The 90,271-nt window shown below is 34.6% G+C and carries 81 protein-coding genes, 2 tRNA genes, 2 pseudogenes and 1 other annotated feature; of the genes and pseudogenes, 72 read left to right on the top strand and 13 right to left on the bottom strand.

From position 1 onward, the window contains the following. The coding region (locus tag BUB32_RS09225) for a carbohydrate-binding module family 20 domain-containing protein (protein WP_327192060.1) at positions 1–441 on the top strand (441 nt) is incomplete at its 5' end. A 256-nt stretch (positions 442–697) separates the two neighbouring features. On the opposite strand, the gene BUB32_RS09220 is transcribed toward BUB32_RS09225, so the two are convergent. Further along, entirely contained in the window at positions 698–1,051 is a 354-nt protein-coding gene (locus BUB32_RS09220; protein ID WP_072969127.1) for a metal-sulfur cluster assembly factor, read from the bottom strand. 454 nt (positions 1,052–1,505) lie between these two features. Between BUB32_RS09220 and BUB32_RS09215 the strand changes: the two genes are divergently transcribed. From BUB32_RS09215 to BUB32_RS09205, 3 genes are all read left to right on the top strand, one after another. After that, positions 1,506–2,162, top strand: coding sequence for an N-acetylmuramoyl-L-alanine amidase family protein (locus BUB32_RS09215; RefSeq protein WP_072969126.1), 657 nt, complete (start codon positions 1,506–1,508; stop codon positions 2,160–2,162). Beyond that, positions 2,163–2,501, top strand: coding sequence for a phage holin (locus BUB32_RS09210; RefSeq protein WP_042834668.1), 339 nt, complete (start codon positions 2,163–2,165; stop codon positions 2,499–2,501). It abuts the gene before it with no gap. Positions 2,502–2,750: 249 nt separating this feature from the next. After that, entirely contained in the window at positions 2,751–4,652 is a 1,902-nt protein-coding gene (locus BUB32_RS09205; RefSeq protein ID WP_084727007.1) for a DUF4914 family protein, read from the top strand. 103 nt (positions 4,653–4,755) lie between these two features. Here BUB32_RS09205 and BUB32_RS09200 read toward each other — a convergent pair whose 3' ends face one another. From BUB32_RS09200 to tdh, 3 genes are all read right to left on the bottom strand, one after another. Continuing rightward, a complete protein-coding gene (locus BUB32_RS09200; RefSeq protein WP_072969129.1) occupies positions 4,756–6,033 on the bottom strand; it encodes a solute carrier family 23 protein in 1,278 nt (425 codons plus the stop codon). A 223-nt stretch (positions 6,034–6,256) separates the two neighbouring features. Next, positions 6,257–7,492, bottom strand: a complete 1,236-nt coding sequence (locus BUB32_RS09195; protein WP_072969125.1) for an aminotransferase class I/II-fold pyridoxal phosphate-dependent enzyme — start codon at positions 7,490–7,492, stop codon at positions 6,257–6,259. 19 nt (positions 7,493–7,511) lie between these two features. Next, positions 7,512–8,555, bottom strand: a complete 1,044-nt coding sequence (gene tdh, locus BUB32_RS09190; protein WP_072969124.1) for an L-threonine 3-dehydrogenase — start codon at positions 8,553–8,555, stop codon at positions 7,512–7,514. Between the two features lie 260 nt (positions 8,556–8,815). On the opposite strand from tdh, the gene nifJ reads away from it, so the two are divergent. Continuing rightward, positions 8,816–12,328 (top strand): pyruvate:ferredoxin (flavodoxin) oxidoreductase, encoded by a 3,513-nt coding sequence (nifJ, locus tag BUB32_RS09185; RefSeq protein ID WP_072969123.1) that lies wholly within the window; start codon positions 8,816–8,818, stop codon positions 12,326–12,328. Between the two features lie 26 nt (positions 12,329–12,354). On the opposite strand, the gene BUB32_RS09180 is transcribed toward nifJ, so the two are convergent. Then, entirely contained in the window at positions 12,355–12,516 is a 162-nt protein-coding gene (locus tag BUB32_RS09180; protein ID WP_065214144.1) for a CDIF630_02480 family spore surface protein, read from the bottom strand. A gap of 156 nt (positions 12,517–12,672) precedes the next feature. Between BUB32_RS09180 and BUB32_RS09175 the strand changes: the two genes are divergently transcribed. From BUB32_RS09175 to BUB32_RS09075, 21 genes are all read left to right on the top strand, one after another. Further along, the gene (locus BUB32_RS09175; protein ID WP_072969122.1) at positions 12,673–13,074 is read left to right on the top strand and encodes a DUF1284 domain-containing protein; all 402 of its coding nucleotides are present in this window, start codon (positions 12,673–12,675) and stop codon (positions 13,072–13,074) included. Positions 13,075–13,144: 70 nt separating this feature from the next. Continuing rightward, positions 13,145–13,318, top strand: a complete 174-nt coding sequence (locus BUB32_RS13425) for an AbrB/MazE/SpoVT family DNA-binding domain-containing protein (protein WP_234949261.1) — start codon at positions 13,145–13,147, stop codon at positions 13,316–13,318. Between the two features lie 176 nt (positions 13,319–13,494). Then, positions 13,495–14,436 (top strand): DMT family transporter, encoded by a 942-nt coding sequence (locus BUB32_RS09165; RefSeq protein ID WP_072969121.1) that lies wholly within the window; start codon positions 13,495–13,497, stop codon positions 14,434–14,436. A gap of 220 nt (positions 14,437–14,656) precedes the next feature. Beyond that, positions 14,657–15,184 (top strand): class I SAM-dependent methyltransferase, encoded by a 528-nt coding sequence (locus BUB32_RS09160; protein WP_072969120.1) that lies wholly within the window; start codon positions 14,657–14,659, stop codon positions 15,182–15,184. A gap of 68 nt (positions 15,185–15,252) precedes the next feature. After that, positions 15,253–15,327 (top strand) — tRNA-Glu (locus tag BUB32_RS09155). 147 nt (positions 15,328–15,474) lie between these two features. Beyond that, positions 15,475–17,820, top strand: coding sequence for a stage II sporulation protein E (gene spoIIE, locus BUB32_RS09150; RefSeq protein ID WP_072969119.1), 2,346 nt, complete (start codon positions 15,475–15,477; stop codon positions 17,818–17,820). A 160-nt stretch (positions 17,821–17,980) separates the two neighbouring features. After that, positions 17,981–19,357 carry a tRNA lysidine(34) synthetase TilS gene (tilS, locus tag BUB32_RS09145; RefSeq protein ID WP_072969118.1) on the top strand — a complete coding sequence of 459 codons (1,377 nt, stop codon included), beginning with the start codon at positions 17,981–17,983 and terminating at the stop codon, positions 19,355–19,357. Positions 19,358–19,381: 24 nt separating this feature from the next. Further along, positions 19,382–19,927 (top strand): hypoxanthine phosphoribosyltransferase, encoded by a 546-nt coding sequence (hpt, locus tag BUB32_RS09140; protein ID WP_003867797.1) that lies wholly within the window; start codon positions 19,382–19,384, stop codon positions 19,925–19,927. A 71-nt stretch (positions 19,928–19,998) separates the two neighbouring features. Continuing rightward, on the top strand, positions 19,999–21,834 hold the full coding sequence (gene ftsH, locus BUB32_RS09135; protein ID WP_072969117.1) for an ATP-dependent zinc metalloprotease FtsH: 1,836 nt from the start codon (positions 19,999–20,001) through the stop codon (positions 21,832–21,834). Positions 21,835–22,006: 172 nt separating this feature from the next. Next, on the top strand, positions 22,007–23,389 hold the full coding sequence (locus tag BUB32_RS09130) for a PAS domain-containing sensor histidine kinase (protein WP_072969116.1): 1,383 nt from the start codon (positions 22,007–22,009) through the stop codon (positions 23,387–23,389). Between the two features lie 25 nt (positions 23,390–23,414). Then, positions 23,415–25,082, top strand: a complete 1,668-nt coding sequence (locus BUB32_RS09125) for a formate--tetrahydrofolate ligase (RefSeq protein WP_072969115.1) — start codon at positions 23,415–23,417, stop codon at positions 25,080–25,082. Positions 25,083–25,102: 20 nt separating this feature from the next. Next, positions 25,103–25,468 carry a hypothetical protein gene (locus tag BUB32_RS09120; protein WP_072969114.1) on the top strand — a complete coding sequence of 122 codons (366 nt, stop codon included), beginning with the start codon at positions 25,103–25,105 and terminating at the stop codon, positions 25,466–25,468. 122 nt (positions 25,469–25,590) lie between these two features. Continuing rightward, positions 25,591–27,270, top strand: a complete 1,680-nt coding sequence (locus tag BUB32_RS09115; RefSeq protein ID WP_072969113.1) for an acyl-CoA mutase large subunit family protein — start codon at positions 25,591–25,593, stop codon at positions 27,268–27,270. 12 nt (positions 27,271–27,282) lie between these two features. Further along, positions 27,283–27,684, top strand: coding sequence for a coenzyme B12-dependent isobutyryl CoA mutase small subunit (locus BUB32_RS09110; RefSeq protein ID WP_042834695.1), 402 nt, complete (start codon positions 27,283–27,285; stop codon positions 27,682–27,684). Between the two features lies 1 nt (position 27,685). Further along, on the top strand, positions 27,686–28,621 hold the full coding sequence (gene meaB, locus BUB32_RS09105) for a methylmalonyl Co-A mutase-associated GTPase MeaB (protein ID WP_072969112.1): 936 nt from the start codon (positions 27,686–27,688) through the stop codon (positions 28,619–28,621). Positions 28,622–28,642: 21 nt separating this feature from the next. Next, positions 28,643–29,044: a methylmalonyl-CoA epimerase gene (gene mce, locus BUB32_RS09100; RefSeq protein ID WP_072969111.1), complete on the top strand. Its 402-nt coding sequence runs from the start codon at positions 28,643–28,645 to the stop codon at positions 29,042–29,044. A 99-nt stretch (positions 29,045–29,143) separates the two neighbouring features. Further along, positions 29,144–30,694 (top strand): acyl-CoA carboxylase subunit beta, encoded by a 1,551-nt coding sequence (locus BUB32_RS09095; RefSeq protein ID WP_072969110.1) that lies wholly within the window; start codon positions 29,144–29,146, stop codon positions 30,692–30,694. 12 nt (positions 30,695–30,706) lie between these two features. Next, a complete protein-coding gene (locus BUB32_RS09090; RefSeq protein ID WP_072969109.1) occupies positions 30,707–30,964 on the top strand; it encodes an OadG family transporter subunit in 258 nt (85 codons plus the stop codon). A 17-nt stretch (positions 30,965–30,981) separates the two neighbouring features. Next, positions 30,982–31,380, top strand: coding sequence for a biotin/lipoyl-containing protein (locus BUB32_RS09085; protein WP_072969108.1), 399 nt, complete (start codon positions 30,982–30,984; stop codon positions 31,378–31,380). Positions 31,381–31,520: 140 nt separating this feature from the next. Beyond that, positions 31,521–32,057 carry an ECF transporter S component gene (locus BUB32_RS09080; RefSeq protein WP_072969107.1) on the top strand — a complete coding sequence of 179 codons (537 nt, stop codon included), beginning with the start codon at positions 31,521–31,523 and terminating at the stop codon, positions 32,055–32,057. A 47-nt stretch (positions 32,058–32,104) separates the two neighbouring features. After that, positions 32,105–32,872 carry a type III pantothenate kinase gene (locus tag BUB32_RS09075; RefSeq protein ID WP_072969106.1) on the top strand — a complete coding sequence of 256 codons (768 nt, stop codon included), beginning with the start codon at positions 32,105–32,107 and terminating at the stop codon, positions 32,870–32,872. 6 nt (positions 32,873–32,878) lie between these two features. Here the strand turns inward: BUB32_RS09075 and BUB32_RS09070 are convergent, their stop codons facing one another. Further along, complete coding sequence (locus tag BUB32_RS09070) at positions 32,879–33,988, bottom strand: GerAB/ArcD/ProY family transporter (RefSeq protein ID WP_072969105.1); 1,110 nt, start codon at positions 33,986–33,988, stop codon at positions 32,879–32,881. Between the two features lie 95 nt (positions 33,989–34,083). Here BUB32_RS09070 and BUB32_RS09065 point away from each other — a divergent pair, with 95 nt between their 5' ends. The 12 genes from BUB32_RS09065 (at position 34,084) to sfsA (ending at position 45,209) form a co-directional block, all read left to right on the top strand. Next, entirely contained in the window at positions 34,084–35,619 is a 1,536-nt protein-coding gene (locus tag BUB32_RS09065; RefSeq protein WP_072969104.1) for a spore germination protein, read from the top strand. A gap of 1 nt (position 35,620) precedes the next feature. Beyond that, positions 35,621–36,805, top strand: a complete 1,185-nt coding sequence (locus tag BUB32_RS09060) for a Ger(x)C family spore germination protein (RefSeq protein WP_072969103.1) — start codon at positions 35,621–35,623, stop codon at positions 36,803–36,805. 637 nt (positions 36,806–37,442) lie between these two features. Continuing rightward, complete coding sequence (locus tag BUB32_RS09045) at positions 37,443–37,967, top strand: hypothetical protein (protein ID WP_042834707.1); 525 nt, start codon at positions 37,443–37,445, stop codon at positions 37,965–37,967. Between the two features lie 4 nt (positions 37,968–37,971). Next, positions 37,972–38,880, top strand: a complete 909-nt coding sequence (locus BUB32_RS09040; RefSeq protein ID WP_072969100.1) for a quinate 5-dehydrogenase — start codon at positions 37,972–37,974, stop codon at positions 38,878–38,880. A 13-nt stretch (positions 38,881–38,893) separates the two neighbouring features. Further along, on the top strand, positions 38,894–39,982 hold the full coding sequence (locus BUB32_RS09035; RefSeq protein ID WP_072969099.1) for an NAD(P)H-binding protein: 1,089 nt from the start codon (positions 38,894–38,896) through the stop codon (positions 39,980–39,982). Between the two features lie 164 nt (positions 39,983–40,146). Further along, positions 40,147–40,620: a transcription elongation factor GreA gene (gene greA / locus BUB32_RS09030; RefSeq protein WP_072969098.1), complete on the top strand. Its 474-nt coding sequence runs from the start codon at positions 40,147–40,149 to the stop codon at positions 40,618–40,620. A gap of 19 nt (positions 40,621–40,639) precedes the next feature. Continuing rightward, a complete protein-coding gene (lysS, locus tag BUB32_RS09025) occupies positions 40,640–42,139 on the top strand; it encodes a lysine--tRNA ligase (RefSeq protein ID WP_072969097.1) in 1,500 nt (499 codons plus the stop codon). 107 nt (positions 42,140–42,246) lie between these two features. After that, positions 42,247–42,813 (top strand): GTP cyclohydrolase I FolE, encoded by a 567-nt coding sequence (folE, locus tag BUB32_RS09020; protein WP_072969096.1) that lies wholly within the window; start codon positions 42,247–42,249, stop codon positions 42,811–42,813. Between the two features lie 11 nt (positions 42,814–42,824). After that, positions 42,825–43,637: a dihydropteroate synthase gene (gene folP, locus BUB32_RS09015; RefSeq protein ID WP_072969095.1), complete on the top strand. Its 813-nt coding sequence runs from the start codon at positions 42,825–42,827 to the stop codon at positions 43,635–43,637. After that, complete coding sequence (gene folK, locus BUB32_RS09010) at positions 43,634–44,134, top strand: 2-amino-4-hydroxy-6-hydroxymethyldihydropteridine diphosphokinase (protein WP_072969094.1); 501 nt, start codon at positions 43,634–43,636, stop codon at positions 44,132–44,134. The genes folP and folK overlap by 4 nt, the downstream gene beginning before the upstream one ends. A 3-nt stretch (positions 44,135–44,137) precedes the next feature. Further along, positions 44,138–44,506 carry a 6-carboxytetrahydropterin synthase QueD gene (gene queD / locus BUB32_RS09005; protein WP_072969093.1) on the top strand — a complete coding sequence of 123 codons (369 nt, stop codon included), beginning with the start codon at positions 44,138–44,140 and terminating at the stop codon, positions 44,504–44,506. 10 nt (positions 44,507–44,516) lie between these two features. Further along, complete coding sequence (gene sfsA, locus BUB32_RS09000) at positions 44,517–45,209, top strand: DNA/RNA nuclease SfsA (protein WP_003867821.1); 693 nt, start codon at positions 44,517–44,519, stop codon at positions 45,207–45,209. 17 nt (positions 45,210–45,226) lie between these two features. Here the strand turns inward: sfsA and BUB32_RS08995 are convergent, their stop codons facing one another. Then, a complete protein-coding gene (locus tag BUB32_RS08995) occupies positions 45,227–46,084 on the bottom strand; it encodes an N-acetylmuramoyl-L-alanine amidase (protein ID WP_072969092.1) in 858 nt (285 codons plus the stop codon). A 180-nt stretch (positions 46,085–46,264) separates the two neighbouring features. Here BUB32_RS08995 and BUB32_RS08990 point away from each other — a divergent pair, with 180 nt between their 5' ends. Then, positions 46,265–46,924, top strand: a complete 660-nt coding sequence (locus tag BUB32_RS08990; protein WP_072969128.1) for a coenzyme F420-0:L-glutamate ligase — start codon at positions 46,265–46,267, stop codon at positions 46,922–46,924. Between the two features lie 54 nt (positions 46,925–46,978). On the opposite strand, the gene hepT is transcribed toward BUB32_RS08990, so the two are convergent. The 4 genes and pseudogenes from hepT to BUB32_RS08970 form a co-directional block, all read right to left on the bottom strand. Further along, positions 46,979–47,158, bottom strand: coding sequence for a type VII toxin-antitoxin system HepT family RNase toxin (gene hepT / locus BUB32_RS13280; protein WP_327192061.1), 180 nt, complete (start codon positions 47,156–47,158; stop codon positions 46,979–46,981). Positions 47,159–47,237: 79 nt separating this feature from the next. Continuing rightward, positions 47,238–47,654, bottom strand: a pseudogene (mntA, locus tag BUB32_RS12980) (type VII toxin-antitoxin system MntA family adenylyltransferase antitoxin). A gap of 165 nt (positions 47,655–47,819) precedes the next feature. After that, positions 47,820–48,752, bottom strand: coding sequence for a helix-turn-helix domain-containing protein (locus BUB32_RS08975; RefSeq protein ID WP_072969091.1), 933 nt, complete (start codon positions 48,750–48,752; stop codon positions 47,820–47,822). Between the two features lie 458 nt (positions 48,753–49,210). After that, positions 49,211–49,679: pseudogene (locus BUB32_RS08970) on the bottom strand (transposase); the annotation flags it as partial. A gap of 447 nt (positions 49,680–50,126) precedes the next feature. On the opposite strand from BUB32_RS08970, the gene BUB32_RS08965 reads away from it, so the two are divergent. The 3 genes from BUB32_RS08965 (at position 50,127) to BUB32_RS08950 (ending at position 56,038) form a co-directional block, all read left to right on the top strand. Further along, a complete protein-coding gene (locus tag BUB32_RS08965) occupies positions 50,127–51,479 on the top strand; it encodes a radical SAM/SPASM domain-containing protein (RefSeq protein WP_072969090.1) in 1,353 nt (450 codons plus the stop codon). After that, positions 51,480–53,207 carry an ABC transporter ATP-binding protein gene (locus BUB32_RS08960; RefSeq protein ID WP_072969089.1) on the top strand — a complete coding sequence of 576 codons (1,728 nt, stop codon included), beginning with the start codon at positions 51,480–51,482 and terminating at the stop codon, positions 53,205–53,207. It abuts the gene before it with no gap. An 833-nt stretch (positions 53,208–54,040) separates the two neighbouring features. After that, positions 54,041–56,038: a S9 family peptidase gene (locus BUB32_RS08950; RefSeq protein ID WP_072969087.1), complete on the top strand. Its 1,998-nt coding sequence runs from the start codon at positions 54,041–54,043 to the stop codon at positions 56,036–56,038. A 32-nt stretch (positions 56,039–56,070) separates the two neighbouring features. Here BUB32_RS08950 and BUB32_RS08945 read toward each other — a convergent pair whose 3' ends face one another. Beyond that, positions 56,071–56,709 carry a DUF1614 domain-containing protein gene (locus BUB32_RS08945; protein ID WP_029687901.1) on the bottom strand — a complete coding sequence of 213 codons (639 nt, stop codon included), beginning with the start codon at positions 56,707–56,709 and terminating at the stop codon, positions 56,071–56,073. Between the two features lie 147 nt (positions 56,710–56,856). Between BUB32_RS08945 and BUB32_RS08940 the strand changes: the two genes are divergently transcribed. The 16 genes from BUB32_RS08940 to radA all read left to right on the top strand — a co-directional run bounded on the left by BUB32_RS08940 (position 56,857) and on the right by radA (position 76,834). Beyond that, entirely contained in the window at positions 56,857–57,084 is a 228-nt protein-coding gene (locus BUB32_RS08940) for a DUF896 domain-containing protein (protein WP_072969086.1), read from the top strand. Positions 57,085–57,104: 20 nt separating this feature from the next. Beyond that, the gene (locus BUB32_RS08935) at positions 57,105–58,532 is read left to right on the top strand and encodes an aspartate aminotransferase family protein (RefSeq protein WP_072969085.1); all 1,428 of its coding nucleotides are present in this window, start codon (positions 57,105–57,107) and stop codon (positions 58,530–58,532) included. 14 nt (positions 58,533–58,546) lie between these two features. Further along, positions 58,547–59,044, top strand: coding sequence for a thioredoxin family protein (locus BUB32_RS08930; protein WP_072969084.1), 498 nt, complete (start codon positions 58,547–58,549; stop codon positions 59,042–59,044). A 183-nt stretch (positions 59,045–59,227) separates the two neighbouring features. Continuing rightward, positions 59,228–61,408 (top strand): adenosylcobalamin-dependent ribonucleoside-diphosphate reductase, encoded by a 2,181-nt coding sequence (locus BUB32_RS08925; protein WP_072969083.1) that lies wholly within the window; start codon positions 59,228–59,230, stop codon positions 61,406–61,408. Between the two features lie 244 nt (positions 61,409–61,652). After that, complete coding sequence (locus BUB32_RS08920; RefSeq protein ID WP_072969082.1) at positions 61,653–63,317, top strand: sensor domain-containing diguanylate cyclase; 1,665 nt, start codon at positions 61,653–61,655, stop codon at positions 63,315–63,317. Between the two features lie 148 nt (positions 63,318–63,465). Next, on the top strand, positions 63,466–65,187 hold the full coding sequence (ptsP, locus tag BUB32_RS08915; protein ID WP_072969081.1) for a phosphoenolpyruvate--protein phosphotransferase: 1,722 nt from the start codon (positions 63,466–63,468) through the stop codon (positions 65,185–65,187). A 118-nt stretch (positions 65,188–65,305) separates the two neighbouring features. Further along, entirely contained in the window at positions 65,306–67,345 is a 2,040-nt protein-coding gene (gene fusA / locus BUB32_RS08910; protein ID WP_072969080.1) for an elongation factor G, read from the top strand. Positions 67,346–67,451: 106 nt separating this feature from the next. After that, positions 67,452–68,663: an NAD(P)-dependent malic enzyme gene (locus BUB32_RS08905; RefSeq protein WP_072969079.1), complete on the top strand. Its 1,212-nt coding sequence runs from the start codon at positions 67,452–67,454 to the stop codon at positions 68,661–68,663. A 24-nt stretch (positions 68,664–68,687) separates the two neighbouring features. Continuing rightward, the gene (locus tag BUB32_RS08900; RefSeq protein WP_072969078.1) at positions 68,688–68,879 is read left to right on the top strand and encodes a hypothetical protein; all 192 of its coding nucleotides are present in this window, start codon (positions 68,688–68,690) and stop codon (positions 68,877–68,879) included. Positions 68,880–69,045: 166 nt separating this feature from the next. Then, on the top strand, positions 69,046–69,510 hold the full coding sequence (locus BUB32_RS08890) for a CtsR family transcriptional regulator (protein ID WP_042834731.1): 465 nt from the start codon (positions 69,046–69,048) through the stop codon (positions 69,508–69,510). Between the two features lie 13 nt (positions 69,511–69,523). Further along, positions 69,524–70,039 (top strand): UvrB/UvrC motif-containing protein, encoded by a 516-nt coding sequence (locus BUB32_RS08885; protein ID WP_072969076.1) that lies wholly within the window; start codon positions 69,524–69,526, stop codon positions 70,037–70,039. Between the two features lie 10 nt (positions 70,040–70,049). Next, positions 70,050–71,069, top strand: coding sequence for a protein arginine kinase (locus tag BUB32_RS08880; protein WP_072969075.1), 1,020 nt, complete (start codon positions 70,050–70,052; stop codon positions 71,067–71,069). 12 nt (positions 71,070–71,081) lie between these two features. Continuing rightward, on the top strand, positions 71,082–73,532 hold the full coding sequence (locus tag BUB32_RS08875) for an ATP-dependent Clp protease ATP-binding subunit (protein ID WP_072969074.1): 2,451 nt from the start codon (positions 71,082–71,084) through the stop codon (positions 73,530–73,532). 72 nt (positions 73,533–73,604) lie between these two features. After that, positions 73,605–74,069: a metal-dependent transcriptional regulator gene (locus BUB32_RS08870; RefSeq protein WP_072969073.1), complete on the top strand. Its 465-nt coding sequence runs from the start codon at positions 73,605–73,607 to the stop codon at positions 74,067–74,069. A gap of 95 nt (positions 74,070–74,164) precedes the next feature. Beyond that, positions 74,165–75,430, top strand: a complete 1,266-nt coding sequence (locus BUB32_RS08865) for an Nramp family divalent metal transporter (protein WP_072969072.1) — start codon at positions 74,165–74,167, stop codon at positions 75,428–75,430. Positions 75,431–75,475: 45 nt separating this feature from the next. Continuing rightward, positions 75,476–76,834, top strand: coding sequence for a DNA repair protein RadA (gene radA, locus BUB32_RS08860; protein ID WP_072969071.1), 1,359 nt, complete (start codon positions 75,476–75,478; stop codon positions 76,832–76,834). Positions 76,835–77,153: 319 nt separating this feature from the next. Here the strand turns inward: radA and BUB32_RS08855 are convergent, their stop codons facing one another. After that, a complete protein-coding gene (locus BUB32_RS08855) occupies positions 77,154–77,549 on the bottom strand; it encodes a nucleoside triphosphate pyrophosphohydrolase family protein (protein ID WP_029687920.1) in 396 nt (131 codons plus the stop codon). A gap of 283 nt (positions 77,550–77,832) precedes the next feature. Between BUB32_RS08855 and BUB32_RS08850 the strand changes: the two genes are divergently transcribed. From BUB32_RS08850 to BUB32_RS08785, 14 genes are all read left to right on the top strand, one after another. Beyond that, positions 77,833–78,936: a PIN/TRAM domain-containing protein gene (locus BUB32_RS08850; protein WP_072969070.1), complete on the top strand. Its 1,104-nt coding sequence runs from the start codon at positions 77,833–77,835 to the stop codon at positions 78,934–78,936. Positions 78,937–79,016: 80 nt separating this feature from the next. Beyond that, the gene (ispD, locus tag BUB32_RS08845) at positions 79,017–79,700 is read left to right on the top strand and encodes a 2-C-methyl-D-erythritol 4-phosphate cytidylyltransferase (protein WP_029687922.1); all 684 of its coding nucleotides are present in this window, start codon (positions 79,017–79,019) and stop codon (positions 79,698–79,700) included. Positions 79,701–79,766: 66 nt separating this feature from the next. After that, on the top strand, positions 79,767–81,011 hold the full coding sequence (locus BUB32_RS08840) for a lipase family alpha/beta hydrolase (protein ID WP_072969069.1): 1,245 nt from the start codon (positions 79,767–79,769) through the stop codon (positions 81,009–81,011). Further along, positions 81,004–81,501 carry a 2-C-methyl-D-erythritol 2,4-cyclodiphosphate synthase gene (ispF, locus tag BUB32_RS08835; RefSeq protein WP_200773872.1) on the top strand — a complete coding sequence of 166 codons (498 nt, stop codon included), beginning with the start codon at positions 81,004–81,006 and terminating at the stop codon, positions 81,499–81,501. The genes BUB32_RS08840 and ispF overlap by 8 nt, the downstream gene beginning before the upstream one ends. A 44-nt stretch (positions 81,502–81,545) precedes the next feature. Then, positions 81,546–83,258 carry a proline--tRNA ligase gene (locus tag BUB32_RS08830; protein ID WP_072969067.1) on the top strand — a complete coding sequence of 571 codons (1,713 nt, stop codon included), beginning with the start codon at positions 81,546–81,548 and terminating at the stop codon, positions 83,256–83,258. Between the two features lie 168 nt (positions 83,259–83,426). Next, positions 83,427–84,884: a glutamate--tRNA ligase gene (gene gltX / locus BUB32_RS08825; protein WP_072969066.1), complete on the top strand. Its 1,458-nt coding sequence runs from the start codon at positions 83,427–83,429 to the stop codon at positions 84,882–84,884. Beyond that, positions 84,882–85,097 (top strand) — a binding site (T-box leader). Its footprint overlaps the gene before it by 3 nt. Before the next feature lie 34 nt (positions 85,098–85,131). Continuing rightward, the gene (gene cysE / locus BUB32_RS08820; RefSeq protein WP_072969065.1) at positions 85,132–85,797 is read left to right on the top strand and encodes a serine O-acetyltransferase; all 666 of its coding nucleotides are present in this window, start codon (positions 85,132–85,134) and stop codon (positions 85,795–85,797) included. Then, the gene (gene cysS, locus BUB32_RS08815; protein WP_072969064.1) at positions 85,784–87,184 is read left to right on the top strand and encodes a cysteine--tRNA ligase; all 1,401 of its coding nucleotides are present in this window, start codon (positions 85,784–85,786) and stop codon (positions 87,182–87,184) included. Before cysE ends, cysS begins: the two co-directional genes overlap by 14 nt. Beyond that, positions 87,169–87,597, top strand: coding sequence for a Mini-ribonuclease 3 (locus tag BUB32_RS08810; RefSeq protein WP_072969063.1), 429 nt, complete (start codon positions 87,169–87,171; stop codon positions 87,595–87,597). Before cysS ends, BUB32_RS08810 begins: the two co-directional genes overlap by 16 nt. Positions 87,598–87,606: 9 nt before the next feature. After that, positions 87,607–88,350 carry a 23S rRNA (guanosine(2251)-2'-O)-methyltransferase RlmB gene (gene rlmB, locus BUB32_RS08805; protein ID WP_072969062.1) on the top strand — a complete coding sequence of 248 codons (744 nt, stop codon included), beginning with the start codon at positions 87,607–87,609 and terminating at the stop codon, positions 88,348–88,350. Further along, positions 88,350–88,856 carry an NYN domain-containing protein gene (locus BUB32_RS08800; RefSeq protein WP_084727005.1) on the top strand — a complete coding sequence of 169 codons (507 nt, stop codon included), beginning with the start codon at positions 88,350–88,352 and terminating at the stop codon, positions 88,854–88,856. The genes rlmB and BUB32_RS08800 overlap by 1 nt, the downstream gene beginning before the upstream one ends. A gap of 81 nt (positions 88,857–88,937) precedes the next feature. Continuing rightward, positions 88,938–89,582 (top strand): RNA polymerase sporulation sigma factor SigH, encoded by a 645-nt coding sequence (gene sigH / locus BUB32_RS08795; protein WP_072969060.1) that lies wholly within the window; start codon positions 88,938–88,940, stop codon positions 89,580–89,582. 61 nt (positions 89,583–89,643) lie between these two features. After that, positions 89,644–89,719: transfer RNA gene (locus tag BUB32_RS08790), tRNA-Thr, on the top strand. Between the two features lie 141 nt (positions 89,720–89,860). Then, positions 89,861–90,271: GTP-binding protein (locus BUB32_RS08785; RefSeq protein ID WP_143152804.1), on the top strand; the 411-nt coding region annotated here is incomplete at its 3' end.

The raw sequence follows: 90,271 nt of genomic DNA, 5'->3' as shown, positions 1-90,271 counted from the left end.
ATTGTGTCATGGGAAGATACTGAAGTAAAAGTAAAAGTTCCTGCTTTAACTCCTGGAAAATATAACATTACATTAAAAACAGCATCAGGAGTTACAAGCAATAGCTATAATAATATTAATGTTTTAACGGGTAATCAGGTATGTGTTAGATTTGTAGTAAATAATGCTACAACTGTGTGGGGAGAAAATGTATATCTTACGGGCAATGTAGCTGAACTTGGCAACTGGGATACATCGAAGGCAATAGGACCAATGTTTAACCAGGTTGTGTATCAATACCCTACGTGGTATTACGATGTGAGTGTGCCTGCTGGTACTACTATACAATTTAAGTTTATAAAGAAAAATGGCAGTACTGTAACCTGGGAAGGTGGATACAACCACGTATATACTACACCCACTTCTGGTACAGCTACTGTAATTGTAAACTGGCAACCGTGAATGGGGAATATATTTAATTTCCTCCCGATGGGAAAAGAATCTCCTCGCTAGATGATATTACCTTTGAATTCTCATTTTTTTCTACAAATTGTCCTTTTTCATATATTATAAAAGGGCAGCGCACATGCACTGCCCTTTTGCTATTACAATTCCAAGAGCACTTCCGGTTGAGAAATTTGTCACAAGTCGCACCGATTGCAAAATATTCTATTTTCGAAAGTTTGTCAACAGTCTAAGACGGTTTTAAACCGCCTTTTTATAATCCGAGTTCCATTCTTGCAAATGAAGATAGACGATCACGATCCCATGGAGGTGAATATACAATTTTTACTTCTACCTCACTATAATCTCCAATTGAAAGTACTTCGTTTTTTACCTCATTTGACAACACATCAGCAAGTGGGCAACCTAATGCTGTTAGTGTCATTATAATGTATAATTTATTATCTTCTTTGTGAATTTCATAAACAAGCCCAAGGTTTATAATATCTATACCGATTTCTGGATCGACAACAGACATGAGAGTATCTATTATACGATTTTGTTCTTCTTTGTCTTCAATGCCAACAAATTTAATTGGTGCAAAGTCAAGAAATTCTCCACTTTCCATAATGTATTGTGCCTCCTTTATATCCAATTATATTGTATTAATTTTTTCATTTTTATTTGGTTTTAAAATTAGAAACTATACGTAGTTTTTCCAAAATTATTTGCGTAAAAAAGGCATATAGAATGAAACGTTCCATCCTCTGGCACTTCACGCGAGACACCTACTCTGCCAAGAATTATCTTATATTATATCATATTTTACTGTTTTTTTATATAGACGAAATTTTTGTGAAAGGGGTCATTTTTATGAGAGAAAAATAAAAAATCTATTTGTAAAAGAGATTAAAAGTAGTATAAAGTTAAATATCCAGGTCCAGCTGAAAAGTGGTACATTGAAAAGGTTATTTTTGATTTAGAGGGAGATAGAAGATAATTTTCATAAACTTGTTATTTTTTTCTGCATATTATATGATAAAAGAAAGGTTGGAAAAATTATTTTGATGGTGGTGATTAATATGCTAATAGCTGTTGACCCTGGCCATGGAGGAAAGGATCCTGGTGCTGTGGTGGGTGATTATAAAGAAAAAGATATAAATCTAAATATAGCTTTAAAACTAAGGGATATTTTACTGAAGGAAAATATAAGTGTAATAATGACAAGAGATAAAGATGAGACAGTAGACTTACAGCAAAGGTGTGATATTGCCAATAAGAGCAAAGCAGATTATTTTATTTCTATTCATTGTAATAGTTTTACAGATCCTTCCGCAAATGGTACGGAAACTTACGCGTATCCCAGAAGTTTAGCAGGACGAAATTTAGCCCAATATGTACAAAATGAAATAGTAGAAATGTTAAAAACGACAAATAGAGGAGTAAAATATGAAAGTTTTTATGTACTGAAGCATACTGTAATGCCTGCGATACTAGTTGAAACAGCTTTTATGTCAAATCCACAAAATTTAGATTTGCTTTTACAAAAGCCGGATGCTTTTGCACAAGGGATTGCAAATGGCACAATTAAATTCTTAAAAAGCGTAAATTATAAGCAAACAGATGATATTGAAAAATTACAGATGAAAGGAATTATAGATAAACATTATGACCCTAAAAGTTATGTCAGTTGGGGAGAATTTGCTTCTGTAATATTAAAAATATTGGGAGGGAGATAAATGAGGGATTTGGTCATGACAATTTTGACAGCTGGTGTTCAACTCGTTATAATGGTTGCGCTTGGGTATTTGATTGATTATTTAAATACCAAAATTGGTATGGAAAAAATGAAAAGATATTACGAAATTGCAAAAACTTTTGTGCAAGCAATAGAACAGCAAATAGGGCCAGGTAAAGGACCTGATAAAAAAGCAGAAGTTTTTAATTTATTAAAAAAAGTGGTTGGCAATAAGTTGACAGATGAAGAGATAGATAAATTAATAGAAGCGGCAGTTTTTGAAATGAATTATATATTGAAATTGAAAGGTCTAGAAAAGCAAGCTGAAGTGAATAAGTAAAAGCGCTCTATTAGGAGTGCTTTTGTTTTTATCACCTATTACTAATCAAAATTGCAAGAATACGATTCAAAAATTTCATCAATGTAAAAGATTACAGAAGATATGTGCGCAAAAGAACGATATTATGACAAAAAGTTCGGAATGTAGATACATCCTAAAAATTATTTTGCAAATTTTATTATTCAAATTGCAAACTTGAAAAATTTTTTGTATAATATTCTTATACTTATTATTGTGAGGTGGTATAAGTTGGACTTTTCACTCATTATTAATAAGGAAACAATGGAAATTATAAATAAAATGAGACTACCAGAAGAAGTAGAAGATATATTAAAAGTGTGTCCTAAAATAACAATTCCAGAAAGTAGACAACATCTTCTTGAAATTTCTGTTGGAGGAAATAATGACTTTTTTGAAATTTTTTATGATGTTCCAGAAAAAGGAAAAGTATTAGAAGCTACTGTGGCAAGGTGTAAAAATGGGTTAGCAGTTAATTATCCTGAGCCTTATATGAGAAGGAGAGAGCCAGATTGTCTTGTAGTTGCTGATAATGGGGAGACAGATAAACCTAGGTTTGTGGATAGGTATGGATATGATTTTGACGAATTAAGGCAGAAAACTTTTGAATGGCTGAAAAAGCAAAATTTAATTGTTATGCCTTTTATGTCGGGTGGAGAAGAGTATGGATACCCTTCTCTTTTAATAGCGCCTGATAATGCAGGTTTTTTTGCCACTGCTCTTGCAGACATACAGGGTTTTATCCCAAAAGGTGAAATACCAGAAGGTTTTTTGCCAAGAGCCATTGTTTATTTGGCTCCACCTTTTAGGCATACTCATTTTAACGGAAAACAGGTAGTTGTCCATAACCGCTTAGAAAATTTACATGAGCTTTTTTCGTATAATTTATATCTTGGTCCCAGTGCTAAGAAAGGAATATATGGTGTGCTTCTGACAATCGGTGAAAAAGAAGAATGGATTACTGCTCATGCTTCTGCAGTGAGAATAATTACTCCTTATGACAATATATTGACTATTATGCACGAAGGTGCCAGTGGTGGCGGAAAGAGCGAAATGCTGGAGCAAATTCACAGGGAGCCTGATGGGCGCATAAAAGTAGGGCGCAATTTAGTGACAGGTGACGAAATATACGTAGACCTAAAAGAAGCTTGTGAGCTACAACCTGTAACTGATGATATGGCTTTGTGCCATCCCGCTTTGCAGCAAGGGAAAAAGTTAGTTATAAAAGATGCAGAAAAAGGCTGGTTTATAAGAGTAGACCACATAAATGAATATGGAATAGATCCTCATCTTGAAAAGTTGTGTATATATCCGAAAGAACCTTTAATCTTTTTAAACATAGAAGGAGTACCTAAGTCCACGTGTCTTATATGGGAACATATTATGGATGCACCTGGTAAACCTTGTCCCAATCCTCGTGTAGTAATGCCGAGAAGATTTATGCCAAATGTAGTTGATGAAGCTGTAGAAGTAGACGTGAGAAGTTTTGGCGTAAGGACTCCACCTTCTTCAAAAGAAAAGCCTTCCTACGGTATAATAGGAATTCTACATTTGTTGCCTCCTGCTCTTGCTTGGCTGTGGAGATTAGTTGCACCGAGAGGTCACGCTAATCCAAGTATAGTAGGAACAAGTGGACTCGAAAGCGAAGGTGTAGGTTCTTATTGGCCTTTTGCAACGGGTAAAAGAGTAATTCACGCTAATCTTTTATTGCAGCAGATTATAAATACACCGGGTACTCGATACATTCTCGTTCCAAACCAATATATAGGGGTGTGGAAAGTAGGGTTTATGCCCGAATGGATAGCTCGTGAATATCTTGCGAGAAGAGGAAGTGTAAGATTTAGACCAGATCAAGTTACACCAGCGAGAAGCAGTCTCCTCGGTTATGCTTTAAATACATTAAAAATAAACGGAAGTTTTATTCCTCGCGAATTGCTGCAAGTTAACAAGCAGCCCGAAGTAGGAGATGATGGATATGACAAAGGAGCTGAGATGTTAAATGAATTCTTCAAAAGAGAATTAAAGCAATTCTTAGTTCCTGAACTTGACCCTCTTGGTAAAAAGATTATTGAAACATGTTTGGAGGATGGAACTTTAGAGGATTATATAAAACTTTTGGGAGATTATAGATAATTGAAAGAGCCTGTACAAAATTGTATGGGCTCTTTTTTGTATTTCTTGTAAGAACTATGGCAAAATAAAGAAGCATGAAAAAAGAGGGGATTTCCCCTCTTTTTCATGCTTCGTGAACGGCTTCTTTTGAGGTTGAAGTTTTTTCTGCCTTTTTTACTTTTGCAAAGGTGATTTTGGGCAAGACAAGGTTTAGAAGTATTCCTGCTAAGGTTGCAGGACCTATGCCTTCGAACACAAAGTTGCCCAAGGGTATTTTTATGCCGCCTACTCCTAAGGTTAATATTACAGAAGCTATTATTAAGTTTCTGCTGTCTGAAAAATCCACTTTGTTTTCTACCAGAGTTCGAAGACCTGCTGCTGCAATCATTCCAAAGAGGATTATAGTAACTCCACCCATTACTGCCTGGGGTATTACTTCTATCAAAGCGCCTATTTTTTGTATAAAGCTTAAAAGTATTGCGATGATTGCTGCTCCTTGAATTACTCTTGAGCTGTATACTCTTGTTATTGCGAGGACTCCAATGTTTTCGCCGTAAGTTGTGCTCGGTGGTCCGCCAAAGAGTGCTGCGATTGAAGTTGCAAGGCCATTTCCTAACATTACCCTGTGAAATCCAGGATTTTTTATGAGGTCTCTTTCAACTATATTTCCTATTACTAGAACATGTCCCAGGTCTTCGATTATAGCGACCAGTGCTAGAGGTGCAACCAGTGCTACAGCACCCCATGCGACCTCAGGAGCATGTCCTGTTAAGAAGGAGAATTTGGGAATGGCAATCCATGAAGCTTTTGCAACAGGTCCGAAGTCTACAAGGCCTCTTGTTATGGCAAATATATATCCACCTATTGTTCCTAAAAGGATTGGAATCACTTTTATAAAGCCTTTTCCAAACATGCTGAAGATGATTATTAATGCCGCTGTAAACAGAGCTGTAGCTAAATCTTTTTGCGCTTGAGCTATTGCTACAGGAGCAAGGGAAAGGCCTATTATCATAACTACAGGGCCTACTACAACAGGGGGAAGCAATTTCTCTAACCAATCGATGCCTGTCAAGCTTATGATTATGAATACCACTATATATACAAGGCCTGCTGCTATCATACCAGTAAAAGCACCTCTTACACCAAATTGCTTAGTTGCAGCTATTATAGGTGCTATAAAGGCGAAGGAAGAACCTAGATACGCAGGTACTTTTCCTTTTGTCATCAAGTGAAATATTAAAGTTCCAAGCCCTGATGTGAAGAGTGTAACAGCTGGGTCAAGACCTGTTAAAAGAGGTACTAAAATTGTTGCACCAAACATGGCAAATACGTGCTGAAAAGATAGTGGAATTGCTTGTTTTATAGGGGGAGTTTCTTCGATTCCGTATATTTTGTTTGACATAAAAAAACCTCCTTTGAGTTTTTTGTTTACAAAAAAACCCTCTAAAGGAGGATGCAAATATAGATATTTTATTTTCCTCCTTTTTAGCCTCGCTGGGCTAAATTAAAGGGTTTTTTCACTTTGTCCTTTCAATTATAGCATACAAAATATTATTTGTCTACAACAAAAAGCCCCTTTAAGAGAGACCTTTTAAAAAGTAAAGAGACAATAAAATTTAACTATTTTAGCTCCACCTTTCTTTTCTATAACGTTCTAATACATTCAGTACATAATTTATATCAAAAGTTGTATGGTCGGCGTTAATTTGGAACCGGATACTTTCACTACCTCTAGGTACCACTGGATAGTTTATGGCTGTTGCAAGAATGCCGTTATCTATGAGGTAATTTACTAAATCTATTGTTTTTGTTGCATCTCTAACCAAAAGTGGTACTATTGGATGCTCGCTTACTACAGTTTCATATCCTAATTTTACAATTCCTTCTCTAAAAAGTTTTGCTAATTCTTTGAGGTGTGAAAGTCTTTTTTGACCTTCTTTGCTATCAAGTATTTCAAGTACTTTTAAAACACAAGCAGCTTCTGATGGTGTTACTGGATTTGAGTAAATATAAGTTATAGTTTTTTCTCGCAAGTAAGTTGTTATAACCTCGTTTGATACTACATAACCTCCATTTACACCATATGCCTTTCCCATAGTACCGATGAGAAGGTCAGCTTTTCCACCTGTTATTTCTTCTGTGCCTCTTCCAGTTGGGCCAAAAGCGCCAACACCGTGAGAATCGTCAACTATAGTTATTATGTTTTCTTCAAAATCTTTGTCATATCTGTCTGCAATCTCCTGAATTTTCTTTAAATCTGCGTAATCTCCTCTCATACTGAATACACCGTCAGTGACTACAATGGCGCGTTTAGCTTTACCAATAAAACTCTTTATTCCATTTTCTAAATCTTTATAGTCTAGGTGTTTATATATATATCTTTCCTTGGGTTTAGAAAGTCTTATAGCATTGATAATACAGTTGTGGTTAAGTTCATCACTTATTATTACTGTTTCAGGAGTTACCAAAGAGGAGATGATTCCTACCACAGTCATGTATGCAGAGCTAAAAATCATTGCATCTTCTCTGCCATGAAATTGAGCAAGCTTTTTCTCAAGGTTTCTATGTGTTATATAGGTTCCGCTTATAAACCTCACTGCTCCAGGTCCAATGCCAAACTTTCTTGCAGTCTCCTCTTCTACTTTTATTACTTCCTCATTAAATTGCATTCCGAGGTAAGAGTTAGAGTTCATCCTTATAAATTCTTTGTCTCCAAAGCCTTTTAAAAAGAAACGTGGACCTTTTTCACCCTCTGGTTTTTTTACATCGACTATGATAAGTTCTTTTCCTTTAGCACGACCTTCAGTCTTTAACTCATCGAGTTCTTTTTGTAAAATTTCATTTAATCTTGTAAGTGGCATCTTTTTTACCTCCTTTTGTTTATGGATATAATACAACTTTGCCACATTGGCCTTTTATCATTAGTTCCATGCCCTTTTCATATTCAGAAAGAGGGAAGGTATGAGTAATTATTGGTTTTAATGCTTCTTTAAGGCCAGAGCGCAATAAACCCTTTACTTTGTACCAGGTATCGTACATTCGCCTTCCTGTAATGCCGTTTATTGTTATGCCTTTAAAAACGACGTCATTCGTTATGTCTATAGGAACTTCATTGTCAGGAAGACCCAAAATAGACATCCTTCCGCCTTTTGCGATATATTTAAGTCCTTGTTTTATTGCAGTGGGGCTTCCAGAGAAATCCAATACTACATCTGCACCGTAGCCTTCTGTTTCACTTTTTATTATACTGACGACGTCTTCTTCAAGTGGGTTTATAACTCGTGTTACACCTAATTTATGAGCAAGTTCCATTCTGTATTCTACCGGTTCTATTGCAAATATAGCTGAAGCACCTGTTGTCTTAAGAAGTGGTATTGCCATCATCCCTATAGGGCCGCAACCTACTACAGCGACAGTTTTTCCTACTACCTCTCCAGAAAACACTGTGTGAACGGCGTTTCCAAGGGGTTCTTGTATGGAGAGAAGTTCTAAAGGTATGTCTTTATCATTTATCCATACATTGCTTTCAGGGACTTTAATGTATTCTGCAAAAGCACCGTCTGTGTCAACACCGAGTATTAGCGTATTTTCGCAAATATGGGCATTTCCTGTTCTGCAAGCTTTACATTTTCCGCATACTATGTGAGTCTCCGCACTTACTAAATCTCCAACCTTTACTGAGGTTACATTTTCTCCTATTTCTACAACTTCTCCTACAAATTCATGTCCCATTATCTTAGGTGGTTTTATCCGGCTTTTTGCCCATTCATTCCAAACGTAAATGTGAACGTCTGTGCCGCAAATAGATGTGGCTTTGACTTTTATTAGTACCTCATCAGGTCCTATTTTTGGTATTTCTCTTTTTATTATATCTGCACCTTCTTTGGGATGTTGTTTAACAACAGCGGTCATATATCCTTCCATAATGGACATCTCCTTTACTTGTACACTCATCTTACTACATAATATATTCTATATATTTGTACAAATTCCTTCTTGCATTACAAAAAAATTTTAATGGACTATATTTTTTATAAAGGCAAAAAGGAACCTGTTCTATCATTAAAACTCTGAAGACAAATATTTAAAATTATCTTCTATGTCTAGATGCATGATTATTCTTTTTTAATGAAATAATATATCTGGATAGAAAAACCATGTTAAGAGTTAAGGAGGATTATTTTATGCGAAAAATGGCCACAATGGACGGAAATACAGCAGCTGCTTATGCCTCTTATGCTTTTACTGAGGTTGCAGCAATTTACCCTGTTACGCCTTCTTCTCCAATGGCTGAAAATGTTGATGAATGGGCTGCCCACGGAAAAAAGAACATATTTGGACAACCTGTGAAGGTTGTTGAAATGCAGTCAGAAGCAGGTGCTGCAGGTGCTGCCCATGGTTCTTTAACTGCAGGCGCTTTGACAACCACATATACCGCATCACAGGGGCTTCTTTTAATGATACCAAATATGTATAAAATTGCAGGAGAGCTTTTACCAGGGGTGTTTCATGTAAGTGCCCGCGCAATTTCTGCCCATGCACTTTCTATATTTGGCGACCATCAGGATGTAATGGCAGTAAGACAAACAGGTTTTGCACTTCTTTGTTCTGCCAATGTACAGGAAGCCATGGATATGGCATTTATAGCTCATCTTTCTGCTATAAAATCTAGGGTACCATTTTTGCATTTTTTTGATGGCTTTAGGACTTCTCACGAGATGCAAAAAATAGAAGTGGTGGAATATGAGGAAATTGCGAAACTTTTAGATTTAAGAGCAGTTAAAGAGTTTAGGGAAAGAGCGTTAAATCCTGAACATCCTGTTGTAAGAGGTACTGCACAAAATCCCGATATTTATTTTCAAGGAAGAGAAGCTACTAATAAATTTTATGAAAAGGTTCCTGACATAGTAGAAGATTACATGAAGAGTTACAAAGAGCTGACTGGAAGAGAATATCACCTTTTTGACTATTACGGTTCAAAGGACGCAGAGTATATAATTGTAGCTATGGGTTCTGTTTGTGACACGATAGAAGAGACGATTGATTATCTAACAAAAAAAGGAGAAAAAGTGGGTTTAATTAAAGTACATCTCTACAGGCCATTTTCTGAAAAACACTTTTTTGAGGTTTTACCTGATACAGTTAAAAAGATTGCCGTATTAGACAGGACAAAAGAGCCGGGTTCAATAGGAGAGCCTTTGTACCTTGATGTGGCTAAGTTATTTTATAACAAAGACAAAAAGCCCGTTATAGTAGGAGGTAGATATGGTCTGGGCTCAAAAGATACAACTCCTTCTCAGATTATTGCAGTCTATGACAATTTAAAAAAGGACTCCCCCAAAGACCGTTTTACCATAGGAATTTTAGACGATGTGACTTACACATCATTAGAAGAAAGTGAATTTGTAGAGACTACACCTTTTGGCACTGTAAGCTGCAAGTTTTGGGGATTAGGCTCTGATGGAACGGTTGGGGCAAATAAATCGGCTATTAAAATAATTGGGGACAACACAGACTTGTATGTGCAGGCATATTTTCAGTATGACAGCAAAAAATCAGGAGGCACCACTATTTCCCATTTAAGGTTCGGTAAAAAGCCGATTAAATCTTCTTATTTGGTAAATCATGCTGATTACATTGCTTGTCATAATAAGTCTTTTATTTACAATTATGATGTTTTAAAAGGACTTAAACATGGTGGGACTTTTGTATTAAATTGTCCTTGGAGTAAAGAGGAGCTGGAGGAGAAGTTACCTGCTTCAATGAAAAGATATATAGCTAAAAACAATATCAATTTTTATACAATAGATGCCATATCAATTGCCCAAGAAGTAGGTTTGGGTGGCAGAATAAACATGATAATGCAGACAGTGTTTTTTAAACTTATAAATATAATACCTTTTGAAGAAGCAGTTGAGTATTTAAAAGATTCTATACAGAAGGCCTATGGCAAAAAGGGTCAGGATATAGTGGATATGAACTTAAAGGCTGTTGACAGAAGCGCAGAAGCTCTTGTAAAAGTAGAAGTGCCTGAGGAGTGGAAAAACGCAAAAGAAGGGCAAAAAATTGTAAAGCCAGAGCCTGATTTTGTTAAAAATATACAAAGACCTATGGAAAGAAATGAAGGAGACCTCCTTCCTGTAAGTGCTTTTGTCGGCATGGAAGATGGCACATTTCCTACTGGCACAACTGCCTATGAAAAGAGAGGAATTGCAGTATTGATACCCGAATGGCAGATAGACAATTGCATACAGTGTAACCAGTGCTCTTATGTTTGCCCTCATGCAGTAATACGGCCATTTTTATTAACGGAGGAAGAAATGAAAAAAGCGCCTCCAACTTTTAAACTGAAAAAAGCAATAGGAAGAGGATTAGAAGGGCTTTGGTATAGAATACAGGTAAGTCCTTTAGACTGTACAGGATGCGGCAATTGTGCAGATGTTTGTCCAGCACCTACAAAAGCTCTTATAATGAAACCCGCTGAAGAACAAATAGAAAAAGAAGCGAGAAATTGGGAGTATGCTGTAACTCTTGATGTCAAAGATAATTTAGTAGATAAGACAACTTTAAAAGGCAGTCAATTTGCAAAGCCTCTGTTTGAATTCAGTGGCGCATGCCCCGGCTGTGGTGAGACTCCTTACATAAAGCTTTTAACACAGCTTTTTGGAGATAGGATGATGATAGCAAATGCCACAGGCTGCTCATCTATTTATGGGGCAAGTGCACCCTCTATTCCTTATACTACTAATAAAGAAGGAAAAGGGCCTGCTTGGGCTAACTCACTTTTTGAAGACAATGCCGAATTTGGTTACGGCATGTTTTTAGCAAATAAGCAGATAAGGGAAAGGCTTAGAGATTTGATGAAAGAAGCTATAAATATCCCTATTGACGATGAATTAAAGGCTGCATTCCAAGAGTGGATTGATGGGATGGAGGATGGAGATAAATCTAAAATTGCTTCTAAAAAGATTTTGGATATTATAAATAGAGGCGGGTATACAGAGAATGAGATAATAAAAGAGATACTTGACAAAAAAGATTTTCTTGTAAAAAAATCTCAGTGGATAATAGGGGGAGATGGATGGGCGTATGACATTGGCTTTGGAGGGCTTGACCATGTTATAGCATCAGGAGAAGATGTAAATATACTGGTGCTTGACACAGAGGTGTATTCTAATACGGGAGGGCAATCCTCAAAATCTACGCCATTAGGGGCAGTTGCAAAATTTGCGGCAGCAGGTAAGAGGACAAGCAAGAAAGATTTAGGCTTGATGGCTATGAGCTATGGATACGTGTATGTGGCGCAAGTTGCAATGGGAGCAAATATGAACCAGACGATAAAGGCTTTTGTGGAGGCAGAAAAATACAAAGGGCCTTCACTTATAATAGCATACGCTCCTTGTATAAACCATGGCATAAAGTCAGGCATGGGAACAAGTATAATGGAGGAGAAAAAAGCAGTGGAGTCTGGTTACTGGCACCTTTATAGATTTAATCCAGAGCTTAAAAAAGAAGGCAAAAATCCATTTGTACTTGATTCTAAAGAGCCGACAAAATCTTTCAGAGAATTTATTGAGGGGGAGATACGATATTCCTCACTTAAAAATGTATTTCCTCACATTGCGGAAAAACTTTATCAGAAGGCAGAAGATACTGCAAAAGAGAGATATGAAAGATATAGAAGGCTGGCAGAATAACGATTCCGGGCGTATGCCCGGAATCGTTATTTTTTGTTTTCTTCTACCCATTCTTTTGCATTTATTACCTCATTTTCACTTGGGATAGGCACATTTGATTGTTCTTTTACATTTTGTATATTTGCCCAGGAAGCAGTTTTGTGATTTTCTATTGGCACTTTGTGAGGTTTTTTTGGTTTTTTAATCATACAATCACTCCTTTAAATGTATTATTTTCTATAATTGAAGAAATTATGACTATTATTGTGATAAACTGAGGGATGTAAATTTCTTTTTTTTCTTAGGTTACAGTTCAAATTAGCAGTATAATTATTGTTGTAATAATGGGATGAGGAGAGATTGAAATGGAGATAAGAGGACATCACTTTTTGTGTGTGTTGGGCTTTAGAGGACTTGGTTATGATGAAAAATTTGTTAAAAATATGGATGAAATTATTAGAAAATTGAATAATGAACATGAAATGTTGATAAAAGCTGTGGATAGTGTGGATAACATTTGCAGCGTGTGTCCAAACAATGTAAATGGAGAATGTACACAGGAAGAGTATCCAGGAAGTGTAAAAGGAAAAGATAGGGCAGTTTTAGAAGTTTTAGATATAAGGCCAGGGGAGATATTGAGCTATAGGGAAGTCACAAATAGAATTAAAGAGAAAATGACTGAAGAAAAAATGGAAAAGATATGCAGTAACTGTGAATGGTTTAGCCTTGGGTATTGTTTAGAAGGGATTAGAAAGTTAAAAGGTTGATAGTTTATGGAATTTGAGATACAATGAAAGTAAGGAAAATCTTATTTTCAATGCATAAAGGAGGGATAATATGGAATTAGCAAAAGTGACAACAAGAGGTCAAATTACAATTCCTAAAGAAATACGCAAGAAATTGAACCTTAAAGAGGGGGATAAAGTAGTTTTTATTGAAGAAAACGGGAAAATTGTTATAGAAAACTCGGCAATGTTTGCTCTTCGCCAGATACAAAATGAATTTAAATGAGAAGCAGAAAAAGCTGGTTTGAAAAATGAACAAGAGGTAGTGGACTTGGTTAAAGAGATCAGAAAAGAAATGTGGGGAAAACGCCATGCGAATAATGGTTGATACAAATGTTTTAATTTCTGTGGGAAGTGTTATATAATTATATTCGGTGCTTTAAAAAAGGCTGGGGTGTTAAATTGGAGAGGATAAAGGCCTATTATCCTTATTTAGCGGGAATAGGAATGGCATCAATTTTTGGATTTTCTTTTATGTTTACCTCTATGGGGCTTGATGTAGCTTCTCCTATGGAACTTATAGCCTATCGTTTTTTACTTGCAGCATTTATGATTACTCTTTTGTGGATATTTGGAATTATTAAACTTAATTATAGAGGTAAAAATCTATGGCCATTGTTTTTATTGTCTCTATCAGAGCCTGTTGTGTATTTTATATTTGAAACATATGGTGTAAAATATACATCCTCTTCTCTTTCTGGTTTGATGATAGCTTTGATTCCTGTTGCTGTTACCGCTTTGGCGGCGGTATTTTTAAAGGAAAGGCCTTCTTTGTATCAGCTTTTCTTTATTCTTTTGTCTGTTACAGGAGTTGCTTTTATAATTTTTATGACAGGTGTTGAAAGCCGTAATACGTCAATTATAGGTTTTGTATATCTTTTAGGAGCAGTCTTATCTGCAGCTTTTTACAGTATTTTAGCAAGAAAGTCTTCTTTAGAATTTACACCTATTGAGATAACCTTTGTCATGATGTGGTTTGCCGCAATTTCTTTCAATTTTTTAAATTTAATTGATAGATTAGCAAAGGGCCATCCTATTTCTGACTATTTCAGGGATTTAACTGATTACAGAGTACTTATTCCTGTGCTATATCTAGGTGTTTTATCTTCTGTTGTAGCGTATTTTTTAAACAATTACGCTCTTTCAAAATTGCCTGCATCTCAAGCTTCAGTTTTTGCGAATTTGACCACAGTAATTTCGGTAATAGCGGGGATCACCATACGACGTGAAGCTTTTTATTGGTATCATATAATAGGAGCTATTATGATATTGATAGGAGTATGGGGGACAAATTATTTTGGAAAAGTGTCTCAACCGATTATTTCTTCAGAAGAAACACACTGAAATTCTGTATTTACATTACATAGAGAATGTGATATACTTTTAACGTAACCCTATACCATACGGGGGCATATATTAGTTCAAAAAGGATGCGGTATAAAAATACCGCATTTATTATAGAGGAGTGATTTTATTAGTACTTTAATTAGTATAGCATGTTTTTGCGTTTTATTAAAGTACAAAAAGAGAGATAATAAATAAAAAAAGTTTTTGAGGTGAAACTATGGAGAGAGATGTAAAAGAAGCTGTGGAAATGTTAGGCAGAGGAAGTGGAAAAGCTCTTGATATTGGTACAGGACGGGGACGAATGGCAGCCGCTTTGGCTGAATACGGATATCAAGTCGTGTCTATTGATGAGAGTAAAGATGCTTTAAAAAGAGCAGAAGACCTTTTGAAAGAAAGTGTAACTTTGGAAAATATTTTGCTACTTCAGGGAGATGCTCACAATCTTCCATTTTTAGATGAAACCTTTGAGGTTGTGGCTACATACAATGCCATGCATCACATGAGGGACTATAAAAAGGTACTGGATGAGATGGTGAGGGTCTGTAAAAAAGGCGGTAGTATTCTTATATCCGAATTAAACGAATATGGGAGAAAAGTTGTTGCTGAAAGGCATAAGAAAAGAGGAAGCCATCATGAAGCAAATATAAGCATTGAAGATATTGCAAAGTATTTAGAAGTCGAATATGCTTTAATAGGAGAAATAAAACAGGGAGAGAGTACAGATATTTTTATATCTAAAAAATGACAATTATTAAGGAAAAATTTATTGTTGACAAGACATGAAAATATGATAAAATAAGTAATGTCTTTTGTGGCCCCGTGGTCAAGAGGTTAAGACACCGCCCTTTCACGGCGGCAACACGGGTTCGAATCCCGTCGGGGTCACCATTTAAGTTAAGAAATAAAATGTCGCACAAGGGTGCGACATTATTTTTTATGTCGAAAGAAAAATTACATATATAGCAAAAATTAACAAATAAAACCATCACCATGATGTTATAATTTAGAAAAAAAACAAGAGGTGGTGGTTTTTTTATGCAAAATATAAATATTTTACCTTATAAAAGAGTTATAAAAACTTCCTTGACAGAAAATACTCAAAAAAATCTTTCTAAAAACATTCAACAGATTATATTATTGTCAGTTATAAGCTTTTTTATAGGGCGAGCTGTTATTTTCAATAGTCTTTTGCCTTTCGGCATTGCTTTTTTTGCAACACTTTTAATGTATAAAAAGCGATATCTTTTAACAGGAATAGGAGTATGGTTGGGAATATTAACTTTACCCAATGTCAATAGTTTTAAATACCTTTTAGCGCTTGTTTTGATCTTTTTATTAGAAGGGCTTCTAAAAATTAAACCTCAAAATATTATTAAAACCTCTTTCATTACTTTTATTTCTCTTTTTAGCGCAGATCTTATATTCAGCTATATTTATGGCTTTTTGCTTTTTGACATTATGATGAGCCTATATGAGTCTGTCACTGCAATGTTAATGGTTTTTATTTTTAACCACGCTGTTTCATTTATTTTGAATATAAACAGAAAAATTGTTTCCAATGAAGAGTTGATATCTTTGAGTATATTTATAGGGCTATTTATTCTAGGAATGAATCATTTGAATGTGTGGAAATTTACTCTCAATGGGATATTAGGGATATTTATAATACTTTTAGCCTCTTATATAGGTGGGGCTGGAGTAGGAGCAAGTATCGGCACAACTATGGGGCTTCTTGGAAGCTTATCTTTTTTCCAAATGCCAGTCTCCATAGGGCTTTTTGGATTTGCAGGCTTGTTGGCCGGCAGTTTGAAAAAATTGCATAGAATTGGAGTTATTATAGGCTTTTTAACTGCCATTTTTATTATTACATTTTATGTAACTTCAACTGTGGATATGCTTGTAAATCCTTATGATATTGTGTTAGCTTCTTTAATGTTTGTAGCACTTCCTAAGAAGTACATAGTAAAGGCGGAGGAAATAGTAAAGGGTAATAAAAATTTAAACAACAGAAATTACAATGAAAAATTAAAAGAAGTAGTGACAGGCAAACTTAAAGAGTATTCTCAAGTATTTGAAGAGCTCTCTAAAAGTTTTAAACAAGTAAATGAAAAGGTATTAGACCACAAAGATATTTCTTATTTGTTTGAGGAAATTGCTAATAAGACCTGTACTCAATGTGTCATGTATAAAACTTGTTGGGACAAGGAGTTTTACAATACTTATAAAAGCATGTTTGAGTTGATAGAACATCTTGAAAAAAATAGTAGTATTGAGGACAATAAACTGTATAGAAAATGTATAAGATTTTCTGAACTTATGAGTACAACTAAATATTACTTAGGCATTTACAAAATAAGCATGCAGTGGAGAGAAAGGCTAAAAGATGCTAAAGGACTTATTGCTACTCAGTTAAAAGGAGTTGCTGATGCAATATCTAATATGGCTAGTGATATTGGCATGAATGTCACTTTTAAAGATGAATTAGAACAAATAATGATGGTAGAATTGGACAAAAAAGGCATACCTGTGGAGGATGTGCTAATTTATGACACAGGAGACGAAAATTTTAACGTAAAAATATATAAAAAGGCATGTTTTGCTAAGGAATGCGACAAAAAGATTGTCCCTATTGTATCTGAAATTATGGGGGAAAGATATGAGAGAAAAAGTAGGTTATGCTCTATAGACCACAATGGAAGATGTGTACTTACTCTTACAAAAGCAGAAAGCTTGCAAGTCTTAACGGGTATAAGCAGAGTTAGCAAGTCAAAAGCCAAGATTTCTGGAGATACTTATTCTTTTATGGACTTAGAAGATGGAAAATATATGGCAGCTTTAAGCGATGGAATGGGGATTGGATATAAAGCGGCTGCAGAGAGCACTACTACCATTTCTTTGCTGGAGAAATTTATAGAGGCAGGCTTTGATAAACATTTAGTTATTCAAACATTAAACTCTATTTTGGCTTTGAGGTCTGCAGAAGAAATGTTTTCTACTGTGGATATAATGTTTCTGGACAAGTTCACTGGAGAAGCAGAATTTATAAAAATTGGCTCTTGTGCTACCTTTATAAAAAGAGGGAATGAGGTTGAGATTATAGAATCCAGTTCTCTGCCCATTGGCATTTTGGAAGATATAGAGGCAGATATACATGAAAGAAAATTAAAAGATGGAGATTTTGTGATTTTAGTCACTGATGGAGTGTTGGAGTGTTTTGAGAAGGATAAAGAAATAGAATTTTCAAGGTTAATCAGTGAAATCAACACGAGAAATCCTCAGGATATGGCAGATGCGTTAATGAAAAAATGTTTGGAATTGTGTAATAATACGCCAAAGGACGATATGACAATTTTGGTTTTAAAGGTATGGAAGAAAATATAAAAGTTAATAAATTGGAATAACCCTTCCACAATGTGGAGACAATATATCGAGGCGATAAAGGAATACTTTTGTGGAGGGGTTTTTTGGGTTTGATTTAAAAAGGAGGATATTATATAATCATTATATAACATGAGTATATATCGCTATAAGGGGTTAAGAAATGATTGATAAGGTTATTTCAACAATTAAAAGGTATAAAATGATTGAGGCAAATGATAAAATTGTAATGGGGGTTTCCGGTGGACCTGATTCTTTGTGTATGCTGGATATTTTATACAATTTAAAAGATTTATTTAATCTTAAGTTGTATGTAGTACATGTTAATCATATGATAAGAGGAGAAGAAGCTAAAAGGGATGCGCAATTTGTTGAAGATATGTGCCGCAAACTGAAACTCCCATTTTTTTTATTTGAAAAGGATGTAAAAAAAATAGCCAAAGAAATGGGATATTCGGAAGAAGAGACTGGTCGATATGTGAGGTATCAGGCTTTTGAGGAAGTATTAAAAGAAGTTAAAGGTAATAAAATAGCTGTAGCCCATAATAAGAACGACGTAGTGGAAACGGTTTTTTTAAATTTAATAAGAGGTTCTGGAATGGCTGGCCTCATTGGAATAAAACCGGTAAATGGAAATATAATAAGGCCTCTCATTGAAATAGAAAGGGAAGAAATAGAGAATTACATCAAGGAAAAAGATTTAAAGCCGGTAATAGATTTTACAAATTATGAAGATTTATATAAGAGAAATAAAGTAAGACTTAAATTAATTCCCTATATAAATGAAACTTTTGAAGTAGATATAATAGAGAATATCTACAGGATGGCAAAAATTATTTTAGAGGAGAATGACTATTTAGAAAAAGAGTGTGAAAAGATTTTTAATGAGGTTTGCTATTTTAATCAAGAGGAAATTTTTGCTGATATAAAAAAACTGAGGGCACAGCATCCAGCTATTCAGCGGCGCTTAGTTAGGCTTATGTACCAAAAATTAAAAGGAGATATTTATGGATTAGAATACATCCATATAGAGGATGTTTTAAGCCTTTTAGACAAACCAACTTCCTCAAAAGTTGATTTACCCTTTGAAATTGAAGCTTTAAAAAGCTATAATAATCTTATAATGAGAAAAATAAAAGAAAAAGAGGCCAAGACTTTTTGGGCAAAATTAAATATTCCTGGAATTACTAAGATATGTGGTATTGGGCAATTTAAAACTACCGTTTTAGGGATTGAAGAAATAAAAAAACTTAATATGGGAAAATACACGAAATTTTTTGACTATGATAAAATACAGAAAGATGTGGTAGTTAGAAATAGGCAAGCAGGGGATATTTTTTCTCCTCTTAACCTGGGGGGGAGTAAAAAATTAAAAGAATTTTTTATTGACGAGAAAATACCCCGCGAAATAAGAGATAGCATTCCTTTATTAGCCATAGACAATGAAATTGTGTGGGTTGTAGGTTATAGAATGAGTGATAAATTTAAAGTAGATGAAAATACAAAAAATGTCCTTGTGATAGAGTATACCAAAGGATAAAATAAAAAAGAGGAGGTTAAATTTATGTCGAGTCCAACACAAGATATACAGGAGATTTTGATTACGGAAGAGCAATTAAAAGAAAAAGTGAAAGAGTTAGGACAAATAATTACAAAAGACTACCAAGGTAAAGACCTTGTCCTCCTTGGGGTTTTAAAAGGAGCAATAATGTTTATGGCAGACTTATCTCGAGCAATAGATTTACCTTTATCAATAGATTTTATGGCAGTCTCCAGTTATGGTTCTTCTACTCAGTCTTCTGGAATAGTAAAAATAATTAAAGACCATGACATAAACATTGAAGGGAAAGATGTGCTCATAGTTGAGGATATTATAGATAGCGGTTTAACACTTTCTTATTTAAGAAAGACTTTATTAGAAAGAAAACCTAGAAGTTTAAAAATTTGCACTATTTTAGATAAACCTGAAAGAAGAGAAGCAGACGTTAAAGTAGATTATTGTGGATTTAAAATTCCTGACAAATTTGTAGTTGGTTATGGATTAGATTTTGATGAAAAATACAGAAATCTCCCATTTATAGGAGTTTTAAAGCCAGAGCTGTACAAATGATTTGGTTTTTTAAAGGAGATATGATATTATAGATTAAAGGTAGTTGGACTTGTTTGAAGGAGGGGCCTTATTTGAACAATAATAACAAGATAATTAGAAGCATGGTGCTCTATTTATTAATATTTATAGCTATTTACGCAATGGTACAATTGTATTCTCAAAGCGCCGAACCAATAACCGATATTGATTACGGACAGCTAATAAAATACATTGATGCCAATCAAGTAAAAAGCATTACCCTTGTAGGTAATGATGTTAAAGGTGTATTAAAAAATGGTACCGAGTTTAAGAGCCGTGTACCAGATGTAACTAACTTTATGAGTTTTGTAAATCCTTACATTTTACAAGGTAAACTGGATTTTAAAAGTGAGCCGCAAGTAGGCCCGCCATGGTGGGTACAAATGCTTCCTTCTCTCTTTTTAATCGTAATTTTCATCATATTTTGGTATATTTTTATGCAACAGGCACAAGGTGGGGGAGGAAGCAAAGTGATGTCTTTTGGCAAAAGCAGGGCCAGAATGATTACAGACAAAGATAAAAGAGTAACTTTTAATGACGTGGCGGGAGCAGATGAAGAAAAAGAAGAACTGCAAGAAATTGTTGAATTTTTAAAATATCCCAAAAAGTTTCTTGAGCTTGGAGCCAGAATACCTAAAGGGGTTCTTTTAGTGGGGCCTCCAGGTACAGGAAAAACTCTCCTTGCAAAAGCTGTAGCAGGAGAAGCGGGAGTACCATTTTTTAGCATAAGTGGATCCGATTTTGTGGAGATGTTTGTCGGTGTAGGTGCTGCGAGAGTTAGAGATTTATTTGATCAAGCTAAAAAGAATGCACCTTGTATTGTTTTTATTGATGAAATAGACGCGGTAGGAAGGCAAAGAGGTGCGGGTTTAGGTGGGGGGCATGATGAAAGAGAGCAAACACTTAATCAGCTGTTAGTTGAAATGGATGGTTTCAGTGTCAATGAAGGTATAATTGTGATTGCTGCAACAAACAGGCCAGATATATTAGACCCTGCACTACTTCGACCAGGAAGATTTGATAGGCACGTTACTGTTGGTATTCCTGATATAAAAGGAAGAGAAGAAATTTTGAAGATACATTCAAGAAATAAGCCATTGTCTCCAGATGTATCATTGCAAGTACTGGCACGAAGAACTCCTGGGTTTACCGGGGCCGACCTTGAAAATCTTATGAATGAAGCGGCACTTTTAGCGGCAAGGAGAGGGCTTAAGCAGATAACTATGGCAGAATTGGAAGAGGCTATAACGAGAGTAATAGCAGGACCTGAAAAGAGAAGTAGGATTATGTCTGAGAAAGACAAGAAATTGGTGGCATATCACGAAGCGGGGCATGCTGTTGTAGCAAAGCTTTTGCCAAACACTCCTCCTGTCCATGAGGTAACGATAATTCCGAGAGGCAGAGCGGGAGGCTATACTATGCTTCTTCCCGAAGAAGATAAATATTACATGTCAAAATCTGAAATGATGGATGAGATAGTTCATCTTTTAGGCGGACGTGTGGCAGAGAGTTTAGTGCTAAATGATATAAGTACAGGTGCACAAAATGATATTGAGAGAGCTACAAATATTGCAAGAAAGATGGTTACAGAGTATGGCATGAGTGAAAGGTTAGGACCCATGACCTTTGGTACTAAAAGTGAAGAAGTGTTTTTAGGGCGGGATTTAGGAAGAACAAGAAATTACAGTGAAGAAGTAGCTGCAGAAATTGATAGAGAGATAAAGAGAATAATTGAAGAAGCGTATAAAAAAGCAGAATCATTGTTAAAGGGAAATATTGATAAACTTCACAGAGTAGCAAAAGCTCTTATTGAAAAAGAAAAGCTTAATGGAGAAGAGTTTGAAAAAGTCTTTAACGGAGAGGATATAGAAGGGGTGCAGTTTGCATAAAATACCAAATAATGTATAAGTCTTTGGACTTATACATTATTTTTTTAAAAATTTTTAGTTAACAATAAAAAAATTATTGATAAGAAGGAGGATTTTTCTACTTTAATGTCTAATTATATTAGTGGGACTAAGGTTTTTGAACAAAAGATAAGGGAGATAAAGGGGGACAGTCATGAAAGTGAACAAAGCTTTTGCTACAGATAAAAATTCCTTGCAATGGATATGCAACCTTTTAGATAATGCACACGATTTTTTTGTCTTAAAAAATTTAAATGGTAAGGTAGTTCATGTAAATAAAAGACTTCTTGAAACATTAGGCTATACCGCTGATGAGATAGATGATTATGATTATTTTTTTTACCATATAATAAAGTACAAAGAAGTAGGACCATACGAAGATGGTCTTATCATAGAGCTTACGGCAAAATACAATATAAAAATGTCTTTTAGTATAAGATTTAGTCCTATAGTTAACAGTGGTGGTGATAAAGTAGCTTTTTTGGGGTTTGTGAAATTGCGAAGCTATTGTAAAGGAAAAGCTGAAGATTATTTTAACTTCTTTAAATATCCAACTGACGTAATGGATATGACAGAGGAAGGTGTTGTGATAGTTGATAATAGGTTTAACGTGGTCTATGTGAATAACAGGGCATGTGAATTATTTGGCCTTAAATATACAAAATTCATAAATGCAAAGTTTATGGACATTATAAAAAAATACAAACCGGATGCTTCAGAAAATAATTTAATTAATGGAGAAAAAATTGTAATCCCATCGAAAGGGAGTTTTGACGAAAGAGTGCTTTTGCTTAAGTATGGGAAATTAAACAGTAGGCATTGGAAAACTATTATTGTGAAAAATATAACTGAAGACTTAAAATATCAAAAATTAATTGAGCAAACAGAAAAATACACAATTGCTGGTGAATTTGCTGCTACAACTATTCATGAAATAAAAAATTCTTTAACTTCTATAAAAGGCTTTATACAACTTCTACAAGCTAAACATAAAGAAAGTTCTACTTACTATGAGACTATTTTAGACGAAGTGGACAGAGTATTAGCTTTAATAAAAAATTACCTTGGTATAGTTAGAAGCAATGAAGAAGGAGAAACTGAAATAGACATAAATGGCGTTATAAATCAATATTTACTTCTTTTTGAAGCAGAAATTGTTCGCAAAAAAATTAAAATAGAAAAAAGGTTTGGTGATGTTCCTCCTATAAAAATGGACAAAAACCATCTTAAGCAGCTTATTTTAAATATAGTTCAAAATTCTCTTCATGCCATTGGGGAAAATGGTAAAATAATATTAGATACAAGATATTACCCTCTTAAAAAGAGAGTAGTAATAAGAATTGTTGATAATGGAGGTGGTATAGAGAAGAAATATTTAAAAAAAGTTATTGAGCCATTGTTTACAACTAAAAGAGAAGGAACAGGGCTGGGACTTGCAATTTGCAAAAGTATTGTAGAATTGTACAATGGTGATATTAAAATTTTTAGTAAAAAAGGTAAAGGTACACTTGTAAAAATAATTTTGGGTGAGAGATAAAAATAAAAGCTGGAGGGGAAAATTTATGAAATCTGATATTGAAATAGCTCAAGAAGCGAAAATGCTACATATAAGGGAGGTTGCAAAAAAGTTAGACATTGAGGAAGACTACTTAGAATACTACGGCAAGTATAAAGCAAAAATTTCTCTTACATTATGGGATAAAATTAAAGACAGGAAAGACGGAAAACTCATCTTAGTTACAGCTATAACTCCCACCCCTGCTGGAGAGGGAAAGACCACGACGACTGTAGGATTGGGGCAAGCTCTTGCAAAATTAGGGAAAAAAGCTATGATTGCCTTGAGGGAGCCTTCATTAGGTCCTTCCTTTGGAATAAAAGGAGGAGCAGCTGGAGGTGGTTATTCTCAAGTTGTACCTATGGAGGACATAAATTTACACTTTACAGGAGATTTACATGCGATTACTGCTGCTCATAATCTACTAGCTGCTATGATTGACAATCACATCCATCATGGAAATGAACTTAATATTGACATAAGGACTATTACTTGGAAAAGAGCCATGGACATGAATGATAGGGCTTTAAGAGAAGTAATAGTAGGACTTGGAGGAAAAGCAAATGGATATCCCAGACAAGATGGTTTTATAATAACTGTGGCATCGGAAATAATGGCAATTTTGTGTTTATCACGAGACCTGATGGATTTAAAAAGAAGAATTGGCGACATAGTTGTAGCATATGATAAAGATGGCAATCCTGTAACTGCAAGGGATTTAAAAGCCGATGGAGCTATGACAGTCTTATTAAAAGATGCTATAAAACCTAATTTAGTGCAGACGATTGAAAACGTTCCAGCATTTGTTCATGGAGGGCCTTTTGCAAATATTGCTCATGGATGCAATAGCTTAATTGCCACTAAATATGGTTTAAAATTGGCGGATTATCTTGTAACAGAGGCAGGCTTTGGTGCAGATTTAGGGGCTGAAAAATTCTTTGACATAAAGTCAAGGTTTGGAGGACTAACACCAAATGCAGCCGTCATAGTAGCGACTGTAAGAGCTTTAAAGATGCATGGGGGAGTTAAAAAGGAAGATTTGCAAAAAGAAGATGTGGACGCGGTAAGAAAGGGAATTGAAAATCTTGAAAAGCAAGTTGAAAATATAAAAAAATTTGGAGTGCCAGTTGTGGTAGCCCTTAACAGGTTTGTCTTTGATACAGAAAGAGAAATTGATGAAGTGAGAATTGCCTGCGAAAAAATAGGAGTAGATATGGCGGTAGCGGAAGTGTGGGAAAAAGGAGGAGAGGGCGGAATAGAGTTAGCTGAAAAAGTTGTGAAAGCTTGTGAGATACCTTCCAACTTCCACGTTTTGTATGATGAAACACTTCCAATTAAAGATAAATTGCACATAATTGCAACAGAAATATATGGAGCTGATGGAGTAGAGTATACTGCTTCTGCTCTTAAAGATATAGCAACCCTTGAAAGACTAGGCTTTGACAAGATGCCAATAGTTGTGGCAAAAACTCAATATTCTCTTTCAGATGACCCAAAACTTTTAGGACGTCCGAGAGGATTTAAAATAACAGTAAGAGAACTGAGAATTTCAAGAGGTGCAGGTTTTATTGTGGCTTTGACAGGTGATATAATGACAATGCCAGGCCTTCCAAAGCATCCGGCAGCAGAAAACATAGACATTGATGAAAACGGAAGAATAACAGGACTGTTTTAAGGGAGTGTAGAGGAAAGTAGATGAAAAAAGAAATATTAGATATACAAAATTTGTCACAGGCGAAAAAGGAACTTAGCCAAATAAAGGTTGAAGAAATTTCTGTAGATATTATGTCGCCAAAAGCTGTTTTTAGGGTTATCAAGCTGTTTGATGTGCATCCAGCAGCTGCTAACATAATAAAACAGGAGATGTTAGCTATAGGAGGAGAAGCAGCTGTGGCGAGAGGTTGCGTAAATATGAGTGTTGAAAAATCTGACGTTATTGTAATGGGAACATTAAGACAATATCAAAGGCTTTTGGCAAAACTTAAGATGCAAAAGGGCTATTTTGGGCTTAATGAGGTTGTAGAAGAATTAAAAAGTGTTATTGAGGAAATGTCTAGATAGGCGGCAAAGAGGTTTTCTCTTTGGCCGCTTTTTTTATGGGAAAAAATTTCAAATGAAAAGGTAAACATTTGTTAAAAATTTGTGTTATAATGTAAAAGGGGAAAATCAAAGGAGGGTGTTTTATGATTGACAAAAAAAAATTAGAGGAAATAAAAAACAAAAAGGAAGAATGGGAAGTTAATCAAAGACAAAAGGTGGTATCTAAATTTCCAGAGAGGAAAAAAGAATTTAAAACCTCGTCTGGGATAGAGATTAAGGAGATTTACACACCTTACGACATAAGTGATATAGATTATCTCGAAAAGATTGGTTTTCCAGGAGAATATCCTTATACAAGAGGCGTACAGCCTACTATGTATAGAGGCAAATTTTGGACTATGAGGCAATATGCAGGATTTGGAACTGCAGAAGAGTCGAATAAAAGGTTTAAATATCTTTTGTCGCAAGGCCAAACAGGTTTGAGCGTAGCTTTTGATTTACCTACACAGATAGGCTATGATTCTGACCATCCAATGGCAGAAGGAGAAGTAGGAAAAGTAGGAGTAGCCATAGATTCACTTTATGACATGGAAATTCTCTTTGATGGCATTCCTCTTGACAAAGTCAGTACTTCTATGACTATTAATGCACCTGCTGCAATACTTCTTGCGATGTACATTGCAGTTGCAGAAAAGCAAGGGGTATCTCCAGATAAGTTGAATGGGACTATTCAAAACGATATTTTAAAAGAATATGTAGCTCGTGGAACTTATATTTTTCCGACAGGTCCTTCTATGAGGCTTATTACTAATATTTTTGAATATTGTTCCAAGTATGTTCCTAAGTGGAATACTATAAGTATAAGCGGTTATCACATAAGAGAAGCAGGAGCCACGGCAGTGCAAGAAATAGCATTTACTTTGGCTAATGGCATAGCTTACGTGGAGGCGGCTATAAAGGCAGGTCTTGATGTAGATGAGTTTGCTCCAAGATTGTCATTTTTCTTTAATGCCCATAACGATCTTTTCGAAGAAGTTGCTAAATTTAGGGCGGCAAGAAGAATGTGGGCAAAGATAATGAAAGAAAGATTTAACGCGAAAGATCCAAGGTCAATGATGATGAGATTTCACACTCAAACTGCGGGTTCTGCTCTTACTGCTCAACAACCTGACAACAATATTATTAGGGTTACTATTCAAGCTTTAGCAGCAGTTTTAGGGGGTACTCAGTCACTACATACAAACAGTAGAGACGAAGCTCTTGCTCTTCCCACAGAAGATTCTGTGAGAATTGCCTTAAGGACGCAGCAAATTATTGCTTATGAAAGCGGTGTTTGTGAGACTCCAGATCCATTGGCCGGAAGTTACTATGTTGAAAAATTGACAGATGAAATTGAAAAGAGGGCTTTTGAATATATAAAGAAAATTGACGAATTAGGAGGAGCGGCAAGAGCTATTGATTTGGGATATATACAAAAAGAAATACAAGAAAGTGCATATAGATATCAAAAAGAAATAGAATCTGGTGAAAGAGTAATAGTAGGGCTTAACAAATTCCAAATTGAAGAGGAGCCGCCAAAAGGGCTTTTAAAAGTAAACCCTGCTGTAGAAGAATTGCAAAAACAAAAAATCGCTAAAGTAAAAGAAATGAGAAACAATACCAGTGTGAAAAAGACTTTAGAGGCCTTGAAAAAAGCTGCAGAAGGAGACGACAACTTGATGCCATGGATATTAGATGCAGTAAGGGAATATGCGACATTAGGTGAAATTACAGATGTGTTGCGTTCTATTTTTGGGGAATATCAGCAACAGATTATATTGTAAAGGAGGATAAATATGGAAAGACCTATAAGAGTATTAGTGGCAAAGCCGGGATTAGACGGTCACGACAGGGGAGCAAAAGTAATTGCAAGAGCTTTAAGAGATGCGGGAATGGAAGTGATATACACGGGACTTAGGCAAACACCTGAACAAATTGTAGAAGCTGCCATTCAAGAAGATGTAGATGTTGTGGCTTTAAGCATTTTGTCTGGTGCCCATAACACTTTATTTCCCAAAATAACAAAGCTTTTAAAAGAAAGAGGAGCGGATGACATATTAGTAATAGGTGGCGGAGTTATACCAGAGGAAGACATACCTTTCTTGAAAGAGCATGGAATAGCGGAAATTTTTACACCCGGCACTCCCACTTCTGCTGTTATTGAGTATATAAAAGAACATGTCAATAGGGCGGTATAAAATGCGTGATATTGAAGAGCTTTTGCTAAAAGGGGATAAAAGGGCTATTGCCAGAGCCATAACTTATGCGGAAAACTATGAGGATAAAGCCAAAGAGATAATAAAAAGACTTTATACTAAGTCTGGTAATGCTTATATTATAGGCATTACCGGACCGCCGGGTGTTGGTAAGAGCACATTGACAGACAAATTAATTAAAAATTTAGTTGATGTAGGTAAAAAAGTAGGAGTAATAGCAGTAGACCCCACTAGCCCTTTTACAGGGGGTTCACTTTTAGGAGACAGAATAAGAATGCAGGATTTATCTCAGCATCCTAATGTTTACATAAGGAGCATGGGGACGCGAGGACATCTTGGAGGGCTTTCTAAAGGGACTTACATGGCGGCGAGAATTTTAGATATAGCTGGCATGGATTACATTTTTATAGAGACAGTTGGAGTAGGTCAATCGGAGATTGACATAATCAAAATTGCTGACACTGTGGTGATGGTTTTGGCTCCTGGACTTGGCGATGATGTACAAGCTATAAAAGCGGGGATCATGGAAATAGCAGACATTTTTGTGGTGAACAAATGCGACAGAGAAGGAGCAGACAAAACAGTAGTTGAGCTTAACATGATGTTGGACTTGGATGAAAAGAAAGAATGGAGACCACCGGTAGTAAAAGTGATTGCACAGGAGAACAAAGGAATTTCTGACCTTATTGATCATATTACTCAACATAAAAGCTATTTAGAAGAAAGTGGGGCTTTTCAAAAGAAAAGAATTGAGAGGTTGAAAATGGAGATAATTGAAACTGTAAAGAATAGGATAATGAAGAATGTTTTTGATAAGATTCAAGATAGGGAATTCATATCTAAATTGCAAGAAGTGATAGACAAAAGGATAGACCCGTACACTTTCGCAGATGATTTATACAAGGAAATTTTTAATTAAGTGTTGTAAGGAGGTTTTAAGATGATTAAAAAGATTGACCATATAGGGATTGCTGTTAAAAGTATTGAGGAGGCATTAAAATTTTATGAAGATGTATTAGGTCTTGAAATAACAGGGGTAGAAGTAGTAGAAGAGCAAAAGGTAAAGACAGCTTTTATTCCAGTAGGAGATAGTGAGATAGAGCTTTTGGAGTCTACTTCCGATGATGGCCCTATAGCAAAGTTTATAGAAAAAAGGGGAGAGGGTATACAGCACATTGCCCTTCAAGTAGATGATATTGAAAAGACTTTGGAAGAATTAAAACAAAAGGGAATTAGACTTATAGATGAGGTACCGAGATATGGAGCTGGAGGTGCTAAAATAGCCTTTGTGCACCCTAAAAGCGCAAATGGAGCTCTTTTAGAGCTTTGCCAGAGGGATTAAATTTATTGTGCAGTTGGAAAGTATGTGGTATATTATTTAGTAGGTACTAATAATAACTGCTACTACTAAGTTGCAGTGGGGCTATAAGGAGGAATTTTTATGAGTGTCCATGATATGATAGAAGAGCTAAAAAGAAGAAAAGAAAAAGTTTTGGAAGGTGGAGGGGCTAAAAGAATAGCTGCTCAGCACGAAAAGGGAAAATTAACTGCAAGAGAGAGAATACATAAGCTTCTTGACAAGGACAGTTTTGTAGAAATAGACCCTTTTGTAGAGCATCGGTGTTATGACTTTGGGATGGAAAAGCAAAAATATCCCGGAGAAGGGGTTGTAACAGGCTACGGAACAGTAGATGGAAGATTAGTATATGTATATGCACAGGACTTTACTGTGCTAGGAGGGTCATTAGGAGAGTACCATGCGAAAAAGATAACCAAAGTTATGGATATGGCAATGAAAATGGGGGCACCTATAATAGGTCTTAACGATTCGGGGGGTGCTCGCATACAGGAAGGGGTGGATGCTCTTTCTGGTTATGGAAATATATTTTACAAAAATACTTTAGCCTCCGGTGTAATACCACAAATATCGGTAATAATGGGACCGAGTGCTGGTGGAGCCGTATATTCGCCGGCATTAACAGATTTTATTTTTATGGTAGATAAAACCAGCCAAATGTTTATAACAGGTCCACAAGTTATAAAAGCTGTAACTGGAGAAGAAGTTACTCCTGAAGAATTAGGAGGCTCAATAACTCACAATAGGCTAAGCGGTGTTGCTCATTTCAGGGGTCCAAATGATGAAGAAGTTCTAAAAATGGTGAGGAATTTGTTAAGTTATTTACCTTCTAACAACTTAGAAGATCCTCCACAATACGAGACAGGGGATAATCCCAATAGAGTTTCTCAAAGACTTATGGAGATAATTCCAGATAATCCCAATAAGCCTTATGACATGAAAGAATTAATAAGAGAAATAGTCGACAATGGAGAATTTTTAGAGTCGCAGGAGATGTACGCAGAAAATATCATCACAGTTTTTGCAAGACTTAATGGAAAGACAATAGGAATTGTTGCAAATCAGCCAAGAGTATTAGCAGGAGTACTTGACATAAATGCTTCTGACAAAGCGGCTAGGTTTATCCGCTTTTGTGATGCTTTTAATATTCCTATACTTAGTATAGTGGATGTGCCTGGATTTTTGCCAGGGACAAATCAAGAATATGGTGGGATAATAAGGCATGGGGCGAAAATGCTTTACGCTTATTCAGAGGCAACTGTTCCTAAGGTTACTTTGATTGTGAGGAAGGCTTACGGTGGGGCTTATCTCGCTATGTGCAGCAAAGACTTAGGAGCTGACATAGTGTTTGCATGGCCTACGGCTGAGATTGCGGTCATGGGACCAGAAGGAGCAGCAAACATTGTATTTAAAAATGAAATCAATGAGGCAGAAAATCCTGCAGAAGTGAGGCAGCAAAAGATAAATGAATACAGAGATAATTTTGCAAATCCATACAGAGCTGCAGCTCGTGGCTATGTAGATGATGTAATTCTTCCTTCTGAGACAAGGCCAAGACTCATATCAGCTTTTGATATGTTATCTAGCAAAAGAGAGAGTCGGCCTCCTAAGAAACATGGCAATATACCTCTGTAAGGTGGTGTTTTTATGGAAAGTTTTTTGGATTTTTTGAAAAAAACCTTTAATAGTAAAGAGGAAGAAAAAGTAAAGAATGAAGAAAAAAAAGACAAAAGTGGAGAAAACGAAGAAGAAACTGAGCTTGTTGCTGCGATTACAGCCGCGATAGCTTTATATTTACAAGCCGATGTTAGTGGTTTTTACGTAAAATCTATAGTGAGACTTCCAGAGACTGTTCCCGTTTGGGCTAAAGTAGGGCGGCAGGAGCAAATGAGAACAAGATTGTAACTGAAGGAGGAATTTCTGTGAAAAAGTTTAAAGTAACAGTAAATGGGAAGGTATATGAGGTTGAAGTAGAAGAGATAAAAGATAAGGATGAGACTTCTAACATAACACAAAGGGCAACTATTTCACAAACTAAAACGATTGAAACTCAGGCAACTTTCCAGTCAGTTTCAAAAGCTGAAGCTTCTTCTCCGGCGGCTAAAGGTTCTAAAGTAATTTCTGCGCCTATGCCAGGCACAATTCTTGATGTAAAAGTTAAAGAAGGTGACAGGATAAAGCGGGGAGATGTCGTAGTAATTTTAGAGGCTATGAAGATGGAAAATGAAATAATGGCGCCTGAAGAAGGAGTTATAGCAAGTATACATGTTTCTAAAGGCTCTTCTGTAAACACGGGAGATGTGCTTGTGACTATGAATTAAAAAATTATTGATGAGTGAGGCTTTTTTTGGTAAAATAAAATTGCGGGTATCGTCTTCGAACCTGACAACTAATAAAAATTTAATATTGTTGGGCGTTCGGAACGGTATCCTGAAAAGGAACCGGAACGGGGGTGAGTAAGTTGCAAATTAAAGCAGTTAGAGAAAAGGAAAAAGGCAAGTTAACGAAGATTTCTTTAAGGCAGATCACTGTAGCAGGGATGTTGGCTGCAATATCTATTGTTTTATCTACCACTATTTTGGGATACATTCCATTAGGGATTGCTAATGCTACTACAATGCATATACCAGCAATTATAGGTGGAGTATTAGAAGGACCTATTGTAGGAGCTTTTATAGGTTTGATTTTTGGCCTTACCAGCTTCATAAGGCAAAACACTCCTCTTTTTGCTGACCCTATAATTGCCATATTACCTAGGATTTTTATAGGAGTTGTGGCATATTATTCTTATAAGTTGACTAAAAATCTTGGCATTGCAGCAGCTGCAGGCACGTTGACAAATACCATTGGAGTTTTGGGTTTAGCAGTGCTTCTAAAATATCTGCCACTTAAGGTTGCATTATTTGTAGCTTTAAAAAATGGCATATTTGAGATTATTGTAGCTGTGATATTGACAACAATGATAGTAAAGTCTTTGAAAAAAGTGTATGATAAATAAAAATAAAAGCAGGCATTTGCCTGCTTAATTTTAAGAAGGTGATGATTTTGCTTTTAGTTTTTGACGTAGGGAATACCAACATTGTAATGGGAATTTATAAAGGGAAAAAGCTTCTACATTCTTTTAGAATATCTACCGATAAAAGCAAAACCTCTGATGAATATGGGATGTTGATCAATCAGTTGTTTGAATACAATGGTTTAAAGCTTAAAGATGTAGATGCAGTGATAATTTCTTCCGTTGTACCTCCTATTATGCACACACTTGAATCAATGACTACAAAATATTGCAATGCCAAGCCTTTGATTGTGGGCCCAGGGATAAAGACGGGCATAAATATAAAGTACGATAATCCCAAAGAAGTAGGTGCAGATAGGATTGTAAATGCTGTTGCTGCATATGAAATTTACGGAGGACCAGTCATAGTAATAGATTTTGGCACAGCTACTACTTTTTGTGCGATTTCTAAAAATTGTGAGTATTTAGGTGGAATAATTGCCCCTGGACTGGCAATATCTGCCGATGCGCTTTTTCAAAGAACTGCCAAACTTCCCAAAATTGAACTTACAAAACCGCCTACTGTTATTTGCAAAAATACAGTGTCCAGCATGCAGTCAGGTATTATATATGGACATGTTGGCATGGTGGATTATATAGTAAGCAGAATGAAAGAAGAGTTTGCCCCAAACGCTTATGTGGTAGCAACAGGTGGTTTTGCAAAGATGATTGCAGAAGAGTCAAAAACTATAGACACAGTGAATGATATGCTTACCCTAGAAGGTTTAAGAATAATCTATGAGAGGAATGCAGACTAATTCCTCTCATTTTATTTTTCTAATTTTTGCGATTATATAAAGAAGTATAGGGAAAAACACTTCAAACCAAAAGACCTCAAAGGGAAAACATCTTTGAAAATAAGTGTACAATCCATCTAAACTTTCAGACACATTTTCGGAAAGTGGGATTAACAAAGTAGCAAGTGGCAGCAAAATAAAGCGGTAATCTGGGGATTTTATCGTTTCAGCCAATCCTTTTGCGAAGAGATAAGTAAATATTACAATTTTAAGATAAATTCCCATTAACCACATTGCCATTACTAATGAATCAAATCGCTGTATGTAATCGCTAATTTTTATATTTCTAACCATTTCTAAAGCTGTAAATTGAAAGTTTGATGCGGTTTTTGCTCCAAAAATCCCTATTGCTAAAACTCCCAACATCATACTAAGGGCTAATATTCCAAGGCTTATTATCCCTCCTTTTAAAGCTTTTTCTTTTTTAGAGATATGAGGGAATATAAGAAGTATTATTACCGTTTCAAGTATATATGAGGTGATAAGGATTGAACCTATTATGGGAGGTTTTATCCCGTTTTCAAGTATGGGAAGAAAATTTGTCATATCAACTTTTGGAAGGTCCAAAGTGATCACAAATGCTAAGAGGAGCATTCCAAAAGGGAATAAAAGTTCATTTAATTTAACGATTGCTAAAAAGCCTTTTGATACAGTATACATTACTGATATTATCAAAACTACATAAAAAACCATTGGGGGAGTATGAGGCATAAAAGCATTGATCATAATTTCTATTAATTCTCTCATTACTAAAGAGATACCATGTAAAATAAACAATAAATAAAGGGAAGCTATTATTTTGCCTATAAATTTTCCTGTTATTTTATCTACATAGGAAAATAGCATCTCTTCTTTAAAGAGCATTGCCAGCTTATAATAAAAAACAAATACAATACTAGAGGTTACAAAAGATATTAAGACGGAAATCCAAGAGTCTTGCTTTGCGGCTAATGCTACAAAAGAAGGCAAAAAAACGTCTGCTGTTGATATCACAGTTGTGACCAATAAAAATATCATTTGTTTTGTAGAAATTTTCTTTTCTGAAGTCTTTTCATATTGCCTTATTCCTTTAAGCATATCTGACTCCTAAACATATTTTTTTTATTATTTCTCTAAAACCAACATAATATTCTAAAAAAAACTTGAAATAATAATATCTGGAGGTGTTTAAAATGCCCCATAAGTTGCCTGATGCACAGTATGTAAAAGAAAATTACCAATATATTACTCTCAGCAAAGAATTAGAAGAAAATATATATGTATTTCAAGTGCTTTTAAAAGGGAATAATGACATAGTTTTTAGACAAATTAGAATAGGAGATAAAAAAGTTAAAGCTTTTTTAATTTATATAGATGGTATGGCAGACAAATCGTTAATTACTCGAAATATTTTAGAGCCAATAATGATTGAGACAAGAAAGTTGAATAAATTCATATACAACAATCAACAATTTTTTGATTATATAAAAGAATATTTTATAACAACTTCAGAAGTAAATACAAAAGATAAATTTGGAGACGTAGTAGATGACTTACTTTGTGGAGAAACAATACTTTTAATTGATGGAGTGGAAAAAGCATTAATTATTTCCACAAAGGGATGGGAAGGAAGAAATGTAACTGAATCTACTACAGAATCCTATGTAAGAGGTCCTAAAGAAGCTTTTGTAGAAACTTTAAGAATAAATACTTCTATGCTTAGGAGGAGAATAAAACACCCTGATTTTGTAATTGAAAATATGAAAATAGGTAAATATTCTAAAACTGATGTGTCTATTGCTTATATAAAGAGTATTGCAGATGAGAAAATAGTTCAAGAAGTAAAGAAAAGGTTGAAAAAAGTCCAAATTGATGGGGTTATTGATAGCGGTTATTTAGAAGAATTTATAGAAGATAATCCTTTTTCTCCTTTTCCACAAATAGCTCATTCTGAAAAGCCAGACAAGGTGACTGCAGAAATTTTAGAAGGAAAAGTGGCAATATTAGTTGATGGTTCGCCATTTGCACTAATGGTTCCTGCAGTATTTGTACAATTCTTTCAAGCTGCTGAAGATTATTATGAGAGATATTTCTTGTCATCAGCTCTCAGAATTTTAAGAATTGCTGCGATGTTTATTGCTCTTTTATTTCCATCTATATACATTGCAGAAACTACTTTTCATCAGGAAATGATACCTACGCAACTGGCTATTTCTATTGCTGCTCAAAGAGAAGGAGTGCCTTTTCCAGCACTTTTGGAGGCATTATTCATGGAAATAACCTTTGAAATTTTAAGGGAGGCGGGTATAAGACTTCCTATGCAAGTAGGACAAGCAGTAAGTATAGTAGGTGGTTTGGTAGTTGGGCAAGCAGCTGTTCAAGCAGGACTCGTGTCTCCTGCAATGGTGATTGTAGTTGCAATGACAGGGATAGCTTCCTTTTCAATTCCTGCTTATAACGTTGCGATAACTTTTAGACTCTTGAGATTTATTATAATGATTGCAGCAGGGACTTTAGGCTTTTTTGGGATAATAATGGTGGTGATGATGATACTTGCCCATATGGCGTCATTGGAATCTTTTGGAGTACCATACCTTTCACCTTTGATTCCAAGTAGGACACAAGAATTAAGTGATGCATTAATAAGAATACCTTGGTGGGCAAAGATAGTGAGGCCGCGCACTGTACAAGGAAAAAATATTGTGAGACAGGAGGATACAAGAGGATAAGATGAAGAGATTTGTAATATTAATTTTTATAATTTCTCTTTTATTTACAGGATGCTGGGATAAAAGAGAAATAAATCAATTGGCCTTTGTACAAGGTTTAGGTATAGAAAGAGGAAAAGATGATATGATACACCTCATTGTACAAATTTTAAAACCGGGTCTTCTTGCAGCAGGTGGCAGTGGTGCTGGAGGTACGGGAGGAGGAAGTGCAGCCGGCAAACCCTATGCTGTTTTTCAGGCCAGTGGTGTAGATTTTGCGAAAGCTTTTGCTAATTTAAATGATGAGTTGCCAAGGAGTCTTTTTATGCAATATAACGAAATAATATTTTTAGATGAAAAATTTGCACGCTCAGGGATATATCAAACTTTGGACTTTATGACGAGAAATCCTGAGTTTAGGAGGACTGCCTATATATTAGTTGTAACAGGGGGAAGCATACAAGAACTTTTTAATCTTCCCAGCTCTAATGAACTGGAAAGATATCCTTATAAAGAAGTTATGGGACTCATATCAAATCGGGCAAATACAGCTTCTTCTTATGTTTCTGATTTAAATGAATTTGTTGAGACATTGGAAATTCCTAAAAAAGCGCCTATTACAGGAAGACTCGTGATTGTAAAAAAAGATGGGAAAGCCACAGGAATTAGACTCTCTGGCTCTGCAGTGTTTGACAATGACAAATTAATTGGTTTTTTAGAAGAACAAGATACCAAAGCAGTTGCTACACTTATGAATAAATTAAAAAGAAGTACCTTGACTTTGGATAAAGGTCTAAAAGGAGAAAAAGTCCATATCTCTCTTGTAGTTACTAAAGCACGCACACAAATTTTTCCTAAAATAAAAGATGGTGATATTTCTTTCGACATAAAAGTAAATGTAGAAGCTTATTTAAATGAGCAAGAAACAAAATATGATTTAACTGAGCCAGAAAACCTAGAGAAATTGCAAACCATAATAAGCCAAAAAATAAAAACTGCCATAGAACATGCCCTTTTTATACTTCAAAAGAAGTACAAAGTTGATGTAGTAGGGTTTGTAGACATTTTGCACAAAAGAAATCCTGCATTATGGAAAGAAGTTGAAAAAGATTGGGATAAAATTTACCCTGATGTGAAATTTAACGTAACAGTAAAATCAGTTATAAAAAGGTCAGGACTATCTTCTAAGCCTATACATCCGAGGTGATTTTATGTTCAAAATACTTGTTCTAACATTGATTTTTGTGATTATATCATTGATTGAAGTACCAGGTCTTGTAAAACAAAAAAAGATTAGAGAAGTCATTGTGTTTTTTGTCTTTTTAATTGTCAGCTACATATTAAACTTGCTCTACCTTTTAAATATACAAATTACCCCTACTAATAAAATAATCCAATCTCTATTAAAACCAATTGAAAAATTTTGGGGACAATAATCCAGAAAAGTATTTTATGTGGATTCAGTTTGTTGATAAAGTAAAAAAATCTTCAAAGAAGATATTTTGCATCGTTGCTCCGATGTTCCAAAGCGACAAAACTAAAACTCGACCTTCAGGTTCCGGCAGGGTACCGGGCACAATCGGCATCCATGCCTTAAGGTGCCCGCCTCCGCCATCCGTGGCTTCGGCCCTGCCTTCACCTTTGGTCTTGCTAAGTTTTGTTGCCGCTTTGTCACAAGTCACACCGATTGCAAAATATCTTCTTTTCGAAAGTTGGTCTACAGTTTGAATCCAGAAAAGTATTTTATCTGGATTATTTTTCTTTTTGGTATTGAAATTTTTTTAAAAAAGTATTAAAATTGTAATTAATGTGAGCACAAAATGTGCACACTGGAGGTTGTGCAAATGAAATTTATTAAAATTGGTGATAAGACTATAAATTTAGAGAAATTACACGGCATAATAGATAAAATAATTGAAATGAGACAAAATGGGTTTTCACAGCAAGAGGTTGCCTCCCGCTTCAAAGTTGACAGAAGTTTTGTTTCTAGACTAGAAAGTTTAGGTGAGGTCAGAAAAGGCGGAAATATTGCTGTAGTAGGTTTTCCTATAAAGAATAAGGAAGAGTTGGAGATGCTTTTTAGAGAGTGGGGAGTTAATTTTACACTTCTTTTGTCTGAAAAAGAGAGATTGAACTTGGCTGAAAATATGAGTGGTGTGGAGCTTTTTAACATGGTAATGGATTTAATTGCTAAAATTCAATCTCACGACGTGATAATTTTTTTAGGTTCAGACAAAAGGAGCCAATTGGTAGAGGCTATATTTGACAGAGATATCATAACTATAAATATTGGACATTCTCCTTTGACAGAAGATGTATATGTTGATCCCCAAATTGTGAAAGAAATATTAAATTCTTTGAAAGGGTGAAAATATGAAAAAGGTTGTAAGCATAAGTATAGGTTCTTCTACAAGGAATAAAACGGCAGAAGTAGAGATTTTAGGAGAAAAATTCGTTATAGAAAGAATAGGGACTGATGGAGATTTAAAAAAAGCTATTGAACTCATTAAAGAACTAGACGGGAAAGTTGATGCTTTTGGAATGGGAGGGATAGATTTATACCTTTCAGCAGGTAAAAAAAGATATGTTATAAAAGATGCTTTGCCTTTAAAGAAGGCCGCAAAAATTACTCCGATTGTGGATGGTTCAGGACTTAAAAATACTCTTGAAAGAAAAGTAATTAAATACATACAAGAAAAAGGTATAGTTGATTTGAAAGATAAAAAAGTGCTTATTGTAAGTGCTATGGATAGATTTGGAATGGCTCAAACTTTTTCTGAATTGGGGGCAAAACTTATTATAGGAGATATGATTTTTGCGTTAGGTATTCCTATTCCTCTTCATTCTTTAACGATTTTATATACCCTTTCGCTAGTTATTGTTCCAATTGTGGCAAGACTCCCTTTTGAAATGATATACCCCACTGGAGAAAAACAACTCACCATAGACAGCAAAAAATACGAAAAATTCTACAAAGAAGCAGATGTAATTGCGGGGGATTACTTGTTTATTAAAAAGTACATGCCTGAAAGGCTAGATGGGAAGATAATTGTGACTAACACAGTTACACAGGAAGATGTGGAAATGATGAGAGGGAGGGGGGTGGAACTATTAATTACTACTACCCCCAACATAAATGGCAGGTCTTTTGGAACAAATGTGATGGAAGGAGTCCTTGTGGCAATAGCAGGTAAAAAACAAGAAGAAATGACACCACAAGATTATGATGAACTTTTGGATAAAATAGGTTTTGAACCAAGAATTGAATATTTACAAAAATAGGGAGGTAATAAATATGCATAAATTTGGTTTTATAATACATCCTATAGAATACGAAGATGTTAGTCGCAAATTTAAAATAATGGAGAAGCTTCCCAAAAGAATTGTGGAAGGTTTTACAAGACTTCTTCCACCAATGAAAGTATCAGAGATAACTGGAGTTAGAAGCGAATATGCTGAAACAGAAGGTTGGTTTGTGGCGGTTCCTTTGACCTCTGAGCAGATGCTGAACTTACCAGAAGATTATGTATTAAATAAAATAATAAAAGCAGTAAAAATTGCAGAAAATTTGGGTGCAGAAGTTGTCGGCTTGGGGGCTATGACCTCTGTTGTAGGAGATGCAGGAATAACAATTGCTAAAAATTCAAACATCGCTGTAACTACTGGTAACAGTTATACAGTTGCTACAGCAATAGAAGGAGCGGTAAAAGCCGCAGATATGATGGGCAAAGATGTAAGAGATTCTCATGTCGTTGTGATAGGAGCGACAGGCTCAATAGGTAAAGTCTGTGCAGAAATTTTATCCCGAGATGCAAAGTACATGACACTTGTAGCACGAAATAAAGAAAAATTACAAAATTTTAGAGACTATCTTTTAACAAAAACAGGTATGTCTGCCCATATCACTTCAGATGTAAAAGAAGCCTTAGAAGACGCGGATATAATAATCACTGTTACAAGTGCAGTAGATACGGTGATAAAACCCGAATATCTAAAACCGGGGGCTGTTGTATGCGATGTAGCAAGACCGAGAGATGTGTCAAAGGAAGTTGCGGATAAAAGAGATGATGTCTTAGTCATAGAAGGTGGAGTAGTAGAAGTACCTGGGGATGTAGACTTCCACTTTAATTTTGGTTTTCCGCCTAAAACAAGTTATGCCTGTATGGCAGAGACAATGATTCTTGCTATGGAAGGACGAATTGAGAATTATTCTTTAGGGCGAGATTTGACTGTAGAACAAGTGGATGAGATATCAAAACTTGCTAAAAAGCATGGGTTTAAATTAGCGGGATTTAGAAGCTTCGAGCGAGAAGTTACACTGGAAAAGATAGAATCTGTGAGAAAAAACGCTAAAAAAAGATTACAAGAGTGGAAATTTGCATAATTTAGACTTGACTTTATGTGTTAACTGATTTATAATAATCCACATGGAAAATTACACAAGCACTGCTTTTGCAGTGCTTGTGTATTAATATTAACATAAATTCTATCATTGCTACATATGAATAAAATACAATTTTTAATATTTTATAAAAAGGAGAATCGCCTATGAGCAAGCCGGTAATTTTGACTTATGAAGGACTTAAAAAATTAGAGGAAGAATTAGAATATTTAAAGACGGTCAAGAGAGCTGAAGTAGCAGAAAAAATAAAACAAGCGAGAGCATTTGGTGATTTAAGTGAAAACTCAGAATATGACGAAGCCAAAAATGAACAAGCATTTATAGAAGGTAGAATTGCTACCATAGAAGCCATGCTTAAAAATGCAAAAGTGATTGACGAAGAAGACATAAAACTTGACCAGGTTAGCATCGGCTGTACTGTAAAAGTCTACGATGAATCTTATAATGAAGAAGTAGAGTATACAATTGTAGGTTCAGCAGAAGCAGATCCGATGAACAACAAAATATCTGACGAATCTCCAATAGGGAAAGCGCTTTTAGGGAAAAAAGTAGGAGATGTTGTCACTGTTGAAGTTCCTGCTGGAATTATAAAGTTAAAAATATTAGAAATACGCAAATAAAGGGTGATGGAGGTATAATATGTCTAATTCAAATGATAACATTTGGAACAACACTGAAGAACTCAATGAACTTTTGCGAATAAGAAGAGAAAAATTAAATATTTTAAGAAGTATGGGAATAGAACCCTATGGCATTGACAGGTTTGAAAGGACCAATGTATCCTCTGATATTAAAAACGATTACGAGAATTTTGAAGGCAAAGTAGTGGCTCTTGCAGGACGAATTATGTCCAAAAGAGCCCATGGCAAAGCTTCTTTTGCAGATATTCAAGATAGAGATGGCAGGATACAGGTTTATGTTAAATATGATACAGTAGGAGAAAAGAATTATGAAATTTTTAAAATTTTAGACATTGGAGATATAATAGGTGTTACAGGCGAGGTATTTAAATCTAAAACTGGTGAAATAACTATTCGCGTAACAGACTTTAAGCTTTTGTCTAAATCTCTTCAAATACTTCCAGAAAAATGGCACGGTTTAAAAGACCCTGATTTGCGTTATAGACAGAGATATACGGATTTAATAATAAATCCCGAAGTAAAAGAGGTATTTTTAAAGAGGACGAAAATAATAAAGGCGATAAGAGAGTTTCTTGACAATAGAGGATTTTTAGAGGTGGAGACTCCTATTCTTCATACTATTGCGGGTGGAGCAGCAGCAAGGCCTTTTATTACTCATCACAATGCTTTAGATATTGATATGTACTTGCGAATTGCTTTAGAGCTTCACTTAAAGAGGCTTATTGTAGGTGGTCTTGAAAAAGTGTATGAGATGGGCAGAGTTTTTAGAAATGAAGGAATGGATATAAGGCACAATCCTGAATTTACTCTTTTAGAACTTTATGAAGCCTATACGGATTATTACGGTATGATGGAAATTACAGAACAGTTATTTGCCTATGTGGCCCAAAAGGTTAACGGTACTACGAAAATAGTTTATCAAGGAACAGAAATAGATTTGACACCTCCTTGGAAGAGAATTACTATGGTAGATGCGATAAAAGAATATGTAGGGGTAGACTTTAATGAAGTTAAGACAGATGCAGAAGCAGTAGAGATAGCGAAGAGGTTAAACCTTGAGACAAAAGAAGGGATGAAAAAAGGAGAAGTAATAGCGCTTGTTTTTGATGAGCTGGTAGAACAGCATTTGATACAGCCAACTTTTGTTATGGATTATCCTGTAGAGATTTCTCCTTTAGCTAAGAGAAAACAGGACAATCCGCAGTTTACTTCTCGATTTGAAGCTTTTATTTACGGAAGAGAAGTGGCTAATGCCTTTTCAGAATTAAATGACCCTATAGACCAAAAAGAAAGGTTTTTAGAACAATTAAAACAAAGAGAAGCCGGGGACGAAGAAGCCCATATGATGGATGAAGATTTTATAAATGCTCTTGAGGTTGGTATGCCGCCGACTGGAGGACTAGGTATAGGTGTAGACAGACTTGTGATGTTTATGACGGATGCTTATTCTATAAGAGATGTAATATTATTCCCGACGATGAAGCCTAAAAATGATTAGAAAAGCAGTCGAAAGACTGCTTTTTAACTTTTTTGTAAGGACTGGCTTTTTAGAGATAAAAATAATATAATAAAGTTGTCGACTTTTTAAATAAAGGGGTTTCACATATGATAGATAAAGAAAAGATTAAAAAAGCGGTAAGAGATATACTTGAAGCCATAGGTGAAGACCCGGATAGGGAGGGGCTCCTTGAGACTCCTGATAGAGTTGCAAGGATGTATGAGGAAATTTTTGCGGGTCTTCATACGGATGTAAAAGACGTTATAAAGATTTTTCAGGAGGATGAACATCAAGAAATAATACTTGTAAAAGATATTCCGCTTTATTCTATGTGCGAACATCATCTCTTGCCATTTATAGGAGTTGCCCATGTGGCATATTTGCCTAGAAAGGGTAGAATTTTAGGCCTTTCAAAATTAGCCCGTATAGTAGACATTTTAGCAAAAAGACCACAGCTTCAAGAGAGGTTGACAAGTGAAATTGCAGATACAATAATGGAAGCAGTGAATCCCTTAGGCGTTGCCGTTGTCATTGAGGCAGAACATTTGTGTATGACAATGAGAGGTATCAAAAAACCGGGGGCTAAGACTGTTACTTCTGCTTTGAGAGGAATATTTAGAACAGATGAAAAATCAAGGGCAGAGGTAATGTCTTTGATAAACTCTAAAAGATAAGGAGAGAGACCATGTTATTTAGATGCAGAGATAAAAGTCTGGAAATTGGAAAAAGAACTTACATAATGGGAATTTTAAATATGACTCCTGATTCTTTTTCAGATGGGGGAAAATATAATACTTTAGAAAAAGGTATAGAAAGAGCTCTTCAAATGATAGAAGAAGGAGCTGACATAATAGATGTAGGTGGAGAGTCTACAAGGCCGGGACATACTCCAGTAGATGAAGAAGAAGAAATGAGAAGAGTTATACCTGTCATTGAAAAACTTTCAAAAATTTCAAATATCATTATATCTGTGGATACTATGAAATCAAATGTGGCACTTCGAGCTTTAGAAGCAGGTGCTCACATAGTAAATGATGTATGGGGACTTCAAAGGGACCCTAAAATGGCGGAAGTAGTTGCAAAATACAATGCAGGTGTAATAATGATGCATAACAGTAATGTAGCAGAGTATGAAGATGTCGTTAAGGATATAATAAATTTTTTACAAAAAAGCATAGAGATGGGAGAAAAAGCAGGAATTGATAAAAGTCAGATGGTAGTAGATCCAGGGATAGGTTTTGGAAAAACTTTAGATCATAATCTTGAGGTCATGAATCGATTAGAAGAATTAAAAGTTTTAGGACTTCCTGTGCTTTTGGGCACTTCAAGAAAATCAATGATTGGAAAAGTTTTAAACTTAGATGTAGAGGATAGATTGGAAGGGACTGCTGCAACAGTTGCTGTTGGGATTGTAAAAGGGGTTGATATTGTACGCGTTCACGATGTAAAGCAGATGTTAAGAGTTGCTAAGATGACTGATGCGATGGTGAGAAGATGAGGGAAGTGTATTTATCTTTAGGTTCTAATTTAGGAGATAGAGAAGAAAATCTAAAAAGAGCCGTTTTTGAGTTAGAACACTGGGAAGGCATAATTTTAAAGAGGCTTTCTCCTATTTATGAAACAAAACCTGTAGGATATTTAAACCAGGATATGTTTTTAAATATTGCAGTTGAAGCTGAGACAAACATTGGGCCTTATGACTTATTAAGAGTTGTAAATGAAATTGAAAAAAAATTAAAAAGAGAAAGACTCATAAGATGGGGTCCAAGGACTATTGATATTGACATACTGTTGTACGATTATATTGAATTAAAGGATGAAGTGTTGACTATTCCTCATCCGAGAATGTGGGAAAGAGCTTTTGTGTTGATTCCTCTTTCGGATATAAACCCTTTTATAAAAAAAGGGGACGTGTATATTAAAGATTTAATAAGAGATTTGCCTGATAAAGAAGGAGTTAAGCTGTATAAAGAGAATTGGTACAATGAGGTGTAAAAAATGAAAGTGACAAAAACATTTACTTTTGACAGTGCCCACAATCTTATAAATTACAATGGGAAGTGTGAAGAGCTTCACGGTCATACCTATAAGCTGGAAGTTACAGTTGAGGGGAAGCCTGACGGGGAAGGAATGATAATAGATTTTGTGAAGCTTAAAGAAATAGTAAATGAGAAAGTTGTAAAAAAGCTTGACCATAAGTATTTAAATGAAGTTTTAGAATTTAACACTACTTGCGAAAATATTCTTTTGTGGATGTGGAAAGAATTGGAGCCAGTGCTAAAAGGAGATAACTATTATCTTTATAAATTGAGATTGTGGGAAACCCCTACAAGTTTTGCAGAAATTACTGAAAAAGATTTTGTATGAGGTTTTTAAAATGGTGATTACAAATCCAATTGTTTACGGGAAATTCATAAAGAGAATCAATAGATTTGAAGCTTATGTAGAGTTAAATAGCGGAGAAAAGACTTTAGTACATGTGCCTAATACGGGAAGGTGTAAAGAGATATTTGTCCCGGGAGCAGAGGTTATCCTTGAAGTAAGAGATAGGCAAGGCAGAAAAACACCCTTCGAGTTGGCTTTTGCTTATAAGGGGAAAAGACTTATATCTATCGATTCACAAGTGCCTAATAAAGTAGTTTTAGAGAGCATAAAGATGGGGCTTATTGAGGAATTTAAAGGCTATGACATTGTAGAAAAAGAAAAAACTTTTGGGAACAGTAAATTTGATATAAAACTTACAAAAGGAAAAGAGATATGCTATGTAGAAGTCAAAGGAGTAACTCTGGAAGTAGAAGGTGTTGCAAAATTTCCTGATGCTCCTACAGAAAGAGGAAGGAAACATTTAAAAGAACTTATAAAAGTAAAAAAAGAAGGTATGAGGGCAGCAGTAATTTTTTTAATTCAAATGGATGATATAAAATATTTTACCCCTAATGACGAGCAAGACCCGGAGTTTGGGAAGTTTCTAAGAGAGGCTGTAGGTAAAGGAGTAGAAGCTTATGCTTATACCTGTGATGTTGGAGAAAACTACGTATTTTTAAAGGACAGGGTAGAGGTGGTGCTATAGCCCTGCCCTTTTTTATTTTATTCAGCATAAAATTTTACTAAGCCGTTAAATATAGCTTGAGCAACTTTATTTCTGTAATCTAAGTCTCTCAAATGGGCATCATCAAGTCTTATATTTTCCATTGCAGGTACTACACCAATAGGTATTACATTCTCTTTATAATTATAGGATTTGGGGTAAATACCAAGGTTGTCAAGTTGAAGTTTACGAGACATAGACTCGTTTATGTATTTTGCAAGTTTTAAAGATTTTTCACTTCTATCTGAATAATATACCTTAAATCCACTTTCTTTTTTTAAAGAAGTTTCTGTAAATATATCTATAAGAATTCCTTCTTCCAATTTTTCTAAATCTTCTTCTTGAGGGGATTTTTCCCATGAAAGTCTACTTTGTGCCCCACATGTCGTGAGCAAAAAATGGAGTTTTTTTGCTATTGCCATCATTGGTATATGTTGAAGAAGCCCGGTGGGACTTGTAGTTTTTTCTTTAAATCCTGGATTAATCAATATTTTTTTTTCTTTCAATATCTCTGATAATGGTTTTCTACTTATATAGAGCTTAAATTTTGCTGGAATACCTTCAATAATTTCAATTTCAAAATCTGTTTGAAAGTCAAATGCTATTTCTGCAACTATTTGTTGTTCTATGGCTTTTATTTCTACATGAGAGATTATTCCATCTAAAACATTATATTTCCCTTCTGGCATGTTTAAAGGGGTAGTTTCAAAAATGATTTGTAGTGAGGTGCTTTGCTTTTCTACATGATACGTTGGTACTTTTAGTGAAAACTCAAATACAATAAGACTTTTAAGATTTTTTATTGATTCATTGCTGGAAGTAGAATCAATTTTTAAATTTGTCAATTTGTTTAACATTTTTATCCTCTCCAATTGTTAAAATTAGATTAAAAAACATAAGTTGTGAAATAATTGTGATGAATTTGTGATATAATTGTGATGAAAGACAAATATATTTTACCACAACAAGAAAAAAATAAAAGATATTTACTAAAAATTTTATTATTACAATTTTTAGGATATTTGGAGGCAAAATTTATGTACGGAAAAATACCAATAAAAACCCATATTATAACTGAAAAAGATGATATAGTAGAAGTTGTGTACAATTACACAAAAGATATAGCAGAGCCAGGAGATTTAATATCAATTGCAGAAAGCGTTGTAGCTATAACACAAGGTAGGGCATATCTTCCCGAAGATATAAAGCCAGGGGTCCTTGCAAAGATACTGTGTAAGTTTACCGACAGGAATGGAAGTCTTACTTCTCCTCAAGCAATGCAATGTGCTATCAACGAAGTGGGATGGTTTAGGATTTTGATTGCTTCTATTATAGGAGGGCTAGGCAAGCTATTGGGTAGAAAAGGGTGGTTTTTTATTATAGCTGGGAGAAAAGTTGCTTTAATCGACGACATTGCAGGAACAATGCCCCCTTATCATAGATACATAGTGTTGGGACCTAAAGACCCCGATGCAGTTTGCGAAAGGATAAAAGAGAAAACGGGAGTTGATGCAGTTATAATTGATGCAAATGATTTGCAGCGTGCTGATTGCATTGGTGCCTCTAAAGGGGTTGATAAAAAATTCGTAGAAAGCTTATTTATCGATAACCCATCAGGTAATGCTGAACAACAAACTCCTATTGTAGTTATAAAAAATTACAAAAGCTATACTTCCAGATTACTTATATCGTCGTAAAAATGAACAATTCTATTGCGAAATTTTGCCATAAGTTTATATGTATTGACCGAGTCATAAGGTAATATTGTGTTTAGTGAGAATTTCGAATGTATCAGCATATGTTTTTGGCGGTTCATAATTTAGTCTTGATATAATGTGATTACCAATGTCTATCATTGCTTCTATTGCAATTTGTAAATTGTATTTTGCAGAGTCATAATATTTAAAATCTGATGAAAATTCATTATCTATAAGTTCGGCAAGTTCACTTAAATTTGTTAAAGCTTTTTTGATGATATTTATTTTTTTATTATCTTATCTTTATCAATAGTCATTTTTTAACCAGTCCTTCCAAATAATCATCATAAAAGAATTTGAGGGTAATGCCATAATCTCCATAGTATTTAAAAACTTTTTCTTTAAAATCTGATAATTTTACATAATTACTACAATATAATAATTCTCCAGTATAAATGACGTGGTGTTGAAGGTTTAGAGGAGCTTTATTTAAGTTTATTACATCAATGTCATCTCTTTTGAATATTTCACTTATTTTAACTTCTAATATAAGTTATTCCTTCAATGAGACATTTTTGTTGTATAAAACTGCAAAATCAATATCACTGTTTTGGTTTTGACATTCCGTGCCATAAGATCCAAAAAGGTAGAAAGCAATTATACTGGGGTTATCAGACAAATATGATTTCAATTTTTCTAATTCTTTACTAATACTACTCAAATCTCTCATTGTTATTAATCCTCACCTTATTAATAAATGTTTTTATCTTTTATTTATTATATCACACTAAGATGAACTAAACAGAGCTAGTAGTCAGCATAGGAGATATAACCTTGCCTGTTCCTATTATACATGAGAAAATCATCACTGAACGTTTTTTGCCAAGATTTGCTATTATGTGGTTAGCTCTATATTATAAATTTTCTTGCAACTTTCTATGACCATTTTCTTTAACTTTTCATGCCCACATATTTCTGAAAGATATAAAGCCTTTAAAAGAGAATCTATGTAGTTTTCTCTATTAAGCTTAAATTCGGCAATTCCCTTTCTGAAGTATAAAAGTGCCAAGCCATTTAAAGTCTTGTTTTCTGCACAAGTTTTAATGCCTTCTTCTGCGCAGTAAAGCGCCTTATCATATATGGAAGTCAGGTGATACGTATAGGAGAGATTGTAATATACCCTAATTCTTTCTTCTACATTGTCTTTCTCCAGTGCTTCTAAGCAGAAAAGGAGCATTTCTATACATTTTTCGTATGATTCTTTTTCTCTTAGTATAATAGCCATATTCATTAAAATTCTAACTTCCATACTGCTGTACACAAAGCGGGTATAGTTAGAAAGAGAAAAATCTGGTATAGTGACTTTCATAGCTTCAATCAATTTTTCTAAAGCCTTTTCATAATCATTATTTACAGTTTTTTCAATAACAGACTCCACTAACAAGAGAAGTTGCTTCAATAATCGAATGTAATAAAGGCCCATTTTCCCTTTATCAATTATTTTTTTAAGCTCTTTGAGGTCCTTTTTCAAATCCTCAAATTCTCCACCTTCAAGCTTATCTTCAATAGAAGTCTTTATTTTATAAAAAGAAGAATAATCTTTAAATCTGTACTTTAATAGGAGCTCATTTAAGTCTCTTTTAAAGATGACAGACATCAAATCAAGAGTTTCCTGTTTAGGCATAACCTTTCCATTTTCAATTCTCCTTAGAGTATCTGTGCTTACAAGAGTTTGATCTGCTACATCTTTCTGAGTAAGCCTTAAAGATTTACGTATATCTTTCAATTCATTTCCAAAAGTCTCTAAATCATAATAGAATCCATCCATTTTTTTTATACACCACCCAGAATCAATTCGGGTTGAAATTGTTTAACTTACCATATATTATATAGGTAAGAAAAGGAAAAGTAAAGGGAGTAGGGAGAGGCATGAGGAGGAACTTGTTAGTTATTTTTTCCATAGTTACTCTTTTACTGCATTCATGGTGTCTTAGTGTGATGGGAAATGTCGAAAGTATAGGACCAAGGCACATCTTAGAACTTTGATGTAAATACAAATATAAAAAAGTTTTAAGATGTGCTCAACATAGAAATTTAGGGATGTGCAAAATTAATTAAAACAATCACGAACAAAAGCCAAAATATGTATGACATACAATAATAGTAATCAAAACTAGCAATCAAACATAAAGGAAGTGGTAAGGGAAAAGAAAAGACAAAAAGAGGGCTTAAATATCCTATAGAAGCCAAATGTTAAAAAGTGGCATGAAATAGATTCAGTAAAAATTAGGCCGATTGCATTAAAGCAACAAGAGATCTAAACTCATCATATTTGCCCAATTTAATAGCTACAATAGCGACAGTAAGCAAAGTAATATGGCCAAAAGTATTAAGGTTGCTGGCAGAATTAATATTTCTAACATAAGCTTTTTCAAAATCCAGAGCTTTAAATCTAAATTTATCTTTCTGATTCTATTCTTAGTCTATAGACAGCCTTAAAATATAGGGAGTCTCTATTAATAGAAGACCTATAATCAGAAGATATAATAGCATACTTAGTACAGCCTCTATGCTTTTTGCCATTAAAATATTTAGGATGCTTTATAGGGCAGGCAGAGTCATCTTTAGAATTGCAGAACTTGCAAACAAATTTTTGCTTAATAAAACCATCAAAATACTGCTTGCCATCTTTAAGCATTTTAATACCCGCTTCACAGACCATATAATCATCATCAGTCAGAGGGGGATTGAAGCTGGTACATGTAGGATTTCCTCCTTCTTAAAAAATTTTTTATAGTGTATATATAATAATTCGACAAATGGGAGGGAAAATCCTACATAAAAGATAAAAAATTCAAGAGTGATAGAAAAAAAGTATGTCTGTGGAATGGCTTAAATGAAGGCTTTTGAATTTCGCACAAGTCTATACAATCATAAGAAAGGGGGTGAAAATATGAGTAAAATAACATTTTCTTCTGTGTCTCCAATGGACTGGTGCTTCGGGCTTGGCGGATGTGGTGTTGTAAAGATAAATTAGTTAAAGAAAAGGTCCTCCAAAGGGTTATTTTGCCCTTTGGAGGAAATTTATAGCTAAAAGTCCTCAAATTCCGTAAAATTATAATGATAATCAAAAATTATATTAATTATTGAAATTCTTTATTTGTCTTTTTAAAATGTAATAGGTGAAAGGGGAGGAAATGTCTTGTATCTATCCAGGATAGATTCCTTTGTGGATTTAAATAATAGATTACTATTTAATGTAGCTAATATGGAACTTTTTTCATTAAAAGAGGAGTTTGTCAATGTTTTAGGAAAAATTTCTGAAGAGAAAACACTGACAGAGAAAGAAAAAGAAATATGGGAAAAAATAAAAAATACTTGTAAACCTAATGATGATTTTTACACAAAAGAACCATCAACCAGCACCATTACTTCTATAAAGCTTATTGTTAGTAACGACTGTAATTTAAGATGCTCGTACTGTTACGCATCATACGGTAGCTATGGAAAAAAAAGAAAAGTTATGAAACCAGAAGAAGCTGTTAATCTGAGCAAAGAAATTGCAAATAAGTTTCCAAACTTGTCAGCTATTCTATTTTTTGGTGGAGAACCATTGCTCGCAGTAGATGCAATAGAAACGATATGTATGGGATTTAAAGATAAAAAAGTAAACTTTTTAATGGAAACAAATGGGACTATTTATAGCGAAAGAATACATAAATTAATTGAGGAATATAATATTAAAGTTACTGTAAGTATCGACGGACCAGAATTTATTAATGATGTACATCGTAAATATCCAGATGGTAGAGGCACTTATACTACTATTGTAACTAATGTAAAAAAACTGAATAGGAATAAAGAAAATGTTGGTTTTATTCAGGCTACTTATACTAAACAGGCTTATGAAAAATTAAGTAAAACAGAAATTATAGAACATTTGAAAAATGAAGTGGGTATTCAAAGAATTTCTGTATTTAATGTTGTAACAAATGATAAAAACTTGAAAGTACCACATGATGATGAAAATGGATTGGATAGAATAGATGATGAAGTAGAAAAATTTTTTTCTGATATTTTTGAAGAAAAATATAACTACAATATTTCATTAAATACTATAACAAACAGTATTTTATCGCAACGACGATATTCATATTTTTGTAATGCAGGAATTAACCAGATAACAATTGATTCCGATGGAGATATATGGCCTTGTCCCCTATATATTAGTAGGGGGAACTACAAAATTGGTAACATATATGATGATATATATGCTATCAACTCAGGTTTCAAAAGAATAAGTGAAATGTTACAATCAGTAAATAAAGAAACTCATGAAGATTGCAGAAACTGTGTGGCCAGCTTTTGGTGTACAAAATGTCCTGCGAAATCCCTTATAGAAAAAGGTAAACTTATTATTGATAAAGAAGACTGTGACAAAAATATCAAATTAACAGAATTAGTATTAACTAAGCTTTTTCAAATAATGAGAAATGGAAGATTTGAGGAATTTTTAAATAAATATAAAGAATTTTATTCCAGGGAGATGATATAAATGGAGACGATAAAGAAATACATCTTAAAGTACAAGTTTTTAATTCTGGTAAACGTTATACTTATAATTTTCGTGTCAGCTCTTAAAGCCCTGCAGGCGATACTTTTTAAAATAATTGTTGACACATCTGTTGGAAATTTAAATTACAGCATTTCTACGTTAATATGGTATTCAGTAGGGTTTTTGATAGCAGTATTTACAGCTGAAACTTTGTCAAAAGCAGCTTCATCAGCTTTTAACAAAAAAGTATTGATAGACTACAAGCAATCCATCATAGAAAGTTTCATAAATTCTAGAAGAAGAAAAATTACAAGTTCAGGATTGATATCTTTACTTAGCAATGATGTGAGAATGATAGAGAGTAATTATTTAACAAGTCTCATTAACATTATGGAAGACGTTTTACTATTTATCGTGTCTTTATATTTGATACTTCGAATAAACGTTTATCTCACTATAGTCATTTTCATTTTTGGCTGGGTTCCAGTGATTGTGCCTCAGCTTTTCACAAAAATAAACCAGGAACTAAAGGGGCAGTACCTTAAAAAGCTTGAGAGGTTTACTAACAGGATAAAGGAGATGGCTCAGGGATTTGAAGTAATAAAGGCCTTTAACATAGAGAATAAAATCCTCAATATGACATCAAAAGATAACAAAGATGCAGAAATGGCGGGGTACAAATCTGATGCATTTCAAGGATTTCAGGGAGCTTTGTCTATCGTGTCAGGATTTGCGATGTTTTTTGTAAACATTCTCGTAGCCACATATTTAGTCTTAAGAGGTTACATAACAGTAGGTTCTATGATTGCCGCTGTACAGCTTATGAACTACATAGTAAATCCTTTAATTTCTGCATCTGTATATGGAACAAAAATAAAATCTGTTGAAAAAATAGCAGATAAAATCCAAAAAGAAATAATAGACGTAAGCAAAGAGGAAGTCTCACAGGGAGATAAGCCTTTTGAATTTAAAAATTCCATAGAAATCAAGAACCTAACCTTTTCCTACGATGGGAAGAGGAATGCTTTGTCAAACATAAACATAAAACTTGATAAGGGCAAAAAATATACGTTGGTCGGAGAAAGCGGTTGTGGAAAGACCACACTACTTAGAGTCTTATTAAATCACATTACAGATTATGAGGGGCAAGTGCTAATTGACGGAGTAGATATAAGAGAATTTGACCCTGCTTCCTATTACAGGAAAGTTAGTATTATACAGCAGAATGTCTTTATGTTTAGCGACACATTAAAGAATAACATTTGTCTGTACAGTGAATGCAGTGAAGAGGAGATAAACGAGGCCTTGAGACAATCTGGTTTAGTTCATGTTGTTGAGAAACTTCCCAAAGGACTCGATACAATAGTAGGAGAAGGGGAAGTAGAGCTATCAGGAGGAGAGAGACAGAGGATAGCAATTGCAAGAGCGTTAATCAAGAAAGCTGAAATACTGCTTATAGATGAAGCTACGGCGGCTTTAGACAAAGTTACGGCAAGCGATATAGAGAGGATACTTATAAATTTAGATGCGACAGTGCTTGCTGTAACCCATAAGTTAGACCCAGAGATACTTAAAAGGTATGATGAAATATTTGTGATGAGAGATGGAGAAATCATTGAAAGAGGCACATTGGATGAACTATTAAATAAAAGAGGGTATTTATATTATATGTACAATTATGGGATTGATGAGAAAGAAGAGATGAAGGCTTCAGAAGAAGCTATATAAAAATTTTGTGTGAAATACCAGAGAAATTAAAAAGAGAGATATTTATAGTTTAAAAGGTGTACCATATAGGCTGTAAGAGAGCTGGATTGGTCTATGGGGTAAAGTATATCTTAAAAAAATTCTTCACTACTCCAGACCATATTGGAAGCCTTAGTTTTATATCCTCATCCTTTGGGCTGCAATATCTTTACTGGGAGCTTTGGTACCTTTTATTAATCGAAAGATAATTAACTTAATGCAGTCAAAATTCTTTTTGTCTAAGTTAATATCACTTTTGTTAGCGCTCTTTGTAATAAGAACCATTGTAGTAATTTTAAATTTTATAGCAGAGTGTAGATTTGAATATAAGAAGTAGCAGCTAATTTTTTTCAAAAGACATATGAAAGTCTGCAAAAGCTTCCTATTTCTTCACATCAACTCTTCTTAATATTTTGAGATTTTTAGTTGTGATAGTCGTATTAATATATCTCAACCCTATCCTTGCTATAGTTTCAGTAATCTTTATTCCTTTTTACTTTTTTGTATTTATCGAATCGTCTCAGGAAGAGAGGATTTCTTATGCAAATGTATTGGAAAGCTTGAAAGAAAAAATAGAAGGATGGCCCATTGCTATTTTCTATAAACAGGAAAATTTCCTCATTAAGAAATTTTTGTTTGATATTAAAAAGTGGTTAAAAAATATCCGAAAAGTTATCTTCAATATGAAGACCTATACTGCCAGCTATTCTTATTTGAGTGTAATATTTCCGCCGCAGTATAGAGAAAGCCTTTAGGAATTTTTGTATTTTAGTGCTATAATATTTTTGAAAACATTTTATTAGGGGGCGTTTTTAATGGAGAAGTTACAATTAGAAGATTTTACAAAATTTAAATTTTTATCAGGATTAAAATTTTCTCCAAGTGGTAGTCACGCAGCATTTGTGGTACATAGAATAGACGTTGAGGAGAACAAGTATTTGTCTAACATATGGGTTTTGGATACAAAGACTAAAAAATATTTTCAGCTGACTTCCTTTAATGAGGAGAGAGGGTTTGTATGGCTTGACGATGATTACATACTTTTTGCAGGTAGCAGAAATCCAAAGGACAAAGAGAAGGTAGAAAGTGGAGAGGAATTTACAAAGTACTACAAAATTAACATACACGGAGGAGAGGCTGTTGAGGCTTTTGTGATACCTAAAAAGGTTACAGAGATTTTGCCTGTTGATGACGATACTTTTCTCTTGATTGCACTTTATAATATGAATAAAAAGGATTTGGAGGGTTTGAGTGAGGAGGAGAAGAAAAAAGAGCTTGAAAGAAGAAAAGAGGAGAAAGATTACGAAGTATTTGATGAGATTCCTTTTTGGGCGAATGGCGAAGGAGTCATCAATAAAGACAGGGGAAGGCTCTATGTTTATAAATTAAGTGATAATAAATTGCAGCCTATAACAGATGAATACACTGATGTGTATTCTTTAAAGCTCAACAAAGATAAGACAAAAGCTGTGTTTATAGGAAAAAGTTATAAAGACAAAATGCCTTTGACAAGTGATGTTTATATATACAATTTAAAGGTTGGAGAACTTAAGAAAGTGAATAAGGATTCAGATTTTTCCTATAGGTATGTGGATTTTTTAGGAGATAAGATAATATGCGCTGGAACAGATATGAAAAAATACGGTATAAATGAAAACAGCAAATTCTACGTTTTGGAAGAAGAATCAGGTGAAAGAAGGTGCATAACTCCTAACCTTGACATGAGTTTAGGGAATTCTGTAAATTCCGATGTGAGATACGGTTCAGGCTTTAGTTTTAAAGCAGAAGGAGATTATTTGTACTTCATATCTACAGAGAGGTACAATGCTTATCTTAACAGGATAAATTTAGAAGGGAAAATAGAAAAAGTGATAGATAAAGATGGATCTGTGGATATGTTTGATGTATGTGGCGATAATATTCTTTTTATCGGTTTTAGAGGATTAAAGCTTTTGGAGCTTTATGAGTACAAAGACGGGCAAGAGATACAGATTACTGACTTTAATGAGTGGGTACAGGAGGAAAAGAAACATTCAAAGCTTGAAAGAGTAGAGGTAGAGACGAGGCCAGGGCATTTTATAGATGGTTGGGTTATAAAGCCTATAGACTATGAAGAAGGCAAGAAGTATCCTGCAATATTAAATATACATGGTGGTCCTAAAACAGTATATGGTGAAGTGTACTTCCATGAAATGCAGTACTGGGCTTCAGAAGGGTATTTTGTGTTTTTCTGCAATCCGGTAGGAAGCGATGGCAGAGGAAACGAATTTGCTGATATAAGAGGAAAATATGGGACAATTGATTATGAAGATATTATGAAATTTACAGATTATGTGCTTGAAAATTACAAAGACATTGATTCTTCAAGAGTAGGAGTAACAGGTGGTTCTTATGGAGGATTTATGACAAACTGGATAATAGGGCATACAGATAGGTTTAAGGCAGCAGTATCTCAAAGGAGCATATCTAATTGGACAACAGAATTTGGGACGACGGATATAGGTTATTATTTTGTTCCTGACCAAATAGGAGGAACCCCTTGGGATAATTTTGGAAAGTATTGGGAACATTCGCCTTTAAAATACGCAGATAGAGTAAAAACCCCTACTTTGTTTTTGCATTCAGATGAAGACTATAGATGCTGGATGGGAGAAGCACTTCAAATTTTTAGCGCTCTTAAATATTTTGGTGTGGAATCGAAATTGGTACTTTTTCATGGTGAAAATCATGAGCTTTCAAGAAGTGGCAAGCCTAAAAATAGGATAGGAAGGCTTAAAGAAATAACAGAATGGTTTAATAAGTATTTAAAGTGAGGAAAATACCCTACGGTGTAAGTAGGGTATTTTTAAGCTAATAAAGCTGCTACTACACCTACTAAAAAAATTCCATCAAATATACCTGCTCCCCCTATACTTATAGCATGAGAGTTTAGGTCTTTAAAATGAGGCAAATTTAAAAGATCTGCTCCGATTAATGTGCCTAAAACTCCAGAGATGTATGCTACAGGAGCTGCATTATTATGAGATAGCAAAATTGCTGCAGCAGCTGCTACAAGAGGTGGTATAAAGGCAGGAAGTGAAATACCTACTCCTGGCACAGGTTTAGCTAATGCTTTGGCAACAGCTGTGACTATTATAGTAGCTATTATCGTAGGAATTAGAGGGGTTCTTTGCATGAGGTATATACTGAATAGCACAGGAATGATGGCACCCCCTACATTTACAGCAATTATTTGTTCTCTTACTCTTGGAGGATAGTAGAAAAGAAAAGGAAAAAATATCTCTTCTTCATCATGTACTATAAATTTTTTGCGAGATATAGGAATATTGATTACACTTCCTATTAAAGATAAGCTAAAAAGAAAAACTGCCATTTGAGGAGATAACCCTAATTTTGCAAAAGAAAAAGTAGCTGCTTGTATGAAAAATACAAATATTAAAAAGGGAAACAATAATATTAGAAAAAATATCCAAATTAAAGGCATTACAAAAACCTCCTTAAATATTTGCCGCTATATTGTTATAATATCATAAAAGTGATAGTCATATCCATTAATTTATAAAAATTCTTTTGTTTTTTGGAAAAAAGGAATATAATATATTTGTTAAAGTTTACTCGATGAGGTGGAGAGATGATAACGAGAGAGATGATAGATAGAATAAATTTCCTTTATTACAAATCGCAAACAGAAGGTTTAACAGAAGAGGAAAAAGAAGAGCAGAAAAGGCTGAGGCAAGAATATGTGAAAGAAATAAAAGAGAGAGTAAGAAGAGAATTAGAAAATATTAAATATGCTGAAAATAGTTGCAACCATTGTGGACATGACCATAATCACCATCATCACCACCACAGACATTAAAAATGAAGGAGAGATGAAAAATGTATGAAGGAACAAAGGGGAAAGTGAAAGACGACATTCCAGAATATATCACTTTAGAAGAGGCACTTACTTTGAACAAAAATCAAGTCAGAGAAAATTACAAAGAATATATAAATTCAGTTTTTGTATCCATGCTTTCAATGCTTCAGTTTGATAAACTTTTTGTAAGAGCTAAAGGAGTTTCAGTATGGGATAATGAAGGAAATGAGTATTATGATTTTTTAGGAGGTTATGGTGCTTTAAATTTAGGGCATAACCCCGATGAGGTCATCGAAGCTGTAGAAAAAGTAAAAGATATGCCTAACATACTACAAGCTGCTATAGGAAATTTGCCGGGGGTTCTTGCTCATAATCTTGCAAAAGTGACACCAGGAAATCTTAAAAGGAGTTTTTTTTGTAACAGTGGTGCAGAAGCAGTAGAAGGTGCTTTAAAACTTGCTAAAATTGCCTCTGGAAAGCACAAAATAGTTTATTGCCAAAACTCTTTTCACGGTAAATCGATGGGTGCCCTTTCAGTGACAGGGCGAGAAAAATATCAAAAGTATTTTAAACCACTTGTGCCAGAGACAGTTCCTATTCCATTTGGAGATGAAAAAGCTTTGGAGGAAACTTTGAAAGGTAGAGACGTTGCTGCTTTTATAGTAGAGCCTATCCAAGGGGAAGGTGGAGTTATCGTTCCACCTGAGGGATATTTGCAAAAAGTGCGGGAATTATGTACTAAATATGATGCTTATTTAATATTAGATGAGGTTCAAACTGGCTTTGGAAGAACAGGAAAAATGTTTGCATGTGAGCACGAAGGAGTAGTTCCAGACATAATGTGTCTTGCTAAGTCTTTAGGTGGAGGAGTTATGCCTATTGGCGCCTACATAACTAGGGAAGAAATATGGCAAAAGGCTTATGGGAGCATGGAAAAAGCTCTTTTGCATACTTCTACTTTTGGCGGCAATACCTATGCATGTGCTGCTGCAATTGCTTCAATACAAGCTATTATAGAGAAAAAACTTCCTGATGCTGCAAAAGAAAAAGGTGAATACTTTTTAGGTCGACTGAAAGAATTAAAAGAAAAACATCCAAAACTTATAAAAGATGTTAGAGGAAAGGGGCTTTTAATAGGAATAGAATTTAATCAACCAGAAGGAGGACTTCTTGACAAAATTTCTGGAGGTGCTATTTCAAAGCTTTCAAGTGAATACATGGGTTCTTTGATTGCGGGAGAACTTCAAAATAAGCATCGAATTATAACAGCCTACACTTTGAATAATCCAAATGTAATAAGATTAGAGCCTCCTTTGATTGTGACAAAAGAACAAATTGACAAAGTGGTAGATGCTTTAGATGAAATTTTAACGCGCAATAGCAGTTTCTTGGGGATAACTGTTTCAGGTGCAAAAACAGTGTTAGGCTCTTTATTTAAAAGACAGTAAAGGAGGAAAGCTCTTTGAGCTTAAAAGATTTATTTGAAAAAGGGCTTACTTTTGATGAATTTATAGAAACTTCTGAAGATGATATTACAAGACAGCGTATCAGGGAAAGATATGATAAGACTGTTTTAGAAGAAGATGTGGTGCAGAAGATTGCTTCTTTACCTAAGGTAAATATTTTGGCCTTTGCTGAAACCTGGTGTCCAGATTCTCAAGTGAATGTACCTATTGTGGCTAAAATTGCGAGTTATAATAAAACTTTTGAACTTAAAATTGTCAAAAGAGAAGGAAATGAAGAGTATATGAAACCTTACTATGTGGAAGGAAAGCCTAGGATACCTACATTTGTGTTTATGGATGAGAATTTTAAAGAATTTGGGCATTGGGTTGAAAGGCCGCAAATTGTTAGGGAATTGGAGAAGAGAGAAGTTGCAGATTGGAAGAGAGATTACTTAAAAGGGAAGTATGATAGTGAAATAATTAGAGAAATTGTATATATTTTACTCCGGCGTTAAGCCGGACTTTAAATTTTTTTCTGGGTTTAATTTAATAAGATTTTAGACGAAATTTAATAGTAGATGTGGAAAAAGTGGGGCAAAACTTCGAATTTTAAATTTGCAAAAAACACAATAAGATGTATAATAAAAGACGTCAATACACAAAATATTGTGGTTTTACATAAGAGGAGGAATTATATTATGCTTCCAATTTGGAATGAGCAAAGAGAAAAAGTATTTCTTGACAGGTATGCTTTGAAAGACAAAGAAGGAAAGCCGATTGAAAAAAAAACGGAAGAAATGTTTAGAAGAGTTGCCAAAGCTATTGCTACGAATAAAAGAGAAGAAGAGATGTTTTACAAAGTGATGAGTGAATGGAAATTTATACCTGGGGGTAGAATACTTGCGGGGGCGGGGACTGGCAGAGAGGTTACCTACTTTAATTGCTTTGTGATACCTGTTGAAGCAAATGATCCTAAAAAGGGTAATGACAGCCGGGCAGCTATAATGGATACTATAGCTAAAATGCTGGAAATTAACTCGCGAGGTGGAGGTGTTGGTATTAATTGGAGCACACTAAGACCTCGTGGGGCATATGTAAAGGGAGTAGGTGGTACCTCATCAGGAGCTGTAAGCTGGATGTTGGCTGCAAATGAAGTAGCTACCCAAGTTGAACAGGGGGGAAGTCGCAGAGCAGCTTTAATGTTTATGCTTTGGGACTGGCACCCTGATATTGAAGAATTCATTAAAGTTAAGAAGGATTTAACAAAAATGCAGCAAGCAAATCTCTCTGTTGCTGTGTCAGATGCATTTATGGAAGCAGTAGCGCATGACAAAGTATGGAAGCTTGAGTTTCCAGATACCTCTCATCCTAATTACGATGCTGAGTGGAGAGGTGACTTAACTGAATGGAAGTCTAAAGGGTATCCAACTATAGTTTACAAGGAAATTCCGGCGAGAGAGCTGTGGAATAAAATTGTTACTGCTGCCTGGGAATCGGCAGAGCCGGGAGTAGTATTTTTAGAGAGGTATAATAAATTTAGCAATACATATTATGTTGCGAAGATAATCTCCACAAATCCATGTGGGGAGCTGGGTTTGGAGCCTTACGGAGTATGCAATTTGGGAGCTATAAACTTAGTTGCTTTTGTGGAAAATGGCAAAATTAATTTTACCGATCTTGAAGAGACAGTAAAAATTGCGGTTAGATTTTTAGATAATGTGCTGGATTCAGGAGCTTATGTATTACCACAAAATAAAGAAATGGCTCAAAAATTACGCAAAATAGGACTTGGAATTATGGGACTTGCCGATGCATTGATACTTATGGATTTGAAATATGGCAGTGAAAATGCTCTTAAAGTGACAGAACAAATAGCTTCCACTATTAGAAATGCTGCATATAAAGCTTCTGTGGAACTTGCAAAAGAGAGAGGAGCATTTCCTGAATTTGTTGCAGAAAAATATTTAAAATCACAATTTGTAAAAAGTTTACCAAACGAAATAAGAGAGGAAATTGCAACATATGGGATACGGAATGCAACTCTTTTGACTCAAGCTCCTACAGGTACAACTTCTATTCTCACAGGGGTGAGTTCTGGCATAGAGCCAAATTTTGCAAAAGAGTATATAAGGCAAGATAGAACTGGTACCCATACGATAAAACATTGGCTTGCTGATTATCCAGCCTTTGTAAGTGCCCATGAAATAACTCCTGAAGAGCACGTGAAAATGCAAGCTGTTCTACAAAAATATGTTGATTCAAGCATATCAAAGACCATAAATTTACCGAATTCTGCTACAATTGATGATATAGATAAAATTTATAGATTGGCTTATGAATTGGGATGTAAAGGCATTACAGTATATAGGGATGGTTCTAGAGAAGGAGTTTTAGTTACTGATATAAAATCAAAAGAAAAGACACAGATAACAGAAAGACCTCCTGTATTAAAAGGAGTTACTAAACGCATAGAAACTCCATTAGGGCGTGCATATGTCACGATTAATTTTATAGATGAGAAGCCGTTTGAGGTATTTGTAAATATTGGGCGTGCTGGTTCTGATGTAGCGGCTTTTACAGAAGCAATTGCAAGATTAATTTCCTTAGCTTTGCGCGGTGGAGTAGCAATTGAAGAAATTACTGAACAGTTAATAGGAATTGGTGGTGCAACAGCAATTGGTTTTGGGGAAAATAGGGTTATGTCAGTTCCTGATGCTATAGGCAAGGCCTTAAGAAATGGGTATCAACCACAAAATAATGGTAATGGAATTAAATCTTCTACTACTCACATTGATATTTGTCCTGCTTGCGGTATGGCAACATTTGTGTATACAGAAGGTTGTAAAACGTGCCTAAATTGCGGATATTCTGAATGCTGATGAAAAATATTTATCAATTTAATTTTTGGATTATAATTTAAAGAACCTCTTTCAATATTTTGAAGAGGTTCTAATTTATTTTTTGAATTAATATACATAATTCGACATATTATGATGGGGATTTGTGGTACAATTGGCTCTGATAAATAAATGTGATTAATTTTATAAACATTTGTCAACCCAAGAAGGATTTTTGAAATAAATGTAGAATATTAATATGATTCGGAAAAACGAGGGGATTAGTATGGGGAAGTACAGGGAACTGGTTTTTAATATGACCTTAATTACAATAGGAAGTATATTATTTATGTGGTCACTTTATTATGATGGTATTGGAATGGATTGGAGAGTCTTTTTGATTTTATTAGCTTTTGCAATAATTTTGGACAATCTTGGAATAATGTATACAGATATAAAATTGTCTTTAAGCCCTACAATAGGAATAACTACTTTTTTAATTTTTGGAACGGTTGGAGCGGCTACTCTCATGGTATCATCTGTTATGTTTGATACTATTGTAATAAGAAAAAAGATAAAAAATGGTTTTTTAAATGGAGGAATGTTTTCTATTGCGTATTTAGGGGCAGGATGGTTTTATGAATTCATAGGTGGAAAAATTGGAATAGTTTCTTTTACGCAAGTTAAATATATTTTAAGTTATGTCATAATGAGTTTCCTTTTGAACAATTTTATACTGTACTATGCTTTAAAAGTACAGGGGAAGATTTTGTTTAAAGAGTATTGGAATGAGAGTGTATTATTAGAGTTGGGTACTTATATAGTTATGATTCCTTTTTCATTACTTCTTGCATATATTTATTTTAAACATAGCCTTCTGTTTTTTGTGTTATCTTTAACTCCACTTATATTCATAGCATATGCTTTTAGGATGATTAGAGATTTGATTAAGGCAAATAAGAGGCTTAACGCCATATATGAGATGGTTAAAATGATAAATTCGAAGTTAGAGTTGGAGCAAATATTAGATACTATTATAGAAGTTATTTCTCAAGTTGTTTCAATATCTGCAGCAGCAATATATTTGACAGATTCTAATGGGGTAGCTGCTTTAGTAAAATCGATAGGTAATAGAGAGGGAGAAGGAGGCTTTAAAGAAAATTACTTCAAGGATGAGGGAATAATAGGAAAGTGCATATCTTCTAACAAAACAGTAGCAATTAAGGATTTAAAGCAGGATAAAAGATTTTTAAAAGAACAATTTTTAAATAACTATGGCAGTGTAGTAGTTGCTCCTTTAAGGTTTTCGGGATCTGTCATTGGATGTCTTATGGTGTTGCATGTAGAGACAAATGTGTTTGATGAGGATTCTGTTAAAATTATAGAGATAATTGTAGATCAAGCTTCTGTTGCGATAACCAATGCTAAACGATATTATGAAGTCACCAAAAAATCTATTACTGATCCTTTAACAAAGACTTATAATAGAAGATATTTTAATGATGCATTAATGGAAAATATTATGAGGGCAGATGAGACTAGTGAGCCTGTGAGCCTTATAATGTTTGACTTGGATAATTTTAAACTGATTAATGATACTTACGGTCATTTAGTTGGAGATGAAGTACTTAAGGAAGTGGCAAAACGGATAAAAAACAATGTGAGAAGTGATGATATTGTAGCGCGATTTGGTGGAGAAGAATTTGCAGTGATTTTGCCGAAACTTACTGCAGAACAAGCCTATATGATTGCAGAGAGGATAAGAAATGAAGTATCATCAAGGCCAATTAGGACAGATAAAGGAGATATATATTTAACTATAACGGGTGGAGTAGCAGATTATCCGGGAAAGGCTGATTCTGCAGAAAAACTTATAAGCCATGCGGATAGAGCTTTGTATGCAGGTGGCAAAAGTAAAGGAAGAAACAAAATTGCCATATATGAAGTGTGAAAAAAGCTTTAAGAAAAGACTGGGAGAATATTTTCCTGGTCTTTTTTGTTTGCTTTATTTTTTTATTTTATTATTGTGCAAAAGTTTCACACTGGGATGAAAACTATGTTATAATAGACGTTAGAACTAATTTTAAGGAGGGTCAAAAATGCTAAAAGGAGTTGCGGCATCCCCGGGGATAGCAATTGGGAAGGTTTTTTTATATACTAAAGAAAAAGCAGAAATCAACATGAAAAACATAGATGAATCAAAAGTAGAGTACGAAATTGAAAGGTTTAAGAAAGCTTTAGTAGTGACGAAGGAGCAAATACAAAAAATTAAAGAAGATGCATTAAAAGAATTTGGGAAGGACAAGGCAGAAATTTTTGAGGCACATTTAATGCTAGCAAGTGACCCCGAACTTATTGAAGGGGTAGAAAGTATGATTAAGACTCAACTTATAACTGCTGATAATGCGGTAAATAAAGTAATTGAACAAAATGCTTCTGTAATGGAAAGTTTAAATGATGAATATTTAAAAGAAAGAGCTGTAGATTTAAGGGATGTAGGAAACCGTATAATAAATAATCTTTTAGGAGTAAAAAGCACCAGCCTTTCTGAACTTGATGAACAAGTGGTAGTTATAGCTAGAGACTTAACCCCTTCAGATACAGCTACCATGAGAAAAGAAATGGTTTTAGGATTTGCTACAGATGTAGGCGGGAGAACTTCTCATACAGCTATAATGGCACGTTCCTTAGAAATTCCTGCTGTAGTAGGATTGGGCGATGTTACCCTTCAAGTTAATAATGGAGATACCATAATAGTAGATGGTTTGGAAGGAGTTATCATTGTAAATCCTGACGAAAATACAATAAACGAATATAAGGCTAAAAAAGAGAATTATGATAAAAAGGTGGAGAAATTAAAGAAATTAAAAGATTTGCCTGCAACAACTCCAGATGGCAAAAAAGTCATGTTAGCGGCAAATATAGGAACTCCAAAAGATGTAAAAAGTGCGCTGGCCAATGGAGCAGAAGGGGTTGGACTTTTTAGAACTGAATTCTTATACATGGATAGAACTACTCTTCCTACAGAAGAAGAGCAATTTGAAGCCTACAAAGAAGTTGTAGAAAAAATGGAAGGAAAGCCTGTTACCATAAGAACCTTAGATATAGGCGGAGATAAAGAACTTCCTTATCTTGATATGCCTAAAGAGATGAATCCTTTTTTGGGATATAGAGCTATAAGGCTTTGCTTGGATAGGACAGACATATTTAAGACCCAATTACGAGCAATTTTAAGAGCAAGTGCTTATGGAAATATTCACATAATGTATCCGATGATATCTTCTATAGAAGATGTAAGAAAAGCAAATATCGTTTTAAATGAAGTAAAAGCTGAGCTTGATAAAGAAGGCATAAAGTATGACAAAAACATAAAAGTAGGTATAATGGTAGAAATACCTTCTGCTGCAGTGACTGCAGACATATTAGCTAAAGAAGTGGACTTCTTTAGCATAGGAACTAATGACCTGACGCAGTATACCCTTGCTGTTGACAGAATGAATGAACACGTAAAGGATTATTATCAGCCATTTAACCCAGCTATTTTAAGGCTTATAAAGTTTGTGATCGATGCGGCTCACAAAGAAGGAAAATTTGCGGCTATGTGCGGTGAAATGGCGGGGGATCCTTTAGCTACGGTTATATTGTTAGGACTTGGCTTAGACGAATTTTCTATGAGTGCATCTTCAATACCTACAGTTAAAAATATCATCAGAAATGTAGAATATGAAAGAGCAAAAGAAATAGCGGAAAGAGTGCTAAATATTGCTGAAGCAGAAAAGATACAAAAAATGATGGAGGACATAATTAAAGATATTGAGTAAATCTCTGGCGTTTTGCCAGAGATTTTTTATTAAAAAATATCAAAAAAATAAAGGAAAATTTCAAAATGTATAGAATAATAATATTAAAGATTATTTGCGATAAGATAGGGGGATATGTATGAAGGATTACAAAACTAATCAAATAAGAAATGTAGGATTGGTTTCCCACGGTGGAGCCGGTAAAACTACATTAACTGAGGCATTCCTTTTAAACACAAAAGTCATTGATAGAATGGGGCGCGTAGAAAATGGTACCACTGTATCTGACTATGACCCAGAGGAAATTGCCAGGCAGATATCTATTTCCACATCAGTAATTCCGGTGGAGTGGAAAGAGTATAAAATTAATATATTAGATATGCCAGGATATTTTGATTTTTTTGGAGAGGTTGTTAGTGGTTTGCGGGTTGTGGACAGTGTTATAATACCTGTGTGTGCTGCTTCTGGTGTAGAAGTTGGAACTGAAAAAGTGTTTGGTTTGGCTCAAAAGAATAGGTTGCCTATTGTATTTTTTATTAACAAAATGGATAGAGAAAATGCAGACTATTTTAAAACCTTAAATCAATTGAGGGAGAAATTTAGTAATAAGGTTATTCCTCTGACATTTCCTATTGGAAGTGAACAAAGTTTTAAAGGCTATGTAGACGTTCTTACTCAAAAAGCATACGTTTACGATGAAAAAGGAATAAAGGAGACAGAAGTACCGGCGGAGTTAATGGATAAAGTTTTATCGACCAAAGATGAATTAATTGAGAACATTGCTGAAAACGATGAAACTTTAATGGAAAAATACTTTGGAGGAGAAGAATTTACACAAGAAGAAATAAAAGAAGGAATCAAAAACAGCATAAGAATCGGCGAATTAATACCTGTTTTATGCGGTTCAAGCCTTAAAAATATTGGAGTAGATAAATTATTAGATGCCATTGTGGAATTTTTGCCATCGCCTCTGGATATAGAAAGAGAAAAAATCACTGAAAATAGTCCAGTAGCGGCATTTGTATTTAAAACTATAGCAGATCCTTATGTAGGAAGACTTTCCATTTTTAAGGTTGTATCGGGTATTCTAACTTCCGATTCTACCCTCCTTAATTCAAATAAGCAGATGCAAGAGAAAATAAGCCAGCTTTACATTTTAAGAGGTAAAAAGCAGATGCCTGTATCTAAGTTAGTAGCAGGAGATATAGGAGCAGTTGCAAAGCTTCAATATACCATGACAGGAGACACTTTATGCGATCCTTCTAATCCTGTTACGTTGTCAGGAATCGAGTTTCCTCAGCCTACACTTGCTCTTGCAATTGAACCTAAATCCAAAGGGGATGAGGAAAAAATTAGCAATGGACTCCAAAGGTTGCAAGAAGAAGATCCGACTTTTAAAGTAGAAAAGAATTTAGAGACAGGTCAAATGATAGTTTATGGAATGGGAGAACAGCATATAGAAGTAATTTCTAAAAAGTTGATGAACAAGTTTGGAGTAGAATGCACCTTGACAGACCCAATTGTACCCTATAGAGAGACGATAAAGAGTAAAGTCAAAGTAGAAGGGAAGCATAAAAAACAGACAGGTGGGCATGGACAATATGGCCATGTGTGGATTGAATTTGAACCGAACCCCAACAGTGAGTTTGAATTTGAAGATAAGATTTTTGGTGGAGCTGTTCCAAAACAATATATTCCAGCAGTGGAAAAGGGCTTAAGGGAAAGTTTAAAAGAAGGTGTACTTGCTCGTTATCCTGTTGTAAACATTAAAGCTACTTTGGTAGATGGTTCCTACCATCCTGTTGATTCTTCTGAAATGGCTTTTAAAATTGCTGCATCTCTTGCTTTTAAAAAGGGGATGGAACAAGCAAATCCGGTTCTTTTAGAACCTATTATGAGAGTAGAAGTGGTGGTGCCTGAAGAATACATGGGAGATATCATTGGGGATTTGAATAAGAGAAGAGGAAGAATTTTAGGAATGGAGTCAAAAGACAATTTGGAAGTAATCACAGCAGAAGTGCCGTTAGCTGAAATGAATAGATATGCGACAGATTTAAGGTCTTTGACACAAGCAAGAGGAGACTTCAAAATGACTTTTGCAAGATATGAAGAAGCTCCACCTAATGTGGCACAAAAGATAATAGAAGAAAGGAAGAAATTAAAAGAAAAAGAAGAATAAGCCTGCTTTTGCAGGCTTTATTTTTAGTGCAGCTAATAACTTTTTTCTAAAAAATATTTAAGTTATAATATAAGAAAACACGGGTATTAGAGGAGGACTTTATGAAATGAATATAAGAGAAGAGACTTTAACACTTCACAAAGAAAATAGAGGCAAACTTGAAATTGTAAGTAAGGTAGAAGTGAAAAATGACAAAGATTTGGCTTTAGCCTATACCCCAGGTGTTGCAGAGCCTTGTAAGGAGATACATAAAAATAGTAATTTAGTATATGAATATACTACAAAGAGCCACATGATTGCGGTTGTGACAGATGGTTCAGCTGTTTTAGGTTTAGGCAACATAGGGCCCTACGCAGCACTACCTGTTATGGAAGGAAAAGCAGTTTTATTTAAAGAATTTGGAGGGGTTGATGCAGTACCTATATGTCTTGCTACTCAAGATGTTGAAGAAATTATAAAAACTGTGGTGAATATTTCACCTACTTTTGGAGGTATAAATCTTGAAGATATTTCTGCTCCTCGCTGTTTTGAAATAGAAAGAAAGTTGGACGAAATTTTGGATATACCTGTATTTCATGATGACCAGCATGGAACGGCAGTTGTAACTTTGGCTGCTTTAATAAATGCTTTAAAAATTGTAGAAAAAGAATTAAAAGAAGTTACTGCTGTTGTAAATGGAGCTGGAGCGGCAGGGATTGCTATTGCTAAATTTTTAATAAAAGCTGGTATAAAAGATGTAATAGTTTGCGATAGAAGTGGTATCATATATGAAGGAAGAGAAGATAAAGACTTCTCTAAAAAAGAGATTGCAAAAATATCAAATAAAGGAAGATTAAGAGGAGCTTTAAAAGATGCTTTAAAAGGAGCAGATGTGTTTATTGGAGTATCAGCACCTAATGTATTAAATAAAGAAATGATAAAAACAATGGCCAAAAAACCAATAGTTTTCGCATTAGCTAATCCAGTACCTGAAATATATCCTGATGAAGCAAAAGAGGCAGGAGCTTATGTGGTGGGTACTGGTAGATCTGATTTTCCAAACCAAATAAACAACGTGTTGGCTTTTCCGGGTATATTTAGAGGGGCATTAGAAGTTAGGGCTACTACAATTAATGAAGAGATGAAAGTTAGGGCTGCATATTCTATTGCCCAAACTATTTCAGAAAATGAACTTACTCCGGAGTATATAATTCCAAAGCCTTTTGACAAAAGGGTTCTTAAAAATGTAGCAATAGCAGTTGCAAAAGCAGCAATGGAGACGGGGGCAGCGAGAGTCAATTTAGATTTAAAAGAGTTGGAAAATAACTTTAATAAATAATAAAGTGAGCAAGAGGTGGAGGATATGAATAAAAGTCAAAAATTTTTCAAAGGAAAGCTATACAAATCAGTAAGAGGGAACTTTTTTGAAGAAGAAACTTACGAAAATACAGATAGAAAGAATTTAAAGGGAAAAAGCAATTTTTCATCTCTTATAAATCAAGAAGACCATCAAGAGTTGGCAGATGAAGGGGAAGAAAACTATGAAAATGAATAAAAAATGGTGAAAATTTTAGAATATGAGAGATATTTTTATTATTTGGTGAAAATATTAGAAAAAATCACTTGCTTTAGCGTGAAAAAGCCATTGACGAGAGAACAAAAAAATGTAAAAATATATTCGAAGGTCAAAGAAAGTCAAAGTAAAAATAAGAGACGTGGTGGTGGCGATGGCAAGGCTTAGTGATTTGATTGAAAATTTTATAAAAGAGCTAATGGAAGAGGCTGGTAAGCATTATGTAGAAATTCAAAGAAATGAACTAGCAAATGTTTTTAATTGTGCGCCATCTCAAATAAACTATGTGTTAGAGACGCGTTTTACTATTGACAGAGGATACATCATAGAAAGTAAAAGAGGTGGCGGGGGTTATATCAAAATTTATAAAACTTCTATATCAAACAATTGGATAAATAAAATAATAGAAAACATAGGGGATAATATTTCTGAGAGTAAAGCTAGATACTACATTGATGCTCTTTTAGACCATAATATTATAACTTCAAGGGAAGCAGCTTTGATGAAAGCCGTAGTTAATGATAAAATTCTTCCTTTTTCTCAAGAGGATAATAATATGTTGCGGGCATTATTACTTAAGGCAATGCTTATGGAAATTGCTCGCAACAAGTAAGGAGGGAATTTTTATGATGTGTGATAAATGCAAAATGAGGCCTGCTACGGTTCATTACACTAAAATAGTAAACGGAGTAAAAACTGAAATGCATTTGTGTGACCAGTGCGCAGCAGAAGAGGGAATTTTAAATACAGAAGTTTTTTCAACTTTTACACCTTTTTCAGTTCAAAATTTATTGTCAGGTTTAATGGACTTTTTGCCTGGAATAGATGACTTTACAAAAAAGCCTTTAAAGTGCAGTCACTGTGGTATGACTTACGAAGATTTTAAAAAAATTGGAAGATTAGGTTGCAGTTTCTGCTATGATGCTTTTGCTGAAGAATTAAATCCTCTTATGAGGAGAATACACGGTAGTACAGAACACAGAGGGAAAATTCCTAAAAAAGCTGGTGGTAAAATGAGAGTAAAAAGAGAAATTGAGGAGTTAAAGTTACAATTGGAAAAAGCTATTAAAGAAGAAGCTTATGAAAAAGCAGCAGAACTAAGAGATAAAATCAGAGAATTGGAGAAAGAATTAGGAAAGTAGGTGACTTAAGATGCTTAAGTACGATAAAGATGTGGTATTGTCCAGTAGAATTAGACTTGCTCGAAATATAAAAGATATTCCTTTCCCTACGGTCATGACAGAAGAGCAGGGACGGAAGGTTATAGATTTGGTTAGAAAAGCTATATTAGGTAGTAATACTATTTTATCCACCCAATTTGTAGAGTATGAGATGAAGAAATTGACTCTTATTGACAGGCAATCACTTGTAGAAAAGCACCTTATAAGCCCTGACCTTTCACAAAATACAAAGAATGGTTATGCTCTTATAAAAGATGACAATACAGTGAGTATAATGGTCAATGAAGAGGATCATCTTAGAATACAATGCATATTAGAAGGATTAAGGCTTAATGAAAGCTGGGATACTGCTGATAAAGTTGACGATTTGATTGAAGAAACTATCGACTATGCCTATGATGAAAAGATAGGTTATTTGACTTCTTGTCCTACTAACGTAGGAACAGGGATACGAGCTTCAGTCATGGTTCATCTTCCCGCTCTTACTATTACTGGGCAAATAAGCAATATTTTAAACTCTGTGTCTAAAATAGGTATGGCAGTTAGAGGAATATACGGTGAAGGTACTCAAGCTTTAGGAGATATTTATCAAATTTCTAATCAAGTCACTCTTGGCCAAAGTGAAAGAGAAATAATTGAAAATATTGAAGGAGTAGCAAGACAAATTATCTCTAGTGAAAGAAAGGCTAGAGAGGACCTATACAAAAAACAGAGAATTCAAATAGAAGATAGAGTAGGAAGGGCTTTTGGAATTTTATCTCATGCAAAAGTGATGTCTACAAAAGAATACATGACTTTAATGTCTGACGTGAGGTTAGGAGCAGTTTTAGGAATATTAGATGTGGATATAAATAAAATTGATATTCTGACTACACATATACAACCAGCTAATTTACAAAAAATTTATGGCATTCAATTAGACCCATATGAAAGAGATGTTAAAAGGGCAGAATATGTAGTAAGTCAAATAAACAAAAACGATAATTTATAGGAGGTGTTTATTATGGCAATGTTTGGGAGATTTACAGAAAGAGCTCAAAAAGCTCTTTATTTGGCTCAAGAGGAAGCGAGGTCTTTTTATCATAATTATGTAGGAACAGAGCATATTTTGTTAGGATTATTAAAAGAAGATGAAGGAATTGCAGCAAGAGTTTTAAAAAAACTGGGAGTAACTTATGAGACTACAAGAGAAAAGGTATTGTCTTTGATTGGAATGGGTAATATCCCGGGAGACGTGGTAGGTTACACACCACGAGCTAAAAGGGTATTGGAATTGAGCCTTAGTGAGGCAAGAAGATTTAATACCAGTTATATTGGAACCGAGCACATTTTATTAGGGCTTTTGAGAGAGGGCGAAGGAGTTGCTGTAAGAATTTTAATGGAACAAGGTATAGATTTCAATAGAGTGAGAGAGGAGATTGTAAAAATGCTTAATGAAGAGCCTGCAGGAGGACCTGCAAAGGCTGCAAAAGTTAAAAATACAAATACACCTACTTTAAATCAATTTGGAAGAGATTTAACTGAGCTTGCAAGAGACGGCAAACTTGACCCTGTAATAGGGAGAGAAAAAGAAATTGAAAGAGTTATACAAATCTTAAGCAGAAGGACAAAGAATAACCCTGTCCTCATAGGTGAACCGGGGGTCGGTAAAACCGCTATTGTAGAAGGTCTTGCGCAAAAGATTGTAGAAGGAGAAATTCCCGAAATTTTGAAAGATAAAAGAGTTGTAACTTTAGACATGGCTTCTATGGTAGCAGGTACAAAGTACAGAGGCGAATTTGAAGATAGGTTAAAAACAGTATTAAATGAGGTTATAAAGGCAGGAAATGTGATACTATTTATAGATGAGATGCACACTTTGATAGGAGCAGGGGCAGCAGAAGGTGCAATAGATGCATCAAATATTCTAAAACCGGCACTTGCAAGAGGTGAAATTCAAGTAGTTGGAGCAACTACTTTGGATGAGTATAGAAAATATGTAGAAAGAGACCCCGCATTAGAGAGACGATTCCAACCAATAATTGTAGATGAACCAACTGTGGAGGAGACTATTGAGATATTAAAGGGACTGAGAGATAAGTATGAAGCCCATCATAGGGTTAAAATTACTGACGAAGCTTTAGAAGCAGCAGCTAGACTTTCTCACAGATATATTGCAGATAGATTTTTACCTGACAAAGCTATAGACTTAATAGATGAAGCAGCTTCTCGCGTAAGACTAAAGACAGTGACAGCTCCTCCAGAGATAAAAGAACTGGAAGATAAAATCAATGACCTTATAAAAGAGAAGGAAGAAGCGATAAGAACTCAAGAATACGAAAAAGCTGCAAAAATAAGAGATGAAGAACAAAAATTGAGAGAAGAATTAGAAAAATTAAAAGCTAAATGGCAACAAAATTCTCTTTCTAATGAAAAAAGTGTAGGACCTGAAGAAATCGCACAAGTCGTATCTCTGTGGACAGGAATACCTGTTAAAAAGTTAGCTGAAGAGGAATCAGAGAGATTGCTCCACTTAGAGGAGGTATTACATGAAAGAGTTATAGGACAAGATGAAGCAGTAGAAGCGGTGGCAAGAGCTATAAGAAGGGCAAGAGTGGGCTTAAAAGATCCAAAAAGACCAATAGGTTCATTTATCTTCTTGGGTCCTACTGGTGTTGGTAAAACAGAACTTACAAAGGCTTTGGCAGAAGCTCTTTTTGGTGACGAAAATGCTATGATTAGGCTTGATATGTCAGAATACATGGAAAGACACACTGTATCTAAACTTATCGGTTCACCTCCAGGATATGTAGGATTTGAAGAAGGAGGACAATTAACAGAAAAGGTAAGAAGAAAACCATATTCAGTAATATTGCTGGATGAAATTGAAAAAGCGCATCCTGACGTATTTAACATTCTCCTTCAAATATTAGAAGATGGACGACTCACAGATTCAAAAGGTAGAACTGTGGACTTTAAAAATACAGTTATAATCATGACATCAAATGTGGGAGCAGAACTTTTAAAAAGGCAATCTACCTTAGGATTTATGCCTCAAGAAAAAGAAGACAAAGCCTCTTATGACAAAATAAAAGAAACATTGATGGCAGAGTTGAGAAAGACCTTTAGACCTGAATTCTTAAATAGGGTGGATGAGATAATTGTATTTCATCAACTCTCAAAAGAAGATATTGAAAAGATTGCTGATATAATGATTAAGGAATTGAATAATAGACTAAAAGAGAACAACATTAAACTGGAGTTTACTCCTGAAGCTAAAGAGGAAATTATCAAACAAGGATATGACCCTAACTACGGTGCAAGGCCTTTAAGAAGAGTTATACAAAGAATTGTAGAGAATCAATTATCAGAATTGATGTTGCAAGGGGAAGTAAAACCAGGAGATGAACTTATTGTAACTGCTAAAGATGGTAAAATAGACTTTGTAAAAAAAGATGCTGTGCAAAAGGCTTAGCCTTGTGCTAAGTCTTTTTTTTATTTAAAGATAATATATATGCTATTGAAGGATTGAAAAAGGTGTGAGCATATGGAAAAAGATAAGTTTTATACTGTAAGAGGCTATCAGATTCATTTTCCTAAAGTAAACCAATTGACACCCGCTATGGAAGATTATATAGAGATGATCTATAGAGAAAGTTTAAAAAAACGATATATTCGTGTGAATACACTTTCTGAACTTTTAAATGTAAAGGCTCCTTCAACTACAAAAATGCTTCAGAGATTAAAGAAGTTAGGTTTTGTAGAATATGAAAAATATGGAGTTATAAATTTAACAGAAAAAGGGGAAAAAATGGGAAGATTTTTATTGGAGAGGCATTGCACTGTAGAAAAATTTTTAAGAAATTTAGGAGTTGAAGAGAGTTTATTGGACCAGACAGAATTAATTGAACACAATATATTCCTTGATACATTAGAAAAAATGAAGAAGTTTAATAAATTTTTAGAGGAAAATCCAGAAGTGAAAGAAAAGTATCAGAAAAATAACCCGTAAAAATGGGTTATTTTTTTGTGTAACAAGACAAAAGCTAAAGACATATTTTAAATAAGGCAAATAAATTTAGCTTTGTCTAAAATGGGGGGATTTATTTGGAAAATCGTGAATCAATTATAGCGACTAAAAAAGTTTTTTCTGTCCGTCAAGCCCTTAAAAAACTTTTAAAATATTTTGGGCCAGCTTTTGTGGTAAGTGTTGCTTATATTGATCCTGGAAATTTTGCCACGAATATAAGTGGGGGTTCTATATTTAACTACCATTTAATATGGGTGATACTTTGTAGCAATATTATGGCCATATTTTTGCAAATTATGTCTGCAAAATTAGGAATTGCAACGGGACGCAATTTACCGGAAATGTGTAATTTGATTTTTAAAAGGAAAGTTAATTGGCTTTTATGGATAACTGCAGAATTGGCGGCTATGGCTACAGATTTGGCGGAATTTTTAGGTGGTACTTTAGGATTGTATTTGCTTTTTCACATTCCTCTTATGTATGCAGGCCCTTTGACAGGAGTGATCACATTTATCATAGTTTATTTAGAAAAATATGGTCAAAAGATAGTTGAAATAGTGATTTTTGCTTTAGTTGCTATTATTAGCCTTTCTTATACTTTTGAACTTTTTTTGGCAAAACCAGATTGGGGAAAAGTGATGTATCATACTGTGATTCCTTCTATACCAAATGGAGAAGCTATGCTAATAGCTGTGGGAATATTAGGGGCGACAGTAATGCCCCATGTGATTTATTTACATTCTCAGTTAGTTCAATATAGAAATACGGGAAATACATTAGAAGAAAAGAAGGAACATTTGAGGATGGAAAAGATAGATATTTTAGTAGCAATGAATATAGCATTTATAATAAATGCGGCTATGTTAATAGTGTCAGCAGCTGTTTTTTATAAAAACGGCATAGTTGTTGGGTCTATTGAAGAGGCTCATATGTCTTTAAAACCATTGTTAGGGCCTTTGTCCAGTTGGGCTTTTGGCATTGCACTTTTGGCGTCTGGTTTGTCATCATCTGCAGTAGGTACAATGGCAGGTCAGACTATAATGAAAGGTTTTGTAGGGTTAAATATTCCACTAAATGTAAGAAGACTTATAACCATGATGCCAGCACTAATAATTATTTTATTAGGTATTGACCCTTTGAAGACCCTTATCATAAGCCAAGTAATTTTAAGTTTTGAACTTCCTATGGCTATAATACCAATGCTTTTAGTTACTTCTCAGAAAAAGCTTATGGGGGAATTTGTAAATACACCTATTGAAAAAGTCATTGGTATAATTGTGGCTTCTATTATAATCTTTTTAAATGGGCTGCTTCTGTATTTCACTTTTATGGGAGAGGTTTAAAATATGATATAATTAAAAGAGAATTTTGCGAAAGATGGTGGAGTTATGGCCAAATCAACTACAAAGTTTGTGTGTAGAGAGTGTGGCTTTGAAAGCAGTAAATGGATGGGAAGATGTCCTAATTGTGACAGTTGGAATTCTTTTGAGGAAGAAACGATAGAGGATTCAAAAAATTTTAGGAAAAATAAAGATAGATCGCAAATATTTCTTCTCGAAGATGTAACTTTTTCAGAAGAAGAAAGAATAAAGACAGGGATTGAGGAGTTTGACAGGGTTTTAGGTGGCGGAATTGTAAAGGGATCTCTTGTTTTAATAGGTGGTGACCCAGGAATTGGGAAGTCTACTTTGCTATTACAAGTAGCAGGTAATATTTCTGATAACAGAAAGGTACTTTATGTGTCAGGAGAGGAATCAATTCAACAGATTAAACTGAGGGCAGATAGAATTTTGAAAGAAAAGCAACAAATATATCTCTTGTGCGAAACAAATATAGAAGAGATAGAGAGAAAAATTGATGAGAATAAGCCGGATTTTGTTATTATTGATTCTATACAGACAATGTACACTGAGGAAAGTGAGACAATACCAGGAAGTGTGTCTCAGGTAAGGCAAGTGACTCAAAGGCTGATGGAAATAGCAAAACAAAAAGACATAAGTATTTTTTTGATAGGGCATGTTACAAAAGAAGGAGCAATAGCGGGACCCAAAGTTTTGGAACATATGGTAGACACGGTTTTATATTTTGAAGGGGATAGGACCCAGTCTTTTAGGATATTGCGGGCTGTAAAAAACCGTTTTGGTGCAACTCACGAAATAGGAGTTTTTGATATGGAGGAGGACGGGCTTTGTGAGATAAGCAATCCGTCTGAATTTATCCTCTCAAATAAGCCGAAAGATGTTTCAGGGACTGCTGTTGTATGTTCTATTCAAGGGACGAGGCCAATTTTAATGGAAGTTCAGTCTTTGATATGTAAGACTACTTTTGGAGTGCCGCGAAGAATGGCCACTGGATTTGACTACAATCGTTTTATATTGCTTTTGGCAGTTATAGAAAAAAGACTGGGCATAAATCTTTCGCAATTTGATGCATACGTAAATGTGGCTGGAGGAATGAAAATTCAAGAGCCAGCTGCTGACCTTGGAATAATTGCTTCATCTCTTTCTGGATATTTTAATATACCTATTCCTGAAGATGTTTGTTTTATAGGAGAGGTAGGATTGACGGGAGAAGTGAGAGGAGTCAGCAATATTGATAAACGAATAGGTGAAGCACAAAAGATGGGATTTTCTCAAGTTTTTATTCCTGAGATGAAAACAAAAGAAATAAAAAAGTTTGGAAATATAAAGGTTACTAAAATAAAGGACATAAAGGATATTATGGATTTTTTGAGAGAAAGAGAATAAAAAGCGTCTTCATAAGGAAGACGCTTCAGACTGTAGACAAACTTTCGTAAAGGAGATATTTTGCAATCGGTGCGACTTGTTACAAAGCGCTAACAAAACTTAGCAAGACCGAGGGTGGAGGCAGGGCCGAAGCCACGGATGGCGGAGGCGGGCACCTTAAGGCATGGATGCCACCTGACGGGGTACCCTGCCGGAGCCCGAAGGGGAAGCTTATGTTTTGTCGCTTTGGAACATCGGAGCGACGATGCAAAATATCTCCTTTGAATATTTTTTAACTTTGTCAACAAACTAAAGCGTCTCCATAGAAGAGACGCTTATTTTATAACATGTTAAATATGCCTAAAGTGTTTAACTCTTTGTGTTTTTTTAGGAGTATGTCGTAAAAATTAAGCCCTAAAACATTACACAAAGCGATTATGTAAAATACATTGTTACCTATTTCTGTTTCTATAACTTCTTTACAGTTTTCACAAAGTTGGCCTTCAAGATGGGTTTTGAAATATTTATGGGCTTCTTCCAAAGTTGCATCAGGAGGAGTTTCTTGTTTGGTGGCATTTATCCTTATGCAACCGCACTCGGTTACTGATTTAGCAACAGCTCTATTTATACGGGCACTGCTCTCTTGTATTTTTGTAAGTATGTCCATTATACTTCTGTGACGCAAGAGGTATTCATCTACTGTATTTTGAAGGTCGTCTACAATAATATCTTTCATTTTTTGGTCCACTCCCGTTCTATGAGTTTTTAAGACTTCTCTTGCTTTTATTATAGACTTAAACCATTACCATGTCAATATTTAGAATGGCATTTAAATACATTATATAGCATTAATGTAATTTTAATCTTTTATTAAATTGACAATCCATCTACATAAGTAGTATACTGTAATTAACAACCACTTTATACGTGTAAAAATTGTGAAATATTTTTATTTATTCCCCCTATACTACTTATAATAATGTGAAAAATAGCCAATAATAGAGATAGGAGGTGATAATGTGGTGTATAAAATTATAAGAGGTGGAATTGGATTACTGGGAATGGCGGCGGGCTTTGAATTGACAAAGCTTTTGCTAAATCTTGCAAAAGACCAGAATTTTGTGCTTATCCAGTTAAATTATTTTTCAACAGTGATAGCTTATGTTATAGGTACTTTAATAGGTGGAATCATATTTTATGTTATTTCTCCTAAATTTATAAAGTGGGGGAAAGACTTTGAACAGTGGTTGGAAGCAAAACTTCAGAATATGCCGATTGATGAAATTTTAATAGGAGCATTTGGGCTAATAGTAGGGCTTATTGTGGCTAATTTGCTGAGCGCGCCTCTTTATCCTATTTCAGTTATAGGTAAAGTAGTGCCAATTCTCTTGAATTTATTTTTGGGGTATTTAGGTATTAGAATTTCTTTAAAGAAAAAAGAAGATATTTTAAATGTGTTTTCCTTTATGAAAAAATTGGGACCGCAAAAGACTGCTAAAAACGAGTATAGTGGAGTCCCCAAAATTTTGGATACTAGTGTAATTATAGATGGTAGGATATTTGACATATGTAAGACAGGCTTTATTGAAGGCCCTTTAATAATTCCGGCTTTTGTATTAGAGGAATTAAGGCATATTGCAGATTCTTCTGATTCTTTAAAGAGAAATAGGGGGAGGCGAGGACTGGATGTTTTAAATAAAATACAAAACGAGTTAAATATCAAAGTAGAAATTGTAGATAAGGAAATTGATGCAGCAGAAGTAGATACAAAACTTTTGAAACTTGCCCAGATGCTAAAAGGCAAAATAATAACTAATGACTATAATTTAAACAAAGTAGCGGAATTTCACAGGGTCCCTGTTTTGAATATAAATGAACTTTCCAATGCGGTAAAACCAATTGTTCTTCCGGGAGAAGAAATGGTGGTGCAAGTTATTAAAGATGGCAAAGAGGCCGGGCAGGGGGTTGCTTATTTGGACGATGGCACGATGATTGTTGTAGACGGTGGCAAAAAATTCATAGGTAATACTATAGAAGTGCTTGTGACTAGTGTTTTGCAAACTGCCGCAGGAAGAATGATATTTGCAAAGCCCAAACAGGCAGAACAAGAAAAGGCTATATAAAAACGCAGGGAAACCTGTGTTTTTTTATAGGGAAATGATATAATTGGAGTGTGCATTATTTTACTTGTGAGGTAGAGAAAATGAATGCAAGTGCAGTTGTAGTGGCGGCAGGTAAAGGCATTAGAATGGGTCACACAGTAAATAAAGTATACCTTACTATAGCAGGTAAACCAGTTTTGTATTATTCTCTCAAAGCCTTTGATGAAATTGATTGGATTAAGGAAATTGTTGTTGTTGTATCAAAGGAAGAAATGGAATATTGCCAAGAAAATGTAGTAAAAAAGTATATTTTCAAAAAACCAATTAAATTAGTAGAAGGAGGTAGTGAAAGGCAGTATTCTGTTTATAATGGGATTACAAATACAAAGGTAGATTGCGAAATTATAGCAATTCATGATGGAGCAAGGCCTTTAATTGAGAAAGAAACAGTTATAAAAGCTTTAAAAGAAGCTTATTTACATAAAGCAGTAGCATTGGGAGTACCTGTTAAAGACACTATAAAAGTAGTTGATGGGAAAAATTTCATTTTAAATACTCCTGATAGAAAATATTTATGGGCAATTCAAACCCCTCAGGTATTTGAAAGGAATTTGATCATTAAAGCTCATCAAAAGGCACTGGAGGATGGTTTTTTGGGGACAGATGACACAATATTAGTGGAGAGATTGGGTTACAATGTAAAAGTAGTTGAAGGAGACTATAGAAATATAAAGATAACTACGCCTGAGGATTTGATTGTAGCAGAGGCTTTTTTAAAAAAATAACGTTTTTTGTGAATCCTCATATAATTTAATAGAGAATTTTCTATTAAATTGTATGAGGGTGATTTTATGGATAACCCTGTAGTTTTTGTACACGGGATATTTGGATCTATTTTCGTTCCAACCCCTTTAGGTAAAATATGGAATTTTGGCCCTGCGATTTATGCTTATAGTCCATTTATAGAAAATTTGGGCAAATTAGGCTTAGTAGAAGGGAAAAATCTATTTATATGTTATTATGAATGGTGGAAAAGTGTACCAGATTCTGTTAATACCCTTAAACTGACTATTGAGGAGGCAAAAGCTAAGACTGGCAACACTAAAGTAGATTTGATATGCCATAGCATGGGAGGACTTTTAGCGAGAAGTTATATAGAGAGCGATAAATATCAATTTGATGTGGATAGATTGATATTTTTAGCTACTCCCCATTTTGGAGCGGCAAATGCTTATTATGGTTGGGAGGGTGGTACTGTAGCCCCAGAGGATGATGATTTTATAAACATGCTCTTTAAAGGGTTTTTGTGGATTTTTTCAAAATTAAATGGAGAGAGTGATGCCATAACTGTTATTAGAAAATATATCCCCTCTGTGAAAGACTTAATGCCTTCTCGCGAATATGGGAATTATATTTTTATGTATCCTACTCGATATGATAAAATTTTGTTTAAAAATATTGAGTATATGAAAGTTATAAATGAATTTTTGAATAGTCTAAATGAACAAATAGGAATTTTATACGACAGAGTCAAGAAAATTTATGTTTTTTCAGGAGATGGAATATATACTAATAAGTTTATTCAAGTAGAAAAACCAGTAAGTGAGATAGTATGGCCAGATGGCAAGCCAGTAGGTGTAATAAGAGACGACAAAGGGGACGGTACAGTCCTTAAAAAAAGTGCGTTAGGGGTAGAAGGAGAAAAATTTATTGTAAAAACAGGTCATATTGGGATTTTAAATGATTCTATTCCTTATTTACAGGAAATATTGGGTGTTAAAGGAAAGCCACAAGTTTCTATTTTAGAAAAAGTTGTATCATATTTGAGTATGATAACGGACAAAAAAATTATAGTGCTGGACAGAAGTAAAAATGCTATAAGTTATGATATCTTTGGGAAATACACATGGCATCTAAATTTAAAGCCTGAAGGGGAATATCGCATTTCTGTAAGAGAGCCTTTTGTTTCGGAGGTATATATTGAGACTAATAAGGGAAATTTTGTAAAAAAGATTAAACCATCTCGCTTTGCAAGAGGCGTAAGTATGAGTTTAGAAGTTGATAAAGAAGGGAATTTTAGAGTAAAGGATGGTTGAAGTGAGAGTAGGGTTGGGATACGATGTCCACAAGTTTGAAAATGGAAGAAAGTTAATACTGGGAGGAATAGAAATTCCCTATGATAAAGGTTTGGCAGGCCATTCTGATGCAGATGTTTTAATACACGCCTTAATTGATGCTATTTTAGGAGCAGCTGGTTTAGGGGATATAGGTGAGCACTTTCCTGATACTGAGATAACCTATAAAGATATTGATAGTAGCCTTTTATTAAAAAAAGTGTTGGCAATAATAGGGAATAAATTCAGGCTAAATAATGTGGATTGTATTATTATAGCGCAAAGGCCTAAGTTATCTCCTTATAAAGAGCAAATTAGAATAAAATTATCAGAATTATTAAAAATTGAGAAAGAAAGAATAAATGTAAAAGCAAAAACAGAAGAAGGATTAGGTTTCACAGGTAGACAAGAGGGAATAAAAGCCTATGCTATTGTCAGTTTAGAAGAATTAGGTGTTGACATAAAAAAGTAGGTAAAATAAAATTTACTTAAAATTATGTACTTAGGAGGATGAAGATGAGACTATCGCAGCTGTTAGTTCCGACTTTAAGAGAAATTCCTGCTGAAGCTGAAATTCCCAGCCATATTTTAATGTTAAAGGCTGCATTGATGAGGAAATTGGCTTCAGGGGTATATATTTACTTGCCATTAGGGCAAAGGATACTTAGGAAAGTGGAGCAAATTGTAAGAGAAGAGATGGACAGAGCTGGCAGTCAAGAGGTATTAATGTCTGCTCTTATTCCAGCAGAACTTTTGAAAGAAAGTGGAAGATGGGATGTATTTGGCCCTGAGATGTTTAAGCTAAAAGACAGAAATGAAAGAGACTTTTGCTTGGGGCCTACACACGAAGAGGTTTTTACAGACCTTATTAGAAATGAAGTGAAGTCTTATAGGCAGCTTCCTCTTATTTTATATCAAATTCAAACTAAGTTTAGAGATGAAAGGCGCCCGAGATTTGGTGTCATGAGAAGTAGAGAATTTATAATGAAGGATGCTTACAGCTTTGATGTGGATTGGGAAGGCTTGGATAAGTCCTTTAATAAAATGTATGAGGCTTACTGCCGAATATTTGATAGATGTGGACTTAAATATTTGGTTGTAGAAGCTGATTCAGGTGCTATGGGAGGAAAAGACTCAAAAGAGTTTATGGTGATTTCTAGTATAGGGGAAGCAGCAATAGCTTACTGTGACAATTGTGGTTATGCTGCAAATGAGGAAAAGGCAGAATGCCTTATCAATCAAGAAATAGTTGAAGAAATGTTGCCAAAAGAAAAAGTATATACACCAAATGTTAGAACAATTGAGGAGTTAGTTAATTTTTTGGGAATTACTCCTGATAAATTTGTAAAAACGCTTATATACAAGGGAAAGGACAACGTTGTAGCAGCATTAGTTCGAGGAGATAGAGACTTAAACGAAACAAAGCTCTTAAATATTTTAGGAATAAGAGAAGAAGAATTAGAATTGGCAGATGCCTCAATAGTTGAAAAGGTTACAGGAGCAAAAGTCGGATTTGCAGGACCTATAGGATTAAAAGGAGAAGTAATTATAATAGTAGATAATGAGATTCCGGAGATGAGAAATTTTATAGTAGGAGCAAATGAGACAGATTATCATATTAAAAATGTCAACTATGGTAGAGATTTTAAAGCTGATGTTGTGGCGGATATCAAAAATGTTATTGAAGGAGATAAGTGCCCAAGGTGTGGTTCACCGCTTAAAATTGACAGAGGTATAGAAGTAGGACATATTTTTAAGTTGGGGACAAAGTACAGTGATGCATTGGGAGCTAAGTATGTAGATGAAGATGGGAATGAAAAGCCAATTATAATGGGCTGCTATGGAATAGGAATTAATAGAACGGTGGCGGCTATTATAGAGCAACACCATGATGAGAAAGGTATTATATGGCCTATGAGTGTTGCACCCTATCATGTGATTATAGTACCTGTCAATGTTTCTAATGAAGCTCAAAATCGAGTAGCAGAAGATATATATGTTGTTTTGCAAAAAGAGGGAATAGAGGTTTTAATAGATGATAGAGATTTGAGAGCTGGTGTCAAATTTAATGACGCCGATTTGTTAGGAATACCTATAAGGATTACAGTAGGGAAAAAAGTAGATGATGGAATAGTGGAAATAAAATTGAGAGAAAAAGAAGAAGCAGAAGAGGTAAAAATTTCTGATGTCGTAGAAAAGGTGAAAAATATTATAAAAGAGAAGATGTAAGGGGTTCCTTGAAGGGAATCCCTTATTTTGCATAAAAAAGTTTGTATGTGAAAAAATATTTGTCAAAATTACACACACAATTGTCACTTCATCTATTTAAAAAGCGCAAAATTTGTTATAATTAAATCTAGTATAAAGTATTAACTAAAAAAGGATGGAGTGACACACATGAGCAATTTGAGGGTTAGATTTGCGCCAAGCCCAACTGGAGCTATTCATATAGGGAATATAAGAACTGCTTTATTTAATTATCTCTTTTCAAGAAGTGAAGGAGCTACTTTTGTTTTAAGGATTGAAGACACGGACTTAGAAAGGTCTTCAAAAGAGTTTGAAGAATTGATTTTTAAAGAATTAGAGTGGTTAGGTATAGAATGGGACGAAGGGCCAGACAAACCAGGTCCCTATGGTCCTTATAGGCAAAGTGAAAGACTTGAAATTTATTATAAGTTTGCCCAGAAACTTATTGAAGAAAAAAAGGCATATAGATGCTATTGCACTCCGGAGGAATTAGAAGAAGATAGAAAAAAGGCAGTAGAAAGAGGAGATATACCTCGTTATTCTGGAAGGTGTAGGTATCTTACAAAGGAGCAAGAAGAGGCCTTTATAAGAGAGGGAAGAAAACCTGTAATAAGGTTTATTATTCCTGACGATGAAGTTATAGAGTTTGAAGACATGATAAAAGGAAAAATTACAATAAAAAGTGATACTTTAGGCGGAGACATGGTAATTGTCAAATCAGACGGAATGCCTACTTACAATTTTGCAGTTGTAATAGATGACGCTCTTATGAAGATTACCCATGTCATAAGAGGAGAAGACCATATATACAATACTCCGAAACAGATACTCATTTACAAGGCTTTAGGATTTGAAATTCCTAAGTTTGCCCATGCGCCTTTAATATTGGGGCCAGATAGGACTAAACTTTCTAAAAGGCATGGGAATACTTATATAGGCCAGTATAGAGAATTGGGATATTTGCCAGAAGCTATGTTTAACTTTTTATCTCTTTTAAGTTGGTCACCGGAGGATAATGTAGAAATCATGTCAAAAGAAGAAATAATACAGAAATTTAATTTCAGAAAGATTCACAGTGCCAATCCTGTTTTTGACATTGAAAAGCTTAATTGGATGAACCAACAGTATATACAAAAAAGTTCTATTGAGAGAATTATTGATTTGGCTATTCCTCATTTAAAAGCGGCAGGATACATTGACGAAATAGATGATGTGATGTATAATTGGCTAAAGGATGTGATATCTCTTTACAAAGATGGACTCCAATATGTGGCTCAAATTACTGAGAGAGCTAAGATGTTTTTTGTAGAAGAAGTTGAGTATACTGATGAAACAATGAAAATATTGAATAGTCCAAATAGTAAAACTGTACTGGAAACAGTTAAAAAAGCCATAGAGGAAGCTGATGAAATAACAGAGGAATATGTTAAAGATTTGCTTAAAAAATTGCAAAAAGAAACGAATGTAAAAGGTAAAGAATTTTTCATGCCAATCAGAGTAGCAATAACAGGAGAAGACCATGGACCTGAATTGGTGAAGATTATTCCTCTTTTGGGGAAGGATAAAGTGATAAATAGGCTTAAAAAAGCGATAAATTTAATAAAGTAAAAAGCGATGAGGAGAAGAGTATTGTAACATAAGCCTTCAGAGAAGAGCTACCATAGGCTGCGAGTAGCTCGAGGATATGTTATAAGAAGTGCATCTCCGAGCTGTATCCCTGAACTTTGAGTAGGGGGTTACCGGCCTTTGCCGTTATCTAAAATGAGTGGAGTTTAAAACTCAAGCAGAGTGGAACCACGGGAGTCCCCCCTCGTCTCTGAGATGAGGGGGGTAAATTTTTAAGGAGGTGTTTGGTATGTTTAAAACTTTAAAAGAAGACATCCAAGTTATTTTTGAAAGAGACCCTGCTGCCAAAAGCGTGCTGGAGGTTATATTATGTTATCCCGGGCTCCACGCTATAATACTACACAGAATTGCCCACTATTTGCATAAAAAAGGTTTAATTTTAATTCCCCGGCTTATTTCGCAGCTTAATAGATTTCTCACAGGGATTGAAATACATCCCGGTGCTAAGATAGGTAGGAGATTTTTTATCGATCACGGTATGGGAGTTGTAATAGGGGAGACTACAGAGATTGGTGACAATGTGACAATATATCAAGGGGTAACTTTAGGAGGTACAGGAAAGGAAAAAGGTAAAAGACATCCTACTATAAAAGATAATGTGGTTATAGGAAGTGGTGCGAAAGTATTAGGCCCTATAGTAGTAGGAGAAAATTCTAAAATTGGTGCGGGTGCAGTTGTTTTAAAAGATGTACCACCTAATAGCACAGTAGTCGGAGTACCTGCTCGCTGTGTAAAAAAAGATAATATACGTATAGCTTCTCCATATGTGGTGGATTTAGAGCATGGTAAACTTCCTGACCCTGTGGAAGAGGAATTGCAAAAATTAAGAAAGAGGATTGAAAGGTTAGAGCAAATTTTAATTGAAAGGAAGGAAGAGGAAGATGAAGCTGTATAATACTCTTTCAAGGACAAAAGAAGAATTGGAACCTTTAAATGATAAGATAGTGAACATGTATGTTTGTGGACCTACTGTATATAATTACATCCACATAGGAAATGCGAGGGCTTTTATTGTATTTGATACGGTAAGAAGATATTTAGAATATAAAGGTTATAAAGTAAATTACGTTCAAAATTTTACTGATATTGACGATAAAATAATTAAAAGAGCCCAAGAAGAAAATGTTACTACAAAAGAAGTAGCGGAAAAATATATAGACGAATATTTTAAAGATGCAGATAATTTGGGTATAAAAAGAGCAACAGTTCATCCTAAAGCTACAGAGCATATAGAAGATATAATCGAATTTATAAAGATTTTAATCGACAAAGGATATGCTTATGTGGTAAATGGAAATGTTTATTTTGAAACTGCAAAATTTAAGGATTACGGGAAGCTTTCTCACAAAAATATAGAAGAATTGCAGGCAGGCGCAAGAATTGAGATAAATGAAGAAAAGAAAAATCCATTGGATTTTGTTCTCTGGAAAGCTCAAAAGCCCGGTGAACCTGCGTGGGACAGTCCATGGGGAAAGGGAAGGCCAGGATGGCATATAGAATGCTCTGTTATGTCTACGAAATATTTGGGCAAAACTTTAGATATCCATGCTGGTGGTCCTGATTTGGTCTTTCCTCATCATGAGAACGAAATTGCTCAGAGTGAAGCAGCATATGAACAACCATTTTCCAAATATTGGATGCATATAGGGTATTTAAATATAAACAATGAAAAAATGTCAAAATCTAAAGGGAATTTCTTTACAGTAAGAGAAATAACAGAGAAATACAATCCTGAAGTTTTAAGACTTTTTATGCTTATGGCTCACTACAGAAGCCCCATTAATTTTAGTTTAGATTTAATGGAGCAGGCAAATTCTGCTTATGAAAGATTGTTAAATGCATTGGCCAATTTAAAACATTTGGCCAATGTGTGCAAGGATGGGGGATTAAACGAAGAAGAGAAGAAGTTGATGGAAAAGTTTGAAGAATATAAAAAAGAATTTGAAGAGGCAATGGATGACGATTTTAACACTGCGGATGCCATATCAGTTTTGTTTGAAATGGCAAAAACCGCTAATACAAATCTCAGTGGAAATTCTTCAAAGAAATTGGTAGAATATATTTTAGATATGTTTTTAAAACTCTCAGAAGTTTTAGGACTTTCTTACAGAGGCGTAGAGACTGAGCTCGATGATGAAGAAATACTTGCTTTAATAGAAGAAAGGCAAAAAGCAAGAAAAGAAAAGAATTGGAAGTTAGCTGATGAAATAAGAGATAGACTGAGAGAAAAAGGAATAATTTTGGAAGACACACCAGAGGGAGTAAGATGGAAAAGAGTATGATGGGGTTTTTGGAAAGTCCAGAGTTACTTACGAAGGAGGGGGTGTTAAGTTTATCCCCCCTTGTTTTAGCTTTTATTGGAGATGCTGTGTATAGTTTATACATTCGCACTAAAATTGTGGCTCAAAAAAATCAGTCTGTTAATTTTTTGCACAAAGAGACAATTAAGTACGTAAAAGCCAAAGCTCAGGCAGAATCTGTAAAAAGAATTTATGATTTTCTCACAGAAGAGGAAAAAGATATAGTTAGAAGAGGAAGGAATATGAAGTCTAATACTACACCTAAAGGAGTAGAAGTACAGGCTTATAGATATGCTACGGGATTTGAAGCTTTGCTAGGTTATCTTTATCTTGCAGGAGAATTTAAAAGACTAAAAAACATTCTTGAGCTTTCTGTACAAGTTATTGAAGAATAGGTGATGGTTATGAAAGAGCAGGATATAATTTTTGGTAGAAATCCAGTAATCGAAGCCATAAAAAGTGGGAAGGAAATCGAAAAAATATACGTTTCTAAAACAGCAGGAGGAAATATTTCAAAGATAATAAATTTTGCAAAAGAAGCAGGCATTGTAGTTTCTACTACTGATAATGACACTTTAAGTAAACTGGCCGGTGGTCGAAATCACCAAGGAGTCGTAGCTTTGTCTGCTGTATATCAATACTTTGAAGTAGAGAACCTTTTGGAATATGCTGAACAAAAGAAAGAAAAACCTTTTTTGCTGATATTAGATGAGATAACTGACCCTCACAATTTGGGTGCGATTATAAGAAGCGCAGAGGCTTTTGGGGTCCACGGGATAATAATTCCAAAAAGGCGGGCTGTAGGGGTAAATGCTACTGTTGTAAAAACTTCTGCTGGAGCAGTAGAATATATGAGGATAGCAAAAGTATCAAATATTAACAATACAATACGAGATTTAAAAGAAAGAGGCGTATGGATAGTTGGAACGGATGTAAACGCGGAAAAAAGTTTTGAAGAGCTGAATTATGATTTTCCTGTTGCTTTCGTTATTGGGAATGAAGGGAAAGGGGTTTCTAAATTAGTTTTACAAAATTGTGATTTTATAGTAAAAATCCCTATGAAAGGTAAGGTAAACTCTTTAAATGCTTCTGTAGCAGCCTCCATTTTAATTTATCAAGTACTTTTAAAAAGAAAAGATAAGGCGTGATGTCCTTGTACATGTTGGTGGATGGTTATAATGTAATAAATAATTGGCAAATACTAAAAGAAGAAGCACAAAAAAAATTGCAAGATGCGCGGGACAAGTTAATAGATATGTTGGCTGATTTTAAAGGATATTCAGGTATAAATATAATATTAGTTTTTGATGCAATGTATGTAAAAGGAAGTTTAGAAAAACATGAAGAAATTAGTGGCATTGAGGTCGTTTACACAAGAGAAGGCGAATCGGCAGATCACTTTATAGAATTAAAAGTGGTAGAATTAGCGAAAAAGGAGCAAGTAATTGTGGTAAGTTCTGATTGGACTGTGCAACAGGTAGTTTTAGCTCATGGTGCAATAAGAATGTCTGCAAGAGAGCTTTACGAAGAGATGAATAAATACATTGAAAGTCATAAAAAAAGCTATGTGAATACAATTTATAAAGACAATTTGGAAGAACGACTTGATAATGAAATAGTAAAAAAACTGCGTAAAATGGCAGAAAACAGTTAAAATTAGCTTGACTACCTTTACCAATATAATGTATAATTATAACGTATAAAGTTGCCGGAATAATAAATGGGGGCGGTATTGGTGAAATCTGGGGCGCAGCAGGATTACTATCAACTCTATGATCAAATGGAAGAAGAGGAGGTAGTTTTTAGAGCTCAAAAAGGCGATGAAATTGCTTTAGAATACCTTATTGAAAGGTATAAAAGCTTTGTAAAAGCAAAAGCTCGTGCTTATTTTTTAGTAGGTGCGGATAAGGAAGATATTATTCAAGAAGGGATGATAGGCCTTTATAAAGCAATTCGGGATTATAAAAGTGACAAGCTCACTTCTTTCAAGGCTTTTGCGGAATTATGTGTGACTCGTCAAATTATTACTGCTATTAAAACTGCAACAAGGCAGAAGCACATACCGCTTAATTCTTATGTTTCCCTCAATAAGCCCATCTTTGATGAAGAATCTGATAGGACTCTGATGGACGTTGTTTCTACCCAGTGCATTGCTGACCCTGAAGAGTTAATAATAAGCAAAGAGGAATACGTTAACATTGAGAGCAAGATGGAAGAATTATTGAGCGGCTTAGAGTGGGAGGTCTTGGTATCATATTTAGATGGTAAGTCTTATCAAGAAATTGCTGAAGATTTAAATAGGCATGTTAAATCCATAGATAATGCTCTACAACGGGTAAAAAGAAAATTAGAAAGATATCTTGAAATGAGGAACAGCTAACTATTGACATTTAGAAAACTTTATAGTAAAATCAAAAATCGGAGTCGTGATATTCCCTTTTGCCCACGTAGCTCAGTAGGCAGAGCGTCGCCTTGGTAAGGCGGAGGTCACCGGTTCGATCCCGGTCGCGGGCTCCAATTTTGTTATTGAAGTTTTTTTTATTATACAAGGTTTGGAATTTTTTAAAGCACACGAATAAAGATGTATAAAGTGTCATTTTTGTGACATAATTTTAAGAAACACCAGGATAAGTTTATTGTGTAAAGGAGGAAAAGAGGATGGCGAAGCAAAAATTTGAGAGGAAGAAGCCCCACGTAAACGTAGGGACGATAGGTCACGTAGACCATGGAAAGACGACATTGACAGCAGCGATAACGATGGTATTATCGAAGGCAGGGATGGCAGAGGCTAAGGGATATGATGAGATAGACAAGGCACCAGAGGAGAAAGCAAGGGGAATAACGATAAACACGACTCACGTAGAATATGAGACAGAGAAGAGGCACTATGCACATGTAGACTGTCCAGGTCACGCAGACTATGTAAAGAACATGATAACAGGGGCAGCGCAGATGGACGGAGCGATATTGGTAGTATCAGCAGCAGATGGTCCGATGCCCCAGACGAGGGAGCACATATTATTAGCGAGGCAGGTAGGAGTGCCATATATAGTAGTATTTTTAAACAAA

The organism is Thermoanaerobacter uzonensis DSM 18761 (genome assembly GCF_900129115.1).
Classification (GTDB): Bacteria; Bacillota; Thermoanaerobacteria; order Thermoanaerobacterales; family Thermoanaerobacteraceae; genus Thermoanaerobacter; species Thermoanaerobacter uzonensis.
Note: the sequence above shows the minus strand (reverse complement) of the source record. Positions and strands in the feature narration are given on the sequence as shown.

Coding starts and splice junctions, on each gene's coding strand:
- BUB32_RS09220 (WP_072969127.1), bottom strand. CDS start 1,051: ATGGAAAGTGGAGAATTTCTTGACTTTGCACCAATTAAATTTGTTGGC.
- BUB32_RS09215 (WP_072969126.1), top strand. CDS start 1,506: ATGCTAATAGCTGTTGACCCTGGCCATGGAGGAAAGGATCCTGGTGCT.
- BUB32_RS09210 (WP_042834668.1), top strand. CDS start 2,163: ATGAGGGATTTGGTCATGACAATTTTGACAGCTGGTGTTCAACTCGTT.
- BUB32_RS09200 (WP_072969129.1), bottom strand. CDS start 6,033: ATGTCAAACAAAATATACGGAATCGAAGAAACTCCCCCTATAAAACAA.
- BUB32_RS09195 (WP_072969125.1), bottom strand. CDS start 7,492: ATGCCACTTACAAGATTAAATGAAATTTTACAAAAAGAACTCGATGAG.
- tdh (WP_072969124.1), bottom strand. CDS start 8,555: ATGGAAGGATATATGACCGCTGTTGTTAAACAACATCCCAAAGAAGGT.
- nifJ (WP_072969123.1), top strand. CDS start 8,816: ATGCGAAAAATGGCCACAATGGACGGAAATACAGCAGCTGCTTATGCC.
- BUB32_RS09180 (WP_065214144.1), bottom strand. CDS start 12,516: ATGATTAAAAAACCAAAAAAACCTCACAAAGTGCCAATAGAAAATCAC.
- BUB32_RS09175 (WP_072969122.1), top strand. CDS start 12,673: ATGGAGATAAGAGGACATCACTTTTTGTGTGTGTTGGGCTTTAGAGGA.
- BUB32_RS13425 (WP_234949261.1), top strand. CDS start 13,145: ATGGAATTAGCAAAAGTGACAACAAGAGGTCAAATTACAATTCCTAAA.
- BUB32_RS09160 (WP_072969120.1), top strand. CDS start 14,657: ATGGAGAGAGATGTAAAAGAAGCTGTGGAAATGTTAGGCAGAGGAAGT.
- spoIIE (WP_072969119.1), top strand. CDS start 15,475: ATGCAAAATATAAATATTTTACCTTATAAAAGAGTTATAAAAACTTCC.
- tilS (WP_072969118.1), top strand. CDS start 17,981: ATGATTGATAAGGTTATTTCAACAATTAAAAGGTATAAAATGATTGAG.
- hpt (WP_003867797.1), top strand. CDS start 19,382: ATGTCGAGTCCAACACAAGATATACAGGAGATTTTGATTACGGAAGAG.
- BUB32_RS09130 (WP_072969116.1), top strand. CDS start 22,007: ATGAAAGTGAACAAAGCTTTTGCTACAGATAAAAATTCCTTGCAATGG.
- BUB32_RS09125 (WP_072969115.1), top strand. CDS start 23,415: ATGAAATCTGATATTGAAATAGCTCAAGAAGCGAAAATGCTACATATA.
- BUB32_RS09120 (WP_072969114.1), top strand. CDS start 25,103: ATGAAAAAAGAAATATTAGATATACAAAATTTGTCACAGGCGAAAAAG.
- BUB32_RS09115 (WP_072969113.1), top strand. CDS start 25,591: ATGATTGACAAAAAAAAATTAGAGGAAATAAAAAACAAAAAGGAAGAA.
- BUB32_RS09110 (WP_042834695.1), top strand. CDS start 27,283: ATGGAAAGACCTATAAGAGTATTAGTGGCAAAGCCGGGATTAGACGGT.
- meaB (WP_072969112.1), top strand. CDS start 27,686: ATGCGTGATATTGAAGAGCTTTTGCTAAAAGGGGATAAAAGGGCTATT.
- mce (WP_072969111.1), top strand. CDS start 28,643: ATGATTAAAAAGATTGACCATATAGGGATTGCTGTTAAAAGTATTGAG.
- BUB32_RS09095 (WP_072969110.1), top strand. CDS start 29,144: ATGAGTGTCCATGATATGATAGAAGAGCTAAAAAGAAGAAAAGAAAAA.
- BUB32_RS09090 (WP_072969109.1), top strand. CDS start 30,707: ATGGAAAGTTTTTTGGATTTTTTGAAAAAAACCTTTAATAGTAAAGAG.
- BUB32_RS09070 (WP_072969105.1), bottom strand. CDS start 33,988: ATGCTTAAAGGAATAAGGCAATATGAAAAGACTTCAGAAAAGAAAATT.
- BUB32_RS09065 (WP_072969104.1), top strand. CDS start 34,084: ATGCCCCATAAGTTGCCTGATGCACAGTATGTAAAAGAAAATTACCAA.
- BUB32_RS09060 (WP_072969103.1), top strand. CDS start 35,621: ATGAAGAGATTTGTAATATTAATTTTTATAATTTCTCTTTTATTTACA.
- BUB32_RS09045 (WP_042834707.1), top strand. CDS start 37,443: ATGAAATTTATTAAAATTGGTGATAAGACTATAAATTTAGAGAAATTA.
- BUB32_RS09040 (WP_072969100.1), top strand. CDS start 37,972: ATGAAAAAGGTTGTAAGCATAAGTATAGGTTCTTCTACAAGGAATAAA.
- BUB32_RS09035 (WP_072969099.1), top strand. CDS start 38,894: ATGCATAAATTTGGTTTTATAATACATCCTATAGAATACGAAGATGTT.
- greA (WP_072969098.1), top strand. CDS start 40,147: ATGAGCAAGCCGGTAATTTTGACTTATGAAGGACTTAAAAAATTAGAG.
- lysS (WP_072969097.1), top strand. CDS start 40,640: ATGTCTAATTCAAATGATAACATTTGGAACAACACTGAAGAACTCAAT.
- folE (WP_072969096.1), top strand. CDS start 42,247: ATGATAGATAAAGAAAAGATTAAAAAAGCGGTAAGAGATATACTTGAA.
- folP (WP_072969095.1), top strand. CDS start 42,825: ATGTTATTTAGATGCAGAGATAAAAGTCTGGAAATTGGAAAAAGAACT.
- folK (WP_072969094.1), top strand. CDS start 43,634: ATGAGGGAAGTGTATTTATCTTTAGGTTCTAATTTAGGAGATAGAGAA.
- queD (WP_072969093.1), top strand. CDS start 44,138: ATGAAAGTGACAAAAACATTTACTTTTGACAGTGCCCACAATCTTATA.
- sfsA (WP_003867821.1), top strand. CDS start 44,517: ATGGTGATTACAAATCCAATTGTTTACGGGAAATTCATAAAGAGAATC.
- BUB32_RS08995 (WP_072969092.1), bottom strand. CDS start 46,084: ATGTTAAACAAATTGACAAATTTAAAAATTGATTCTACTTCCAGCAAT.
- BUB32_RS08990 (WP_072969128.1), top strand. CDS start 46,265: ATGTACGGAAAAATACCAATAAAAACCCATATTATAACTGAAAAAGAT.
- BUB32_RS08975 (WP_072969091.1), bottom strand. CDS start 48,752: ATGGATGGATTCTATTATGATTTAGAGACTTTTGGAAATGAATTGAAA.
- BUB32_RS08960 (WP_072969089.1), top strand. CDS start 51,480: ATGGAGACGATAAAGAAATACATCTTAAAGTACAAGTTTTTAATTCTG.
- BUB32_RS08950 (WP_072969087.1), top strand. CDS start 54,041: ATGGAGAAGTTACAATTAGAAGATTTTACAAAATTTAAATTTTTATCA.
- BUB32_RS08945 (WP_029687901.1), bottom strand. CDS start 56,709: ATGCCTTTAATTTGGATATTTTTTCTAATATTATTGTTTCCCTTTTTA.
- BUB32_RS08940 (WP_072969086.1), top strand. CDS start 56,857: ATGATAACGAGAGAGATGATAGATAGAATAAATTTCCTTTATTACAAA.
- BUB32_RS08935 (WP_072969085.1), top strand. CDS start 57,105: ATGTATGAAGGAACAAAGGGGAAAGTGAAAGACGACATTCCAGAATAT.
- BUB32_RS08925 (WP_072969083.1), top strand. CDS start 59,228: ATGCTTCCAATTTGGAATGAGCAAAGAGAAAAAGTATTTCTTGACAGG.
- BUB32_RS08920 (WP_072969082.1), top strand. CDS start 61,653: ATGGGGAAGTACAGGGAACTGGTTTTTAATATGACCTTAATTACAATA.
- ptsP (WP_072969081.1), top strand. CDS start 63,466: ATGCTAAAAGGAGTTGCGGCATCCCCGGGGATAGCAATTGGGAAGGTT.
- fusA (WP_072969080.1), top strand. CDS start 65,306: ATGAAGGATTACAAAACTAATCAAATAAGAAATGTAGGATTGGTTTCC.
- BUB32_RS08905 (WP_072969079.1), top strand. CDS start 67,452: ATGAATATAAGAGAAGAGACTTTAACACTTCACAAAGAAAATAGAGGC.
- BUB32_RS08900 (WP_072969078.1), top strand. CDS start 68,688: ATGAATAAAAGTCAAAAATTTTTCAAAGGAAAGCTATACAAATCAGTA.
- BUB32_RS08885 (WP_072969076.1), top strand. CDS start 69,524: ATGATGTGTGATAAATGCAAAATGAGGCCTGCTACGGTTCATTACACT.
- BUB32_RS08880 (WP_072969075.1), top strand. CDS start 70,050: ATGCTTAAGTACGATAAAGATGTGGTATTGTCCAGTAGAATTAGACTT.
- BUB32_RS08875 (WP_072969074.1), top strand. CDS start 71,082: ATGGCAATGTTTGGGAGATTTACAGAAAGAGCTCAAAAAGCTCTTTAT.
- BUB32_RS08870 (WP_072969073.1), top strand. CDS start 73,605: ATGGAAAAAGATAAGTTTTATACTGTAAGAGGCTATCAGATTCATTTT.
- radA (WP_072969071.1), top strand. CDS start 75,476: ATGGCCAAATCAACTACAAAGTTTGTGTGTAGAGAGTGTGGCTTTGAA.
- BUB32_RS08855 (WP_029687920.1), bottom strand. CDS start 77,549: ATGAAAGATATTATTGTAGACGACCTTCAAAATACAGTAGATGAATAC.
- ispD (WP_029687922.1), top strand. CDS start 79,017: ATGAATGCAAGTGCAGTTGTAGTGGCGGCAGGTAAAGGCATTAGAATG.
- BUB32_RS08840 (WP_072969069.1), top strand. CDS start 79,767: ATGGATAACCCTGTAGTTTTTGTACACGGGATATTTGGATCTATTTTC.
- ispF (WP_200773872.1), top strand. CDS start 81,004: ATGGTTGAAGTGAGAGTAGGGTTGGGATACGATGTCCACAAGTTTGAA.
- BUB32_RS08830 (WP_072969067.1), top strand. CDS start 81,546: ATGAGACTATCGCAGCTGTTAGTTCCGACTTTAAGAGAAATTCCTGCT.
- gltX (WP_072969066.1), top strand. CDS start 83,427: ATGAGCAATTTGAGGGTTAGATTTGCGCCAAGCCCAACTGGAGCTATT.
- cysE (WP_072969065.1), top strand. CDS start 85,132: ATGTTTAAAACTTTAAAAGAAGACATCCAAGTTATTTTTGAAAGAGAC.
- cysS (WP_072969064.1), top strand. CDS start 85,784: ATGAAGCTGTATAATACTCTTTCAAGGACAAAAGAAGAATTGGAACCT.
- BUB32_RS08810 (WP_072969063.1), top strand. CDS start 87,169: ATGGAAAAGAGTATGATGGGGTTTTTGGAAAGTCCAGAGTTACTTACG.
- rlmB (WP_072969062.1), top strand. CDS start 87,607: ATGAAAGAGCAGGATATAATTTTTGGTAGAAATCCAGTAATCGAAGCC.
- BUB32_RS08800 (WP_084727005.1), top strand. CDS start 88,350: ATGTCCTTGTACATGTTGGTGGATGGTTATAATGTAATAAATAATTGG.